Raw genomic sequence first — 111,882 nt, 5'->3', positions numbered from 1 at the left:
CCGCCGCCGAGCGGCCGTCGAGGACCGTGAGCAGGATGGTGATCGCGCACCCCTCCGGCACCGCGCGCAGCACGACGGACATCCGGTGCGGCCTGCCCTCGACGCTGGACCAGGCCAGGTGCTCGTCCCGGCGGTGGACGAAGACCTCGGCCTCCCCCTCGCCCCCGGCCCGGTAGTGGTAGCGGGCGCCCCGCCCGAAGGTCTCCGAAACCGGCTCGCACGAGGTGATCCCGCGGACGAACCGCGGGTAGAGGTGGGGGCTGCCCACGATCGTCCACACGGCCGCGGGCGGGTGCGGCACGGTGGCGGTGATCTCGATGAGTTCGGGCTCCATCAGGACGCGTCGGGAGGTGCTGCCGGCACGGTGGTCATGACTCGGCTCTCCCTTTCCGGCCTGTGTTCGGCCTTTCGGCCGGTACGCCGAGCATCCGTTTGCACCGACCGGCGTGTCAACACGCGGCCGGACGATTCGATGGATTCAAGCACGAAAATCGGTGAAGATCCGCGGAACCGCCGAACGCTTCACGCGCTCCTCACGCAGGCGCGGGCGACCACAGCGGTGGTCCGGTGCTGGCCCGGACCACCAGCGACACCGGGACCCGGTCGAGGGTCGCGGTCCGGACACCCGACGCCGTCTCGTCCAGCAGAGTCCGCACCACCCGGCGGCCCAGCTCGGAGAACGACTGGCGGACCGTGGTCAGCGGCGGCCAGAAGTTCGCCGCCTCCGCCATGTCGTCGAACCCGGCGACGCTGACCTCCCCCGGCACCGACCGGCCGGCTTCGTGGAGTGCGCGCAGCAGGCCGAGGGCCATCTGGTCGTTCGCCGCGAACACCGCGGTCACTGCGGGGTCGTGGGCCAGCACCCGGCCGAGCGTGTAGCCGGACGCGGCCGACCAGTCGCCCACCACCGGCAGCGGGACCCGGCGGTCGAACCGGGTCAGCGTCCCGCGCCAGGCCCGTTCCCGGTACTCGGCCGCGAACGAATCCGTGGGCCCCGCGATGTGCCACACGGTCTCGTGGCCCAGCTGGAGGAGGTGCTCGGTCACCAGGGCGGCGCCCTGCGCCTGGTCGGTGTCGACCGTCGGGTACCCGGCGCGCGGATTCGAGTCGACGACCACCACCGGGACGTCCACCGGGAAGACGATGCCGGGCCAGTCCAGGTCGTACTCCTCGACGAGGACGACCAGGCCCTCGACGCCGTGCGACCCCAGCTGCCGGAACGCCTCGGTCACCGCGGACCGGGTCGGCCTGCCCAGCGGCATCAGCTTGACGGCGTACCCCTCGGCCGCGGCCGCCTGCGCGACCGCGTCGAACGTCCGGCTGTTGCCGAGCGTGGCCAGCGTCGAGGTGAGCACGCCGATCGAGCGCGCCGGGTCCGGCAGCACGACGGCCGTACCCCCGCGCGGATCCCCTGTCATCCACTCGCGCACCCTGCACCACCCCTGTCGGCCACCCTGGCGACGGCTGCCCGTCCCGTCGAGGTCACCACAGTGCGGGGCATTGTTCATCTTGACGTCGGCAACACCGCCGTTCGCGACGCTCGTCAGCTGCCCGCCATCCCCCGGAAGAAGCGGTCCCGACCTGGGGACCTGTCCCGCCGGTCGCCCTCACCGGGTGGCCGGGAGGGCGACCGGCAGGTGACCAGGGTCACTAAGCGCCCGCTCAGCCGATCCGCCGACGTCAAGACTCGGCTTGCCCGGCCGGGATCACGAATCGGCTCGTTCGACGGATTCGACGGCCGCCGCGGTCAGTCCCGCCGCTTCCCCGCGACCAGTGCGACGACCGCCAGCACGGTGTTGACGGCCGAGATCGTGACCGTCACCTTCGCGGCGCGAGGGGGCAGTTCGCCGCGCGCCCCGGCGTACAAGGCCGCGGCCGTGTCCGTGGCGTGGATCAGGACGGCCTGGCGGGAGACACGCCGGGCCGACGCGTCGTCCGGCCGCAGCGTCAGCAGGTCCAGCCCCAGCAGGAGGGTGCGGATGCCGAACATGCGGGCCGGGTAGACGAACCGCTTGTCCTCGCCCAGCGGACCGCCGAGGCTCTCGGCCATCCTGCCCGCCGCGAACAGCCCCACCGCGCCGTTGAAGATCCGGATGCAGGCCAGTGTCCGGCGGGCAGCGTCAGCTTTGGTCATGGGCCCACCTTGCCGTACCGCCGCCCCGGCGGCCCGGCACCGCAGGCCGGTACGCGCGGCGAACCGCCCGGACCGGCCGGACCGGCCGGACGTCAAAGTGTCCTCACAGGAAGCCCCCAAGCCCGATACAGGTTCATGCCGGACAAAAGGAGGCATGACTTCTGTGCACCCCGCCCCCGTCCGGGTGTTCGCGGCGCCACCCGCCCCGGCTCCGGCGCCCGCGCCGGCGAGGGCCCGCCCGGGTGCCGTCCTGGCGGTGATCGCGGCGGGCGGGCTCGGCGCGATCGCCCTGTGGTGGGCCGGCACGCCGTCGGTGCACGGCCTCGGGGACTGGCTGACCGGTGCCGGGCGGATCACCGGCCTGCTCGCCGGGTACGGCTTCGTCGTGCTCGTGGCCCTGATGGCCCGGATCCCGCCGCTGGAACGCGGCGTCGGCGCCGACCGGCTGGCCCGCTGGCACGCGATGGGCGGGCGGTACGTCGTCTCGCTCGTCGTCACGCACGGGCTGCTGATCACCTGGGGCTACGCCGTTTCCGCGCACACCGGCGTCCTCGGCCAGGCCACGACGCTGCTGCTGAGCTACCCGGACGTGCTCGCCGCGACCGTCGCCGCGCTGCTGCTCGTCGGCGTCGGGATCAGCTCCGCTCGCGCGGCGCGGCGCCGGCTCCGCTACGAAACGTGGTACTTCCTGCACTTCTACACCTACCTCGCGATGGCACTGGCGTTCAGCCACCAGTTCGCCACCGGCGCCGAGTTCATGGCCGATCTCCGGGCCCGCATCGCCTGGTCCGCGTTGTACGCCGTGGTCGGCGCGGCCCTACTGGGGTACCGGTTCGTCACACCGGTGCGGCAGGCGGTGCGCCACCGTCTGAGCGTCGAAGCCGTGCGTCCCGAAGCCGACGGCGTGGTGAGCATCGTCGTCACCGGGCGGCACCTGGCCGAACTGCGGGCCGAGGCCGGGCAGTTCTTCCGCTGGCGCTTCCTGACCCGGGACCTGTGGTGGGTTTCCGCGCCGTACTCCCTCTCGGCGCCCCCGGGTGCCGACCGGCTGCGGATCACCGTCAAGGCACTGGGCGACCACAGCGCCGCCCTCGCCGCCCTGCGGCCGGGCACCCGCGTGGTCACGGAAGGGCCGTACGGCGCGATGACACCGTCCGCCCGCCGCCACCGCAAGGTCCTGCTGGTGGCCGGCGGCGTCGGCATCACCCCGCTCCGCGCGCTGTTCCAGGCCCTGCCGGCCGCGGCGGGCGACCTCACGCTGGTCTACCGCGCCCGCCGCGAAGCCGACGTCGTCTTCCGCGAGGAGCTCGAGCGGCTCGCGGAAGACCGGGGTGCCCGGCTGTGGATCCTCACCGGCACCCGCGCCGAGCTCGGCGGCGATCCCCTGACCCTGCTGCGGCGCCACGTGCCGGACATCGCCCGGCACGACGTCTACCTGTGCGGGCCACCGGGGATGACCGACGCCGTGCACGCCGAACTGCGCGCCGCCCGCGTGCCCCGCCGGCAGATCCACCACGAGAGCTTCGAGTTCTGAGAAAGGCCTCCCATGAAACGGGTCCTCTTCGCCTTCGCCGGCACGGTCACCGGGCTGGTGCTGCTGCTGTCGTTCAAGACCCACCCCACGACGACGGCCGCGGCCACCCCGCCGGCCGCCGTCAGCGGCAGCGGCACCGCGTCCGGTACCTCGTCCGCCACTTCATCGGGCACAGTGGACGGCGACGCCGCCGATACGCGGTTCGGCCCGGTCCAGGTCCGCATCACCGTCGAGAACGGGAAGCTCACCTCGGTCACCGCGGTCGAGTACCCGACCGGGAACCCGCGGGACCAGGAGATCAACTCCTACGCCGTCCCGGTGCTCGACCAGGAGGCCGCGCAGGCGGGCACCGCCGACATCGACACGGTCTCCGGGGCGACCTACACCTCGGACGGCTACGTCCGGTCGCTGCAGAGCGCGCTCGACAAGGCGGGCCTTTCGTGAGCCGGACCGTGCACGTCGAGCACTGCATGGGAACGGTCTTCAGCATCGACGTCCGCGACCCCGGCGACTGGGCGGGCCCGATCGGCGAGGTCGTCGCGTGGCTGCACCGGGTCGACGCGCTGTTCAGCACCTTCCGGCCGGACAGCGCCATCAGCCGCATCGGCCGCGGCGAGCTCGCGATCGCCGACGCCGGCCCCGACGTCGCGGAGGTCTTCGCCCTCTGCGACCGGTTCGAAGCCGAAACCGGCGGCTACTTCACCGCCCGCTGGCGCGGCACCCCCGATCCGACCGGCCTGGTGAAGGGCTGGGCGGTCGAGCGGGCGAGTGAGCTGCTGCACCGGCACGGCAGCCACCACCACGCGGTCAACGGCGGCGGGGACGTCCGGCTCGCGGGCGAGTCCGCGCCCGGCAGGCCCTGGCGCGTCGGTATCAGCGACCCGGCCGCCGGCCGGCGCATCCTGACGGTCGTCACCGGCCGGGACATCGCGGTCGCGACGTCCGGGACCGCCGAACGCGGCGCGCACGTCATCGACCCGCGCACCGCCACCCCCGCGCTCGACCTCGCGGCGGTCACGGTCACCGGGCCCTCCCTCACCCGCGCCGACGCCTACGCGACGGCCGCCGTCGCCATGGGACACCGCGTGACCGAGTGGGGCCGCACGCTCCCGGGCCACGAAGTCTTCGTCGTGGACGGCACCGGCGCGCGCTGGCTCACCTCGCGGTAGCCGGCGACAGCACGCACGACGTCGAGACATCACATGTCTCGGGCCGCGGATGGCATCCTCCGGTCACACCAGCAGCACCTTCGCACGGATACATCATATGAACGTTAGAGTGGCTGCGCAGGAGAAGCTGTCCGAGGAGTGCCATGGCGAGGTCGTTGACCGACGAAGCGATCGACCGGATCCGGGAGTTCGTCCGGTCCGGCCGGTTCCCGGCGGGCTCCAAGCTGCCTCCCGAACACGAACTGGCCACCGAGCTCGGCATTTCCCGCAGCCCCACGCGAGAAGCCGTGAAGGCGCTGGCGCTGGCGAGGGTTCTCGAAGTCCGCCGCGGCGACGGCACCTACGTCACCAGCCTCGCGCCGAGCCTCCTGCTGGAAGGCCTCGGCAGCGCGGTGGCGCTCATGCAGGGCGGCAGCGTCCTCGAGCTGACCGAAGTGCGCCGGCTCCTCGAGCCCGCGGCGACCGGCCTGGCCGCCACCCGGATCACCGACGCGCAGCTGCGCACCGTGGGCGAACTGCTCGACGCGATGCACGAAGCGGTCGAGGACGTCGAACGCCTCACCGTGCTCGACGCCGCCTTCCACCGGGCGGTCATCACCGCGACGGGCAACGAGACCCTCACGGCGGTGCTGGACGGGATCTCCTCGATGACCCTGCGCGCGCGAGTCTGGCGCGGGACCGTCGACCGGGGCGTGACGCACGTGACGCTGTCCCAGCACCAGGCCATCCACGACGCGCTCGCCGACCGCGACCCCGCGGTGGCCACCGCCGCCGCGCTGATGCACGTCGACACGTCCGAACGCTGGCTGCGCGCGCACCTGGCCGACATCCAGGAGCTCGACGGCCGGCTCGCCTGACCAGTCCCCCGATCAGGTCTGCCGCTTCCCGCTGGTGATGCGGGACATCACCAGCGCGATGAGGATGATCGCGCCGTTGAGCGCGCCGATCCACTGCGCCGGTACGCCGGCCAGGGTGAGCACGTTCTGGATCATGTACAGCAGCAGGATCCCGGTGAAGGCGCCGAAGAGCGTGCCGCGGCCGCCGTTCAGGCTCACGCCGCCGATCACGGCGGCGGCGAACACCGTGAAGATGTAGCCGTTGCCCTGCGCCGCGGCCACCGAGGCGAGCCGGCCCGAAAGCAGCAGCCCGCCGAGCGCGGCCAGGACGCTCGCCCCGATCAGCACGATCCACACGATGCGGTCGGTGCGGATGCCCGCGGCCTTCGCCGCGTCTTCGTTCCCGCCGATCGCGTAGAGGCTGCGGCCGAACCGGGTGAAGCCGAGCAGGACGATCCCGCCGGCGAACAGCAGCACGCAGATCCAGATGGAGGCGGGGATCCCGGCCCACAGCGTCGTGCCGAGGTAGAGCAGCGAATCGGGCAGGCCGAAGAAGGTCTGGCCACCGGAGATCCCGGTCAGCAGGCCGCGCAGCACGATCAGCATGCCGAGGGTGACGACGAACCCGCTCAGCCCGAACCGGACGATCAGCAGGGCGTTGAGCGCACCGACCAGCACCCCGACGACGAGGACCACGGGCACGGCGGTCCAGGACGGCAGCAGCCCGAGGGAGTGGCCGCCGCCGATCGTCAGCCAGGCCGCCACGCCCGGCGCCAGGCCGAACGTGGATTCCAGCGAGAGGTCCATCTTCCCCACGACCAGGACCATCGTCTGGGCGAGGACCAGCAGGGCGATCTCCGACATGGTCTGCAGGATGTTGAGCACGTTGTCGTACTGGAGGAACACCGGGTTCACCAGCTGGCCGACGACGGCGATCGCGATGATCCCCGGCACCAGCGCGAAGTCGCGCAGGCGGGCGAGGGCGATGCGCCGGGGCGGTGGCGTGGCGCCGGGTTCCGCCCGCGGCGGGACGTCCACCGCGGCAGGGCTTTCAGGCATCGAGGTCGACTCCTTCCATGGCGGCCACGACCTGGCGGTCCTGCCAGCCTGCGGGGATTTCGGTGGTGAGCCGGCCGTGGACCATGACCAGCAGCCGGTCGCACAGGCGCAGGTCGTCCACCTCGTCGGAGGCGATCAGCACCGCGGTCCCCGCCGCGGCGGCCTCGGCGACCTTGTCCAGCAGGAATTCCTTCGACCGCACGTCGACCCCGGCGGTGGGGGTGATCAGCACGAGCAGGCGCGGATCGCCCGCGAGCGCCCGGGCCATGACGACCTTCTGCTGGTTGCCGCCGGACAGCGCGGACACCGGCAACCGGGGGCCGGGGGTCTTCACCGCCAGCCGCGTGATGAGCTTCCCGGCGAGCCGGTCGCGCAGGCCGGACCGGACGAAGATGCCGGGGCCGAGCCGGTCCATGACGCTCATCGTGGTGTTGTCCGCAATGGACATCTCCGGCACGAACCCCTGGTGGTGGCGGTCTTCCGGGACGAAGCCGAGCCCGGCGGCCAGTGCCGACGGGACGTCGCCGGGCCGCGGCCGCCGCTCCCCGACGAACACGTTCCCGGAAGCGGGCTTGCGCAGCCCGGCCAGCGACTCGGCGAGCTCGGTCTTCCCGCTGCCGCCCGCCCCGGCCAGCCCGACGATCTCCCCGGGCGCGATGGCGAACGACACGGCCTCGTAGTGCGGGGCGAGGCTCAGGTCGGCCACCCGCAGCACGGGTTCGGTGCCGTACCGTGCCGAAGACGCCCGGTCCTGGGCGACGACGGCGTTTTCGCCGGTCATCGCGGCCACGAGCCCGGCCTTCGGCAGCTCGGCGACCGGCGCGGTGAGGACGTGCCGGGCGTCCCGGTACACCGTGACCGTGTCGCAGATTTCGTACACCTCCTGGAGGTGGTGGCTGATGAAGAGGAAGGTGACGCCTTGCCGCTGCAGCTCGGCGATGTGGCCGAACAGCCGGGTGATGGCGGCGCCGTCGAGCTGCGCGGTCGGTTCGTCGAGGATGACGAACCGGGCGCCGAACGACAGGGCCCGCGCGATCTCGACGAACTGCCGCTGCTCCACGCTCAGCTCCCGGGCCGGGCGGTGCACGTCGACGTCCACCGACCAGCGTTCGAGCAGTTCGGCGGCCGAGCGGCGCAGCGCGGCCCAGCGGACGAACCCGCCGCGGGTCTCCTGCCGGTTGAGGAACAGGTTCTCCGCCACCGAAAGCTCGGGGATGATCGTCGATCGCTGGTACACGCACGCCACCCGCGCCCGCCAGGCGTCCCGATCGGACAGTGCCGGGACGGGTTCCCCGTTCAGCCGCACGGTTCCGGCGTCCGGCTCGGTCAGCCCGGTGAGGACGGACACCAGGGTCGACTTGCCGGCGCCGTTGCGCCCGACGAGGGCGTGCGTCTGTCCCGGGAGGACGGTCAGGTCGGCTTCGTCCAGCGCGACCGTGGCGCCGTAGCGCTTGACCACCCGACGGGCCTCGACGACCGGCACGGTGTTCATGTTCGGTTCCTCTCCGGAAGCGCCTCAGCTCTTGCTGTTGCCCCACAGGGACTGGTCGTCGACCTTGACGCTGCTCACCGGCCCGAACGTGGCACCGTCCGCGGTGACCAGCGGCGCGGCCAGCTGGTCCTCCATCAGGCCGTCGCGGACCTGGATGATGGTGCTGTCGTGGTCGGTCTTGCCCGGGGCCGGCGTCTTGCCGGCGATCGCGTCCTTGACGTACTGCAGGGCGTACTTGGCGAACAGGTCCGCGGGCTGGGACACGGTCGCGTCCATCTCGCCGGTCCGGATCTTCGCGAGTTCCTCGGGGATGCCGTCGTTGGACACGATGAACACGTGCTTCGGGTCGCTCGCCGGGACCGCCAGGCTCCGCTGCTTGAGCAGCTGCAGCGTGCCGGATAGCGCGAAGCTGGACTGCATGTAGACGCCCTTGATGTCCGGGTTCGCGGTCAGCCGCGTCTGCAGCTTCTGGGCCGCGGTGTTCGCGTCCCAGTTGGTGGCCTCGCCGAAGACCGTGATCCCCGGGAAGTCCTTCTTCATGCAGTCGTTGAAGGCCTCGGTGCGATCCCGGCCGTTGATCGACGCCAGGTCGCCCTGCAGCATGACGACCTTGCCCTTGCCGGCGAGCTTGCTGCCGAGGAACTGGCAGGCCTTCTCGCCGTAGGCACGGTTGTCCGCCCGCACGACCATGTAGACGTTGCCCTGGTCGGGGCGGGTGTCGACGGACACGACCGGGATCTTCTTCCCCGCGAGCTGCTGCAGCGTCGGGATGATCGCCGCGGTGTCCTGCGGCGCCATGACCACGCCCTTGACGCCCTGGCTGATCATCGTCTGCACGTTGGCCGTCAGGTTCGCGACGTCGTTCTGCGAGTTCGTGGTCTTGAGGTCGAGGCCGAACTGGCCGGCGAACTGGGGCACGTACTTGATGTAGGCGTTCCAGAAGTCGGTGTCCGAGCGCGGGTAGTCGACCCCCACGACGGTTTTGCCCCCCGAAGCGGCGGTCGAGCCGCCGCCGCTGCAGCCGGCCAGTGCGGCCGCGGACAGGACACCGGCTGTGACGACAGCGGCGGCGCGCAGGTGCTGGAACTTCATGACCTCTCCTCGTTGACAGGTTTGGGGCGGAGCCGCAGGCCGGACATACCGCCGTCCACGGCGAGATCGGTGCCGGTGGTGGCGCCGGCGTCCGGGCCGGCCAGGTAGCAGATCGCCGCGGCGACCTCCTCGGCGGTGACGAGCCGCCCGGTGGGCTGGCGCGCCGCGAGGGCGGCCAGCTCGGCTTCGGGATCGTCGGCCGTGGCCAGCAGCCGGTCGATCCACGGGGTGTGCGCGGTGCCCGGATTCACGCAGCACACGCGGATGCCATCGGCCAGGTGATCGGCGGCCAGCGCGCGCGTGAGCGCGAGGACCGCGCCTTTCGTGGCGCTGTAGAGCGCCCGTTGCGGCAGGCCGGCGGTCGCCGCGATCGAGCAGGTGTTCACGATCGCCGCCGCGGGCGACTCCCGCAGGTGCGGCAGGGCCGCGCGGGTCACCCGCACCATGCCGACGACGTTGACGTCGAACACGCGGTGCCACTCCGCGTCGTCGTTGTCCTCGACGGTGCCCTGTGCGCCGATCCCGGCGTTGTTGACCAGGACGTCCAACCCGCCGAGGTGCGCCACCGCGGCGGCGACCCCGGCCCGCACCGAATCGTCGTCCGCGACATCGGTCCGCACCCCGGTCAAGGGGTGCTCGACCGCGTCGTTCAGATCGAGGCAGACGACCCGCGCGCCCCGCCGGGACAGCATGAGCGCGGTGGCGTGCCCGATCCCGGAGGCCCCACCCGTCACGACGGCGCGGACACCGTCGAATTCCCCGCCGGTCACGCGACCACCACCGCGTCCGGCTGCCAGGCCGGTCCGTCGGGGAACCGGTACCGCGCCACGGATTCGTCGTGCAGCCGCGCACCGAGTCCCGGCTCCAGCGGCGCCAGGTAGCGGCCCCGCTCGATCCGCACCGGGTCGACGAAGTGCTCGTGCAGGTGGTCGACGTACTCGATGACCCGGTCGTGCCGGGTGCCGCTCACCGCGACGAAGTCGAACATCGACAGGTGCTGCACCATCTCGCACAGCCCCACTCCGCCCGCGTGCGGGCACACCGGGACGCCGAACTTCGCGGCCAGCAACAGGATCGCGATGTTCTCGGTCACCCCGGCGACCCGGCTGGCGTCGAGCTGGAGGACGTCGATCGCCTCCGCCTGCAGCAGCTGCTTGAACATCACCGCGTTGTGGGTGTGCTCGCCGGTGGCCACCTTGATCGGCGCCACCGCCCGGCGGATCGCGGCGTGGCCGAGCACGTCGTCGGGCGAGGTCGGCTCCTCGATCCAGTACGGGTCGAACCGCGCCAGCGGCCGGAGCCATTCGATGGCCTGGTCGACGCCCCACGCCTGGTTGGCGTCGATGGCGATCCGGACGTCCGGCCCGACGACGTCGCGCGCGATCCGCAGCCGGCGGACGTCTTCGTCGAGATCGGCGCCGACCTTGAGCTTGATCTGGGTGAACCCGTCCGCGACCGCCTCCGCCGCGAGGGCCGCCAGCTTCTGCGGCGAGTAGCCGAGCCAGCCGGGAGTCGTGGTGTAGGCGGGATACCCGGACTCGAGCAGCTCGGCTTGGCGGGCCGCGCGGCCCGGTTCGGCGCGGCGGAGGATGTCGAGGGCTTCCTCGCGGGTCAGCGCGTCCCGCAGGTACCTGAAGTCGACCAGGTCGACCAGCTCGTCCGGCGGCAGTTCGGCCAGCAGGCGCCAGACGGGCTTGCCGTCGCGGCGGCCCCGGAGATCCCAGGCCGCGTTGACGATCGCCGCGGCGGCCATGTGGATCGCGCCCTTGTCCGGGCCCAGCCACCGGAGCTGGCTGTCCCCGGTCAGCCGGCGCGAAAACGCCCCGAGGTCGGCGAGCGCGTCGGCCACCGGCATTCCCACGACCAGTGGCACCAGCGCCCGCACGGCGGCGACTTCGATGTCGTTGCCGCGGCCGACGGTGAAGGCGAGCCCGTAGCCCTCGTCGCCGGCGCTCGTGCGGATGGTCACGTACGCGGCCGAATAGTCGGGTTCCGGGTTCATCGCGTCGGACCCGTCCAGGCTCAGCGAAGTCGGGAAGCGAACGTCCACGGCGTCGATGGCGCTGATCACTTCGGCCAACGTGGCCACCTCTCCCTCGGTCCGGCCATCGGGTCAGACAACATATGTATGGCTACGCGGCGTCTCCTGGATTGTCCAGTCTTGAGCCGTAACACGGCGATAACGTGGACGTTGCGTCACCGATGCGTACTCAACGTAGTTTTTTGTCTACTGACTCACTGGATCTTCGATTGAGACATCATATGTCTGCCTCGGCCGTCGGCCGGGGAGACCGCGCGCAACGCTCGGCCGCGCGCGGTAAGCACCCTCGTGAATCAATGGCGAACAACAATTCACGAATACGCCGGATTGCATAATCGGCCACCGCGGCTTATATGTTGTCCCGAGGACCGCGCCGGCCATACCTGGGGAAAACATGATTCGAGGGGTGTGAATTTTTCCGACATTTCCCACGGCGGATGGCGCGGAAAAGCGCGAAACGATCTCGACCGGAGGGTACTGACGTGCATCGAATACCGCTGGCGATGGCAGTTGTGCTGACGACGAGCCTGGCGCCACCCGTGGCGGCGGCTCAACCGGCCGCCTTGTCTTTCGCTTCCGGTGATCCCGGGCAGACGGTCACGCTGATCACCGGCGACCGGGTGCGGCTGCTGCCGCATTCCCGCGGGGCGGGCACCGTGGTGGTCGAACCGGCACCGGGCCGCGAGCGGATCGGTTTCTTCCGCAATACGACCACCGGCACGAAGACCGGTGACATCACCGTGGTGCCTTCGGACGCGCTGCCGCTGGTGGCGGCGGGCAGGCTGGATTCCCGGCTGTTCGACGTTTCCGAACTGGTGCGGCAGCACCTCACCGACTCCGCGCCGAGCCTCCCGCTGATCGTCACCTCTCCGGCCGAAGCATCCGCCCTTCCCGCGGCCCCCGCCACCACGGCCGTCCGCGCCTTGCCGAGCGTGCACGGCACCGCCCTGCGCCAGGACAAGCGCCGCGGCACGGAGTTCTGGACCTGGCTGACCGCCGGGGCCGCCCCCGCGCTGCGGGCCGGGGTCGGCAAGGTGTGGCTGGACGGACTGGCCACGCCGGCCCTCGACGTCAGCGTGCCGCAGATCGGCGGCCCGGCCGCCTGGCAGGCGGGCTACACGGGCAGCGGCGTCACGGTCGGCGTGCTCGACACCGGCGTCCGGGCCGATCACCCGGACCTGGCCGGCAAGGTGCTGGAAGCCCAGGACTTCACCGGCACCCGGCCGGACGCGAGCGACGACCTCGGCCACGGCACGCACGTCGCCGGCATCATCGCCGGCACCGGAGCCGCCTCCGGTGGGCGGTACCGCGGCGTGGCCCCGGACGCGCGGCTGATCAGCGGCAAGGTCTGCGTCGCCTACGGCTGCCCCGAGTCCGCGGTGATCGCCGGCATGGAGTGGATCGCCCCGAAGGTGCGGGTGGTCAACATGAGCCTCGGCGGCGACGCGACCGACGGCACGGATCCGGTGTCCCAGGCGGTGAACGCGCTCACGAGCCGCTACGGCACCCTGTTCGTCGCCCCGGCGGGCAACGACCGCTCGCTCGACCTGCCCGAACCCGGACCGGTCGTCGCGCCCGCCGCGGCGGATGCGGCGCTCGCGGTCGGCAGCGTGTCGGCCCAGGACACCACCAGCCCGTTCTCGAACCGCGGCTTCCGGCTCGGCGACCACGCGGTGAAGCCCGACATCGCCGCCCCCGGCGAGGGCATCGTCTCGGCGAGGGCCGCGGGCACCCGCGACGGCGACACCGCTCCGGTGGACGCCGCCTACGCCCGGCTTTCCGGCACGTCGATGGCGGCGCCGCACGTCGCCGGTTCGGCGGCGCTCCTGCTGCAACGGCACCCGGACTGGCTCGCCGGCCGGCTCAAGACCACGCTGACGAGCACCGCCCGGCCCACCGCCGACGTCGTCGAGCAGGGTGCCGGCCGGGTGGACGCGGGCCGCGCGGTCACCCAGCAGGTCACCGCCACCACCGGCAGCCTCGGCTACGGCTTCGTCGCCTGGCCGCGCACCCGGCCCGTCACGAAGACCGTCACCTACCGGAACGACGGGGACGCGCCCGTCACGCTGACGCTCACCAGCTCGGCGCCGCTGTTCACGCCGTCGGCGCCGTCCGTCGTGGTCCCCGCCCACGGTGACGCCGACGTCGGCGTCACCCTCCTGGCGGACGCGGGCACGGCCGGGCAGTACGGCGGCAGGCTGACCGCGACAGCGCCGGGCATCACCGTGCAGACCGCGCTCGGTGCCTTCCTCGAGGGCGAAAGCTACGACGTGTCCGTCCGGCTGATCGGCCGGGACGGCGGGTTCACCGCGGGCGTCGCCACCCTGGTCGACACGGCGACGGGCGCCGCGTTCGGTGTGCGGCCGTTCCGCGCCGACGGCACCGCCGTGGTGCGGGTGCCCAAGGGGCGCTACGACCTCAACGCGTTCGACGTGTCCGGTGATCCGACGGGACAGACCCGGCCGGCCGCGGTGACGCTGCTGTCCCGGCCCGGTCTGCCGGTGACCGGCGATGTGGCGGTCACGCTCGACGCGCGTGCCGGCAAACCCGTGCGCGCGGTGGTCGATCGCCCGGACGCGCGGCTGCAGGGTGGCGAACTGGGCCTGGTTTCCGGGAATCCGGCCGGGACCCGCACGAACACGCTCGCCTGGATCGTCCAGCCGGGCACCGAGCTGTACGCGGCCGGCTCGGGCGGCGAAGTCACCGACCACACCTACGCGCTGTACTTCCGGGCCACCTTGGCCGCCCGGCCGCCCGGGGTGGATCCGAACGGGTACGTCTACCAGCTGGCACTGCTGGAGCGCGGCCGCGTTCCGGCCGACCCGGTCTTCCGGGTGCGCGACCGGGACCTCGCGGTGGTCGACGCGCGGTACCACACCCAGGGGAAACCGGCGTCGAGCCTGCGCCTCGACGACGTCACGTTCGGCTTCCCGGGCGCCGACAGCGGGACGTACGAGATCGCGCCGCAGGCGCTGCCGAGCCGGCGCACCGAGTACTACACGCCCGGGGTGAGCTGGCAGCACATCGTGGCGGTGTACCCGGACCCGCTGACGGACGCGGAGAACAACTACTCCTACCGCACCTACCGGGCCGGCCCCCAGCACTCCGGCTGGAACCGCGCGCCGGTCGGGCCCGCCTTCGGCGCGCCGCAGGACGGCTGGGGAGTGCTCCGCGCCGGGAACCAGCTGACGTACGCGATTCCGCTGGTCTCGGGCAGCGACCCCGAGCAGTACACCTCGCCGCCGGGCGGTCTCACCGGCACGGCGACGCTGTCGCGTGACGGCGTCGAGCTGGGCACCACCGAGAGCCCGGCGTTCGGGGCGTTCACCATTCCGGACGGCGCGGGCACCTACACACTGCGGTCCGTCGCCACGCGCAGCGTGCCGTGGTCGGTGGTGGGCACCAAGGTGGACGTGGCGTGGACGTTCCGCGAGCCGGGTGCGGCGGCGCCGGTGCAGCCGTTGCCGCTGCTGGTGGTCCGGGCCCAGGGCGCGGTCGACGACCAGAGCCGGGCACCGGCCGGGAAGCCGTTCGTGCTGGCGCTGACCGCGCAGCGGCAGCCGGGCGCCGGCGAGTTCCGGTTGGCGGAGCTGCGGGTCGAGACCTCCATCGACGACGGCACGACCTGGACGTCCGCGCCCACCGTGCGCCTCGGCAACGGCGGCCTCGCGGTGGTGCGCAACCCGGCGGGCGACGGGTTCGTGTCGCTGCGGATCACCGCCCGCGACGCGCAAGGCAACGCGCTCACCCAGACGGTGATCAGGGCGTACCAGACGACGCCGTGACGGCGAGCGCGGCGAGCGGGACGACGAAGGCGGCCCCGGTCAGGAACCTCAGTTCCCGGCCGTGGGCCCGCCATTCCCCGTCCCACGCGCTGTCCGCGCCGTAGCGCAGGTTCGCGGTCGTCATCAGGGCCCGGCCGATCCCGAACCCGGCCCCCGCGCAGAGAGCGGCGGGCACCGGAGCCGTGAACGCCACGGCGACCGCGGCGACGTACGGCAGGCCGCTGGGCAGGTAGGTGCGGACGCCGGTGCCCATCTCGATGCCGAACTGCAGCGGACCGAGGTGCCGGCCGAGGCGGAACACGGTGTCCGGTACCAGCCGCCGGTTTTCCGGCAGCCGGAACGACCACACGCCCGACTCCCGGAGCAGCACCGCCACCAGCGCCGCGGCCACCACGGCCCAGCGGCCGGCGTCCGGGAGCGGGGCGCGCAGCAGGGAGCCGGCCACGACGAGGACGGTCGCGGTCAGGGCGCCCCCGCAGACCAGTCCCGCGCAGAACGCCAGTGTCGGAGTGCCTCGCCAGACCGGCGAGCTCAGCACGAAGGCCGAGTTCCGGCTTCAACTGGAGCCGCTGGTGGCGAACCCCGCGGCCGCGCACAGCACGAGCCACGCGCTCGGCGGCAGCCACCCGGGCCGGGCGAGCAGGAGCGCGCCCGTCACGGCGGCGGCGGCGAGCAGCAGCCCGGCGGCGATCGTCAGCGGGTGCCACCGGCGCCGCGAAGTCCCGTGCGTCAAAGGGCGGCCCGGCAGATGGTCAGGTACGTCTGGCCGGTGTACCCGCCGCCCCAGAAGGTGGAGAAGCCGTCCGAGCAGCGGTAGACCTTGAGGTCCGGCGTCGTCCACCGCCACGCGTTCTTGCCTGCGAACTGGCCGCAGGTGTTGGCCACGGGCTGGTGATCGACCTGCATGCCGCCCTCGTTCCAGGTGCCGTACTTGTGCCAGCCCGCCTCGCAGTAGGTGCTTCCCCGCCAGAAGCCGCCGAAGCAGGCGGCGTAGGCGTTGACGTAGGTGCCGCTGGTGTCGGGCAGTTCGGCGTAGCCGGTCGGATAGGCGTCGTGGCAGTCGTTGCGGTCGAAGCCCGGCATGCCGTACGGGCTGAACTCGGCGTTCGCCTTCCTGGTGCGGGACAGGCCGGACCAGTCGAGCGCGGTCGCGCCGAGCGTCAGCGCACCGAGCACCACCGCGCGCAGGAACGTCCTCCGCGTGCCGCCTGCCTTCAGTTCCGTTCCGGCACGGGTGCCCACGGCACCCGGTGCGGGCCGGTCATGATCGGGAATGCGCGCCAACTCCAGTGTCACCGGTATCGCCTCCTGACTTCGGGCCGGCCCAGTCGGCCAGTGCGGTGTCCACTTCCCCGGCTCGGACCGGCAGCAGCAGCCGGCGGACGCGGCCGGTTCCGTCGAGCAGCATCAGCACCGGCGGCGCCAGGTGCGAGACCGAACGCCACGCCTCGCCGTCGCTGATCACCGGCAGGCCGCGGGCCAGACCGGTCCACGTCGTGGGTGGTTCGTGGGTCAGCAGGGTCGCTTCCGCGCCGAGCCCGGCGAGCCGCTCGACCACCGTCAGGCATAACGGGCAGCCGGAATCGACCGCCGCCACGATCCGGCCGTCGCCGCCGGCGAACCGCGGGCCGAGGACCAGGTCCGGGGGTACGGCCACGAATCCGTCCGTGGTCCGGGTGACCATCCCGCGCAGGAGCCGGACCTCGCGCAGGACGGCCGCCAGCCCGAAGAACAGCAGGATGATCGCCGCCCAGGTGATGAGGGAGAACGCGATCGACGACGTCATCGGCGGCCCCTCCCTCAGTCCTGGTTCCAGGCGATGCCGATCTCGTCGAGCCAGTCGAGCCGTTGCCGTTCGGTCTTCGCCGCCGTGTCCGCGAGGTGGACCTCGGCCAGCCCGGCCGGGCACCCCAGGACGAACGAACGCGCGGACTCCCCGGCGTACCCGGCCTTCCAGACCTCGCCGTGTTTCGTGCGCGCGCCCGCGTGCCGCGGGATCAAGGCGGCGGCTTGCCGCGGCGCGGGGATGGACAGCGAACCGTGGTCCTTCACCACGACCACGAAGTGTTCGTTCGTCGGATCCAGCAGGGTCGCCGCGCGGGGGACGACGGTCATGCCGCCGACGTGGTCTTCGATCCGCAGCGAGCCGAACAGGGCCAGGACGCGGTCGCGGCGGGGGGCCGGTCCGGCGTACACGGTCATCAGTTCGTGGTACGCGCCGATCAGGGTGGCCACGGACGACTGCCCGTCGGCCGCCTCGGCGACGAGCACTTCCCGGCCGTGCACGACCAGGCGCTCGCGGGTCCGGGCCGGCGCGACGTGCGTGCAGGCGAAGTCGTGGTAGCCGCGCGGCCCGATCTGGAACCCGGTGCCGAACGAGCCGCCCACGAAGCGGACTCCGGCCACCACGTGGGAAACGGGAGCCGCCGCGGGAAGGTCCACGGTCACCCGGTCACCGCTCGGCGCCACCAATCGCAGCCGTTGTGTCCCCATGAGACCTCCGATTCCCGGAATCGCGCCCGGTGAGACTAACCGACGGATTCGCGGGTGGCCACGATCGTCCGGAAACGCTTTCCCGATTGGGCCGAACGGGGACGGTACTTTTGTCGGTCGATACCGTGTCAGCGATACCGTGTCGGCGATACGGTGGCTCCATGAACGTTTTCCGGCCGGGAATGACAGTCCTGACCGCATTCGGGGCGATTCTCCTGGTCGTGGCGGGCGTCGCCCACTGGGCGCGGCCGCGGGAGCACCGGGCGGTGCTGCGCGCCCACCGCCTGCTGCCGGCGGCGGCTTTCGTGGCGGTGGCGACCGCCGGCGCGGAGGTGCTGGTGGGCCTGGCGGTGCTCGCCTCCCTGCTCGCGGCCCCGGCGGCCGCGGTCCTGCCGTCGGCCGCACAAGCCGGGCTGTATTGCGCTTTTGCCGCCTACGCGGCCGTGCTGCGGAGCCGGCGGCCGGGCGTGCCGTGCGGTTGTTTCGGCACGGAGGCGGTGTCGTGGGCGGTGGTGGCCAGAGCGGTCGCGCTCGCCGCGGGCAGTGCCGGGTGCGCGGCCGCCGGCCCGATCGAGCCGGGCGCGGACCGGTGGTCGTGCGTGGCGGCCGCCGCGGTGCTCGCGATGGCGAACCACCTGATTCCGGCTTGGCGCGGAGCCTGCAGCCGAGAATCCGGCCGCTTCGGTCGATGATTCTTTGCCGGTTTCCCGGAACGGCGGGTTGATTGACTGCTGTTCGCCGGAAAATCACCGCCCGTGGTCCGCGTCCCGGTTCACCACCCGCAGGATGAGCCATTGATCGAACCACGCCCCGGCAGTGGTCACGACGAGCATCACCAGTCCGATGACGAGGTGGCTGTAGCTGTGCAGGGGCGCGGCCTCGTCGGTCAGCTTGGCCAGCCCCACCTGCAGCAGCAGCCGCAGCGCGAACAGCACCGCCACGAGCGCGAGCGCCTGCTTGCTGCGCCACACCGCACGCAGATACCGCCGACGCCGGGACAGCAGCGTGAACCACAGCGTCAGGTGCACCGCCACGAGCACGAGCGGCAGCAGCGCGACCCAGCCGTACCGATCGCTGAACTGCCTGGTGAGGTCGTTGCTCGCCACCAGCAGCCCGACCAGCACGAAGTACCAGCCCGGCAGGCCCTCGATCTCGCCTTCGACGGGCCGCGTACCGGCCGTGAAATCGGCCTCACGCATCAGCATCTCCCCTTCGGTCGTCCACCGTCCCGAGTCTTCCGGGAACCGCCGCGCCCGCGATCGGCCGGCAGTACGAGATCGTCCCCGCCGTCTCGTACCGGGGTACGAGTTTCCCGCGGCGAGCGGCGCGCGAAGCCCGGCAGTGCGGCACCATCGGCAGATGACCTTCGCCGGCCACTCACGGATCCCGTGGACCGGCCGCCGTGGCCCGCTCGTGGCCGAAGCGGTCGTCCTCGGTGCGCTGGTGGTGCTCGACTCGGTCCTCGCGGCCCGGGCCGGTCCCGGCCGTGGCGGGCTCACCAGCCTCGCGATCGAGTTCGCGCCGGGCGTCGGCCCGGTCGTGGCGCTGCTGGCCGTGCTGCGCCGCCGGTTCCCCGGCCACATCGCCGGTCTCGCCGCCGCCGTCTCCGGGTTGTCGCTGCTGGGGACGGCGGTCGCCGCCGGGCTCGCCACGACGGGCGCGCGGCTCCCGCCACAGCCCGGCGCGGCCGAAACCCTCGCGCTCGCCCTGCTGGTCGGTGCGTGCTGCCACCGGCTTTCGCCGAAGGCGGCCGCCGTGCAGGCGGTCCTCGGTGGGTGCGCCGCGATCCTCGCCCCGATCCTGCGCTACGGCGCCGAAACGCCGGCCGCGCTCTACGCCGCCGGGGCCGCGGTGGTCTGGGGCGGCGCGCTGGCCGGCGGACTGGTCCTGCGCGACGCCGAAGTCCGCCACCGCGTCGACGTCCTCGAACTCCGCAACGCCGAGCGGCTGCGGCTGGCCAGGGAGCTGCACGACCTCGTCGCCCACCAGATCACCGGCATCGTCGTGCGCGTCCAGGCCGCCCACCGCGTCGCCGAGCGCACCGGCGGCGACACCGCGACGTTCGCCGAACTCGAAACCGCGGGTGCGACGGCCCTGTCCGCGATGCGCCGGCTGGTCGGCGCGCTGCGGACCGGCGAGGAAGACCTCTTCGTCCCGCCGGCCGACCTCGCCACCGCCGTGGACCGCGCGGTCCCCGACGACGACCGCATCCACCTCGACGTCAGCCCCGATCTCGCCGGGCTGCCGGTCGCGCCGGAGGTCGTCACCACCGCGCACCGGCTGCTCACCGAGTCGCTCACCAACGTCCGCCGGCACGCGCCCGACGCCGCCGAGGTGCGGGTGCTCGTCCGCCACGAGCCGCCCGGCGAGCTGCTGGTCGAGGTGATCAACGACGGCGTCGCCCGGCCGCCCCGCCGGGGTGGCTACGGCCTGCTGGGGATGGCGGAACGGGTCGCGGCGGTGGGCGGTACCGTGCAGGCGGGCCCGGTGGACGGCCGGCGCTGGCGCGTCGTCGCGCGGCTGCCGCTCGAACCGGGCTGAGGCGAGGGGAGACCGGGTGCCGACGCGAGTGCTGATCGCCGACGACCAGGCGATGGTCCGCGCGGGGTTCCGGCTGATCCTGGAAGGCGAGCCGGACATCGAGGTCGTCGGCGAAGCCGCCGACGGGGATCAGGCGGTGCGGCTGGCCCGGCAGCTGCGCCCGGACGTCACGCTGATGGACATCCGGATGCCCGGGGTGGACGGGCTGCGGGCGACGGAACTGCTGGCCGGCCCGGACGTTCCGGAGCCGCTGCACGTCGTGATGGTGACGACGTTCGGGCTCGACGAGAACGTGCACGCGGCGCTGCGGGCCGGTGCCTGCGGATTCCTGCTCAAGGACGCGGGACCGAACCTGCTCGTCGAGGCCGTGCACGCGGCCGCCCACGGCGAGGCGCTGGTCTCCCCCGCGATCACGACCCGGCTGCTGGCGCACTTCGCGCACCGCGATCCCCGGCGCGTCACCGCACCGGAGAACCCGCTCACCCCGCGCGAACTCGACGTCGTGAAGGCCGTGGCCCACGGCAAGACGAACGACGAGATCTGCCGCTCACTCGTGGTGTCGATGCCGACGGTCAAGACCCACATCGGCGCGGCCAAGCGCAAGCTGGGGGCCCGCAACCGCACCGAGATCGCCATCTGGGCCTGGGAAAGCGGCCTGGTCCGCTGAGTGGTTGCCGTCCCGGCGCCGCGGCACGCGCACGACGACCGTGCGCGTCACGATGTCGCCGAACCGCTGACGGCGGCGGTTCGCCAGCATCACCACGATCCCGGCCAGGCCCCACGCGAAACCGTCGACCACCATCAGCAGCTCGCGGACGACGAACGCGCCCAGCGACGGGTGCGCGCCCTCGAGCGTCACGACCCGCAGGCGCAGCCGGCGCATCGCCGGCGTCTGCCCGCCGTGCCGGTACGGCCACCACGCGTTGACGAAGTACTGGCCCGCCAGGTCCAGCGCCAGCATGCCGTAGAAGACGATCTTGAGGAACGGCAGGAGCGCCGGGCCGTGCGGGTGGAACACCCAGACCACCGCGATCGCGAGCAGCAGCATGGGCACGAAGACGAGCAGCTCGTCGAGCAGGAACTGCACCAGGCGACGCCCGGCGACGCCGAGTCCCGGATCGGTCATGAGCCCATGATCTCGGTCCCGGCGGCCGGGCGCGCGCTGGGTGCGTCTCATACCCGGGTCCGAGGCGGGCGCCGCGAGATCGGCCCGCGGGCTGATCACCGGCGGGTGCCGCCGGGCCACGCTCGGACGCACCCCTCACCGACCGAAAGGATTCCGGTGCGTCTTTCCCGGACAGGACTGGTGGCCGCGACGGCCGCCCTCTTCACGGCCGCGGTGCCCGCCGCGGCCGCCGATCCGCTGGCCCCCTACACGACGCAGCAGCTGAGCTGGGGCGACTGCCCGTTCAAGCCGGCGGCGGACGAGAAACCCGCGCAGTGCGCCCGGGTCACGGTTCCGCGCGACTGGGCCGCCCCGGCCGCGGGGCCGGAGCTCGAGGTGTCGATCAGCCGGGTCGCCGCGACCGGCGACCGCCGCGGCGCGCTCCTGCTCAACCCCGGTGGTCCCGGCGGCCAGGGCACCCCGCTCGCGGGCGAACTCGCGGCCCTGCAGCCGACGGTGAACCAGCTCTACGACTTCGTCGGCATGGACCCGCGCGGCACCGGCCACGCGGCACCGACGACCGCGGCTTCCAGTGCCAGGTGCCGGTCGGGCGGCTGCCGCAGGGCCCCCTCGACGCCCGGGACCGCTCCACGGCGAGCATCGCGGCCCACCAGCAGGTGCCCCGGGCCGTCGCCGAGGCGTGCCAGAGCGACGCGCTCGCGCCCTTCGTCACGACCTGGCAGACCGCGCACGACATGGACCTGATCCGCGTCCTGCTCGGCGACGAGAAGCTCGACTACCTCGGTTACTCCTACGGCACCTGGCTCGGCGCGAAGTACGCGTCGCTGTTCCCGGCGCACACCGGCAAGTTCGTGCTCGACTCCAGCGTCGACTTCGACGGCAGGCTGCAGGCCGACTTCGAAGCGTTCCCGGTCATCGACCAGCGGCAGTTCGACGACGTCTACCTGCCGTGGCTGGCGCGGAACTTCCCCGCGCAGCTGGGCGGAACGGCCGCCGAGGTCAAGGCGAAGTGGGAACGCGTCCGCGCCTACTACGGCACGCACGGCCTTGCCCCGGACACCTACGACGGCTTCTTCGTCGGCAACGGCAGCCCGATCCGGTGGGTGCTCGGCGCGCTGATCTTCCTCTCGGGCGCCGAGGCGCTCGACGGCACGGCCGCCCCCGGCCCGGAGGCCATGGCCGGTGACCTCGATGCGGTGTCCCGCACGACGTTCGGCGTCCCGGCGGCCGAGCTGACCACGGACCGGGTGATCGCGGCGGACCTCGCCCCCGACTACAAGCAGGTGCCCGGCACCCGCTTCGCCGTCGCGTGCGGCGACCAGCCCACCCGTCCGGCGGCCTGGTACCGGCGCCTCAGCGACCGGCAAGGCCCGCGCTACCCGCTGTTCGGCTGGGCCTACGGCCTCGGCGAACCGTGCGGCTTCTGGTCCGACCGGCCCCGGCACGAACTCCCGGACGTCCCGCCCGAAGCCGCGGCCGGCATCCTGGTCGTGCAAGGGGAATTCGACCCGCAGACCGGCTACGAGCAGGCGACGTCGGGCGCCCGCTCGGCCGGGGTGCCCCTGGTGTCGGTGGACGATTCGCCGTTCCACGGCCAGTACGCCCTGGCGGGCAATCCGTGCGTCGACGGTCTCGTGAACGTGTTCCTGGTCAAGAACTCCCGGCCACGCGCCACGACCTGCCCGGGTGTTCCGCTGCCGGGCGAAGACCAGGTGTACCCGGTCGCCGGCCCGGTGCGCGGCACGGCTGCGTCCGTCCGAACGCGACTCTCCGACGGCGTGGCCGGGCTGCGCGCGCGGGTGCAGGACGAGATCGGCGCGGTGAACCGGCAGTGGTGAACCGGCAGTGGTGACGCGGCGGCGGGTGGGACCGAGACGGCGGTGATCGTGTCGATGAGATCGAACGCACCCTCGCCGTGCGCGCCGTCTACCTCGCCGTACGCCGCGAAGGGTGACCGCCGCGCCGCACCGGTTGTCCGCCACCGGCGATCTGATCTAGGCTGCCGGAGAAAGCGCTTACCCGAGGAGTCGCGTGTCGCCCACCCTGCGAGACCGGATCGGCCTGTGTTCGGTGACGTTCCGCGCGCTGCCCGCCCGGCAGGTGGCGGAGGACGCCGCCGCGGCCGGGCTGCGCCTCGTCGAGTGGGGCGCCGACGTCCACGCTCCCCCGCGTTCGGCCGACGCCCTGCGCCAGGTGCGCGAGGAGACGGCCGCGCGCGGCTTGACGACCTGTTCCTACGGCTCGTACTGGCGTGCGGGCCAGGACACCGCCGGCACTGCGGACTTCGCCGTCGTGGCGGCGGCCGCGGAGGCGCTCGGCGCGGCCCGGATCAGGGTGTGGGCCGGCACCGAGGGTTCCGCCGGCGCTTCCGCGCGGACGCGCGCGAACGTGACAGCGTCCCTGCGCGAGGCGGCGGAGATCGCCGCCTCGCGGGGGCTTTCGGTCGCCTTGGAGTTCCACTCCGGAACGTTGGCGGACACGCCCGCGGCGACGGTGCGGCTGCTCGACGACGTGGGCCACGACGCCCTGTCCACGTACTGGCAGCCGCCGGTCGACGAGCCGGACGACCGTGCGCTGCACGGCCTGAGCACGATGCTCGAGCGGGTCAGTGCGATCCACGTCTTCTCGTGGTGGCCTGGCCAGACCCGGCTGCCGCTGCCCGAACGCGAACGGCTGTGGCGGCCGGTGCTCGACCTCGTCGCCGGGACCCGGCCGGTGGACCTCCTGCTCGAGTTCGTCCCGGACGACGACCCGGCCGTGCTGCCCCGGGAGACCGCCACCCTGCTGCGCTGGCTCGGGTCCTGAGCGGGAGACCGCGCCCGTCGGCTTCTCACCGCGCAAGCCTTCTCAGCAGTGCGCCGGAAACGGGTGCGGGTAGCGCGCGGAGGAGCCGGACCAGGGTGGACGTCGTCCAGGGGAACGCAGAGTCGGCGGGTTCCCGCCGAAGCGCCCGGACGACGTAGCGCGCGGCCTGGTTTTCGGTGATCTGGAAGGGTTTCGGCAGTCCGTCGGCGCTGACCCGCGCGGTCGCCACGAAGCCGGGGTAGAGCGAGGTGAAGCGGACGCCCTCGGGCGCGAGCTCGACCCGCGCCGCGTCGATCAGCGTGCGCACCGCCGCCTTCGCGGCCGAATAGGGTCCCTGGCGCGGGACGCCCAGCAGCCCGGCGAGCGAGTTGGTCTGCGCGATCAGCCCGCCGCCCTGGCGGCGCAGCTGCGCGATGAGCGGGACCAGGTAGTGCACGGTCACGTCGTAGTTCAGCGCCATCACCCGCGCGATGTCGGCCACGGCGACGTCGGCGATGGGCATGTCGGGCCCCTGGCCGACGTTGAGCAGCGCGACGTCCACCGCGCCGAACTCCGCCACCGCCCGAGCGACCACCGCGGCCGCGGAGCCGGGATCGAGCGCGTCCGCGGTGAGGTCGAGGCAGGCGCTGCCCGCCGCGCGGACGTCGGCGGCCACTTCCGCCAGCTCGGCCGTCCGCCGGGCGACGAGCACCAGCCGGTTGCCGTGCCCGGCGACCGCACGGGCCACCTGGGCACCGATCCCGGAGGAAGCGCCGACGATGAGGATCGTCTCGTCCACCAGCCTGGCCATCGCACCGTCCTGTCCGGATCGATCGGGTCCCGTCCCGGCAAACCTGAACGTGACTTTGTTTCATGTTGACCCTACGCTAGGCCGATGACCCAGACCATCGTCACGCTCGGCGCGCACGTGTTCGACGTCCAGGTCCGGCCGGTCGAGGCCATCCCGGCCGGGCAGGGCGCGACGCTGGTGGAGCAGATCCGGTTCGGCCCGGCGGGTACCGCGGCGGGCACGGCGCTGACCTTGGCCAAGCTCGGCGCGACGGTCCGCGCCGCGGGCGCGGTCGGCGCGGACCCGATCGGCGACCTGCTGCTGACGATGCTCGCCGGGTACGGGATCGACACCTCGCTGGTGGTCCGCCGCGACGGGGTCCAGACCTCGGCGTCGGTGCTGCCGATCCGCCCGGACGGCAGCAGGCCCGCCTTCCACGTCCCGGGCGCGAACCTCACCTACGGGCCGGCCGACGCCCCGCACGAGGAGATCGCCCGCGCTACGCACCTGCATCTGGGCGCGCCCGAACTGATGGGCGGCGACAACGCGGCCCGGATCCTCGCCCCCGCGCGCGGAGCCGGGGTGATCACCTCCGCGGACCTGCTCGCGCCCGGTGATCCCGGCGTCCTGGCCTGGATCGCCCCCGCACTGTCCACACTGGACTACCTGCTGCCCAACGAGCAGCAGGTCCTCGGCCTCACCGGCGCCGGCACGCTCGAGGACGGTGCTCGCGCGCTGATCGGCCAGGGCGTCGGCTGTGTCGCCGTCACCCGCGAAGCCCGCGGCGTCCTGGTGGTCACCGCGGACGAGGTGCACACGGTCCCCGCGTTCGCGGTGGACGTCGTCGACACCACCGGCTGCGGCGACGCGTTCTCGGCCGGCTTCCTCCGCGGCATCGGCCTGGGCCGGCCCCTGCGGGACGCGGCGGTGCTCGGCTGCGCCGCGGCGGCGCTGGTGGCCCAGGGCCTCGGCAGCGACCACGGCGACTTCGACCTCGCCGTCGCCGACGCCTTCGCGGCGACCACCGCGACATTGGAGAACTCCGACGCGCCGCACTGAGTTCGTCGCCACGGGCGCGGGCCCCGGCCTTGGCTACGACAGCTCGGGGAAGCCGAAGGTGCCGACCAGCGTGGGATCGTGGAACTCGATCACCCGGGAGACACCGGTGGCGGTGGGGGTCAGCACGACGATGCCGTGGGCCCGGAGTGCCCCGGCGGTGTCCCGGCGGTAAACGGCGGCGGCCGGCTGGCCGTTGGCGGCGGTGGCGATCAGCCGCCACTCGCCCGGCGCGCCCAGCACGGAGTTTTCGAGCAGGCGGAGGCAGTTTTCCCGGCCCGCGTACCAGTCGCGGAACGGGGTCGCCTCCAGCGTGGCGTCCGTCCGCAGGACGTGTTCGAGCAGGCGGGCGTCGGAGCGTTCGAAGGCAGCGATGTAGCCCTCGAGCAGGGCCCGCGCCCGCGGATCGGCCGGTTCGAGGGTTTGCCGGGGCGCCGGGTCCCGATCGGCCAGCCGGGCGCGGGCGCGCTGCAAGCCGCTTTTCACCGCCGCCGTGGTGGTACCGAGGATCCGCGCGGTTTCGGGAGCGGTGAACGCCAGCACGTCACGCAGGATGAGGATCGCGCGCTGACGGGCGGGCAGCTGCTGCAGGGCGACGACGAGCGCGAGCCGCACGGACTCGCGCTCGACCACCGCCGCGGCCGGATCGTCGGGCGCGATCCATCGGTCCGGCAGGGGTCCGAGCCACGAGACCTCGCCCGGCCCGGCCGGGCTCGGCGGCCGGTCCGGATCGTCGCAGGGTTCCCGCAGGCCGGACGGCAGCACCCGCATCCGGCGCCGCTCCACCGCGGTCAGGCAGACGTTGGTGGCGATCGTGTAGAGCCACGACCGGATCGACGCGCGGCCTTCGAAGCCGGCGTAGGAACGCCACGCCCGCAGGTAGGTTTCCTGCACCAGGTCCTCGGCCTCGTGCGCCGATCCGGCCATCCGGTAGCAGTGCGCCAGCAGTTCCCGGCGGAACCGCCCGGTCTCGGCGGCGAACCGGTCCTTCTCCGCCGCCTCCCGCAGCTCGGTCGTCATGGGCGTTGCTCCTTCGTCCGGTTCCGTGGGTGGTTCCCGCCATGAAGACCGTGACGGCGGCGCGAAGGAATCGCACCGCAGGTCAGCCGGATTCTCTCGCGCGGCGGCGGTGTCGGCGATCAGGCCTCGCGGAGCCGGAGGACCATTCCGCGCATGGTCGCGTAGCGGGCCAGGTTCGCCGTGGCGTCCTCGGCGACACGCCGGCCGATTTCGGACCCGAGCGCGGCTTCCAACGCGCCCATGTCGTCCCAGTCCAGCATCACGACCAGGTAGCACGGCTCGCCGATCACCGGTACCGGCTCATCACTGCGGGTGTAACGACGCAGGCCGGGGTACTGCTTCGCCAACGGAACGTGGACCTCGTTGTAGTGCCGTTCGAACGCGTCGACGTCGGAAGGGCTGTCGTAGATCACGACGAATCGCGCTGTCGGCTTGGCGGCCGGGTTCACGGTTGCGGTCATCGGCTTCCTTTCTGTGCCGGCGGTGCGGGTGTCAGGGCAGCAACGCCACTTTGCCGACGGTCGCCCTGGCTTCCAGTTCCGCCAGCGCCTTCGGGCCGTCGGCCAGGGCGCGGGTGGTGGGGTGCGCCGGGGTGAGAACGCCGGTCGCGACGAGCTCGGAGACCTCGCCCATGACCTCGCCGAAGACCCGGGGCGCGGCCTGCGCGAGCACACCGATGTTGAGGCCGATGACGTGGACCTGGTACCGGTACACCAGTTCCCAGTTGGTGAGCGAGGCTTCGCCGCCCGCCAGGCCGTAGACGACGACCCGGCCGGTGACCGGCTTGGCCGCGGCCAGGCTCGCCGCGAACCCGGTACCGCCGGCCGACTCCAGCACCAGATCGGCACCGGCACCCCCGGTCAGGGCCCGCACGGCGGCGGCGAGGTCTTCGCGGTGCGGGTCCAGGACGTGGTCGGCCCCCAGTCCCCGCACGATTTCGTGCTTGCCCGGCGAAGCGGTGCCGACGACCGTCGCACCGCGGTGCTTGGCGATGGTCACCGCGGCCTGGCCGGTCGCGCCTGCCGCGGCGTGGATCAGCACGGTCTCCCCCGCGACCAGGCGGCCCAGCTGCTTGAGCGCGGCGAGCGCGGTGGGCCAGTTGACGGCCAGGCCCAGCGCCTGCCCGTCGCTCCAGCCGGCCGGCACCGGCATCGCCGCAGCCGCGGGCAGCACCATGTACTCGGCGAACGCGCCGGATCCGACACCGACGACGCGAGCCCCGGGCTGCGGGGTCGTCACCGCCTCCCCCACCGCCACGACTTCGCCTGCCGCCTCGAAGCCGGCCACGTACGGGGGCTGCGGGCCGCCCCGGAACGTGCCGCGGGCCTGGGAGAGGTCGGCGAAGTTGACCCCGGCGGCGGCGACCCGGATCAGGACTTCGCCCTGGCCGGGGCCCGGTACCGGCGCGTCGGTGATCAAGCGCAGGGCTCGCGGCCCCTCCAGCGAGGTTTGCTGCAGGGCACGCATGGTGGCGGGAGTGCTCATCGGTTCTCTTTCCGGTCTCGGCTTCGTCGCGGCCGGCGTCTCCGCCGGGCCGCACCGTCGAAACAGGAAGACCTCCGCCCCCGCCGAAAGGAATCGGCCTTCAGCTGCCCGTGAAGAGGCGGTCGAGCTGGTGGTCGACGAGGCGCACGGCCCGGTCGGGGGTGTGCTGCCCGAGCAGGACGCCGGCTTGCAGGCCTTCGGCGCCCGCGACGAGGAACGCCGCCTCGGCCACGGGGTCGACGTCCTGAGGCACTTCGCCGAGTTGCTGTCCCCGGACGAGCAGGCCGGCGACGAGGTCCGCCAGCGCGTGCGGTTCGTTCCGGGCCGCTTCGGTGAGGTCGGGATCGGTCAGGAACCGGACGAAGTACGCGGCGTACACCAGGTGCCGGTTCCGTCGTTCCTCGTCCAGGGGCAGGAGTTCCAGCAGCACTCCCCGCACGGTGGTGCGCGTGCCGGGCGGCTCGCCGGCCGCCGCCAGGCGTTCCCGGGCGCGGTCCCCGGCCTCGGTGTTCAGGATTTCGAGCGCGCCGAGCAGCAGCTGGCCGCGGGTGCCGAAGTAGTACTGCAGCAGCCGGGCGGAGACGCCGGCTTCGGCGGCGACCTGCCGCAGGGTGACCTGCTCCAGGCCGCCGCGGGTGGCCAGCCGCCACACGGCTTCCGCGATGTGGCGGCGACGCAGGTCGTGGTCCACCTGTCGGGGCATGCCGCCCGTCCTTCCCGGGAACCCTGCGGGGACGTTGTGGTTCGATCGTACCAACACCTGTTATGGTTCGATCGAACCATAACTTCAAGCAAGGGAGACGCCATGCGAGCGCACCCGGTGACCGGCCTGATCGCGGGCATGGTCCTGCTGGTCCTCGGCGCCCAAGGCGGCATCCGGCTCCTGGCCGACCACGCCGATGCCGGGCTCATCGGCCGGCTGCCCGGCGGATTCCCGGTGTGGCTGTCCTGCTACGGCGTCCTCACCCTCGCCGGTGTGCTCCTGGCCGGCTGGGGCAGCCGCGGGGTGAAGCAGGCGGAGGATCGCGACGGATGATCAGCCGGTGGTGGCCGTGCCGCACCGCCACCCCGCCCCTGGCCTGGCCGGTGACCTGGGTCGACCGCGGCGGGCGTGACCGCACCCCGGCCGTCCCGGACACGAGGTGTCCGGGGTGGTCGCCGAGGTCGGGTACGGCGCCACGGGCCCGCGGATCGGCGACCGCGTGTACGGCCTCACCGACCGGCACCGTGACGGGGCCGCGGCCGAGTACCTCGCCGCGGAGGCGCGCGACCTCGCCGTACTGCCGGATGCGGTGTCCCAGGTGGACGCGGCGGCCCTGGTGATGCCGGGCCGGACCGCGCGGCAGGCGTCGTTCTGGTGGCCGGTCAGTGCCGGGCGAACTGCCGGGAGGTCGGCTGGACGACGTCGGCCTTGACCGGCAGCGGGTCGATGACCAGCCGCTCGCCGTAGATGTCGGTGATCGCGATGGCCCCGCCGCAGCCGGCGCCGTTCTCCGACAGGAAGTAGTTGTAGTCGGTGCGCTGCAGCTGCTTCCAGCCGCTGCCCGTGCGGACTTCCAGGCGGGCCAGCGGATTCCGGTGATCGATCGCCTGGATGCCGCACCAGTACTGGGAGGAGCCCACCTTGTAGCGGATGGAGATCTGTTTCACCGTCGGCGGGTTCACCAGCTTCCAGGTGACCGGGATCTCCCCGAGGTTGCGCGCGCCAAGGCGGTCGAACGCCTTCGGGTTCAGGTCCAGCTGCCCGACCCGGCACGGCGCCGGGCACAGGTTGGTGATCCGCACCGTCACGCTGGCGCCGGTGGCCGCCTGGACCAGGACGTAGGCCCCGCACGCCCGGGAGCCCTCGAAGTCGGCGACGTTCATCGCCGCGTTCAACGGGTCCGGGCTCGCGTCGTACCCGCAGGCGCCGGTGCCGTCCGTGTCGTAGAAGGTGGCCACCCCGGAGCGGGTGACGCCCGGCTTGATCCGCCCGGCGAGCGACGCACCACCCGACGCGGCCGTGGACGTCGAGGGCGCGACGCCGGCGGACGCGGTGGTCGTCGTGGTCGCCGGCGTGCTCACCGACGGCGTGCCGGCGGGCGGGGTGCCGGCGGGCGGCAGGGTGGCGGCCATCCCGATCGCCTGGCCGCCGTCCGACCCCAGCGCCGAGGCCGCGCCGTCGATGCGGTTCGCCGGGGTCGCCACCAGGACGACGACGGCCGTCGCGGCCACCACGGACAACGCCACCACAGCCACGATCACGCCGCGTTTGGGCACCGTACCTCCCGGATCGCGGCCACCGGCCGATCTCGAACACGACCAGCACCGAGACAGCCCTGGGTGGTGTTCCACAGTAGACAGCCCACGAGGGCCGGTCAACGACTCCCGGCCGGTCGTGTGAGCGTGAACACAGCCGACCCGGACGGCGGATTTCGAAGCTTTCGACGAACGAGTCATCCGTCCGAAGTGGACACCCGGCGGCCACCGGCACGCCGCGGCACGACGGCCGCAACCGGGCGTAACGGGCACTCTGCGGCCGCCCACTGGCCGAGTTCCACGGCGTCGCACCCCGGCCACCCGATCCGGCACCGGTGCTCCGATTGACCGATTGACGGCAGACGACCGGCCGGTACCGTATGGGAGCGCTCTCAGAAATCGACGGCAGGAGTCAACGATGACTGCTCAGCGGCGAAATCGCCGACGGTCGAACAAAGCCATCACGGCCGGCGGTTGTCTCGCGGCGGCGCTGTTGACCGTCCAGGCCGTCGCGGCGCCACCGGCTTCCGCCGCCGACCTCAGCCTGTCCGTGGACCTGTTCGCGGCCCGGCACGCGATCAGCCCCGACATCTACGGGATGAACGGCGGTGATCCCGCGCTCGTCGCCGAGCTCGGCACCCCGGTCTCGCGCTGGGGCGGCAACGCGAGCAGCCGCTACAACTTCAAGAACCACACCTACAACACCGGCAGTGACTGGTACTTCGAGAACATCGTGGCCGGACCGGACAACACGCTCGAGGCCTACGTCCAGCGCAACCGGGACCACGGGATCAAGCAGGTGGTCACCGTGCCGATGTCGGGCTGGGTGGCGAAAGACTCGCCGGCGTCGCCGCACGCCTGCGGTTTCCCGGCCACCCGCTTCCCCGCCCAGGACGCGTTCGACCAGTGGGACGCCAACTGCGGCAACGGCAAGCTGGCCAACGCGAACCTGACCGGGGCGGAGCCCACGGACACCTCCACCCCGGCGGACGCGTCGTTCGCGGGCGAGCTCGTGTCACACCTGGTGAACCAGTTCGGCCCGGCCGCGCGCGGCGGCGTCCCGATCTACGAACTCGACAACGAGCCGGTGCTGTGGAGCTCGACGCACCGCGACGTGCACCCCCAGCCCGTGACGGACGACGAACTGGGCAGCAAGAGCACGGCGACCGCCGCGGCCATCAAGGCCGCCGACCCGCGAGCGGCGGTGCTCGGCCCGTCGGGCTGGGGCTACTGCGAGTGGCTCGCCTCCGGGCTCGACGGGTGCGCGCCGGGCGCGGACGCCGCCGCCCACGGCGGGCTCAACCTGTCCCAGTGGTTCCTGAAGAACATGAAGGACGCGGGCGCCGCGGCCGGCAAGCGGCTCCTCGACTACTTCGACCAGCACTACTACCCCCAGATCAGCGGCGACAAGAACCCGGAAGCCAACGCGCTGCGGCTGCGGTCGACACGCTCGCTGTGGGACCCGTCCTACGTCGAGGAGTCGTGGATCGGTCCCAGCGGGGTCAACGCTCCGCCGCTGCAGTTCATCCGCACCATGAAGTCCTGGGTCTCGCAGTACGACCCCGGCACCAAGACCGCCATCACCGAGTACAACTGGGGTGCCCTGGACGACATCAACGGCGCGCTGGCCGAAGCCGACGTCCTCGGCATCTTCGGCCGCGAAGGGCTCGACCTGGCCACCATCTGGGGCGAACCCAAACCGACGGATCCGGCCGCGTACGCGTTCCGGATGTACCGCAACTACGACGGCGCCGGGAGCCGGTTCGGCGACGTGAGCGTGTCGGCGGCCAGCAGCGACCAGGGACAGCTCGCGATCTACGGCGCCCAGCGCCGGTGCGACGGGGCCCTGACCATGATGGTGGTCAACAAGACGGGCACCGACCTCACCGCCCCGACGTCGATCGCCGGTGTCCCCGGCAACGCCAAGGCCCAGCGGTTCACCTACAGCCCCGGCGACCTGTCCTCGATCGTGCGGGGTGCGGATCTGCCGGTGCGTCGCGGCCGGGTCAGCGCCACGTACCCGGCGAACTCCATCACGCTGCTGGTCCTGCCGTCGCCCCGGTCCTGAGGGCCGCCCGGCCCGGTTCTCCGCCACGGAGCGGCCGCACCTCGCACTAAGCGTCTGCTTACAATGGTGACGACCGGGCCGGCCGTCGTGGCCGCCACCGGGGCGGTGCGAGCGGGGAGGATCACCGGATGACGACGTCGCTGTCGGCCGAACTGTGGCCGGACGTGCAGCCGGAGACCGCGCGGCGGCTCATGCTGGCCGGGGTGGATGCCTTTGCCCAGCGCGGTTACCACGCCACCACCACGCGGGACATCGCCGCCGCCGCGGGGATGTCCCCCGCCGCGCTCTACGTGCACTTTCCCTCCAAGGCCGCGCTGCTGTTCGCCATCAGCCGGTACGGCCACGAACAGACCTTGGCGCTGGTCGAGAACGTCGTCGCGAACGAGTCCGATCCCGTCGCGCGGATCCGGCTCGTCGTCGAGGACTTCGTGGCCTGGCACGCGCGGCGCCACACCGTGGCGCGGGTCGTCCAGTACGAGCTGCAGGCGCTGCCCGAGCAGGAGTTCGAGGTGGTCGCCGCGCTGCGGCGCCGGATCGAACGGATCGTGCGCGACGTCATCGCCGAGGGCGCCGCCGACGGCGTGTTCACGGTGTCCGACCCGCACGTCGCGGCCCGGGCGGTGCTCTCGCTCGGCGTCGACGTCGCCCGGTGGTACAGCGAACGCGCCCGGCAGACACCGGCCGCGCTGGGCAAGGAGTACGGCGGGCTGGTGCTGCGCATGCTCGGCGTCACCCCGGAGACGCCGAGCACCGGCTCACCGGACAGCGCCTGACCGGTCGTGCGGCGACCGGCCTCGGCGTATCGCCGCGGCCGCGCGGAGATTTTCGGCGCGGCCGCCCTCTCGCCGAGGTAGCGGACACATCCTGTCCGCTACCTCCGGCACGATGTTCCTCGTGCAGACGACACCACGACCTCCTCGCCGGACTGGCGGCCGCCCGCGCCGCCCTGAGCACCACGACCGGCGGCTGCCGATGCAGGTCATCGCCGAGACCGCCCGGCACACCGGCCACGCGGACCGCGAGACGCTCGACGGCCGGAAGCCGGCGTGACCGTCCTGGACACGCGGGCGCTCAACCGCGCGACGCTGGCCCGGCAGCTGCTGCTGGAGCGCGCCACCCTGCCCGTGTTCGACGCCGTCGCGCACCTCGGCGGTCTGCAGGCGCAGGAGCCGCAGGCGCCGTTCACCGGGCTGTGGTCGCGGCTGCGCGCGTTCGACCCGGCGGCGCTGGACGTCCTGCTGACCGGGCGGCGCGTGGTGCGGACCCACCTCATGCGCCGCACCGTCCACCTGCTCACCGCCGAGGACGTGCTGGCGTGGCGGAGCCGGTTCGACGACATGCTGTGCCGTCGTGTCCTCGGCACCTACCGCCGCGAGCTCGAGGGAGTGGATCTCGCCGAGCTCGCGGCGGCGGGCCGGGCGGTGCTGGCCGACGGCGAGCCCCGCTCGATGGGCGAGCTCGCGCGGGCGGTCGCCGTCCGGTGGCCCGCCCCTGGCCCGCGCGCGCTCGGCGAACTGCTGATCGCCGCGCTGATCCCGTCGGTGCAGCTGCCGCCGCGTGGGCTGTGGCGCACGAAGGCGGGGGTGCGGAACCTCCCGCTGGCCACGTGGCTCGGCCGCGACGCCGACCCGCTCGCCCCGGACGACCGGGTCGGGCGGGCGCTGGTGCGGCGCTACCTCACGGCGTTCGGTCCGGCGGCCACGGCGGACCTGCGCACGTGGTGCGGCTTGACCGGCCTGCCCGCCACGGTGAAGGCCCTCCGCGAGGAGCTGGTGGTCTTCCGCGACGAGCGCGGCCGCGAGCTGCTCGACCTGCCCGGAGCACCGCGCCCCGATCCGGACACGCCCGCGCCGGTGCGGTTCCTGCCGGCGTTCGACAACGCGATCCTGGGCTACGACGACCGCTCCCGGATCATCGACGACGCCCACCGCGGGCTGTCGGTGGCGGGCGAGCGGGTGGTGCTGGTGGACGGCCGGGTTTCGGCGACCTGGACGGTCGACGGTGACGACGTGGCGGTGCGGCCGTTGCGGCGGTTGTCCCGGCCCGAACACGCCGCCGTGGCCGAGGAAGGCGGGGAACTCGCGACGTTCCTCTCCGGCGGCGCAAGCGATTGCGTCCGGGTCGAACCCGGCTGACCCCACCGCACTGGCGAACGGCTAACCCACCGCCCGGGCGAACCGCTCGGCCACCTCCCGCAGCCGCTCGACCAGCCCCGGCGGCGCCTCCTCGACCACGAAGTCGTACCCCCACTGGGCCAGGTGGTACGGCACGGTGTCCAGGGTGTTCGCCCCGGTCCGCACCCGGGAGCTGTGCTCGTCGATCTCCTCGACCGTCCCGGTGGTGGGCGGGATGCGCCGGGCCAGCAGGCCGGCCGGGGCGGCCACCCGCAGGACGAGCCGGTACGGGTAGGGCGCCGACGAGATCCGGCCCGAGACGTACGCCGCGAGGTCCTCGGCCGGGGGTTCGCGCGGGGTGAACCGGAAGCCCGTGACCGGCACCGCCGCGATCCGGTCCACCCGGAAGGTGCGCCAGTCCGCGCGATCGAGGTCGAACGCCACCAGGTACCAGCGCCTGCCCGTGTGCACCAGCCGCAGCGGCTCCACCGACCGGTCCGTCGAGACGCCGTCGCGGTTGCCGTAGCCGAAGCGCAGCCGTTCGTGGTCGCGGCAGGCCGTCGCGATCGCGGTGAGCACCTCCGCATCGACCATCGGGCCGGCACCGGGCAGCGACAGCGTCGCCGCGTGCAGCGCGCCGACCCGGGGCCGCAGCCGCGCGGGCAGCACCTGCTCCAGCTTCGCCAGCGCGCGCACCGACGTCTCCTCGATGCCGCTGACCGTGCCGCTCGCCGCCGTGCGCAGCCCGACCGCGACCGCGACGGCCTCGTCGTCGTCCAGCAGCAGCGGCGGCAACGCAGCACCCGCGCCGAGCCGGTAGCCGCCCGCCACCCCCGGCGTCGCGTGCACCGGGTAGCCGAGGGAACGCAGCCGCTCGACGTCCCGGCGGATCGTGCGGACGTCCACCTCGAGCCGCGTCGCGAGGTCGGCGCCCGGCCACTCCCGCCGCGCCTGCAGCAGGGAGAGGAGCCGGAGCAGACGTTCCGAAGTGCCGTACATGGCCGCAGTCTGCCAGACATCGCGGACAGATCCGGTCCTCGATTCGCCGGATCGAGCAGCCGGGCCGGCAAAGACTTGCCAGGCACCGCCCCGGGCGAAAGAGTGACGCATGCCGATCGATCCGCACACCCTGCTCGCCGTCGCCCGCGAAGAAGCCGAGCTGGGCCAGGCCGAGGGGGGCGTGCCGATCGGGGCCGCGCTGTTCGACACCGCTGGCACGCTGCTGGGTCGTGGGCACAACCGGCGCGTGCAGGACGGCGACCCGTCGATGCACGCCGAGACCGCCGCGTTCCGCAACGCCGGCCGCCGCCCGCACTACCGCGACACGATCATGGTCACGACGCTCTCGCCGTGCTGGTACTGCTCCGGGCTCGTCCGTCAGTTCGGTATCGGGCGCGTCGTCATCGGCGAGGCCGAAACGTTCCACGGCGGTCACGACTGGCTCGCCGGGCTCGGTGTGGAGATCACCCTGCTCGACGATCCCGGCTGCACCGCGCTGATGACGGAGTTCATCGCCGCGCGCCCGGATCTGTGGTTCGAGGACATCGGGGTGGAGAAGTCCGAATAGGACAGCTCCGAACAGGACAGTGCTGACACGACAGTGCTCTGGACAGCACGGTGCCGGCCAGGACAGTGCAGGCAAGGAGCCGGTATGCCGTCATCCGTTCCGCTCGTGGACCTTTCGCCGTGGTTCGCGGGCACGTCCGAGGGCCGGGCCGAGGTGGCGGGCCGGATCGACCTCGCGCTGCGGGAGTCCGGCTTCCTGCTGGTCACCGGGCACGGCATCCCGGACGACCTGCGCCACCGGACCCGTGAGCTCGCGCGGGAGTTCTTCGCGCTGCCCGAGGACGTCAAGCAGCGCTACGCCGTGACCGTCGGCGGCCGCGGCTGGCTGCCGCCGGGCGTCGAGGCCAACGGCTACGCCGAGGGCACCGAGACCCCGCCGGACCTCAAGGAGTCCTACTCGTCGGGTGCGGACACCAAGACCGGCGTGGCCGAGATCGACGGGTTCTGGTTCCAGCCCAACGTCTGGCCGCACGAGGTCCCCGGCTTGGGGGAGGTGGCCACGGAGTACATGCGCCGGATGCGGGCGCTGTCGGATCACCTGCTGGAGATCTTCGCCGCGGCGCTCGGCCTGGCCCAAAGTCACTTCACCCGGCACACCGCGCACCCGACGTACACGTTCAACATCAACTGGTACCCGTCGATGACCCGCGTCGGCTCGCCGGCACCGGACCAGTTCCGGATCGGCCCGCACACCGACTTCGGCACGGTCACGGTGCTCGACCGCCAGGCCGGCGTCGGCGGGCTGCAGGTCTGCACGGCCGGGGGCGAGTGGGAGGACGCGCCGTTCCACCCGGACGCGTTCACGGTGAACATCGGCGACCTGATGGCCCGCTGGACCGGCGACCGCTGGCGCTCGACCCGCCACCGCGTCCTCCCGCCCGCGGCGACGGCCCCGGACGAGGACCTGGTTTCGCTGATCTTCTTCTACGAGACCGACCACGACGCCCGGATCACGTCGCTGGCGCCGCCGCTGGGCCACCGGACCTACCCCGAGGTGATCGCGGCGGACTACCTGCGGGAGAAGCTCGCCGCCATCACGATGAGCTGAGCTCCGCTCGGTGCCCGGCCGTCAGCCCGGCTCCGCGCAGACCGTCCGGTTGCGGCCGGCCGCCTTCGCCCGCAGCAACGCCGTTTCCGCGGCCAGCAGTGCGTCCGCGAGCACGCCGTCGGCGGCGCAGTCCGCCACGCCGATCGAAACGGTCACCCCGACGAACTGCGGGCCGTCGCCCGAGGCCTTCAACGCCACCAGGGTCGAGGCGATCCGCAGCCGGATCCGCTCGGCGATCGCCATCGCGTCGAAGCGGCCGGTTCCCGGCAGCAGCACCGCGAACTCCTCGCCGCCGGACCGGCCCACCAGATCGGCGGCACGGACTTCGTCGCGCAGGGTGCCGGCGACCGCGCGCAGGACGGCGTCGCCGATGCGGACGCCGTAACGGTCGTTGAGCAGGCGGAAGTGGTCGAGGTCGAGCAGCAGCACGGCCGGGCCGGAGCCGTGCCCGCCCAGCTGGTCCAGCCGGGCCTCGGCGGCGCCGCGCCACGACGCGGCGGTCAGCACGCCGGTGCCGGGATCGAGGGTGACGTGGTCGCGGCGGCCGCCGCCCAGCCCGCCCCGGTGCAGGACGACCGTGGCGCCGGCCAGCAGCGGCACGAGCAGCGGCGCGGCTTCGGCGGCCCAGGCGAGCGGGAGGCCGAACGCCGTCATCGCGGCGTCGAAGGCGTACCCCCGCGTGGCTTCGCGGGGACGGCGGGGCCCGTCGGCGCCGGTCACGAGCGCGGCGTTCACCGCGAGGAACACCAGCCCGGCGACGGTGAGCAGGAGGACGGTCCGCGTGCCGAGGGCCGCGCCGAGCGGCCGGACGCCGGTCGCGGTGAGGAACGCGCCGGCGACGAGGCCGGCCAGTGCCGTCGCGGCGGCGCCGAACACCTGGCGGTAGCCGGGTCTTCTGCGGACCCGGAACCACTGGTGCAGCGCGGAGAGCAGGACCAGGGCGACGGCGAGACCGGGCCGGAGCACGAGCACCCCGGCGAAGATCCACGGTGTGTCGACGCCGGGCCCGAGGAGGGTGTCCTCGCGGTGGCGCTCGACCGGCCGCACGAGCTCCGCCGACACCAGCATCCCGGCCGCGAGCAGCGCGAAGGGCCCCAGCATCGCGGCGAGCGGCGGGAACCGGACGGCGGCGAGCACGACGGCGGCGACGGCGAGGACGTCGACCAGGACGACGTAGCAGACCTGGCCGCGGCGCGGCAGCCGCCACAGCGCCCACCGCCGCAGGGCCCAGCGCTGCAGGACCAGGGCGGGCAGGAACCGGCCCGGGCGGCGTTCCCCGCCGGCGGCGACCGAGGAATCCCCCACCATTTCGGCAAAGTAGCCGGAATGCGCGCCCGTGTCACTCCGCCTTCAGGGGAATTTCACCTCGGCGACGGTCCCGGGCGTCGTGGGTCATTTTCCGACCGAAGGAGGGTTGACACCCAATATTGGTCCAGTCCATTGTGTGGTGGCATCGTGCTCCTCCCGGGTTGATCCCGCCGCCTCAAACCGGAGGTGCTCCATCCTGCGTGTTTGGAGGACCCCATGAAATCACTGCGCCGTCTGGCCACCCTCGCGGTCGCGGCTTCGGCCGCGCTGGCGACGGCCGTCGGGCTCGCCCCGCAGGCCATGGCCGCGGTCGACCCGGTGCTCGCCTCCCCGTACCTGTACCAGTGGGGTGGGCAGACCAGCCCGGCCGCGGCGATGTCCGCGACGGGCGTGAAAGCGTTTACGCTCGCGTTCGTGCTGTCGGACGGCGGCTGCAACCCGAAGTGGGACGGCAGCCGTTCGCTGACCGGCTCGGACAAGACGATGATCCAGACCATCCGCAACGCGGGCGGGGACGTCATCCCCTCGTTCGGGGGCTGGTCCGGGACGAAGCTGGGTTCGAAGTGCACGTCGGCTTCGGCGCTGGCGGGTGCCTACCAGAAGGTGATCGACGCCTACGGCCTCAAGGCGATCGACCTCGACATCGAGAACACCGACGAGTTCCAGAACGCGACGGTCCAGGACCGCATCCTCAACGCGGTCAAGCTGACCAAGCAGAAGAACCCCAACCTGAAGGTCGTCATCACCATCGGCACCACCACGACCGGCCCCGACACCTGGGGCAAGCGCCTGATCAACCAGGCCAAGGCGATCGGTGCCGGCGTCGACGTCTGGTCGGTCATGCCGTTCGACTTCTCCAGCGGCGGCGACATGGCCGCGCACACGAAGTCCGCGGTCGACGGGCTGAAGAACCAGCTCAAGACCACGTTCGGCTGGAGCGACGACACCGCCTACCGGCACAGCGGCCTCTCCTCGATGAACGGCAAGACCGACAACGCGGGCGAGACGGTCACCGTGGCGAACTTCAATTCGATCCGCGGCTACGCGGCGAGCCACCACCTGGCCCGCTTCACCTTCTGGGCCACCAACCGCGACTGCAGCGGTGGCGGCGAGTGCAGCGGCATCAGCCAGGACAAGTACGCGTTCACCAAGATCGTCGCCGGGTACACCGGCTGACCACCCGAACCCGTAGTGGGGCTGTCGAAGGTCCTCTCACCGGCATCGGGGCCGGTGAGGGGGCCTTCGCGGGTCTCCGTCCTCAGCGCCGCGGGGCACCCGGGTAAGGCCCGCAGCCGTACGGCGGGCACTGGTAGGGGTTCCACGGCGGGGCCCACGTGGGCGGCGGCGTACTCGTCGTCGGCGGGGCCGGGGGCGGCGGCAGTTCGACCGTCACCGTCGGGGTGGGGGTCGGCGTCCGGCGCGCGTGCATCACCACCGGAGACGGCGTGCTCGTCTCGGTCGGGACGGCCACTGCGCTCGATGACACGGGGACGCCGGTGGCCGGTGGCAGCTGCGGGAACTGCGTGGAACCGGGCACGGAATCCGGCTGCGCCGCCAGCACGAGCACCAGCCCGCCCAGCACGATGGTCACCGCCGACGCCAGCGCGATCCGCGCCGGCCCGTGGGACGGCAGTTCGGCATCGGTGCCCCGGCTCGCCGCCAGCTCGGCCGCGCGCGACCCGGGCCTGCGCGGCCGCGCTCCCGCCTGCCTGAGCAGTTCGTCGACCGTGACCCGGTCCCGTCGCCTGCGCGCACTGCGCGTCATGCACGACCTCCACCTTTTCCCCCGCCGCCGCGCTCGCCCGCGGCCGCATGATCCGGGTGGATCGTAGAAACCCTTGCAGCAAATGTAAACGTGCTGATCGCCGCGGTCTCGTTATCGTTTCGAGACGTCCGGATCGCGTTCCCGGCCGTAGTCGTCAACGAGCGGCGAACCGCCGCCGCAGCCCGGCCACCCGCCGCGTCACCGGCGTGAACTCCGGGAGCTTCAGCACCGCCAGCAATCCGAACGGCACGGCCATCCCGAGCAGCCCCTGCACCGGCAGCTTCACCCACGCGCCCCCGATCACCCCGAGCGACGCGGGCACGGCGCGGCCGGCGAGCACGGCGGCCACCGCGCCGAGCCCGCTCACCGAGAGGGTGATCAAGCCGACCCGCAGCGCCCGCTTGCTGCGCAGGTGACCGAGCCGGACCCACAGCCAGACCTGGCCGAGGACGGCGCCGACCACGAACCCGGCGCCGTTGACGAGCATGACGCCGTAGACGACGTGCTCGCCGTCGAGCAGCCCCCGGCAGAGCAGCAGCAGCGGGATCTTCACCGCGGTCATCACGACCATGATCAGGGTGGGCGTGCGGGCGTCCTTCATCGCGTAGAACACCCGCAGCTGCAGCATGACCAGCGCGAACGGCAGCAGCCCGACGGCGGAGACGGCCAGGGTCTGGCCGAGCCGCTCGGCGTCGCCGAGGGTGCCGCGGCCCCAGGTGAAGATCGCGATGCCGATCGGCGTGCCGACCACGGCCAGCACCGCCGAGATGGGCACGAAGAGCACCGTGGACATGCGGGAGGCGAGCGAGAGGTCGCCGACGAGCGACACCGTGTCGCCGTCCGCGGCGGCGCGGCTCATCCGCGGCATCAGCGCGGTCAGCAGCGAGACGCCGAGGATGCCGTACGGCAGCTGGAAGAGCAGGGACGCGTAGCTGTAGGCCGTGACACCGCCACTGGTGCCGCCGGTCAGCACGCGGGTGGTGATGACGAACCCGACGTGGCTGACCACGACGTAGCCCAGGATCCACGCGGCGAGCCCGCCGAACTCCTTGATCCGCGGGTCGAAGCCCCAGCGCCAGCGGAACCGGAAGCCGGTGCGCAGCAACGCCGGGACGAGCACGAGCGCCTGCGCGACGATGCCGAGCGTGGTGCCGAGGCCGAGCACCAGCAGCTTCGGATCGCTCATCCGGACCGGGTCGAGGGTCAGCTCCCCCGGCACCAGCGCGAACACGACGAGCGTGCCGGTGACGACGACGTTGTTCAGCACCGGCGCCCAGGCCGGCGGGCCGAAGACGTTCTGGGCGTTGAGGATCGCCGAAAGCAGCGCGAACAGGCCGTAGAACAGGATCTGCGGCAGCAGCAGGTACGCCAGCGCGGTGGTCAGCCCGGGATTGGCGGTCGCTGACGATTTGTCGACGTAGAGCGCGGTGAACAGCGGGGCGATCGCCACCGCGACGGCCGTGCCCACGGCGAGCAGCAGCAGCGCCATCGTGATCAGCCGCTGCGTGTAGGCGCGGCCCCCGTCCGGGTCGTCGTGGGAGCGGACCAGCAGCGGCACCACGACACTGGCCAGGACGCCACCGAAGAGCAGCTCGAACACGATGTTGGGCAACGTGTTCGCGACGGTGAAGGAGTCGTTGACGACCCCGGTCCCGGCCACCGCGGCCAGCAGCAGCTTCGCGACGAACCCGGTGACGCGGCTGACGGCCGAGGCGACCGCCATCCGGCCGCTGGAGCGGGCCAGCGACGAGCCGGCGCCCTCCCCACGGCCGGCACTGACCGGCGAAGCGGGCGGCCGGGCGACGATCTGGGTGGCGAACTCGTCGTAGGGGCGCCGCGAGACGTCGGGGTCGCGGGTCGGCCAGTGCGGGCCCCTCAGCTCGCGCGGGAGGAAGACCGTCGCCTCGTCGTCCCCCGGTGGTGGGTGCTCCGCCATGGGGACAAGACTGCCAGGTCAAGGGCGTGCGCGGGAGACCGAACACCTGTTCGGCAGCACGACGGTGCGTGAACCGCGGGCCGGGAAACTCAGGCGGCGAGGGTGATCGCCAGCGCGGTGCGGCCCGCCTCGGTGAGCTCGGCGGCGACCCGCCCGGTGGTGCCGTCGACGGCGGGCCGGAGGTAACCGCCGTGCGCCAGCGCGTGCGCCGTCATCTGATCACAACAGGCGAATCCGTCGACGAAGAGGTCCGGCTCGCAGCTGCACGACATCTGCGCACGACCGGCGGCCACCGCCCTCAGCATGGCCATCGCGCGATGAGTGAGCTCGACTCCTGAACCGGACACCGGACTGCCTTCCCCTGAGAATCACTACTACTTGTAGTTCGCCCGTTGGGCCGATTGTGTTACTTACGACACTATGACGCTTGGGGCACGGGCGAGGTTCCGTCCGGTCGCGGAACCGACGAGGTTCGGTGCGCTTCCGGTGTGCTCAGTCCCCCGCCAGCCGCAGCTCGAGGGTCCGCGCCCATTCGCGCACGATCTGCCGCCGCCGTCGGGTGTCGTCCGTCAGCAGGTTCGCCAGCCCCAGTCCCCGGCCCAGGTCGAGCGTGGCCTGGACCAGCTCCCGCACCCCCGGCCGGGACTCGTCGACGCCGAGCAGCTCCACCGTCACCCGGTGCGCCTCGCGCCCGACCCGGGCTTCCAGGGGCACCAGCACGTCCCGCAGGGCGTCGTCGGTCGCCGCGACCGACCACAGCTGCAGGGCCGCGCGGAACAGCCGCCCGGTGTAGAGGTTGAGCACCATCTCGACGACGCGCTCGATGCGGGACGCCCCGCTCGGGAGGCCGGCCGCCTGGGCCTTCAGCTCGTCGATCTGGGCCTCCCCGAGGAGGTCGACCGCCGCCACCACGAGGTCTTCGCGCGCCGGGAAGTGGTGTTGCGCCGCGCCGCGGGAGACGCCGGCGCGTTCGGCGATCCCGGCGACCGTCACGCCGTGCCAGCCGCGCTCGCCGAAGCTGTCGAGCGCGGCCTCGATCAGCCGCCGCCGCGTCGTGCGGCTGCGCTCCTGCTGGGGTTCGCGGACGCCGGTCAAGCGGGCTCCACCCAGAAGTCGAGCTGGAGGTCCTCCTCCGCGACGCCGGCGGCGCGGTACTTCGCGAAATCGGTGACCCCCTCGGCGCGCAGCACGTCGTCGTCGAGGAAGAAGTTCCCGCTCGCCGAACGGCTCGGCTTGGTGAGGATCGCGTGCGCGGCGTCGGCCATGATCTCCGGCGTCCGGCTGCGCGAAGCCAGTTCCGCACCGACGACGTTGCGGATCGCCGCGGTGTCGATCGTCGTGCGCGGCCAGAGGGAGTTGACCGCGACGCCGTCCGCGCGCAGCTCCGCCGCGAGCCCCACCGTCACCAAGCTCATCGAATACTTGGCGATGCTGTAGGCGAGGTGGCCCGCGGTGAACCACTTCTCGTCGAGGCTGATCGGCGGCGACAGCGTCAGGATGTGCGGGTTCGCCGACCGGCGCAGGTGCGGAACGGCCAGTTTGGACAGCAGGAACGTGCCGCGGGCGTTGATGTCCTGCATCAGGTCGTAGCGCTTCATGCCGACCTGTTCGGTCGGCGTCAGGTCGATCGCGCTCGCGTTGTTCACGACGATGTCGATGCCGCCGAACTGCTCGGCCGTCTTCGCCACGGCGGCGGCCACGCCGTCGTCGTCGCGGACGTCGCCGACGATCGGCAAGGCGTGCCCGCCCGCCTGCTCGATCGCCTTCGCCGCCGTGTGGATCGTGCCCGGCAGCTTGGGGTGCGGCTCGGCGGTCTTGGCGAACAGCGCGACGTTCGCGCCGTCGGCGGCGGCCCGGAGCGCGATCGCCTCGCCGATGCCGCGGCTGCCGCCGGACATGATGATCGTCCTACCTTCGAGACCAGCCATAGTTCCCTCCCGCGAAAGCGTCACTTTCACGTGAAAGTGACGCTTTCAAGTCAGTAGTCAGTAGGACTTCGGGAGGCCGAGGCTGTGCTGGCCGACGAAGTTGAGCACCATCTCGCGGCTGACCGGGGCGATCCGGCCCAGGCGCACCGCCGTCACCAGCGTGCCGAGGCCGTACTCGGTGGCGAGCCCGTTGCCGCCGTGGGTCTGCACGGCCTGGTCGGTGGCGCGGATGGCGACCTCGGCGGCGGCGTACTTGGCCATGTTGGCCGACTCACCGGCCCCGAAGTCGTCGCCCGCGTCGTAGAGCGACGCCGCCTTCTGCGTCATCAGCTTGGCCAGCTCGAGCTCGATCTTGATCTCCGCGAGGGGGTGCGCGAGGCCCTGGTGGGCGCCGATCGGCGTACCCCAGACCTGGCGCTGGTTGGCGTACCCGACGGCCTTGCCCAGTGCGTACCGGGCGATGCCGAGGGAGAACGACGCGCCCATGATGCGTTCCGGGTTGAGGCCGGCGAACAGCTGCGCGATCGCCGCGTCCTCCTCGCCGACCAGCGCTTCGGCCGGCAGGTGGACGTCGTCGAGGAACAGCGAGAACTGGTCCTCCGGCGCGACGATGTCCATCGGGATCTTCGTGTACTCGAAGCCCGCGGTCCCGGTCGGCAGGATGAACAACGCGGGCTTGAGCCGGCCGGTCTTCGCGTCTTCCATGCGGCCGACGACGAGCACGGCGTCGGCCTCGTCGACGCCGGAGATGTAGACCTTGCGCCCGTTGAGGACCCAGCCGCCGGCGTCCCGCCGCGCGGTGGTGGTGATCTTGTGCGAGTTCGACCCGGCGTCCGGCTCGGTGATCGCGAAGACCATCCGCTTGGTGCCGTCGGCGATGCCGGGCAGCCACTGCTTCTTCTGCTCTTCGGTGCCGAACCGCGAAATCACGGTGCCGCAGATGGCCGGCGAGACCACCATGAGCAGCAGCGGCGAGCCCGCGGCGGCCAGCTCTTCGAGGACCGCGGCGAGGTCGGCGATGCCCGCGCCCCCGCCGCCGTACTCCTCGGGGATGTTGACGCCGAGGTAGCCCAGCCGCCCGGCCTCGTCCCACAGCTCGTGGGTCTTCTCGTCCGCACGGGCCTTGCGCGCGTAGTACTCGTGACCGTACTTGGCGCCGAGCTCGGCGACGGCCTTCCGGAGCGCGATCCGCTCTTCCGGCTCGACGAAGTTCATGGCGTTCATGCTTCTTCTCCCACCACCGCGAGGATCGTGCCCACTTCGACCTGCTGTCCGACCGTCACCGGCAGCTCGGTCACCACGCCGTCGGCGGGCGCGGTGATCCGGTGTTCCATCTTCATCGCCTCGAGCCACAACAGCGGGTCACCGGCCTTCACCGGATCCCCGGCCCGGACGGCGAGCCGGACGACGGTGCCCGGCATCGGCGCGACCAGCGATCCGGCGGCCAGCGCCGCGTCCGGGTCGGCGAACCTCGGCTCGGCCTGCAATGCCACCGAGCCGAGTCCGGAGTCCACATAGGACACGTCGTCGTGCCGGGCGACGTCGAACGTGCGCCGGACACCGGCAACGTCCAGGACCACCCGGCCCGGCTCGGCCGAGACCAGCTCGGCATCGAACCCTTCGGCCGCCAAGCCGTCCCGGGTCAGCGAATAGACCACTTCGTACTCGCGATCCGCAGTGGTGAAGACCTTGCGCTGCCCGGCCGAGCGGACGTTGCGCCAGCCACTCGGCAGCCGGCTCTGCGTCGTGGCCTGCGCCCGGTTGCCCGCCGCGTCGGCCAGGGCTGCGGCCAGCGCGGACAGCCGCTCGGTGTCCGCAGTGGCCAGTGGCGCGGCGAGGGTGGCCAGGCCGTGGCGGTCGAAGAACGCCGTGTCGGTCTCCCCGGCCAGGAACGCCTCGTGGCGCAGGATGCGGACCAGCAGGTCGCGGTTGGTGACCACACCGTGGATCTTCGCGCCCGCCAGTGCCTTCGCGAGCCTCCGGGCGGCTTCGGCGCGGGTCGGCGCCCAGGTGATCACCTTGGCCAGCATCGGGTCGTAGTGGACGCCCACCACGGAACCGCTTTCGAAGCCCGAGTCGAGCCGCAGCCCGGGCCCGTGCGTGAACGCACGGTCCACCTCGGGCACCTCGAACGTGTGCAGCGTGCCGCTCTGCGGCTGCCAGCCCGCCGCCGGGTCTTCGGCGTAGAGCCGGACCTCGATGGAGTGGCCCACCGTGGGCGGCGGATCGGCGGGCAGCCGCTCACCCTCGGCGATCCGCAGCTGCAGCGCGACCAGGTCCAGGCCGGTGACGTTCTCGGTGACCGGGTGCTCGACCTGCAGGCGCGTGTTCATCTCGAGGAAGTAGAACCGCCCGTCGGGGCCGGCGAGGAACTCGACCGTGCCCGCACCGACGTAGCCGATCGCCTTCGCGGCCTTGCGCGCGGCGTCGAACAGCTCCTCGCGCAGGGCGGCGTCGACGAACGGCGACGGCGCTTCTTCGACGACCTTCTGGTGGCGGCGCTGGATCGAGCACTCCCGCTCCCCCACCGCCCACACCGTGCCGTGCCGATCGGCGAGCACCTGGACCTCGATGTGCCGTCCGGTCTCCAGGTAGCGCTCGCAGAAGACGGTCGGGTCGCCGAACGCCGAGCCGGCCTCGGCGCTCGCGCCCTCCACCGCATCGGCCAGCTCGCCGAGTTCCCGAACCACGCGCATCCCGCGCCCACCACCGCCGGCCGACGCCTTGACCAGCAGCGGAAGGTCGTCGGAAGTCACCGAAGCCGGGTCCAGTTCGGCCAGCACGGGCACCCCGGCCGCGGCCATCAGCCGCTTCGACTCCACTTTGGAGCCCATCGTCTCGATGGCCTCCGGCGGCGGGCCCACCCAGGTGAGCCCGGCGTCGAGGACGGCCCGGGCGAAGGCGGCGTTCTCGGACAGGAAGCCGTACCCGGGGTGGACGGCGTCGGCGCCGGTCTCGGCCGCGGCCTTGACCAGCAGCTCGGCCCGCAGGTACGTCTCGGACGGCGCGTTGCCGGGCAGGCGGACGGCTGCGTCGGCCTCCAGGGTGTGCGGCGCGGCGGCATCGGCGTCGGAGAACACCGCGACGGTGCCGATCCCGGCGTCGCGGCAGGTGCGGAAGACGCGGCGGGCGATCTCGCCGCGGTTGGCGACCAGCAGGTTCTGGATCATCGCTCGCTCACATCCGGAAGACGCCGAAGCCTTCGGCGCCCTTCACTGGTCCATTGTGGATCGCGGACAGGCTCAACCCCAGCACGGTGCGGGTGTCGCGCGGGTCGATGATGCCGTCGTCGTAGAGCATGCCGGAGAGGAACATCGGCATCGACTCGGCCTCGATCTGCCCCTCCACCATGGCCCGCATGGCCTTGTCGTGCTCCTCGTTGTACTCCTGGCCACGGCTTTCGGCCGCCGCGCGGGCCACGATGGACAGCACGCCGGCCAGCTGCGCCGGGCCCATCACCGCGGACTTCGCGCTCGGCCACGCGAACAGGAACCGGGGATCGAAGGCGCGGCCGCACATCCCGTAGTGCCCGGCGCCGTAGGACGCTCCCATCAGGACGGACAGGTGCGGCACCTTCGAGTTCGACACCGCGTTGATCATCATCGCGCCGTGCTTGATGATGCCGCTCTGCTCGTACTCCTTGCCGACCATGTAGCCGGTCGTGTTGTGCAGGAACACCAGCGGCGTGTGGATCTGGTTGGCCAGCTGGATGAACTGCGCGGCCTTCTGCGACTCCTCGCCGAACAGCACGCCCTGTGCGTTGGCCAGGACGCCCACCGGGTAGCCGTGGATGCTCGCCCAGCCCGTCACCAGGCTCGACCCGTAGAGCGGCTTGAACTCGTCGAAATCGGAGCCATCGACGACACGGGCGACGACCTCACGCGGGTCGAAGGGCACCTTGAGGTCGGTCGGCACGATGCCGAGCAGGTCCTCGGCGTCGTAGAGCGGCTCTTCGTAGTCCGGCTTCGGCGAAGGACCCTGCTTGGTCCAGTTGAGCCGCTTGACGATGTTCCGGCCGAGCCGGATGGCGTCCTGCTCGTCGGCGGCCAGGTAGTCGGCCAGGCCCGAGGTTCGCGCGTGCATCTCGGCGCCGCCGAGCGACTCGTCGTCGGACTCCTCGCCGGTCGCCATCTTGACCAGCGGCGGGCCGCCGAGGAACACCTTCGCGCGTTCCTTGACCATCACGACGTAGTCCGACATGCCCGGCAGGTACGCGCCGCCCGCGGTGGAGTTGCCGAACACCAGCGCGATCGTCGGGCAGCCGGCGGCCGAGGCCCGCGTGATGTCGCGGAAGATCCGCCCGCCGGGGATGAAGATCTCCTTCTGCGTCGGCAGGTCCGCGCCGCCGGATTCGACGAGGTTGATCGACGGCAGCCGGTTCTGCGCGGCGATGTCCGCGGCCCGGAAGCTCTTCTTGGTCGTCCACGGGTTGCTCGCGCCGCCCTTGACCGTCGGGTCGCTGGCCGAGATCAGGCACTCGACGCCTTCGACGACGCCGATCCCGGTGACGAGACTGGCGCCGACGCGGTAGTCGGTGCCCCAGGCCGCCAGCGGCGACAGCTCCAGGAACGGCGAGTCGGCGTCGAGCAGCAGCTCGATCCGCTCGCGGGCGAGGAGCTTGCCGCGCTTGCGGTGCCGCTCGACGTACTTGTCGCCGCCGCCGGCCACGGCCTTGGCGTGCTCGGCGTCGATCTCGGCGAGCTTCTCCAGCATCGCCTCGCGGTTCGCGCCGAACTCGGCGGCCCGCGTGTCCACTGTGGACCTCAGAGCAGTCACGAGGTGTATCCCAATCGCTTCGCGGCCAGGCCGGTGAGGATCTCGGTGGTGCCGCCGCCGATGCCGAGGATCCGGACGTCGCGGTAGTGGCGCTCCACTTCGGACTCGCGCATGTAGCCGAGCCCGCCGTGCAGCTGGACGGCCTCGTTGACCACCCATTCGGCGGCCTCGACGGCGGTGTTCTTGGCGAAGCAAGCTTCGGCGATGACCTCCTCGCCCGAAACGTGCCGGATCGCGGCCTGCCGGGTGTAGGTGCGGGCGACGTCGACCTTCCGCGCCATTTCGGTGAGCTTGTGCTGGACGACCTGCCGCGAGATGAGCGGACGGCCGAACGTCTCGCGCAGCCGGCACCAGTCCAGCGTCAGGTCGAGCGCCCGCTGGGCGTGCGCGTACGCCTGGACGGCCAGGGACAGCCGCTCGGTGACGAACTGGGTGGCGACCTGCGCGAAGCCGCTGTTCTCGGCACCGACCAGGTTCTCGACCGGCACCCGGACGTCCACGTAGGACAGTTCGGCGGTGTCGGAGCAGAGCCAGCCCATCTTCTCCAGCTTGCGCGACACGGTGAACCCGGGCGTCCCGCGTTCGACGACGATCAGCGAGAGCCCGTGCGCGCCGTCGCCGCCGGTGCGCACCACCGTCGTCACGAAGTCCGCACGGCAGCCGGAGGTGATGAACGTCTTGGCGCCGTTGATGACGTACTCGTCGCCCTCGCGCACGGCGGTGGTCCGGAGCCCGGCGACGTCGGAGCCGCCGTCCGGCTCGGTGACGGCGAGCGAACCGATCTTCGCCCCGGCCAGTGCCGGCCGCACCCAGCGCTCGATCTGCACCGGATCACCGGCCTCGGCGATGTGCGGCACGGCGATCCCGCAGGTGAACAGCGACGCGAACAGCCCGCCGGACCCACCGGCGTAGTGCAGCTCCTCCGCGACGACCAAAGCGTCGAGGTAGTTGCCGTCTCCCCCGCCGACCTCTTCGGGGAAGGCGACGCCCAGCAGCCCGAGGTCACCGGCCGTGCGGTGCAGGGCACGCGGCAGTTCGCCGTCGCGCTCCCAGCCGTCGAGGTGCGGCAGGACCTCCTGCTCGGCGAACCGGCGCACGGTCTTGCGCAGTTCGGCCCGCTCGGGCGTCCGGAAGGGATCGGTCACAGCAGGACCTCCGGCACGTCGATCTCCCGCGACCGCAGCCACTCCCCCAGGGCCTTGGCCTGCGGGTCGAACCGGGCCTGCGACGCGACACCCTCGCCGAGGATGCCTTCGACGACGAAGTTCATCGCCCACAGGTTGGGCAGCAGGAAGCGCGTCACCGGCAGGTCCGCGGTTTCGGGCAGCAGAAGCTTGAACTCCGCGACGGTCAGCCGGTGCACCAGCCAGCGCCACGCCGCTTCGGAGCGCACCCACACACCGAGGTTGGCGTTGCCGCCCTTGTCGCCGCTGCGGGCCCCGGCGATCCGGCCGAGCGGCACCCGCCGCACCGGCCCGTGGTCCAGGGGCTCGGGCAACGCCGGCTCGTCCACATCGGACAAGTCCGAAGTGGATGATGAAGGCGCTATGTCGACACGCATTCCGTCCGGCAGGACAGCGACGTGCGGGACCTGCCCGGCGTCCACGTAGGCCGCGGTGTAGACGCCGTACGGCGAAGCGTCGGACGGCGGCGCCGTGACGTGGAAGCCGGGGTAGCTCGCCAGCGCGAGCTCGACGGCGGCGCCGGTGAACGCCCGGCCGGCCACCTCCGGGTCGGCGTCCTTGACCGCGACGTGCAGCAGCGCGCTCGCGGTCTGCTCGGTACCGGCGTCCGGGTGGTCGGTGCGGGCGAGGGTCCACCGGACGTCGGCTGGCGGCCGGTCCTTGAGGGACGCTTCGAGCTGTTCCCGCACCAGCGCGGCTTTTTCCTCGATGTCGAGTCCGGTGAGGACGAACGTCGTCTCGTTGCGGAACCCGCCGAGGGTGTTGAGAGCCACCTTCAGCGTCGGCGGCGGCGCTTCCCCGCGGACGCCGGAGATGCGGACGCGGTCCGGTCCGTCCTCGCTCAGGGACAGCGTGTCGAACCGCGTGGTGACGTCCGGCCCGGCGTAGCGGGCGCCGATGATTTCGTACAGCAGCTGCGCGGTGACCGTGCCGACGTTCACCACCCCGCCGGTGCCGGGGTGCTTGGTGATGACACTGGACCCGTCGGGCTCGATCTCGGCGATCGGGAACCCGGGCACGCCCAGGGCGTGCTCGGTGAAGAAGGCGTAGTTGCCGCCCGTGGCCTGCGCACCGCATTCGATCACGTGCCCGGCGGCGACCGCACCGGCCAGTGCGTCGTAGTCGTCACGAGCCCAGCCGTAGTGCGCGGCGGCCGGGCCGACGATCACCGACGCATCGGTGACCCGCCCGGTGACGACGACGTCCGCACCGGCGTTCAGGCATTCCGCGATGCCCCAAGCGCCGAGGTAGGCGTTAGCGGTCAGCGGTTTCCCGAGGTTCAGCTCCCCGGCGCGCGCCACGAGGTCGTCACCCTCGACGTGCGCGATCTTGACGTCGAGGCCCAGTTTCCCGGCCAGTTCACGCAGGGCGTCCGCGAGCCCCGCGGGGTTCAGCCCGCCCGCGTTGGCGACGATCTTGACCCCGTTTTCCTGCGCCAGACCCAGGTTTTCCTCCATCTGGCGGAGGAACGTCTTGGCGTAGCCGCGGGTGGCGTCCTTCATCCGGTCGCGGCCGAGGATGAGCATGGTCAGCTCGGCCAGGTAGTCGCCGGTCAGGACGTCGAGCGGGCCGCCCGTGAGCATTTCGCGGACCGCGGAGAAGCGGTCACCGTAGAAGCCCGAGGCGTTGCCGATGCGGTAAGGCGGTGTCATTGCCGGCTCCGCGGGAAAGCTTGCGTCGCCGGTGCGAACTGCCCCGGCTTACGGCCCTCTCCGGGCGGCCCGGCGAAGGCCTGCGCGATGCCGAGCCACTCCTCGACATCGGCGCCGTGCGCGACCAGATCGGTGTCGGCCGGGTGCCGCCGCTGGGTGACGACGAGGCAGAAGCCGAGCGCGCTGCCGGTGAGCTTCTGCTCGGCGTCCTCCGGGCCGAACGCCCAGGTGGAGCCGTCCGGCGCGGTGAGCTCGACGCGGAACTCCGCGGCCGGCGGGGCGAGCGAGTGGAGCTTGTAGGCGAAGTCGCGGGTGCGGGTGCCGAAGCGCGCGATGTGCCACAGCCGCGCGGTCGGTTCACGGGTCAGGCCGAGCGTGTCGAAGACGTCCTGGCCGTGGGCCCAGGTCTCCATCATCCGCGCGGTGGCCATCGAGGCGGCGCTCATCGGCGGCCCGTACCAGGGCAGCTTCCGCCCGTCGGGCACGGCCGCGAGGGCGGCGGCGAGCGCGGCGCGCCCGGCACGCCAGTCTTCGAGGATTTCGGACGGCGGCCGCTCCGCCCCGGCGGCAGCCCCCTCGTCGACGTAGGTCGCGCCCGCCTTGAGCAGCGCTTCGACCTCGGCCTGCCAGTCTTCCGGGTGCGCGGCCGCGATCAGGGCCTTGCGATCGGTCCAGGCCAGGTGCGCGATCTGGTGCGCGATCGTCCACCCCCCGGCGGGGGTCGGCCGCGCCCAGTCCGCCGCGGGCAGCTGCGCCACCACGTCGTCGATCGTCCGTGTCTCCGCGTCGAGATCCCCGAGGATCACGCCGAGATCCGCCATCGCCCGCCTCCTTGCGTCCGGTGGCCAGCGTGGCACCGGGCACCAGAAAAATCAAGCACGCCTGATTGTTTCGCTCCGGACGCTGCGGACCTGCTATTGACATCTTGCCAGTAGTGCCGCTCTGCAATAGCTTCGTCGGCATGGCCGACTACGCCGAGATCACCTACGCCGTCGCCGACCGGGTCGCCACGGTGACGCTGAACCGCCCGGCGGCGCGCAACGGCTACACGATCCGGATGGCCGACGAACTCGGCGCGGCGATGGACCGCGCCGACCGCGACGAGGACGTCCGCGCCGTCGTGCTGACCGGCGCCGGCCGGGACTTCTGCGTCGGCGCCGACCTCTCGCAGGGCGGCTTCGACTTCGACCCGTCGACCGGCCCGGACGCCGCGTGGCAGGAGCCCGCCGGCCGGTGCTCGAAACGGATCTTCACGATGAACAAGCCGGTGATCGCGGCCCTGCACGGCGCGGCCGTCGGCGGCGGCATCACGATCACGCTGTCGTGCGACTACCGGTTGGCGGCCGAGGACTCGCGGTTCGGCTTCGTGTTCACCCGCCGCGGCATCTACCCCGAAGGCGCGTCGGCGTGGTTCCTCCCGCGGCTGGTCGGCATGGGCACCGCGCTCGACTGGATGATCAGCGGCCGCGTCTTCACCGCGGCCGAGGCGCTCGAAAAGGGGCTGGTGCACCAGGTTTTCCCGGCCGGGACCGTGCTCGACGAGGCCTACCGGCTCGCCCGGGAGATCGTCGAAACGACCGCGCCGGTGTCGGTCGCCGTCACCCGCCAGCTGCTCTACCGGATGGCGAGCGCGGACTCGCCGTTCCCGGTGCACGAGCTCGACTCGAAGCTGATCGGCGGGCTCGGCGCGAGCCCGGACGCCGCCGAAGGCGTTCTGTCGTTCCTGCAGAAGCGGCCACCGTCGTTCGGCATGCGCGTCGACGAGGACCTGCCCCCGTACCTGCCCTGGGTGGAAAAGTGACGCACTATCCGCCGCAGCCCTGGCACCTGACCGCCGACGCGCACGTGTCGATCTGGCGCGTCCCCGCGCGCGAGGTGCACCCGGCCGCCCTGTCCGTCGCCGGGTCCACGTCCGTGTTCACCGCCTGGATCGCCTACCGCGAGCCCGGCCAGCTCAGCTACCACGAGCTGCTCGCCGCCGTCCCGGTGCGCGGGAGGCGGACCACGTGCACGATCACGCAGATCTGGGTCGACTCCGAGGTCTCCCTCGCCGGCGGCCGCGAGCTGTGGGCCATCCCGAAGGACCTCGCCGCCCTGCGGTTCACCGACCGCACGTTCACCGCGGCGACCGCCGACGACTGGATCGCCACCGCGGCCTTCACGCCGAGGCCGGGCTCGCCGCTCGCCCTGCCCACCCGCTTCGACGTCCTCCAGGACCGCGACGGCACCCCCGTGCGGACCCCCGTCGGCGCGAAGATCCGGCCCGGGCTCGCCGCGGCCGGCTGGACGGTCAACGCCGACGGCCCGCTCGGCTACCTGGCCGGCCGGCGTCCGTTCCTGAGCCTCGCCCTGCCCGGCGCACAGCTGCGCTTCGGCGCCTGACCCCAGTGCCTGAACGGCCGTGGAATTTACCCCGGGAAACCCTCGACCGCACGTTGAACTGCACCTCTCGGTGATCACGTAATCCCGTCAGAGTGAACTCATGACACGCCATCTGGGGTCCCGCGCGCAAACCGACCCCTACATGTAGTCTCTGGGAACCGGCAGCCCCCAGCGACGGGGAGACCGCTGCAGAGGGTGGCCGGGCAGCTTTCACGAAACCGCAGCGCACGGCCTCATGACGCCGTGTGGCGATCGAACGCGCCCGAAAACTTGGAGACACGCATGTCAGTCGAAACCGGTCAGCGGCCGTCCGCTGCCGATACCCCCACCGCGATCCGGGTCATCCGGCGGGACGGCAGCGTGTCGCCGTTCGACGCCGGAAAGATCTCGGTCGCGCTGACGAAGGCGTTCCTCGCGGTCGAGGGCGGCGACGCCGCCGCGTCCTCCCGCGTGCACCACGTCGTCGCCGAGCTGACCCAGCAGGTCGAGACCACCCTGCTGCGCCACGCCGGGCCCGAGACGGCCCTGCACATCGAGCAGATCCAGGACATCGTCGAACTCGCGCTGATGCGCGGCGAGCACCACAAGGTCGCCCGCGCCTACGTCCTCTACCGCGACGAGCGCGCCAAGGCCCGCGAGGCCGCCAAGCCAGCCGCGACCGAGATCTCGCTGAACGTCAAGGGCACCGACGGCGTCCTGCGCCCGCTCGACTGGGCCCGCGTTTCCCACGTGGTGGGCGAGGCCGTCGCCGGTCTCGAAGACGTGAGCGCCGAGCCGGTGCTGGCCGAGGCCAAGCGCAACCTCTACGACGGCATCAGCGCCGACGAGCTCGCACTGGCCCAGGTCCTGGCCGCCCGCGTGCTGGTCGAGCAGGAGCCGAACTACTCGTACGTGTCCGCGCGCCTGCTGCTGGACAAGCTCCGCGGCGAGGCGCTGAGCTACCTCGCGAAGAAGCCGCGCCTGGCCAGCCAGGACGAGATGGCGGCCGAGTACCCCGCGTACTTCCGCGCGTACCTGCGCCGCGCCATCGAGCTGGAGCTGGTCGACGCCGAGCTGCTGCGCTTCGACCTGGACAAGATCACCGCCGCGATCCGCCCGGAGCGCGACCTCGACTTCGGCTTCCTCGGCCTGCAGACGCTGTACGACCGGTACTTCCAGCACCACGACGGCACCCGCTTCGAGCTGCCGCAGGCGTTCTTCATGCGCGTCGCGATGGGCCTCGCCATCCGCGAGGACGACCGCGAAGCCCGCGCCATCGAGTTCTACGAACTGCTGTCCAGCTTCCACTTCATGGCGTCCACCCCGACGCTGTTCAACTCGGGCACCACGCGCCCGCAGCTGTCGTCCTGCTTCCTGACCACGGTGGACGACGACCTGGACTCCATCTTCCAGGCCTACAAGAACAACGCGCTGCTGGCCAAGTACTCGGGCGGCCTCGGCAACGACTGGACCCCGGTCCGCGGCCTGGGCGCGCACATCAAGGGCACCAACGGCCAGTCGCAGGGTGTCGTGCCGTTCCTCAAGATCGCCAACGACACCGCCGTCGCGGTCAACCAGGGCGGCAAGCGCAAGGGCGCGGCCTGCGCGTACCTCGAGACGTGGCACGTCGACATCGAGGAGTTCCTCGACCTGCGCAAGAACACCGGCGACGACCGCCGCCGCACCCACGACATGAACACCGCGAACTGGGTGCCGGACGAGTTCCTCCGCCGCGTCGAAGCCGACGCGCAGTGGACGCTGTTCTCGCCGAACGAGACCCCGGACCTGCACGACCTCTACGGCAACGAGTTCGCCACCCGCTACCGCGAGTACGAGGCGATGGCCGACCGCGGCGAGATCAAGGTGTTCCGGCGCGTCCGCGCGGTCGACCTGTGGCGCCGCATGCTGACCATGCTGTTCGAGACCGGCCACCCGTGGATCACGTTCAAGGACCCGTGCAACCTGCGCTCGCCGCAGCAGCACGTCGGCGTCGTGCACTCGTCCAACCTGTGCACCGAGATCACGCTGAACACGAACGCCGAAGAGGTCGCGGTCTGCAACCTCGGCTCGGTGAACCTGCTCAAGCACGTCACCCCCGAGGGCCTGGACACGAAGCGCCTCGAGAAGACCGTGCGCACCGCCGTCCGCATGCTGGACAACGTGATCGACATCAACTTCTACACGATCCCGGAGGCGCGCCGCTCCAACCTGCGCCACCGCCCGGTCGGCCTGGGCATCATGGGCTTCCAGGACGCGCTGTTCGAGATCGGCGTCCCGTTCGCCTCCGAAGAGGCCGTGAAGTTCGCCGACGTCTCCATGGAGCACCTCTCCTACTACGCGATCTCGGCGTCGACCGACCTCGCCGAGGAGCGCGGCCAGTACCAGTCGTTCGAGGGTTCGCTGTGGAGCAAGGGCATCCTGCCGATCGACTCGCTGCAGCTGCTCATCGACGCCCGCCAGGGTGACGGCCTCGACGTCGACACCTCCACGACGCTGGACTGGGCGCCGCTGCGCGAGCGCGTCAAGACCGTCGGCATGCGCAACTCCAACGTGATGGCGATCGCGCCGACCGCAACGATCTCCAACATCTCCGGGGTCGGGCAGTCGATCGAGCCGCTGTTCCAGAACCTGTTCGTCAAGTCGAACATGTCGGGCGACTTCACCGTCGTCAACCCGCACCTGGTCCGCTCGCTCAAGGCGCGCGGGCTGTGGGACGAGGTCATGGTCAGCGACCTCAAGTACTTCGACGGCAGCCTCGGCCAGATCGACCGCGTGCCGGACGACCTCAAGGCGCTGTACGCGACGGCGTTCGAGATCGAGTCGAAGTGGATCGTCGACGCCGGTTCGGTGCGCCAGAAGTGGATCGACCAGGCGCAGTCGCTGAACCTGTACATCGCGGCGCCGAGCGGCCGCAAGCTCGACCAGCTCTACCGCTACGCGTGGCACAAGGGCCTCAAGACCACGTACTACCTGCGCGCGCAGTCCGCGACGCACGTGGAGAAGAGCACCCTGCGCGGCACCGACGGCAAGCTGAACGCCGTCTCGGCCACCGCCGCCCCGGCGGCGCCCGCGGCTCCCGCCACCGCCCCGGTGCCGGTGCCCGCGCCCGCCCCTTCGCCGAAGCCGGAGCCCGACGTCGACTTCGTCGCCACCGAAGGCGCCGCCTGCCGCATCGACGACCCCGACTGCGAAGCCTGCCAGTAAAGGAACCCCTGTACAGATGACCAACGTGGAGACGACGGACGCGACCGGCCTCGGGGAGATCGAGGTCGGCGCCGCCCGGATCAACGTCGACGACAAGCGCATGATCAACGCGCGCGCCGACGTCAACCAGCTGCTGCCGATGAAGTACACCTGGGCCTGGGAGAAGTACCTGGCCGGCTGCAACAACCACTGGATGCCGACCGAGGTCGCCATGCAGGCCGACATCGCCCTGTGGAAGTCGAAGGACGGCCTCACCGAGGACGAGCGGCAGATGCTCAAGCGCAACCTGGGCTTCTTCGCGACCGCGGAGTCCTTGGTGGCCAACAACATCGTGCTCGCGGTGTACCGGCAGATCACCAATCCCGAGTGCCGCCAGTACCTGCTGCGCCAGGCGTTCGAGGAGGCCGTGCACACGCACACCTTCCAGTACATCTGCGAGAGCCTCGGCCTGGTCGAGGGCGAGCTGTTCAACATGTACCGCGAGGTCCCGTCCATTTCGGACAAGGACGCGTGGGCGCTGAAGTACACGCAGCACCTGGAGGATCCGGACTTCAAGACCGGGACGCCGGAGGCCGACACGGCGTTCCTGCGTGACCTCGTCGCGTTCTACGTGATCTTCGAGGGCATGTGGTTCTACACCGGCTTCGCGCAGATCCTGTCGCTGGGCCGCCGGAACAAGATGGTCGGCATCGCCGAGCAGTACCAGTACATCCTGCGCGACGAGTCGATCCACCTGAACTTCGGCATCGACTGCATCAACCAGATCAAGATCGAGAACCCGCACCTGTGGACCGCCGAGTTCCAGGAAGAGGTCCGCGGGATGCTGAAGGAGGCGTGCGAGCTGGAGGTCAAGTACGCGCGCGACACGATGCCCCGCGGCATGCTCGGCCTGTCGGCCCAGCTGTGCGAGCAGTACATGCACTTCATCACCGACCGGCGCGCGCAGCAGATCGGGCTGGCCCCGATCTTCGGCGAGACCGAGAACCCGTTCCCGTGGATGTCCGAGGCGATGGACCTGAAGAAGGAGAAGAACTTCTTCGAGACCCGCGTGATCGAATACCAGTCGGGCGGCGCTCTCGACTGGGACTGAGTTCCCGAGGCACCCCGGCCCCGCCCCGGTTCGCCGGGGCGGGGCCGGTTCACGTCGTGGCCACTCGCAGTCAATACGCGTACCGGCGCACGGTTTCCGGGTGGATCACCAGGCGCACCTGGTCCGTCTTCGAGATCGCCTCGAGATCGGCGGCCCGCACCGGGTCGTCGAGGTCCCAGTACCGGGCCGCCAGGCGCGCGGCGAGGTCGTGGGCACCGTCCGGTTCCACCGAAACCCGGCCGGCGACCGACACCCAGCGTTCGCGCTCCCCCACCGGCGCCGCGACGACGATGGACGCCCGCGGGTCCCGGCGCACGCGCCGCACCTTGAGCGCGTCCGGTTCGGTGAACAGCTGGATCGTGCCGTCATCGGCCGCCTCGAACCAGACCGGCCGGGGCTCGCCGCCGGCCACGGTCAGGAAGCCGTGTAGCGGGCGCCGGAGGAACTCGAGATCGTCAGGCGTCAATGCGTTCATGACGTCCAGTCAACCGCGTCGGCCCGGGCGGCGGGCAAGCCCACGGCTCCCTGTTCGGGTCGTCCCCGCACACGGCGGTCCGCCAGGGACCACCCGAAAAGAGGGCCGACGAGGTGTTGTCAGACCGTCAACAAGAGGGCATCGTGGACGGACAGCCGTACTCGACGGGGAGATGGTCACTTTGCCGGGCACCGTGAGCCGAGCCGCCGAGGCACTGCGCGAACGCGTGCCGACGCTGACCGCACTCCCCCTGCCGCCCAAGGTCGATGAGCGCTGGCTGCGTTCGCGGTGGCCCGTCGAGGAACTCGCGACGCCGCCCGCGGGCAGCGGCCTCAAGCCGGTGCTCGGCGACGAGGGGCCGCCGCTGGTCGGGCACATGCTCGAGATGATGCGGTTCGGCCCCGCCTTCGCGCTGCGCCGCCACGAGCTCTACGGCCCGGTGTCGTGGATGGGCGGGTTCGGCCGCCGGATCGTCGCGCTCTCCGGGCCGGAGGCGACGCAGATCGCGCTGGTCAACAAGGACAAGGCGTTCTCGCAGGAGGGCTGGAAGTTCTTCATCGAGAAGTTCTTCGAGCGCGGCCTGATGCTGATGGACTTCGGCGAGCACCACCTGCACCGCCGGATCATGCAGGAGGCCTTCACGCGCCCGCGGCTCGCCGGCTACGTCGGCGAGATGGGCCCGGCACTGCGCGCCGGCGTCGCACAGTGGGCCACCCAGGAGCGGCCGCGGCTGTACTGGGCCCTCAAGCAGCTGACCCTCGACGTCGCCACCCGCGTGTTCATGGGCATGCCCAGCGGCGACGACGCGGCGCGGATCAACCGCGCGTTCGTCAGCTCGGTGCGGGCCGGCACCGCGCTCGTCCGCGTCCCGGTGCCGGGCGGCCGCTGGTCGGCCGGGCTGCACGGCCGGAAGGTCCTCGAACGCTACTTCGGCGAAAACCTGCCCGCGAAACGGCGTTCCGGCGGGGACGACCTGTTCTCCGCGCTGTGCCAGGCCACCACCGAAGACGGCGACCGGTTCTCCGACACCGACATCGTCAACCACATGATCTTCCTGATGATGGCCGCGCACGACACGACGACCATCACCACCAGCGCCATGGCCTACTACCTGGCCAAGCACCCGGAGTGGCAGGAACGCGCCCGCGCGGAGTCACTGGCCCTGGGCGACGACCTGCCCGACATCGCGGCGCTGGAGCGGCTGGAGACCCTCGACCTCGTGATGAAGGAGGCACTGCGGCTGGTGGCGCCGGTGCCGTCGCTGACCCGCCAGACCGTCAAGGACACCGAGGTGCTCGGCCACTACATCCCGGCGGGCACCCTGGTCGGCGTCTCGCCCACGGTCAACCACTTCACGCCGGAGTGCTGGACCGACCCCTTCGCGTTCGACCCGGAGCGGTTCGCCGAGCCGCGCCGCGAGGACAAGTCGCACCGGATGGCGTGGATGCCGTTCGGCGGCGGCGCGCACAAGTGCATCGGGCTCCATTTCGGCGGTCTCGAAGTGAAGTTGCTGATGCACGAACTGCTGCGGGCGTACCGCTGGTCGGTTCCGGAGAGTTACACCGCGCGATGGGACTACGTCTCGCTGCCGGTGCCCGCGGACGGCCTCCCGGTCCGCCTGACCCCGCGCTGACCCCGGCACCGTCCACCAACGCATACACCCGGTAACGAAAAGTTACCGTTTGTGGAGATTCGTTCACTCGTTCAGCCGGTAGACACCCCGTTACCCGCATGATGGCGTGGCATCGATCGTGGGCGAAGGCTGCCTGGTGTGGCTTCATGATCCCCGACACCGTGTCCGACCTGGCCATACCTGTGCGTGAAGAGGTGGAGTGTGCCTGAACCCGGTGCCGCGTCAGGACTGCTGGACGTGGCGCGCCGGTGGGCGGCGACGTTGGCCGACACCAAAGGAGTAACACTTCCCCCGGAAGAGCTCGAAGCGCTGCTGCTGGAGGTCGCGCACGACGCCGTCGACCAAGCCGGCTCGCAGCACGACGGCGCGCTGCTGCGGTTCACCGCGCTCTACGCCGCGTCGCCGATGGGGATCGCGCTGGCCGACCCCGACGGCGACATCGTGGAGGCGAACCTCGCCCTCGGCCAGCTGCTCGGGTGCTCGCCGGACCGGTTGCGGGGCAGGCACCTCACCGACCTCGGCTCGACCGACCACGACGTCTCCCGGCTCGAGGCCGGCCTGGCGCAGGTGCGCTCGGGACGGGACCGTTACCAGGAGCGGATGCTGCTCGACCACAGCGAAGACGGCCAGCTCTGGACCGACGTCACCCTCGCCCCGCTGCCCGGTGACCGGCCCGGCTCGATCTACCCGGTGCTGATGGTGTCGGACGCCAGCGAGCTGCACCTGCTGCGGGAGCGGCTGCTGCACCAGAACGTGCACGACCCGCTGACCGGGCTGCCCAACGCGTCGTCGTTCACCACCCAGCTCGAAGCCGCGCTCGGCGCCGGCGCGCACGACGACATCGCGCTGATCTACCTCGACGTCGACGGCTTCAAGGTGATCAACGACGGCCTCGGCGCGGGTGTCGGCGACCAGGTGCTGCGCGGGGTCGCGAACAAGCTCTCGGCGGTGTTCACCGGCCACCACGACGGGTTCGTCGCGCGGCTGTCCGGTGACGGCTTCGCGGTGCTGCTGCGGGGCGAGCTCGCGGCGACCGAGGTCGTCCGGCTGGTCGAGCGCGCCCTGGAGGACCTCAACGAGCCGATCTACCTCGGCGGGCACGGCATCGGCGTCAGCGCCAGCGCGGGCATCGTGGTGCGCGCGGCCGTCGAGGGCGGCGCCGCGGAACTGCTGCGGGCGGCGGAGATCGCGCTGCACCGGGCCAAGGAGGCCGGCAAGGCGCAGTGGATGCTGTTCGACCCGGACCTGGACGCCCGCGACCGCGGCCGCTACCAGCTGGGCGCGGTGATCGCCGGGGCGCTGGAGAACGGCGAGTTCTCGCTCGTCTACCAGCCCACGGTGAAGCTTTCCCGCCCGGACGTGCTCGCCGCCGTCAACGCCGGGCTGCGGTGGAACCACCCGGAGAAGGGCGAGCTCGGCTCCGACGAGTTCTACCCGCTGGCCCAGACCACCGGCATGACGGTGCCGCTCGGCCGCTGGCTGCTGGCCGAGTCGCTGGCGGCGACCGCCCGCTGGCGGACGCGCCTGGGCGAGGCCGCACCGGACGTCTGCGTGCGGCTGCCGGCCCGGCTGGCCATCGACCCGGACCTGGTGCTCCTGGTGAAGGAGCAGCTGGACAAGCACGAGCTGCCGGCGAGGGCGCTGCGGCTGTGCACCGACCGCGACTCGATGCTCGACCCGCGCGGCGAGGTCCTGGACTCGCTCGCCGTGCTGGCCGACCTCGGCGCGCAGCTGGTGCTGACGATCTCGGGTTCGGCGGACCTGGAGCTGATCCCGCAGCACCGGCTCCCGGTGCGGCACGTGATCCTCTCCGGGCCGGTGGTCGACGCGCTCGACACCGACGACCCCGCGGAACCCGACCTGCGGCACCTGACGCAGCTGATCACCCGGGCCCGCGAGCTGCACCTGAAGGTCGGCGCGGAGGGCGTCCGCACCCACGACCAGGCGGCCCGGCTCCGCCAGCTCGGCGTCATCGCGGCCCGCGGCCCGTTCGTGGCGGATTCGGCCACCGGCGACGAGGTCGACGAGTTCATCGCCCGCCACCCGAGGGACTGAGCCCTGATCCACCGCCAGGCGCGGGGACGGGCTCACCGCCCCGGGTCGCCGGCCGGGGCGTCAGTTCAGGTTCTCGACGCGGGTCGCCAGCAGGTCGCTGATCGACGACCGCTCGGCCACGCGGTCGCCGAGCACCGAGCCGCCATCCTTGGACGTGATGACGCCGGGGCCGTACATGCCCTGGGCCCACGCCAGGTACGCGGCTTCGACGGCGGCCAGGAAGTGGGCCGAATCGGTGTTGGCGCCCATTTCGAGGGGGCGGATGGCGCTTTCCTCGGCGCGGGCGAGGGTGGTCGTGCTCACAGGTCGGCCTCTCCGTTGACAACAGGTGGACGAGTTCGCCCTTCAAGGTAGGTGCGGCGGCCCCCGCGGACATCCACCGTTGTGAGGGGCACCGGGCTCGAGACCAATCCCGGTGCCGCCGCGGCTCCGAAGACCGGGCAGGATGGATTCTGCCGCCGATGAGAAGGGACGTCCATGGACGCCGGAGACCTCGCCCCCGACTTCACGCTGCCCGACGACCAGGGCCGGGAGCGCACGCTCTCGGACTTCCTGGCCACGGGTCCCGTGGTGCTGTTCTTCTACCCGGCCGCGATGACCGGGGGCTGCACGGCGGAGAGCTGCCACTTCCGCGACCTGGCGGCGGAGTTCGCGGCGGTCGGCGCCCACCGCGTCGGCATCAGCCCCGACGCGATCACGAAGCAGCGCGCTTTCTCCGAAGCCAACAGCTTCGACTACCCGCTCCTATCCGATGTGGAGGGTGAGGTCGCGAAGCAGTTCGGCGTGTGGCGGAAGCTCCTGCCGATGCACGCCAAGCGCGCCACGTTCGTGATCGGCGAGGACCGGAAGGTCCTCGCGAAGATCAAGAGCGAGCTGAACTTCACGGTCCACGCCGACCAGGCGCTCAAGGTGCTGCGGGAGCGGAACAAGGTGTCCTGACGAGCCGCCACACGTGGTTGGTGCCGGTGCACGACGGCGCCAACGGCTTCAGCGCGGGTTCCTCGCGCACCTTGGTGAACCCGAGGCGCGCGGGCACCGCTCCACTTCGGACGTTCCGCTCGTCGTGCTTGATCTCGACGTACCCGGCGCCGAGGCGGAACGCCTCCTCCGTCAGCAGCGTGACGGCCCGGGTCATCAAGCCGCGGCCGACGAATTCACGAGCGAGCCAGTAGCCGATTTCGACACCGCCGTCGCGTGGCCGCACGCCGATGCCGCCGGCCAGGTCGGAGCCGAGCGTGAGCGCGTATTCGTACGCTTCGCCGCCCTCCCAGCGCTTCGCGGTCGCGCGGAGGAACTCCACCGAGTCGTCGGCGGTGTACCCACCCGCGGCCCAGTTCAGGAACGGGCTCAGGTGGGCCAGCGAGCCGCTGACGACCACCGTCAGCACCGGCCGGTCGCCCGCCTGCCAGCGGGTCAGCGTCAGGTCGCCGTCGCGGTAGGTCTCGGCCGGGGTCTCCATGCGGTCCATGGTGCCCCGGCCACGCCCTCGGCCGCGCGGCATTTAGTTCACGATGACGCTGTCCGGCACCTCGGTGTCGTTCTTCAGCGCGTCGAACAGCTGCTTCGACTTGGCCTTGTCCCAGTTCTCCGCCGATCCGCTGGTCACCGGCACCGTCGTCGTCACCACGCCGCCCGAGGAGATCCCGCGCATGGCGATCGCGAGGCCGGCGAGGTTGTGGACGTGGTCGCTCGAGTCCATGGTCAGCGCGTCCGGCGCCGAGGACAGCAGCGGGAAGAAGTCGAACGGGTTCAGCAGCGTGCCGGGGCTGGCGATCTGGCTGACCAGCGCGCCGATGAACTTGCGCTGGTTGGCGACGCGGTCGAGGTCCGAGCGCGGGGTCGCGGCGCTGTGGCGCATCCGGACGAAGCCCAGCGCCGAGCGGCCGTCCAGCGACTGGCAGCCCGCCTTGATGTTGATGCCCGTCACCGTGTCGTTCATGTCCTGGTCGACGCACATGTCGACCCCGCCGATCGCGTCGACGATCTTGGCGAACCCGCCGAAGCCGATCTCCGCGTAGTGGTCGATGTGCAGGCCGGTCGCGCCTTCGACGGTCTGCGCGAGCAGTTTCGGCCCGCCGAGCGAGAACGCCGCGTTGATCTTGTTCTTGCCGTGGCCGGGGATCGACACCTGCGAGTCGCGTGGCAGTGACAGCAGCGTCGGCTTCGTGCTGTTGTCCGGGAGGTGCGCGACCATGATCGTGTCGGTGCGCTGGCCGCCGCCCGCCGCGGCGACGTCACCCGTGGCGAGGCGCTCCTCGTCCTCCGCGGTCAGGCCCTCGCGGCTGTCCGAGCCGACGATCAGCCAGTTGGTGCCGGACTCGGCGACCGGGCGGCCGGAGTAGTCGGCGAGCGCGTCGACGCGCTTGATCGAGAACTCGAGGTAGACCCAGATGCCGGCGAGGAACACGACGAACACCAGCATCAGGGCGCCCAGGACGCGGCCGAAGTTCCACCGGCGGCGGCGCGGTGGCCGGGAGGGCGGGTAGTCGTCGTCGGCCGGACGCCGGGGCGGGTCCTGCCGCGGCGGCGGGGGCGGCGCGTACTCCGGCTCGCGGGTGCCCATCGGGCGGGTGCGTTCGTCGTACGGGCTGCGGCCCCGCCCGGGCAGCGGCATCATCTGCGCGCGCTGGTGGTCCCGGGAGCGCCCGCCGGACGGCCGGGGTGGTGGCATCCGGCGCCCGCCGTCGTCGCCACGGTACGTCATCACCATCACCCAATCCCGATCCGGACAAACTGTCGCCGTCAGTACACCGCACGTGCTCGATAGAGGGACGTCCGGCACCGGGGTCGGGTTGCCGCGCCAAGTTACCCGTCGGTCGCCTCGAAGCCGAACTGGTGGACCTTGAGGTACCCGGACCGGAACCCGGCCTCGGAATAGGCCAGGTAGAACTCCCACATCCGGCGGAAGACGTCGTCGAACCCGCACCCGGCGATGTCGGCCCAGCGGTGCAGGAACCGTTCGCGCCACCACCGTAGCGTGCGCGCGTAGTCCTGGCCGAACTCGCGCATCCCGGCCAGCTTGAGCCGGGCGTCCACCTTGACGCCCTCCTCGATAGACCGCACCGACGGGATGAGGCCGCCCGGGAAGATGTACTTGTGGACCCAGCCGTAGGCCCGGGACGCCGCCATCATCCGGTCGTGGTCCATCGTGATGGCCTGCAGGCCGAACCGGCCGCCGGGGCGCAGCCGGTCGCCGATCGTGGCGTAGAACGCCGGCCAGTAGGACGCGCCGACGGCCTCGATCATCTCGACGCTGACCACGGCGTCGTACCGGCCGCTCGACTCGCGGTAGTCGCACAGCTTCACCTCGACGCGGTCGGCGAACCCGGCCGCCGCGATGCGTTCGGTGGCCAGCGCGCGCTGCTGCTCCGAGATGGTCAACGACGTCACGTGCGCACCGCGGGCCGCGGCCCGGATGGCGAGTTCACCCCAGCCGGTGCCGATTTCGAGGACCTCGCTGCCGTCGCGGACGCCGGCGTAGTCGAGCACGCTGTCGATCTTGCGGTGCTGCGCGGTGGTGAGGTCTTCGCCGGGGCCGAACAGCGCCGAGGAGTACGTCATCGACTCGTCGAGGAAGGCGCCGAACAGGTCGTTGGACAGGTCGTAGTGCCGGTGGATGTTGGCCCGCGCGCCCTCGAGGGTGTTCTCTTCGGACGGCGGCTGCGTGCGCTCGGCGACGGGCCGGAACTTCTGCAGCAGCGGCGGCACGAGCGTGGCCATCCGCTCGGCGAACGGCGTGAGCACGTCGGCCAGGTCGGACGCGGTCCAGTCGCCGGCCATGTAGGACTCGCCGAACCCGATCTTGGCGTCGGCGCCGAGGCGGTGGAAGAACGCTTCGGGCCGCAAAATCCGCATTTCGGGTGATCCCGGGCCGCCGGCGCCCAGCACGCTGCCGTCCGGGAACGTCGCCCGCACGGCGAGCGGGCGGATCGCGTGGCGGAACAGCGCGGCGGCGATCCGCGCGCGCAGCGGGGAGCGCGGTGGCGTGGCCAGGCCCGGCCACCGCGTCTCGTCCGGGACGTCCTCGGCCGGCGTCCGGTCAACGCTCGAAGCGGTCACGACTCTCCCTCCGCCCGGCCAGGTGCACCGGTACTCGATTTTAATCGCCGCCCCCCGTGGCGCACTTCGCCGAATGCCCTGATCGGGGGCGCTTTCAGACGGGGATCCGCAGCCGTTCGGGCCCGGTGGCGGCCCACGCCCCGCGCAGGGCACCGCCGTCGTCCCCGGCGAGCAGCTCCAGGGTGAAAGCCACGGTCAGCCGGGTCCACACCCGGGCGCGGCGCAGCATCGCGTGGCCTTCTCCGGTGATCTCGAACCGGGCGACGCGGGCCGCGACACCGGTGGCCCGTTCGGCGAAGGCGTGCGACTCCGCCGGGCTCGTCATCCGGTCGCGGGTGCCGTGCACGATGAGCACCGACCGCCCGGCCACGGCGTCGACCGGCTCGCCCCGCGGCGTCCACGGCGCCAGGGCGCACACCCCGCGCACGGCCGGGTCGTCGGCCACGCGCAGGGCCACCCGGGCCCCCATCGAGTGACCGACCAGCACGACCGGCAGGCCGGGGTGGTCGGCACGGATGCGCTCGAGGGCCCAGCGGGCGTCGTCGACCGGGTCCGCGGCGGGCGCGTTCCAGCCGTAGCGGCGGTTGCGCAGCAGCCGCACCTCGACGCCGTCCTTGCGGCCGGCCCGGTGCAGGGCGCGCGCGATGGGGACCATCCTGAGGTAGGCCGGTTTCCAGGGCGGCACGGTGCCCGTTCCGCGCTCCGCGCCGCCGTGCAGCACGAGCACCACCGCTTCGGTCCGCCCCCGCGGCCGCCACCCGGACACCGCCGGTTCCGCCTCGCTCACCCGTGTCCTCCTCGCCACATCCGGGTCGCCCCCGGCCGTTTCCCCGCTCATCCCCATCTTCACGGTAGATTCGGCGCCCGATCCCCGACGGAAGGGTGGGTGTGGTGAGCGCCACGGACCTCACAGGCAGCGTCGCCCAGCATTTGGCGGACGTCGAGCAGGCCAACGCCGAAGCGGTGCGCGCGGCGGCGGAGCTGGTGCTGGGGGTGATCCGGGCCGACGCACTGGTCTATACCGCGGGCGCCGGGCACTCGCTGGCCGCGGTCGCCGAGACGTTCTACCGGGCCGGCGGGCTGGCCTGCGTCTACCCGCTCTACCACCCGGAACTGCTTCCGCTGCACGGCGCGGTGCACAGCACGCAGACCGAGCGGCGCACCGGCCTGGCCGCGGAGGTACTGGCCGAGCGTGCGCCGGGACCGGATGACCTGCTGGTGGTGTTCTCGACGTCCGGGTCGAACCCGTACCCCGTCGAGCTGTGCATCGAGGCGCGCAAGCGGGGCGCGGCGGTGATCGCGGTGACGTCGCGGGCGTGCGTGGCGGCCGCTCCGCGGCGGTCGTCGAGCACGCTGGTCGAGCAGGGCACGGTGGTGCTGGACTCGCTGGTGATCCCCGGCGACGCGAGTCACCCGCCGGCCGCCCCGCGCACCGCGCCGCTGTCCACTGTGGTCAACGCGTTCCTGTGGAACCTGGTACTGGCCCAGGTGTACGACCGCGGCACCGCCGAGGGCCTCGACGTCCCGCTGTGGCGCAGCTCCAATGTGGAGGGTGGCGACGAGGCGAACGTCGCGCTGCTGGCGAAGTACGGCGAAGTCGTGCCCCGGCTGCGGTAGTTCGTCGGAAAGCACCGGCCGGGCACGTCTTGACGGACGTGCCCGGCGGTCCTAGCGTCGACATACCGACTGGTCGGTGTGGATCGGTCGCTCCCGGAGGAGGTCCGATGGACGGTGCCACGGCGACGGTGCACGGTGAGTGCGCGCCCGGCTTCGAGCCGGTGCGCGAGGCTTTCGCGGAGAACTTCCGCAGCCGCGGTGAGCTGGGAGCGGCGTTCACCGCCCGCCGCGACGGCGAGGTGGTGGTGGACCTGTGGGGCGGCTGGGCGGGGCCCGAGCGCACCCGGCCGTGGCAGCCGGACACCCTGGCCAACGTCTGGTCGACGACCAAGGGCATGACCGCGCTCTGCGCGCACAAGCTCGTCGACGCGGGCGAGCTCGACGTGGACACCCCGGTCGCGAAGTACTGGCCCGAGTTCGCCGCGGCCGGCAAGTCCGCGATCCCCGTCCGATGGCTGCTTTCGCACCGCTCCGGCGTGCCCGGGATCGGCCTCGACCGGCCGGTGCGGCTCGAGGAACTGTACGACTGGGACCTGATGACGTCGCTGTACGCGGCGCAGGAACCGCTGTACGCCCCGGGATCCGCGGGTGGCTACCACGCGCTGGCCTACGGCTGGCTCGTCGGCGAAGTCGTCCGGCGGGTCGCCGGGCAGGGCATCCGCGAGTTCTTCGCCGAACAGATCGCCGGGCCGCTGGGCGCCGACTTCTCGATCGGCCTCCCCGAGGACGCCGACCTGGACCGCTGCGCGACCCTGGCGGACCCGGTCATGACCGAGGAGATGGCGAACGCGCTGGCCACGGCGTTCGCCGCCGCCGGTCCGGTCGCGCAGGCCGCGCTGATGAACCCGCGCGTCCAGGGCCACGACGCCAACGAACCGGCGTGGCGGCACGCGGTCATGCCGGCGTTGAACGGCCACGGCACGGCCCGCGCGATCGCGACGATCTACGGCGCGCTGGCCGACGGCACGCTCCTGTCCCCCGCGGCACTGGCCCGGGCACGCGAGAGCCAGGGCAAGGAGATCGACGCGGTGCTCGGCCTGCCGAACGAGTGGGGCCTGGGCTTCTACCTCGGCAGCGACGCCCGCGGCTTCGGCCCGAACCCCGCGGCCTTCGGCCACGACGGCCTCGGCGGCTCCACCGGCGCCGCGGACCCCGAAAACGGCATCGCCTTCGGCTACACCCTCAACCAGCTGGGCCCCCTGATCCGCGACGACCCCCGCAAAATGGCCCTGGTCACCGCCCTCTACAAGTCCCTCCCCACCACATAACCCACGTGACCAGACCCGTAACCCACGTGATCAGGGCCGTCACCCACGTGATTGAAGCCGTAACTCGCGTGATTGAAGCCGGAACTGGCGAGTTACGGCCCCAGTCACGCGAGTTTCGGCCCCAGTCACGCGAGTTCCGGGGCTGATCACGCGATGGCGGGTTCTTCTTCGGCGAACTGGGTTGCGTGGAGGGTCGCGTAGCGGCCGTTTGCCGCCAGGAGTTCGTCGTGCGTGCCGCGCTCGACGATCTCGCCGTGCTCGACCACCAGGATCTGGTCGGCCGCGCGGACCGTCGAGAGGCGGTGGGCGATGACCAGGGCCGTGCGGCCGGCCAGTGCGTGCGTCAGTGCCTCGCCGACCGCGGCTTCGGACTCCGAGTCCAGGTGCGCGGTCGCCTCGTCGAGCACGACGACCTTGGGCTGCGCCAAGAGCAACCGCGCGATGGTCAGCCGCTGACGCTCGCCGCCGGAGAGGCGGTAACCACGCTCGCCCACCGTCGTGTCGAGGCCGTCCGGCAGCGAATGCACGAGGTCGCCGAGCCGCGCGCGGTCCAGCGCCGCCCAGATCTCGTCTTCGGTGGCGCCCGGCCGCGCGTACGCCAGGTTGGCGCGGATCGTGTCGTGGAAGAGGTGGCCGTCCTGCGTCACGACGCCGACGGTTTCCCGCAGCGAAGCGAAAGTCAGGTCCCGTACGTCCACATCGGACAGCCGTACCGAGCCGGCGTCGACGTCGTACAGCCGCGGCAGCAGCGAAGCGATCGTCGACTTCCCCGCGCCCGAAGACCCGACCAGTGCGACCATCTGCCCCGGCTCCGCGCGGAACGAGATCCCGTGCAGCACCTCTTCCCCGCCGCGGTGGTCGAGCGTGGCGACGTCTTCCAGCGAAGCCAGCGAGTACCGGTCGGCCGCCGGGTAGCCGAAGCGGACGTCGGAGAACTCGACCGAGACGCCACCGGAAGGAGGAAGAGCACCCGCGGACGGCTTCTCCTTGATCATCGGCTCCAGGTCGAGGACCTCGAAGACCCGCTCGAACGACACGAGCGCCGTCATGACGTCGACGCGGACGTTGGCCAGCGCGGTCAGCGGCGCGTAGAGCCGGGTCAGCAGCAGTGCCAGCGCGACGACGGTTCCCGGGGCGAGCCGGCCGGTCAGCGCGAGGTAGCCGCCGAGGCCGTACACGAGCGCCTGCGCCAACGCCGAAACCAAGGTGAGGCTCGTCATGAACCAGCGCGTCAGCATCGCGGTCCGCACGCCGATGTCGCGTACGCGCCCCGCGCGCTCGCCGAAGTCGGCGACCTCCTGCACCGGACGGCCGAAGAGCTTCACCAACGTCGCACCCGGCGCCGAGAACCGCTCGGTCATCTGCGTGGTCATCCCGGCGTTGAGGTTCGCGGCTTCCCGCTGCAGCCCGGCCATCCGGCGGCCGAGCCGGCGCGCGGGGATGACGAAGATCGGCAGCAGCACCAGCGCGATCACCGTGACCTGCCACGACAGCGTGAGCATCACGGCCAGCGACAGGGCCAGCTGGATGACGTTGGTGACCAGCCCGGACAGCGTCGCGGTGAACGTCCGCTGCGCGCCGATGACGTCGTTGTTGAGCCGCGAGACCAGCGCCCCGGTGCGGGTGCGGGTGAAGAACGCGATCGGCATGCGCTGCACGTGCTCGAAGACCGCGCGCCGCAGGTCGTAGATGATGCCCTCGCCGATGCGCGCGGACTGCCACCGCTCGACGAGGCCGAACCCGGCGTCGGCGACGGCCAGCGCGGCGATCACGACGGCGAGCCAGATCACCACCGGCAGGTCGCGGCCGCCGACGATCGCGTCGACCACCTTGCCCGCCAGCACGGGTGTCGTCACGGCGAGGACGGCCGAGACGACGGTCAGCACGAGGAACGCCAGCAACCGCCGCCAGTGCGGCCGGGCGAACCGCGCCACGCGTTTCAGCGTGCCGCGGGTGAGCGACTTCGGTGTGTCGTCGGCACGCATCGCCGAACTCCACAGTCCCCACATGTTGTCCACGGGAATCCCCCAGTCTGTGAAACCTCTACTTTAGCTGAGGTTTATTCCGGATATGACCTGGACAACGCCACCATTGCCCGTTTGCTTCCCGGCGCCGTTCACCCGGCGCGAACAATCTGGTCCAGCGCGGCACGCAGCCGGCCGGCATCTTCGGCGGAGAGCGGTTCCAGCAGGAGCGCCTCGGCTTTCCGCGTGACTTCCGCGCCCGCCTCGCGGACCCGCTCCCCCTCGGGGGTCAGCGTCACGAGCCGCTTGCGGCGATCGCCCGGCGCGACCTCGCGCCGGACCAGACCCTTGGCCTCCAGCTCGTCGACGAGGGCGACCATCGTCGTCCGGTCGACCCCGAGCCGCACGGCGCCGTCCTGCTGCGACCGCGCCGGCCCGTCACCGAAGAGCGTGAGCAGCGCGAGCTGCCGCCCGGTGACGCCGAGCGGCGCGTACAGCGGCTCCGCCAGCTCGGCGAGCCGCAGCTGGGCGTGCTTGAGCAGGTAGCCGAGCCGCTGGGTGACGGCGAGGGGCGCGCTGGACATGGGAGGACTCTACACCTACGCTGATCGTCAGTTTGACTGATGATTTCTAACACTGACAATCAGGAGTTCCCATGACCACCGTCGGGCTCAAACCGCCCCAGCAGCACCTCGGCATCGCCGCGCTCCGCGAGATCTGGGCGATCGCCGACGACGCCGGTTTCGACGGCTGCTGGGTGTTCGACCACCTCGCCCCGATGGGCCCCGACCGCACCGGCGACGTCTTCGACGGCTGGAGCCTGCTGGCCGCGATGGCCGAAGCGACCCAGCGGGTGCGCATCGGCTGCCTGGTCTCCGGCACCACCAACCGGCACCCGGGCACGTTCGCCAAGATCGCCGCGACCGTCGACCACCTCTCCGGTGGCCGGCTCGACGTCGGCCTCGGCGCGGGCGGGGACGCGCTGACCGACACGATGATGGGCACCCCCACGCCGTCGGCGGCGGAACGCGTCGAGAGACTGGCCGAAACGTGCGAAATCCTCGGTCTGCTGTGGACGCGCGCGGTGACCGGATACCGCGGCCGCCACTACACGCTGACCGGCGCGATCAGCGACCCGAAGCCCGTGCAACGACCGAAACCGCCCCTGTGGCTGGGCAGCAGCGGCGAAAAGCGCGGTTTGCGGGTCGTCGCCGAACACGCCGACGTCTGGCTCAACGCAGCCCTCCCCGGGACGGAAATCGCCGAGCTGCAACGCCTTTCCCGGGTGCTCGACACCCACTGCGCGGCAGCCGGCCGCGATCCGGCGTCGATCCGCCGCGCCGTGCAGTTCCGGCTGCCGTCCGATGCGGACAGTGCGCTGAGCCTCGCACGCAGGTACGTCGATGCCGGCTTCACCGAGCTCGTCCTGATGCCGGCCGGGCACGGCGACGTCGTCCGGGCGGCCGAAGCGGCCGCGAACCTGCTCCCCCGACTGCGAGACGTCGGCTGAACCGGGCGGCAGGCTCCTCGGTAGCCTGACGACGTGGGAACGGAGGTGGGCCAGGCGCCCGCATGGCGGCGGGCGGCCCGCCTCTTCACGGCGTCCGCGCGCACCGGCGAGGCCGCACCCCTGCGCTGGGACCTGGGCTTCTACCTCGCCTGCCTGGCCTTCGCGCTGCCGACGGCGCTGGTGTCGGAGTTCTACGGTTACCGCGTCTGGGGCACCTTCGCGACGGTGGCGTACGGCTTCGGCGCGGCGCACAGCGGGTACCTGCTGCTGTCCGCCCGCAGGGGACGTACGCCGCGCGGCGTCGCGGGTTCACGCTGGTGCGGCATCGCCGCGGTCGCCCTGTTGGCCATGATCATCCCGTTGGCGCTTCTGGTGATTCGCCGCCTGACCGGAGTGGACTGGCTGATCACGCCGTTCTCCTGGGCCGCGCAGCCCGAGGTCTGGGTGATCGAACGGTCCGCTGATCTGCTGCTGCACCACGGAACCCCGTACGTCGACGTCACCGCGCTCGACCGGCCGCCCGTGGTAAACGATTACACGCCGTACGGCCCGGTGATGACCGTCTTCGGCCTGCCGCGGGCGCTGTTCGGCGGCACCCCGCTGACGGACGCGCTCACCGACGCCCGCTGGATGTTCGCCCTGGCCGCCTGCGCGTGCGTGCTCGGCACGCTGAAGCTGCTGAAGTGGCCCCGGGTGCCGGTCGGCGCCGCCCAGCTCGCGCTGGCCTGCCCGCTGACCGCGCTCACCTGGGCCGTGGCCGGCCCGGACCTGGCGATCGTCGGCCTGCTGGTGCTCAGCTGCGCGCTCGCCGCCACCGGCCGGGTCGCCTGGTCGGGCGTGGTGCTGGCGCTGGTGATCAGCGCGAAGCTCATCGTCGCGCCCGCGGCCGCGGTCTTGGCGGTGCTCGTGCTGGTGCGCCGTGGACTGGACCACCACAAAAGGTCCGGCCGGGCGGCACTGGCCCGGTTCGCGGCAGCGCTGGTGGCGACGACGGTCGCCCTGCACCTGCCGGTGTACCTGGTGGATCCGGCGGCGTTCGTCGAGCACGTCATCCGCTTCCCGCTCGGGATGGGTGTCGTGCGGTCACCCGCGGCCAGCCCGCTGCCGGGCCACCTGATCGCCGAGACCGGCCCCTTCGGCCAGGTGACGGCGTTCGTGCTCGTCGGCGCCGCGGCCGTGGCGATGGTGGCTTGGCTGGTGCGCCGGCCCCCCGCGAACGGCTCCGGCGCACTGCTGCGCGTCGCCGTCGGACTCGGCGCGTTGATCCTGCTGACCCCGGCCACCCGGTACGGCTACCTGGTGTACCCGCTGATCCTGCTGGGAGCCCACCTGGTGTTCCGCGTGGCCGAAGATCCTGCTGCGCCCCCCGCGCAGCAGTCCGTGACTACTTCTTCTTGACCCTGGTCGCGCCGCCGCGCCCCCGCAGCTGGACGCCGGACTCCGACAGCACCCGGTGGACGAACCCGTAGGACCGCCCCGTCGACTCCGCGAGCGCCCGGATGCTCGAGCCCTTCTCGTATTTCTTCTTCAGGTCAGCGGCCAGCTTGTCGCGCGTGTTGCCGGTGATCCGCGCGCCTTTCTTGAGATCAGCCACGTCGATCGCCTTCCCGCCGAGAGTGTTCTGGGCCACATATCAGCCCCTGCCGGGGCAATGATCGAACACTGAGCGCCGGAATGCCAGACGACAGACGTGAAACAGCCGAAATTGCGATCACATTGGGCCATTCCAGTGCTCTACGGGGAGCGATCTTGCACCCGAATGGACGCACGGTCACGCAAGCTGGACAAGTTCGAGGTAGTCCGCGGACCAATGGTCCTCGGTCCCGTCGGGCAGCAGGATGACCCGCTCGGGCTCCAGGGCCTCGACGGCGCCGGGGTCGTGCGTCACCAGGACGACGGCACCGGCGAAGCTGCGCAAAGCGTCCAGGACCTGCGCACGGCTGGCCGGGTCGAGGTTGTTGGTCGGCTCGTCGAGGAGCAACACGTTGGCAGCACTGGAGACCAGGCCGGCCAGGGCGAGCCGGGTCTTCTCGCCGCCGGAAAGCGTGCCCGCCGGCTGGTCGAGTTGTTCGCCGGTGAAGAGGAACGAGCCGAGCAGGTTCCGCAACTCCTGCGCGCCGGTGTCCGGAGCGAGATGTCGGATGTTTTCCCACACCGACGCTTCATGATCAAGAGTTTCGTGTTCCTGTGCGTAATAGCCCAAACGCAATCCGTGACCCGGCACGACGGATCCGGTGTCCTGGGATTCCATTCCGCCGAGCAGCCGGAGCAAAGTCGTCTTTCCCGCACCGTTCAGGCCGAGTACGACAACCTTCGAACCGCGGTCGATCGCGAGATCGACGCCGGTGAAAATTTCCAGGGAGCCGTAGGACTTCGAGAGCCCCTCAGCGGTGAGCGGGGTACGGCCGCAGGGCGCGGGCTCGGGGAACTTGATCCGGGCGACCTTGTCGGCGTGGCGGGTGTCCTCGAGCGAGGACAGCATCTGCTCGGCGCGGCGGGCCATGTTCTTGGCCGCCACGGCCTTCGTCGCCTTCGCGCCGAGCTTCGCGGCCTGCTGCTGCAGCGCCGACGCCTTCTTCTCGGCGTTGGCGCGCTCGCGGCGGCGGCGCTTCTCGTCGGTGGCGCGCGCGTCGAGGTACCGCTGCCAGCCCATGTTGTAGATGTCCAGCTCGGCGCGGGTGGCGTCGAGGAACCACACCTTGTTGACCACGTCGGCCAGCAGCTCGACGTCGTGGCTGATCACGACCAGGCCGCCGTCGTGCTGCTTGAGGAAGCCGCGCAGCCAGTTGATGGAGTCGGCGTCGAGGTGGTTGGTCGGTTCGTCGAGCAGCAGGATCGTCTCGGACTTGCCGCCGGCGCCGGCTTCGGCCGCGGCGAACAGGATCCGCGCCAGCTCCACGCGGCGGCGCTGGCCACCGGACAGCGTCCCCAGCGTCTGCGCGAGGACCCGGTCGGCGAGGCCCAGGTTTGAGCAGATCCGCGCGGCTTCGCTCTCCGCGGCGTACCCGCCGAGGGAGGCGAAGCGCTCTTCGAGCCGGGAGTAGCGGTGGATGGCCTTGTCGCGCGCGGCGTCGTCGACCAGCTCGGCCATGGAGGCCTGCGCCTTTTCCATGTCGCGCATCAGCTTGTCCAGACCACGCGCGGAGAGCACGCGGTCCTTCGCCGTGACCGACAGGTCGCCTTCACGCGGGTCCTGCGGCAGGTAACCGAGCTCGCCGGTGCGGCGCACCTCGCCCGCGTGCGCCTCGCCTTCGCCGGCGAGGACCTTCAGCGAGGTCGTCTTGCCCGCGCCGTTGCGGCCGACGAGGCCGATGCGGTCGCCGGGCTGGATGCGGAGGGTGACGCCGTCGAGCAGGATGCGCGAACCCGCGCGCAGCTCAAGGCCGGTGGCCGTGATCAAGGGAACTCCCGTGGAAAAGGGGCGGTTGGAGGACAGCATCGGGCAGCCGATCAGGCCGCGGCGTCACTCCAGCTGGATATCCACGGAACCCAGTGTACGGGCTGGGGGCCAGCGGATTTTCCGGACGTGGGCGGACTCACCCGTCGCGTAGCGTGACCTGCACGGACAGCGCCCGCACGGCGGCTTCGTCGAGCACGGCGCGGCTCGGCTCGCCGACCTCGAGCACCCGCGGTTCCGCGCGGGCGAACAGCGGCGCCAGCCGGCGGTCCGCACGCAGCTCGTCGAGCGCCCGGCGGTCACCGCCCAGCACCACGGCATCCACTTCGGACAGCCGGGGCACGAGGACTTCGAAGACGTCCTTCGCCGCGTCCTGGAGCGCGTGGCGCGCCTGGCCCGCGCGACGCCGGGCGAAGCGCTGCTGCGACCACCCGCCCGCGGCGGAGCGGCCCTGCACGAGGTGCCGGTCGGTGCGCGAGACCTCGATCCGGCCGTCCCGCGCGATGCCGACGCTGTGGCCGCCGCGCCGCACCAGCGCGAGCGCGATGCGCCGGGGCGCCAGCGCGTGCGCCACGAGGGCGTCGAGGGACGGGGCTTCCAGCGGTCCGAAAGGGACGCTCGCGGTGGCCGTGGTCCCGTCCGCCGCGATCACGCGCACTTCGTGCGGCGCGGCTTCGGTCGCCACCGCTCCCCCGTGCCCCGCGGCAAACCGCTCGAACCAGCCGGCCAGGCGTTCCGGCGGCACCTCGACGGCGCGTCCGCCACCCGGGACCTGCCGTGCCTTCGCCATGGAACAAAGGTACGGGGCAAGCGCCCCAAGGTGGCCTTGGTTGCGTTCAACGCACCCAAGGTGGCCTTCGGTGCGTTGAACGCACCGAAGGCCACCTTGGGGCGCTTGGGTCCTACAGCGGGTGCACCGGTCCGTTGTTCGTCACGGCCCGCACGTTCGACGGCGCGCCGGCCGCCGCGGGCTGCACGAACCCGTTGATGTGCAGCGCGACCGAGCGGATCGAACCGACGTCGCCGCCGGCCGCGTCGACCACACCGAACGTCCACGTGCCGTCCACGGCCGCGCCGGTCAGGCCGCCCAGGGCCTGCGTCGGCCGCCAGGTGCCGGTGAACGGCGCGTTCGCGGAGGTCACCGTGCTGAACGCCGTCGCCGCGTTGTCCGCGAAGACGACCTTGCACAGGTTCTTGCCCGAACCACCGTTGCGCTGGAACACCGTCGCCTTCGCCCCGGACGGCGCGGTCAGCGTGCCGACCAGGTCACCGACGTACGAGTGGTTCAGCCCCACCGCGGTCGACGTCGGGTCGGTGCTGCAGGTGGCGCCGTCCACGGAGAACGTCACCTTGGACGCGCGGCCGACCCCGGTGACCGGGATGGTCACCGACGCGCCGACCGGGCTGTTGTCCGGGATCGCCACCGGCTCGCCGGCGTAGGCGAAGTCCTGCGCGACCGGCGACGGGGTGCCGACCGGGAGCGCGAAGGACGTCGTCGTCGGCGAGTGCGCGCCGGCGAAGGTGACGCGGGCGTTCAGCACCACCGGCACGCCGAGCTGCTGGCTCGCCGGGACGGTGATGGTGAAGTCGTTCACGCCGGTCTGTCCCGGGCTGATGGTGCCGTAGGACTTCGAGCGCGGCGCCACGGTCACGCCCGGGGTCGGGCTGGTGAGCACGACGCTGGTGGACACCGCGGTGCCGTCGCCGTCGTTGGTCACCGGCAGCGTCACCTTGGCGGTGTCGCCCGGGTCGAGCGCCGAGCCGCCGTCGGCCGGGGTGACCGTCGGCTGCTTCGCCACCGCGAGGGGCTGCGGGCTGGCGCCGGTGTAGGCCAGCACCTTGTCCGCGAGGATGACACCGGACCCGGTGAAGTTGTCGCGGCCCGGGGTTTCGATGTCGACCGCGGTGTTGATCAGCGCTTCACGCACCTCCGCGGGCGGCAGGCCGGGGTTGCCGGACAGCACGAGCGCGGCGATGGCGGCCGCGTGCGGAGCGGCGGCCGAGGTGCCGAAGAACGGGCTGAACCCGGTCACGCTGGTCTGCACGCCGTCGGCCGCGGTGATCTCCGGCTTGTTCCGGACCTCACCACCGGTCGAAGACACGTTGCCCGGGGTGATCGGCGTGCCGTTCGCCTCGTAGAACACGCGCCGCGGACCGTCGGAGCTGAACCGCTCGGCCTTGGTGGCGCCGCTGAACGAGCCCGGGTACGGGCCCGCCGGGTTGGCCGGGTCGCCCGGCTCCAGAGCCCGGCCGAACGCCTTGGCCGCCGGGGCCGCCGCGACGCTGAAGGCGTCCCGCGTGGCCGAGTGGCCGACCGTCACGCCCGGGGTGTTGTAGGCCTTGAGCCCGTCGGCCGAGTCGGAGAACCGGCCGCGCAGCGCCGAAAGCGACAGGTAGCGGTTCGCCCCGGAGAACTTCACGACGGCCAGGCGCAGCCCGGTGCCGCCGAAGGCCGGCGTCTGCAGGATCTCGTACGGGTCCTGGGTGCCGTCCTGGACGTTCTGGCTGAAGCTGACCACGGCCCCCGCGGAGTTGAGCAGGTAGAGGTCGTAGTCGTTGGCGGACGCGCCGAGCGGGTCCGACCAGTGCAGCGTCACCGGGACGCCGGCCGAGGACGCGTTCGAGATGGGCTCGTAGATCTGGTTGCCCGCCGTACCGGCGAAGTTGTGCGCGGTGCCGGCGAACTTGCCGACCGACTTGCCGGAGTCGACGAAGTCGCCTTCCCAGTGCGCGGCGGTGCCGCTGGCGACGTTGCCTTCGTTGCCCGCGGACGAGAAGTACAGCGCGCCGTCGGCGGTCACGTCGTTCACGGCCTGGGCGATGATCCAGTCCTGGAACGGCGATTCCTTGAAGTAGATGACGTCGTCGACGATGACGTCGCAGTGCGACTCGAAGCGGAGCTTGCGGATGTTGTCCGCGAAGCTGGCGTCCGAGTTGAACGCCGACGCGAAGCCGAGTGCGGCGCGGGGCGCGAGGTCGTGGATGATCTCGAGCATCGCGGTGCCTTCGTCGCCGTCGCCCTCCTGACCGGCGATGACGTCGACGGCCGGCAGTTCGCCCTTGGCCTGCGAGGCGGCGAGGGAGTCGACGCCGTCGGACAGCGCGCACGCCTTGACGCCGACGCCGGTGACGCCGAACTGCTGGCGCGCGATGTCGGCGTTGTGGGCGCGGTCGCCTTCGCTGACCAGCGGCGCGGCCGCGGCGGCACTGCGCTGCGACTTGGCGCTGACGGCCTTCTGCAGCTCACCGGCGATGCGGTCGGCTTTCTGCTGCTTGGTTTCGGTCTTTTCCGGCGTCGCCGCCGGCGTGGCCAGTTCGCGGGCGGTCATCGCCTGGTCGGCCTGCTCGACGCGCTTGACGTCGGCCCGCGCGGCGATCTCGCCCACCTTGTCCAGCGGCACTTCGGCGCGGACGCTGCCGTAGCGGTCGGACACCGCGCGGATGCCCGCACCCGCCTTGGTGAGCCCGGCGAGGAGGTCCGGCGACACCTTGCTCGCGCGGATGTCGACCACGACGGTGCCGGCCGGGGAGACGGTGGCCCCGGACTGGAGTGCGTTCAGCTGCTTCCCCACGCCCTTTTCGGCGACCAGCAGCTTGCTGTCCAATTTGGACTCGGTGGCGGTGCGGCCCGCCTTGACCGCCTGCAGCGCGGCGATCTGCTGTTGCGCGGTTTCACTGAACGCGTCCGGACCGGACGCGGGTGCGGCCCCCGCGACCGGCGGGGAAACCAGGCCGAGCGCGGCGAGCAGTGCCGCGGCTCCGGCGGTGAGCACAGTGGATCTCGATCTGTTGGAACGGGTACGACGCACGGGCGCCCTCCGAATCTCCAGGCGCGTGCCCCGACTCACGCTGACCGACCGCCGGTGATCACCGGCTGGATCCAGCTAAGTACCGGTAGTTCTCCGTAAACATCAGCCAATCGAGTGACAAAGGACGGATAATTTCCCGAAGGGGCCGGAGGTCGTAGGCCGTTCAGCGCAGCGACGTCCGGATTACCGGACACTCCCCGGACAACGCCGCGGGCGCCACCCCCGACCACGGACTGGGAAGTCCACAAGCAACACACCGCACCGTGCAGCCGGCGGGACCACCGGGAAAATTCGTTACCCCGCGAGGAGCCGCGAGTTACGCCTCCAATCACGCGAGACCCGCCCCGGATCACGCGAGACCGGCCTCTGATCACGCGAGATCGGGGCCGGATCACACGAACCGATCCGCCGGGTACGGGGGTCGTCCATCCGGGTACGCGAGTTCGCCGGTCCGGTACGGCGATCACCCGTGATCCGGCGGGCATCGCTCGTGATCCTTGCGGCATCAGGCAGTTCGGCACCGCGCAGGGCGGGCAGCGCGGGCGACGGACCTCGGCGAGCGCATCAGGTCCGCCTCGGTCAGCGCCTCACCACCCATCGCCGACCGAACTGCGGCGGTGTCCCGCCGCGGCGGGACGGGCGGCCATGGAGAAGCCGCAGGCCGAGCAGCCGCGCGGCGCCACCAGGCAGCCAGCCGCGCGGGGCACCGCGGAACAGCAGGCGGTGGGCCGCGGGGCGCGGCAGGGCAGCAGGCGGCGGCAACCAGCCACGTCTGGCGCCGCGGGACATCGGGCATCGGGCGGCGGGCCGGGCGGGGCGGCGGGTGGCGGGTGGCGGGTGGCGGGTGGCGGGTGGCGACCGAATCCGACCCCAGCCGCGTCCGGCCGCCGGCCGGGCTGCTCAGAGCACGAACGAATCCGACCACGGCTGCGCGGCCCGCCCGGACAACGCGTCCAGCAGCGTCACCGCCTGCTTGTCGGTCAGCGAAGCCACGAAATCGACCACCGCGCGCCCGCGGGCCAGCCCGCGCACCGCGTCCGCACCCGTCACCGGCTCCCCCGTCGCCCCAACCAGCAGTTCCGGCGCCTGCCGCGCCAGTCCGCTGTACTCGGCGCGGGCCAGCTCGACCAGGTCGTGCAGCCGGCGTGGCAGGCGGGAGACCTCGTCGCGGTCGAGCAGCCACGCGTCGAGCGCGTCGACCAGGCTCGTCACCAGCCCGGCCTGGCCGCGCTGGTGCAGTGCGAGGTCGGGGCGCAGCAGCACGAACCGGCGGTGCACGAACTTGAGAACCTGCACCTCGTGCCACTGGGCGGGCCGCAGCGAGACGTGGCCGGTGCGGGTGGACGGCGCGGCCAGCAGGAACACGCCGTCGACCAGCCGGGCGGTCCAGTTCGCCGAGAACGCTGCCGTCGCCTGCTCCGCCTCGATCGAGCCGTCGAACTCCCCGGCCAGCAGCCCGTCGACCAGCTCCGCGCGCACCCGCGCGACGGCGGCGGCGAACGCGTCGTCGTCGACGATCCACGCGTCCTTGGCGTGCATGCGGCGGCGAAGGCGCTCCAGCGACCGGCCCGGGCGGCGCAGCTGGACGTGCAGCGTCTCGTCGTCCAGCGACGCCAGCTCGGCCGCGTGCTCGAGCCACTCCCCCAGCTCCGCCGCGACCGGCGCGTGCTGCAGCACCCCGATCCGGTGGAAGTCCTGCAGGTCGTGGATGGCGTAGGCGATGTCGTCGGCGGTGTCCATCACGGACGCTTCGACGGTCTGCTGCCAACCTTCGACGCGGCCCGCGAAGGCCGCACGCGCCTGCTCGAAGTCGTCGAGTTCGGTGGCGTAGGCGGAGAACTTGCCCGCGCCGGTGCCCGGCAGGTCGTCCGGTTCGGCGGCCCCGCGGGGCGGCACGGCCATCGCCGACGGGTGCGGCGCGGGGTGGTGCAGCCGCAGCCACGGGTACTTGAGGACGGCGGCGCGCACCGCGGTGGTCAGGTCGAGCCCGATCGCCGACGGCCCGCGCACGTCGGTGGTGGTGATGATCCGGAACGTCTGCGCGTTGCCCTCGAAGCCGTCGGCGAGGCCGAAGCGGTGCCGGGCGATGCGGTCGAGCGTCTGCTCCCCGAGGTGCCCGAACGGCGGGTGCCCGAGGTCGTGGGCGAGCGCGGCGGCCTCGGCGACGTCGGGGTCGCAGCCGCCGAGCTTGTCGGCCAGCCCGGCGTCCGGCCCGGTGGTGACGCGCTCGGCGATGGCCCGGGCGACCTGCGCGACCTTGAGGCTGTGGGTGAGCCGGTTGTGCAGCAGCCCGGCGCCGCCCGCGCTGACGACCTGCGTCACCCCGCCGAGCCGCGCGAAGAACGGCGACGCGGCGATCCGGTCGCGGTCGATCCGGAACGGGCTGGTCGCCAGGTCGGTGAACCCGCCGACGTTCGCCACGGGATCGCGCCGGGCCGTCCGCGGGTCGGTCTCCTGATCCATGCGCCCGACCTTATCCGGAGGTTCACCTGAACGGCGGGCAGGCGCGTGGGTACTACGGAGGTATGCCCCGACGGATGGTCACGACACTCGCGGTCCTCGCCTTCGCCCTGGTCGCGTGCGGCGCCCCGCCCGGTTCACCCGGCACGACGACCTCGACCACCACCTCGGCCACGACCTCGACTTCCACCTCGGCTCCGGCGAAGCGGATCAAGGTCCCGGACGTCTCCGGGATGAACCACCAGGACGCCCAGAACGCGATGCAGCGCGCCGGGCTCTACAACCTGCGCGAGGTCGACGGCACCGGCCAGGGCCGGGCACTGGTGATCGACCGCAACTGGCGCCAGACCGGCCAGGACCCGGCGCCCGGCACGGAAGTCGACGCCGATGCGGTGATCACCCTGACGGCGGTCAAATACACCGACCGTTAGACCTCCGGCGGAGTCGTGTACGCCTTCAGAGTGCGGTCCGCGGCCGCACGGGCTCGCTCCGGGTCCGCACCCGCCGCGACGTCGGCCTCGTACCACGCCTCGTTCGACGCCGTCATGAATCGGATGCCGTCGGGCGACATCATCCAGGCCATCGCCGCCTCGGGGTCGACGGCCGTTCCCGGCGCACGGAGGTGCAGGACCAGGCCGACCAGTGCCCCGTCCCAGCCGATGCCCACCGCGCCCGGGCCGAACTCGTCCCAGCGCTCGTCGACGTGGGCGACGTGCTCCAGCTCGAACCGGGTGCCCTCGCCCTCGGGCGTCAGCCGCACCTCGATCCAGCTGACGTTGCCGCCGAACTCCCAGGTGGCGGCGAAGCTCTTCGGCGGGTCGCAGCGCTCGACCGTGCCGCCGGCGTTGCCCTCCAGCTGGTACTTCCCGCCGACCTTCAGCTCGCCGCTGACCGGCAGGAACCAGCGGGGGATGCGCTCGGGGTTCGTGCAGGCGTCCCACAGGTCGTCGGCATCGGTGTCGTAGACCTGGCTGATCGTGAGGACGCGGGCCTCCTTCCCCTCGAGCACCCGGTCGCCGAGCGTCCGGCGGACGGCGCTGATCTGGTGGCTGACGTCGATCACGAATCTTCTCCTTGGGTGAGGCGGCGCTCGCGCTTGCCGCGGGCGATTTCGGTGGCCAGTGCGTCCAGCGGCGGGGTCCAGTACCGGCGGAACCGGTCGAGCCAGACGTCGACGTCGCGCAGCGGGGCGTGCCCGACCGCGTACAGCCGCCGCGTCCCGTCCTGGCGGACGACGGCGAAGCCGTTCTCCCGCAACACCTTCAGGTGTTGGGAGACGGCGGGCTGCGAGATGCCGAACTCGGCTCGGATCACCTCGGTCACCGCGCCGGCGGCTCGTTCGCCGTCGGCCAGCAGCTCGAGGATCCGGCGCCGGACCGGGTCGCCGAGGACGTCGAAGGCGTGCACCCGGCCAAAGTACAAGCTTTCACTTATATAAGTCAACACCGAAACAACTACGCCGATGCGGGGAACCGGGTGCCGCCCCGGTGAACATCAGCCGACATCGGTTTCGTTTCGCCGCGCGACCCGCGACGATCGGGGCCGTGAAGTCGCCACGCGCGGTCCGCTTCGCCTTCCAGCCGCTGTACAGCCTCCACACCGGAGGCGTCGTGGCGCACGAAGCGCTGGCCAGGCCCGGCCACGGAACGGTCCCCGAGCTGCTCGCGCAGGCGCGCCGCGACGGCAGGCTCGCCGAAGCCGACCTCGGGCTGGCCATCGCCGCCGTCCGGCAGGACGCCGAACACCCCACCGCGCTCCCCCTGCACCTCAACCTGTCCGCCCGCACCCTCGCCGCACCCCAGGCGAGGTACGACGACCTCCTCGAAGCGCTCGGCGACGCGGGCCGCCGCACCCGCGACGTCGTCCTGGAGATCGGCCCGCCGTTCACGCCGCTGCCCGCCGGCCGCGCGCTCGCCGGGATGCGGACCCTCACCGAGCTCGGCTTCCGGCTCGCGCTCGACGGCCTCGGCCGCGGCGACCTGCCGCTCGGTCTGCTGGTCGAGGCGCCGATCGACCTGGTGAAGCTCGACCGCACCGTGCTGCGCGGGCTGCCGGACGACACCGCTTCGGTCGCCGTGGTCGAGGCCCTGCTGCACTACACGAACCGCACCGGCACCCGGCTCGTCGCGACCGGCGTGGAGACCGGCACGCAGCTCGACGCCGTCCGCGGCCTCGGCGTCCGGATCGCGCAGGGGCACCTCCTCGCCCCGCCGACCGCCGCCGGTCCCGCGCCGGCCCTGCTCACACGCGGCCGCCCCTCGACCGGCCCGGCAGCCACGGCACCGTGCGTCGGCGACTTCCTGCGCCCGGCGACGACACTGCCGGAAACGGCGACGTGCGACGAAGTCCGCGCGGTGCTCGCGGCGGCGGACGCGCCTTCGGGCGTGGTCGGCGTGGACGAGCTGAACCGGCCGCGCTGGTCGGTCGACCGGACCCGGTTCCTGGTGGCGGTCACCGGCCCGTACGGGCACGCGCTGCACGCCAGGCGCCCGGCGACCCGGCTCGCCGACACCCCGCACACGATCGAGGCCCGCGCCGGCGCGATGGAGTTCCTCGAGCTGGTCACCGACGCGGACTGGGGCCGCACGGGCGACGACGTGGTCGTGGTCGACGAGCTCGGCCGCTGCCTCGGCGTGGTGCTGGTGACGGAGGTGGTCCGCGGCGTGGCCGAGGCGAAGGTCGAGGCGGCCGCGGCGCTGAACCCGCTCACCCGGCTGCCGGGCAGCGACACGGTCGCCCGCGACGTGGGCCGCCGCATCACGATCGGCGAGCCGTTCGTCGCGGCCTGGCTGGACATCGACAGCTTCAAGGCGATCAACGACACGGCGGGTTTCGCGGCGGGCGACAACCTGATCCGCGAGCTGGGCGCGGCACTGACCGAGCTGGCTGGCGGCCTGCGGCGGATGCGCGTGAGCCACGTGGGCGGCGACGACTTCCTGGTGGTCTGCGACGTCGACGAGATCGCCGCGGTGGCGGCGGCGCTGCTGGACCGCCCCTGGTCGGCCGAGGGCCTGCCGGTGACGGTGTCACTGGCGACGCTGGTCTGCGCGAACGGCGCGATCGGCTCGTACCAGGAGGTTTCGCGCCTGCTGGCGCCGTTGAAGAAGCGCGCGAAGGCGGTGCCGGGACCGAGCTGGGTGCTGAGCCGGCCGGGTTCGGAGCGGGTGGAAGTGCTGCGCGGCACCGGAACGCGAGGCCTGCAGGCTGCCGCGGGCTGACGCACTCACTCCCAGTCGAGCGTCAGCTGCGCCGGGACCGCCATCACCGCCCAGGCCACGTACTCCTCGTGCGCCCAGCCGCACACCGCCGTCAAGTGGTCGTATGCCTCGTGGGACATGATCAACCCGATCGCGTCGGCCAGGCGGCCGATCGCCCCGCCACCGGCCGGCCCCGCCGCCAGCAGGCGCTCGGCGATCTCCGCCCGGCGCACCACCGCCTGCTCCGCGCGGACCGCCGCCACCGCCGGGTCCGCCGCCGCCGCCGTGGTGAACGCGCGCCAGATCGGCAACGACCTGCGCACCCCCGCCGCCACCCGTGCCACCACCGACGGCAGGTCGGCCGGTCCGGCCGGGCCGGCCAAGGCATCCAGGTTCACCGCGTCCGGATCGCCCGCGAAGCCGTCGCGGAAGGCGGCGATCAGGAGCTCCGGCTTGCGGCCCGTCTGCGTCACCGTTTCCAGGCTCACCCCGGCCTCCGCGGCGATCTGCCGCATGCTCGTGCCCGCGTAGCCGCGCTCGGCGAACAACTTCCCCGCCGCCGCCACCACGTGGGCCCGGGTGCGCCGGGCGCGGGCTTCGCGCACCGGCGACTCGTATCGGCGCCGCGCGCCTTCGGAATCGGGTATCGTCATCGATATTGGATAGTACAGTGTATCGGTCAACGAAGGGACCCGCCATGGCCCGGATACTCGTGTGCGTGCAGCCCGCCCGCGGCCACGTCGGGCCGACCAAGCCGGTCGTCGAGGCGCTGGTCGCCGCCGGCCACGAGGTCGCCGTCGTCACCGGTGCGCGCTACCGGGAAACGTTCGAGAAGCTGGGCGCCACCGTCGCACTCCTGCCACCCGAGGCCGACTTCGACGAGACCGACCTCGACGGCACGATCCCCGGCCGCGCCGGTCTGCGCGGACTGAACCTCGCGCGGTTCGAACTGACCCACTTCGTCCGCGCGATGCCCCACCAGCTGAGCGCCATCGACGCCCACGATGCCGACGTCGTGCTGTGCGACCCGCTGATGATGGCCGGGCTGGCCCTGGTTCGGCGCGAACGGCGGCCACGCCTGCTCACGCTGGGGTTCCTGCCGTTCATGCCACCGGTGCCGACCGGCCCGCCCGGGCACCCCCTGCGCGGTGCGCTCCTCAAGACACTCGTGCCGTGGGTGACCGGGCCGGCGCAGAAACAGGCGGAAGACCTGCTCGGCGGCGACCCGGGCATGCTCTTCACGGACTGGCCCCTGCACAGCGACGGCGTGCTCCAGATGACCTGCCCGGGCTTCGAGTACCCGCGCGAGGGAGCGCCGCTGCACTTCATCGGGCCGACGACGGTCAGCGCGGCGAGCGAGCACCCGCTGCCGCCGTGGTGGGCCGACCTGGACGGCGGCCGGCCGGTGGTGCACGTGACCCAGGGAACGATCGCGAACGACGACCTCGGCCGGCTCGTCGAACCCACCATCGACGCCCTGGCCGGCGAGGACGTCCTGGTCGTCGCGACGACGTGCGGCGGGAAGCTGCGGCCCGGCCCGCTGCCGGAGAACGTGCGGGTGGCGGACTTCTTGCCCTACGACGAGCTGCTCCCCCGCTGCGCCGCCGTGGTCAGCAACGGCGGGTACGGCGGCGTCAACCACGCCCTCCGCTACGGCGTGCCGCTGGTCGTGGTCGGGGCGAGCGAGGACAAGCGCGAAGTCGCCGCCCGGGTCACCTGGTCCGGCGCCGGAATCGGCCGCGCCCGCGCCTCGGCCTCGCCGCGGACGCTGCGACGGGCCGTCCGCGCCGTCCTGGACGATCCGCGCTACCGCGAGCGGGCCCGGGAACTGGCCGCGGAAATGGCCGCCGGACCGACGATGGACGAGGTGGTGCGGCTGATCACCGGCTGAGCTACGGCGTCACGAGCCGTGAGCCGACAGGTAACTCGCGAACCGCTCGTCGACCTCCTCGGCCGTCAAGCCGAAGTCCGCGAGGCTGTACCGGTGCACCGGTTTCCGCTCCCCGATCCGGCTCGCCTCGTGCACCGCCGTCATGGCGGCGCGCGCCTCGGGCGTGAACTCCAGTCCGAAGTGGTCGTACACAGTGGACACCGTGCCGATCGGGTCCGCCACGAAGTCCTCGTACCGCACGTCGCAGAACTGCGCCGGGTCGTGGCGTGCGCGGGCCCAGCTGAACTCGTCGGCTCCGCGCGCCCACAGGTCGAGCTGGCCGTGGCCGATCACCTCGCCCCGGAACTTCGCGGACCAGCCGTCTGCGGCCTTTTCGGCCAGGCTGCACATCGACGCCATGATCGTGCGCGGCGCCCGGTGCGTCTGGATCACCAGCGCGTCCGGGTAGTTCGCCATCAACGCGTCCAGCGCGAAGAGGTGGCTCGGGTTCTTGAGCACCCAGCGCTTGCCCGCGTCCGGCAGCCCGATGAGCTGCAGGTTGCGCTTGTGCCGGGCGTAGGCGTCCGTCCAGTCCTGTTTGGCCAGCCAGCGCGAGTAGCGCGGCAGGTACGCGAGGCACTCGAAGGACACCGACCGCATCGACTGGCGCAGCAGCTGCCAGCACTCCTCCACCTGGTCGGCGGACATGTGGTGCACGCCCATGAACTCCGGGTGCTCGACGTGGTGGCGTTCGTAGCCGGCCTGGATGCCCTGGAAGATCGGGTTTTCCGCCCACGTCGCCCGCGGCGGCCGCGGCTGCGGGACCTCGGCGAGCCACACTTCGAGACCCTGGTGCCCGGGGTCCTCGGCGAGCAGCCGGTGCAGCGCCGTCGTGCCGGTGCGGGGCAGGCCGGTGACGAAGATCGGCCGCTCCACGCGGACGTCCGCGTACGCCGGGTGCTGCTTCCACGACGCCTCGCTGAGCAGCCGCGCCACGAGCGCGCCGCGCAGGAACGCCCGGTGCACCTTGTTGCCGTACGCGGTCAGTTCCGCGTCGGCTTCGTAGGACTCCAGCAGTACGCGCAGGCCTTCGACGTACTCGTCCGCGCCGAAGTCGCCGAGCCCGGTGAGCTTCGACGCCGAGGCGTGCAGGTCCTCGACGGTGCCCACGTCTTCCCGGCCGGGGAGCATCTAACCTCCTAGTGGTGGTACTCGCCGCCGTTGACGTCGAGGCACTGCCCGGTGATCGCGCGCGCCATCGGCGAGGCGAGGAACACCACGGCGTCCGCGATCTCGTCGGGTTCCGGCAGCTTGCGCAGGTCTGTCGTGGACGCCGTCTCGGTGTAGACGTCTTCCGGCGTGATGCCGCGTTGCTTGGCCAGGTAGGCGAAGTACCACTGGAGGTTGGGCCCCCAGATGTACCCGGGCGCCACGGTGTTGACGCGCACGCCGTCCGGCCCGAGCTCGCTCGCGAGGCTCTGGGAAAGCGACAGCAGCGCCGACTTCGCCATCTTGTAGGCGCCGAACGTGCGCCGCGAATGCCGGAGCACGGCCGAGTTGATCATCACCAGCGAGCCCTTGCTCTCCTTGAGCGCGGGCAGGAACAGCCGGGTCAGCCGGAGCACGGAGATCGCCGCGGTCTCGAAGCCCGCGCGCACGGCGTCGAGGTCCACAGTGGCCAGATCGGTCAGCGGCGGGACGGCGAAGGCGTTGTGCACCACCGCGTCCACCCGGCCGAAGGCCTTGACCGCCTCGGTCACCAGGTTGGCCGCCGAGTCCGCGTCGTCGATGTCGGTCCGGATCGCCACCGCCCGGCGCCCGAGGTCGGTGACTTCCTTCGCGACCTCGGTGAGCCGCGACTCGGTGCGGGCGGCGAGCACGACGTCGGCGCCGGCCAGCGCGCTGCGCACGGCGATCGACCGGCCGAGCCCGGGACCGATGCCCGAGACGACGACCACCTTGTCCTGCAACAGGTTGTCCACGCTCACCCCAGCATCCGGGCGGCGACGGCGTCCTGCCGGGCCGCGATCCTGGCCGCCCACTGCTCCGGCGTCACGCGTGCTTCTTCGTGGTAGGGCAGCCGGTCGGGCAGTTCGTCGGTCTTGACGACCTCGACGACCGGGCCGTCGTCCGGGCCGAGGTCGCGGGCGAGCCGCTGCCAGCGGATCTGGACGTACCCGCGGTCGTGGCCGGTGAGTTCGAGCCAGTTCGCCAGGCCGGGGTCGCGCTCGGCGAGGACGAACCGGAGCTTGCCGTCCGGGTCGACGCGGGCCTGGTCGGCGGTGAGGCTCGTCTGGTGGTTGATGTAGTCGAGCGAGACGTACCAGGGGCTGCCGAGCTGGATGCCCTGGTACGGCGCGTCGGCGCAGCGCGGCACGGTGACGATCATCGCCTCTTCGCCGCCCAGCTCGTAGTGCCCGGCCGAGGAGAACTGCGTCGTCAGGCCACCCGGTGTCGAGCGCGGCTCGGTCATCGTGTTCACCGGCAGGTTGTCGTAGAACCACTTCGGGAAGGCCAGGAACGTCCTGAGCCGGCTCAGCAGGATCTTGCCGGTGACCCCGTATCGCTTGGCCATGGCCGACCGGTCCGGCACCGGCGGCGCCTGGCCGGCGGTGTCGACGCACCGGATGCGGATCTCGCCGCGCCGCTCGGTGGCCCAGTCGCTGTAGACCTCGCGGACCACGAGCATCGACGAACCTTCGCCGAGGACGAAGTAGTTGGGGCCCGGGTTTTCGCGCGCGGGGCCGAACCGCAGCTCGAACCGGCCGTCCGGGCCGATCTCGATGGCCCGGTCGTCGAACGCGGCGAGGCTGTCGGGCACCTCCACCGGCGAGTAGTCACCGTTCAGGACCTGGAAGCTCAGGTCGGCGGTGGTCCCGCGGACGCCGGTGACCAGGTACTCGCGGTCGGCGCGGATGTTCGCGTTGAAGTACAGCGTGTCCGGGTTGTCCAGGCCCATCTTCGTGTAGGGCCCGGTGGACGCGGTGAAGTACGGGAAGTCGCGCTGGTAGGCCCAGGCCATCTGCAGCGACGCCCGGATGCTGCCGGCGAGGTAGTCGTAACCCTCCAGCAGGCCCTGCTCGGTCTGCGCCGGCGGGGCTTCCGCGATCAGCTTCTCGGCCTCGACGATGGCGTCGGCGAACGACCGGGTCAACGAGAACTCGTTCTCGATCATGCCGGGACGGCCCAGCGGTTCGCGAGCAGCCGGAAGCCCGGGAGGCCGTCCCAGGACATCATCGACTCGTAGGTGCGGACGTACCCGATGTGCGAGATCCGCCAGGCGCCGTCGTTCTCCCGGCGGTAGGTGTCCTCGTAGAACGCGGCGCCTTCGATGATCACCTTGTGGTCGGGGACGATCACCCGGTCGGTGAACGACCACCGCCCGGTCGCGGTGTCGCCGTCGACGTCGATCTCGGGCTGACCTGCGTGGTGCACGGTGATGATGCCATTGCCGAGGCTCTGGGTGAGGAATTCGACAATGGCGTCGCGGCCTTCGAACTGCTTCCCGTCGCCCCCGACGGCATGGGTCCCGTAGTCGGCCGTGGCGTCGACGGTGAACGTGCCGGCCACCTCGTCCCACAGTTTCAGGTCCACCCCGCGCAGGTACCGGTACTTCAGCCGCTTGATCTCTTCGAGTACGCCCAGGTCCATGCCCCCAGGGTCCCGCACCGCTTGACCGATGACAAGAACATGTTCTACTTTTTTCCGGTGTCCGTGACCTCGTACGAGCTTTCGCACCTGGCCGCGCTCGAAGCGGAGGCCGTGCACGTCTTCCGCGAGGTCGCGGCGACCTTCGAGCGCCCGGTCCTGCTCTTCTCCGGCGGCAAGGACTCGGTGGTGATGCTGCACGTCGCCGCGAAGGCGTTCTGGCCGGCGTCGCTGCCGTTCCCCGTGCTGCACGTCGACACCGGGCACAACTTCGACGAGGTGCTGCGGTTCCGCGACGAGACCGTCGCCGCCTTCGGCCTGCGCCTGGAGGTCGCGAGCGTGCAGGACGACCTCGACGCCGGCCGCGTCGTCGAGGAGACCGGGCCGCGGGCCAGCCGCAACCGGCTGCAGACGGTGACGCTGCTGCGGGCGATCCGCGAGGGCGGCTTCGACGCCGTGTTCGGCGGCGCTCGCCGCGACGAAGAGAAGGCCCGTGCCAAGGAGCGCGTGTTCAGCTTCCGCGACGAGCACGGTCAGTGGGACCCGCGGGCGCAGCGCCCGGAGCTGTGGAACCTCTACAACGGGCGGCACCGGCGCGGCGAGCACATCCGCGTCTTCCCGCTGTCGAACTGGACCGAGCTCGACATCTGGCAGTACATCCGGGACGAGCGGATCGCGCTGCCGCCGCTGTACTACGCCCACCGCCGTCCGGTGGTCCAGCGCGATGGCATGCTGCTGGCCGCCACCCGTTTCCTGTCCCTTGTGGACGGGGAGACGCCGTACGAGGCGACCGTCCGGTTCCGGACCGTCGGCGACGCCACGTGCACCGGCTGCGTCGAGTCGTCGGCGGCCACCCCGTCCGAAGTGGTTACCGAGGTGGCCGCCACGCGCATCACGGAACGCGGGGCCACGCGGGCCGACGACCGGATTTCCGAAGCAGGCATGGAAGATCGCAAGCGGGAGGGCTACTTCTGATGCAGCTGCTGAGGATCGCCACCGCCGGGAGCGTGGACGACGGGAAGTCCACGCTGATCGGGCGGCTGCTGTTCGACTCGAAGGCGATCTTCACCGACCAGCTCGCCGCCCTCGAGCGCGCCAGCCGCGACCGCGGCGAGGACTACCCGGACCTCTCGCTGCTCACCGACGGCCTGCGGGCCGAGCGCGAGCAGGGCATCACGATCGACGTCGCCCACCGGTACTTCGCCACGCCCAAGCGCAAGTTCATCATCGCGGACACGCCGGGGCACCTGCAGTACACGCGGAACATGGTGACCGGTGCGTCCACCGCCGACCTGGCGCTGATCCTCGTCGACGCGCGCAAGGGCGTGCTCGAGCAGTCCCGGCGCCACGCGTTCCTCGCGTCGCTGCTCGGGATCGGGCACCTCGTGGTGTGCGTGAACAAGATGGACCTCGTCGGCTGGTCCCAGGAGCGGTTCGACGAGATCCGCGAGGACTTCCGCCGGTTCGCCATGAAGCTCGACGTCGCCGACCTGACGTTCGTGCCGGTCTCGGCGCTGCACGGCGACAACGTCGTCCACCGCAGCGCGAGCACGCCCTGGTACGAAGGCACCTCGCTGCTGCACCAGCTGGAGGAGGTCCACGTCGCCTCCGACCGCAACCTGATCGACGCCCGGTTCCCGGTGCAGTACGTGATCCGCCGATCCGACTTCCGCGGCTACGCGGGGACCGTCGCCGGCGGGGTGTTCAAACCGGGTGACGAGGTCGTGGCGCTACCGTCTGGCTTCACGTCGAAGGTGCGCGCGGTGTGGGGACCGGGCGGGAAACCCCTGGAAGAGGCGTTCACCGGCCAAGCGGTGGCCGTCGAGCTGGCCGACGACCTCGACCTCGGCCGCGGAGCGATGTTGTGCCGCCCCGGAAACCGCGCGGAGTCCGCACGTGAGGTGGACGCCCTGGTCTGCTGGTTCTCCGAACGCGCCGCCTTGACGCCGGGCGCGACGTACGCGGTGCGGCACACGACCACCGAGACGCGGGGCTCGGTGGAGCGGCTGGAGTACCGCCTCGACGTCACCACCCTGCACCGCGACGAGACGGCGGAGTCGTTGCGGCTCAACGACATCGGCCGGATCCGGCTGCGCACACGGGCGCCGCTGCTGTTCGACCCGTACCGCCGCAACCGGGCCACCGGCGGCTTCCTGCTCGTCGACGAGCACACGGGCGACACGGTCGCGGCGGGCATGATCACCGGCGCCCCGGCGTCTCCGGTCGTCTGGCACACCGCGGCGGTCCGGCGCGAGGACCGCCCGACCCGGGGCGCCACGGTGTGGCTCACCGGGCTTTCGGCGTCCGGCAAGTCTTCGGTGGCGGTCGAACTGGAACGCCGGCTGGTCGCGGCCGGCCGGCCGGCGTACCTCCTCGACGGCGACAACCTGCGCCACGGCCTCAATGCCGGGTTGGGCTTCAGCCCCGAGGACCGCGCGGAGAATGTCCGGCGCGTGGCCGAGGTGGCGCGGCTGTTCGCGGACGCGGGCGTGGTGGCGATCGCGTCGCTGATCAGCCCGTACGAGGCCGACCGGACCCGGGCGCGGACGGTCCACGACGGGCTGCCGTTCGTCGAGGTCTTCGTCGACACACCGCTGGAGGTGTGCGAAGCCCGCGACCCGAAGGGCATGTATGCGAAGGCGCGCGCCGGGGAGATCACCGGCTTCACCGGCATCGACGCACCCTACGAGCGTCCGTCGTCCCCGGATCTGGTGCTGCGCCCGGCCGACGGCGACCCGGCGGCGATGGCGGCGGCGATCCAGGCCCTGCTCGACGACCTCGGCTGAAATTCGGTTGCTCGCGCCCCTAGGCTGGGCTGCATGACGTCGGTCAGGCAGGTCCAAGTCACCTTCGATTGCGCGGACCCCGAGCGCGTCGCCCGGTTCTGGTGCGAGGTGCTCGGGTACGAGCTGCACAGCTCGGGCCTCGTCTGCACCGACCCCACGGGAGTGGGCCCGCGGCTGTACTTCCAGCGCGTGCCGGAAGGCAAGGTCGTCAAGAACCGCGTGCACCTCGACGTCCGGGTCGGCACCGGGCTCGTCGGCGACGAGCGGCTCGCCGCGCTCGAAGCCGAGTGCTCGCGGCTGGAGACGTTCGGTGCGAAACGCCTGTGGCTCCAGGAGGCGGACGAAGAAAACGAGTCCTGCCTGACGATGCAGGACGTCGAGGGCAACGAGTTCTGCTTGGACTGACGCCTGCCCGGCTTCCAGCACGAAGGAAGCTCGGGAATGACTCATCGGGCAGGTCGGAGGTCCCCGATGAGTCATTCGCGACGCTCGGACCGGCTACATCGCGGCTGTACGCGTCTCCGCCGTCCCGGCCACCAAGCCGTTCACCCACAAGGACTGCACCTTCGTCGCCTCAGCCGCGGACGGCTTGGCGTTCTTGCACGCCGTTCCCGGCCCGTGGCCGGACATCAGCTCCGTGCACGGCCCGCTGTAGTGGTCCGGCAGGCCGAGGTTGTGGCCCAGTTCGTGCGCCGCGATGCGCGTCGGGTCGTAGCCCTCGGCCACCTGGCTCGTGTCCAGGTAGATCTGCCCGCGCCCATGGCCGTTGGTGTTCGTGTACGACCCGCCGCTGTGCACCTCGTGGAACACGATCGTCGCGCCCGTGGCCCGCTTGACCAGCTTCACGTCGCTGACAGCCGCATTCCAGTTGGCCGCGCCCTGGTCGATCTGGGCGAGGTAGTCCGGCGCGCCCGAAGAGCTGTAGTACAGCGTCGTGACAGCCGCCGCCGATGCGGCCGGGGCGGTGGCCAGTCCCAGACCCAGCGGGGCCGCGATGGCGGTGGCCAAGGCCACGACCCGGCCGATCACGCGTCCGTTCATCGTGTCTCCTTCGTCCGATTCAGAGAGCACTTCACCGTGGTTCGCGCGATCAGGTTAGGAGGCCACCACCGTCGCGGCCACGGCCGAAAGTCGTTCCCTCGCGGAAGGGCGCCCGGCCCCACCACGACCTGGACCTGGCCACCGGCCTGTTCCGCGTGGTCGCGGGCTTCCGGCCGAGCGTGCCGCCGCCGGTGGCCGCGGGTGTTCCGCGCCCTGGCCACGGTGGAAGGCACCCTGGCCGCACTCGATCCCGGCTGGTGATCAGCGCACTGGTGAGGCTGCTTTTCGGCGTCTGCCGACGTTCCGGGCGAGCGTCACGATCAGCCCGATGAAGCCGGCGACGACCAAGACGGCACCGCCGACGACCCACCACCGCAGGCCGGCCAGGGTGCCGTCGGAGTAGGGCGTTCCGGGCAGGCCCGCGTCGGCGAACGCGGTGACCGGGGGCAGGGGCTTCGGGGTGACGACCGTGCCGGTGGCGACCACGATCCCGATGACCGCGGACAACCGCACCGGGCCGCCGAACCGTGAGTCGTCGGAATTGCCGCGGTTGTCACCTTCGACGAAGATCGCGCCCTCGGGCACCTCGGCGGAGAACTCGAAGAGACTTTCGAAGCCGGGAGTGATGTAGGGCTCGATGATCGGCTTGCCGTTGACCGAGAGGTGCTCGTCGGTGCAGCAGGCGACCTTGTCCCCGGCGACCCCGACCACGCGGACGACACCGACTCCGTCGCGGGCCGACTCGGCGTACGCCCTCAGGTCGATGGCGACGACATCCCCGCGGTGTACCTCGGCGTCGCCGCCCCGGCGCATGACGAGCCGATCGCCGGCGGCGAAGGTCGGGCTCATGTTCCCGCCCTGCAACGCGTAAGCCTGGTACCCCACCGTCAGCCGGCCGAAGCCGTACACACCGGCGCCGGCGCCGAGCACCATGACGACGATCATCGGCAGCAGCACCACCTTGGACCCGGAGCGGTTCGAGGCGGATGGCGGGGCGGATGGCGGTGCGGGCGGGAACGACATTTCGGTCACGAAGATCTATCGCGTGCCCGCTTCCGCCGTTAACCCGCGCGCGGGGCGTACATGATCACCGCGACCCCGGCCAGGCACAGCAAAGCGCCGATGACGTCGTAGCGATCGGGACGGTAGCCGTCCGCGACCATTCCCCAGGCCAACGAGCCCGCGACGAACACGCCGCCGTACGCGGCGAGGATGCGGCCGAAGTGGGCGTCCGGCTGAAGGGTCGCCACGAAGCCGTACACGCCCAGCGCCACGACGCCGCCGCCGATCCACAGGAGACCGCGGTGTTCGCGGATGCCCTGCCAGATCAGCCAGGCGCCGCCGATTTCGCATCCGGCCGCGGCCAGGAACAGGAGGAGCGACCGCAGGACCACCCGGGGATACTAACCTCGTGCCGTTCACGCTGAGTCATCCCGCCGCTGTGCTCCCCCTGGCGCGACGGCCGCTGGTGCCCTCCGCGCTCGTCGCCGGGTCGATCGCGCCGGACGTCTTCTGGTTCGTGCCACGGCTTCACAGCGTGGGCCTGACGGACACCCACGAATTCACCGCGATCCTGTGGCTCGACCCGCTCATCGCGCTCGTCCTGCTGGCCGTGTTCCACGTGCTGCTGAAACGGCCGCTGCTGGCGCTGGCCCCCAAACCGCTCGCCGAACGGCTTCCCCGCCGCTTCGGCTGGAAGCGGCCGGGGTGGATCGCCCTTTCGCTGGTGCTCGGCGCCGCCACGCACGTCGGCTGGGACGCCTTCACCCACGAAAGCGGCGGGCCGGCGTTCCTGCGGACCCCGCTCGTCACCGGCGTCGACGTCGGACGGCTGATCCAGCTGGTCAGCACGATCGCCGGCGCCGTGATCCTCGCCTGGTGGCTGTGGCGCTGGTACCGCGCCGCGCCCGTCGCGCCGGCGCCACCGGGCACCCGCCACCGCAAGACCGTCGCCGCGGTCCTGGCGGCCGGCACGCTCACCGGCGGGCTCGTCGAAGTGCTGCCGTTCCTCGCCCACCACGACCCGATGACCCGCGCCGGCGTGGTCGGCAACGCGACCTACCTGCTCGTCACCGGTGTCTGCAGCGGGTTCTTCGCCACGCTCGGCTTGTACGCACTGGCCTGGCACGCGCGGTATAGGGCGTTATACGCAAAGCGGGCCACCTCGGAAGGTGACCCGCTCGACGCGAACGAACTCAGACGGTGAAGCCGAGGGCGCGCAGCTGTTCGCGGCCGTCCTCGGTGATCTTCTCCGGGCCCCACGGCGGCATCCAGACCCAGTTGATCCGGAAGTCCTTGACCAGGCCGCCGGACGTCAGGGCCGCCGACGTCTGGTCTTCGATGACGTCGGTCAGCGGGCAGGCCGCCGAGGTCAGCGTCATGTCGATCGTCGCGGTGTTGTCCGGCTCGACACGGATGTCGTAGACCAGCCCGAGGTCGACGACGTTGATGCCGAGCTCCGGGTCGACGACGTCGCGCATGGCCTCCTCGACGTCCTCGAGCTTCGCGAGCTCGAGGTCCTGCGTCGCGGTGGTCTCGGCGTCGAGGTCGGCGGCGGTGCGTCCCTCACGAGTGGCGGTTTCCTCGGTCATGCTTTCCCATCTCCACTGGTCCGGGCGACGGCGTCCTTGAAAGCCATCCAGCCGAGGAGGGCGCACTTCACGCGAGCCGGGTACTTGGCAACGCCCGCGAAGGCGATCCCGTCCTCCAGCACGTCCTCGTCCGGCTCGATCTTTCCCTTGCCCTGCATCAGTTCCACGAAGGCGTCCATGGTGGTGAACGCTTCTTCGAGCGTGTGGCCGACGACGAGGTCCGTCATGACCGACGTCGAGGCCTGGCTGATCGAGCAGCCCTGGCCGTCGTAGGAGACGTCGGTGACCTTGCCGTCGTCGAGCTTGACCCGCAGTGTCACCTCGTCGCCGCAGGTCGGGTTGACCTGGAACGACTCGGCGTCGAACGGGTCGCGCAGACCGCGCCCGTGCGGGTTCTTGTAGTGGTCCAGGATGATCTCCTGGTACATGCTCTCCAGGTTCACCGGCTCACCCCGAAGAACTTCTGCGCCTCCCGGACGCCCGCCACCAGGGCGTCCACTTCGGACAGCGTGTTGTACAGGTAGAACGACGCGCGCACGGTCGCCTGGGCGCCGCAGGCCCGGTGCAGCGGCCACGCGCAGTGGTGGCCGACGCGGACCGCGATGCCGAGGCTGTCGAGCACCTGGCCGGCGTCGTGCGGGTGCACGCCGTCGATCACGAACGACACGGTCGCGCCACGGTCGGCCAGGTCCGTCGGCCCGATGATCCGGACACCCGGGATGGCGCCGACGCCCTCGAGGGCGGCCGCGGCGAGCTCCTTCTCGTGCGCCGCGACGCGGTCCATGCCGATGGCCGAGAGGTAGTCGACGGCCGCGCCGAGGCCGATGGCCTGCGACGTCATCGGCACGCCGGCCTCGAACCGCTGCGGCGGTGGCGCGAAGGTCGAGCCCTCCATGCGGACCATCTCGATCATCGACCCGCCGGTGAGGAAGGGCGGCATGGCCGACAGCAGTTCGGTGCGCCCGTAGAGGACGCCGATGCCGGACGGGCCGAGCATCTTGTGCCCGGAGAACACGGCGAAGTCGACACCGAGGGCGTGGAAGTCCACCGGGAAGTGCGGCACCGACTGGCAGGCGTCGAGCACGGTGAGCGCGCCGACGGCCTTCGCCTTGTCGACGAGCAGCGAGACCGGGTTGACCGTGCCGAGCACGTTCGACTGGTGCGCGAACGCGACCACCTTGGTGCGAGGCGTGATCAGTTCGTCCACATCGGACAGATCCAGGCGGCCTTCGGGCGTCACCTTGAACCACTTCAGCGTCGCCCCGGTGCGCTGGCACAGCTGCTGCCACGGCACGAGGTTCGCGTGGTGCTCCATCTCGGTGATGACGATTTCGTCGCCCGGCCCGACCACGAAGCGCGAAGCCTCGGGACCGGCCGTGGCGGCGTTGCTCATCGAGTACGCGACCAGGTTGATGCCCTCGGTCGCGTTCTTGGTGAACACCAGCTCTTCGGGGTCGGCTCCGACGAACTCGGCGATCTTCGCCCGAGCGGACTCGTAGGCGTCGGTCGCCTCTTCGGAGAGCTGGTGGGCACCGCGGTGGACGGCGGCGTTCGACGTGAACACGTACTCGCGTTCGGCGTCGAACACCGCGGTCGGGCGTTGCGACGTCGCCCCGGAATCCAGGTACACCAAGGGTTTCCCGTCACGAACCGTGCGAGACAGGATGGGGAAGTCGGCCCTCAGGGCCGCCACGTCGAGTGGCACAGAGCTGGCCGAGGTGGTGGTCATCGGGCCGACTCCTCTCTTCTCGGTGTGCACCTGGGTGGGACGGTCAGACCGCGGCGGGCTCGGTCTTGCCGGTGTACTTGACGTACCCGTTCTCTTCCAGCTCGTCCGCCAGCTCCTTGCCGCCCGACTCGACGATCTTGCCGCCGGCGAAGACGTGCACGAAGTCCGGCGTGATGTGCCGCAGGATCCGGGTGTAGTGCGTGATCAGCATGACGCCGACCTCGCTCGAAGCCTTGTAGTTGTTCACGCCCTCGGAGACGACGCGCAGGGCGTCGACGTCGAGACCGGAGTCGGTCTCGTCGAGGATGGCGAACTTCGGCTTGAGCAGCGCCAGCTGCAGGATCTCGTGGCGCTTCTTCTCGCCGCCGGAGAAGCCCTCGTTGACCGAGCGCTCGGCGAACTCCTGCGAGATCTCGAGCTTGCCCATCTCCTCCTTGACCTCCTTGACCCAGTGGCGCAGCTTGGGGGCCTCGCCACGGACCGCGGTGGCCGCGGTGCGGAGGAAGTTGGACATGGACACGCCGGGCACCTCGACCGGGTACTGCATGGCCAGGAACAGACCGGCGCGGGCGCGCTCGTCGACGCTCATCTCGAGGACGTTCTCGCCGTCGAGCAGCACCTCGCCGGAGGTCACCTGGTACTTCGGGTGACCGGCGATCGCGTAGGACAGGGTGGACTTGCCGGAGCCGTTGGGGCCCATGATCGCGTGCGTCTCACCCGACTTGATCGTCAGGTTCACGCCCTTGAGGATCTCCTTGGCGCCTTCGTCGGTGTTGACCGAGGCGTGCAGGTCCTTGATTTCCAGGGTAGCCATTCTTCGTTTCCTAAAGTCTGCGGTGGACGGCGTCAGGCGCCAACGGCTTCGAGCTCGGCCTCGATCGCGGCTTCGAGACGCTCGCGCACCTCGGGGACGTCGATCTTCACCAGGATCTCGTGGAAGAACCCGCGCACGACCAGCCGGCGGGCGGCTTCTTCGGCGATCCCGCGTGACTGGAGGTAGAACAACTGCTCGTCGTCGAACCTTCCCGTCGCGCTCGCGTGGCCGGCGCCTTCGATCTCGCCGGTCTCGATCTCGAGGTTCGGCACGGAGTCCGCGCGGGCGCCCGGGGTGAGCACCAGGTTGCGGTTGAACTCGTAGGTGTCGGTGGCCTCGGCCGCGGCCCGGATCAGCACGTCGCCGATCCACACCGTGTGCGCGCCCTCGCCCTGCAGCGCGCCCTTGTAGCCCACGCGCGACTTGCAGTTGGGCACCGCGTGGTCGACGAAGAGGCGGTGCTCCTGGTGCTGGCCACCGTCGGCGAAGTAGACGCCGAGCATGTCGACGTCGCCGCCCTTGTCGGCGAAGGTCGCCGTCGGGGAGACGCGGACCAGGTCACCGCCGAGGGTGATCACGGTGTGCCGGAGCGCGGCGTCGCGGCCCAGCTTCAGGTGCTGCTCGGAGACGTGCACCGCGTCGTCGGCCCAGTCCTGGACGCTGACCACGGTGACCTTGGCGCCGTCGCCGATGACGAACTCGACGTTGTCGGCGTAGGTGCCGGAGCCGACGTGGTCGAGCACGATCACGGCTTCGGCGAACGCCTCGGCACGCACCTGCAGGTGCCCGTAGGCGACCTTGTCCTCGCCCGGCCCATGGATGCGCAGCACCGACGGCTTCGACGCCTTCGTCTCCTTGGGCACCGTCACGATGGTGGCCTTGGTGAACGAGGAATACGCCTGCGCGGCGATCCGGTCGCTCGGGACGCCGGCCTGGCCCAGCCGCGGGTCGTCGCGGCCGACGGTCACGATGCCCAGCTCGGGCGCGGCGTCGGCGTCGAGGGTGATCTCGCCGGTGGCGACCGCGCTGCCGTCGTGCAGGCCGCGCAGCCGCTTCATCGGCGTGAAGCGCCAGTTCTCCTCACGGCCGCTCGGGACCTCGAAGGCCTCGACGTCGTAGGAGGTGAAACGCTCCGCGCGGGACGCGGCCGGAATGACCGCCCCCTCGCGCAAAGCGCCGGAAACGTTGTTCTCGGTAACCGACATGACTAGCCGACGGACCCTTCCATCTGGAGCTCGATCAGGCGGTTCAGCTCGAGCGCGTACTCCATCGGCAGCTCGCGCGCGATGGGCTCGACGAACCCGCGCACGATCATCGCCATGGCCTCGGCCTCGTCGAGACCGCGCGACATCAGGTAGAACAGCTGCTCTTCGCTGACCTTCGACACGGTGGCCTCGTGGCCCATGGACACCTCGTCGTTGCGGATGTCCACGTACGGGTACGTGTCCGAGCGCGAGATCGTGTCCACCAGCAGGGCGTCGCAGACGACGCTGGAGCGCGAGTGGTGCGCGCGCTTCGCGACGCGGACCAGGCCGCGGTAGGAGGTGCGGCCGCCGCCGCGCGCCACCGACTTCGACACGATCGTCGAGGAGGTGTACGGCGCGAGGTGCTCCATCTTGGCGCCCGCGTCCTGGTGCTGGCCCTCGCCCGCGAACGCGACCGAGAGGACCTCACCCTTGGCGTGCTCGCCCATGAGGAAGACCGACGGGTACTTCATCGTCACCTTGGAACCGATGTTGCCGTCGATCCATTCCATGGTCGCGCCCGCTTCGCACTTGGCGCGCTTGGTGACCAGGTTGTAGACGTTGTTCGACCAGTTCTGGATGGTCGTGTAGCGGCAGCGGGCACCCTTCTTGACGATGATCTCCACGACCGCCGAGTGCAGCGAGTCGGACTGGTAGATCGGCGCCGTGCAGCCCTCGACGTAGTGCACGTAGGCGTCTTCGTCGACGATGATCAGGGTGCGCTCGAACTGGCCCATGTTCTCGGTGTTGATCCGGAAGTAGGCCTGCAGCGGGATGTCCACCTTGACGCCCTTGGGCACGTAGATGAACGAGCCGCCGGACCACACCGCCGTGTTCAGCGCGGAGAACTTGTTGTCCCCGGCCGGGATGACCGAGCCGAAGTACTCCTCGAACAGCTCCGGGTGCGTCTTGAGCGCGGTGTCCGTGTCCAGGAACAGCACGCCCTGCTTCTCGAGGTCCTCGCGGATCGAGTGGTAGACGACTTCGGACTCGTACTGCGCGGCGACCCCGGCGACGAGGCGCTGCTTCTCCGCCTCGGGGATACCCAGCCGGTCGTACGTGTTCTTGATGTCCTCGGGAAGGTCTTCCCAGCTCGCAGCCTGCTTCTCGCTGGAGCGGACGAAGTACTTGATGTTCTCGAAGTCGATCCCGGAGAGGTCGGCCCCCCAGTTGGGCATGGGCTTCTTCTCGAAGAGCTTGAGCGCCTTCAGTCGCGCTTCGCGCATCCACTCCGGCTCGGACTTCTTCCCGGAGATGTCGGTGACGACATCCTCGTTCAGCCCGCGACGGGCGCTGGCGCCCGCCTCATCGGAGTCGGCCCAGCCGAACGCGTACTTGCCCAGGGACTCGATGGTCTCTTCCTGGCTCAAGGGCGCGGTGGTGGGAGTGCGCTGCTCGGCAGCGGCAGTCATGCGGGTTTCCCTCCATTCGGGATCCGTGCTTCCTCCGTGGACCGCAGCTGGGCGGCCCTCGAAGGCTCTGTGCTTTCCGGCTCGGGATGGGCCGGCTGACCCGCCGTGACGGGTACGTGGGTGGTGCACGCGGAATCACCGCGCGCGATGGTCGCCAGCCGCTGGACGTGGGTGCCCAGCAGCTTCGCGAACGCTTCCGTCTCGGCCTCGCACAGCTGCGGGAACTCCGCGGCGACGTGGGCGACCGGACAGTGGTGCTGGCAGAGCTGCGCGCCGACGTTCTGCCCCGCGGCCTTCTTTTCGAAGGCGTTGGCGCCGACCAGACGGGTCGACGCAGCGTAGCCTTCCCTGCTCAGCGCGGTTGCGAGGGCCTCGGCCCGGGCGGCGGGGTCACTCGACCCGGTGATCGCCGGGCGGTGCGGCCCGACCAGCTTCTCGATGCGACGCTCGGCGAAGGCGCGGACGGCGTCTTCACCGGCGTGCTCGGCGAGGAAACGGATGGCGGAGACGGCCAGGTCGTCGTAGGCGTGCCCGAACCGCGCACGGCCGGCCTCGGTCAGCAGGAACAGTTTCGCCGGGCGGCCCCGGCCCCGGGGTCCGCGGCGCGGCGCGTCCCGCGTCTCGGCTTCGCCGTCCGCGAGAAGGGCGTCGAGGTGGCGGCGGACGGCGGCGGGACTGATCCCGAGCTGCTCGGCGACCACGACGGCGGTCATGGGACCCTGTTCCAGCAGCAGCCGGGCGACCTCGTGCCGGGTCTTGCCCTCGGCGCTGACCTGCGACGGAACGTGCGGATGCGCGGCGCGGGGCATGCCGCCGCCCGCCTGGTCACCCGCCTCCGTCTTTTTCACAACACAAGTGTGTCTTATTTCCCCGTGATCGGCAAAGGCGGGGTGTCCGGCAGTGACCCGACTCACTCCGGTGCGGCACCGATACCCTGCACGCGTGGCAGTGGGCGAACACCCGGCGCAGCAGGGCCGGCAAGTGGCACGGATCGCGGACGAGCGTGTCCACCCGGTGACGATCTCGCCCGTCCACCCCCGCGAACCCCTGCCGCTGGAGGCCGACGAGCAGCGCGGGCTGAACGTCGTCCGCCGCTTCGGCACGGTCGGTTCGCTCTTCCTCGCGCTCGGCTCCCTCGGCGCCGGCGCCGCCCCGGTGATCAACCCGGTGCAGGAGATCCCGGTGCTGAGACTGTTCACCCGCATCCCGACGGTGTCGCTGGCCATCGCCATCTCCGGGATGGGCATCCTGGTGCTGAGCTGGCTGATGCTCGGCCGGTTCGCCCAGCCCAGCCGCACGCGGCTCGCGTCGCAGGGGCAGCTGGCGCGCACGATCGCGCTGTGGGTGGTGCCGCTGCTGGTCATCCCGCCGCTGTTCTCCCGCGACGTCTACAGCTACCTCGCGCAGAGCGAAATCGTGCACCGCGGGATGGACCCCTACACCCTCGGCCCGGCGCAGGCCCTCGGCGTCGCGGACAAGTTCACCGCGGGTGTGTCGAACATGTGGCGCGAGACGCCGGCGCCCTACGGCCCGGTCGTGCTGCGCCTCGGCGGCTGGCTCGCCCCGCTGGCCGGCAACAGCATCGCGGTCGGCGTGCTGCTCCAGCGCGTCCTCGCGCTGGCCGGCGTGGTCCTCATCGTCTGGGCGCTCCCGCGGCTGGCGCGCCGGTTCGGCGTCCAGCCCGCGACCGCGTTGTGGCTCGGCGCCCTGAACCCGCTGCTGATCTTCCACTTCGTCGCCGGCGCCCACAACGACGCGCTCGCCGTCGGCCTGATGCTCGCCGGGCTGGAGGTGGGCATCCGGCGGCTGCCGATCCGGGTGAAGGGCGACACGCCACCCCCGCTCGGGCGCGGGGAACTGCTGTACATCGCGCTCGGCGTCGCGATCATCACCCTCGGCGTCGCCGTGAAGCTGCCGGCGGTGTTCGCGCTGCCGTTCTTCGCGGTGATGGTGGCGCGCCGCCGGCACGGCAGGCTGAAGGACCTGTTCCTGGCCGGGGCGCCGATGGCGCTGTGGTTCGGTGTGGTCCTGGTGGCCGTCTGCTTCGGCACCGGGCTCGGCTTCGGCTGGTTCGGGGCGACGTTCAACACCCCCGGCCTGGTCCGCTCCTGGATCTCCCCCACCGCCGAGCTGGCCAACCTCTCCGGCGTCCTCGGCATCGCGCTCGGGCTGGGCAACCACACGAACGCGCTGGTGCCGATCCTCGGTGCCCTCGGCTACCTCGTCGCCGTCGGGATCACCTTCAAGTTCCTGTGGGACAGCTTCAAGTGGCGCTACCGGCCGATCATCGGGCTCGGCGTCTCTCTGGGCGCAGTGATGATCCTGCAGATCAACCTGCAGCCCTGGTACGTGCTCTGGGCGGTGATCCCGCTCGCCGCCGCGGCCGGGACATCGCGGTTCCGGGTGGCGGCGGCGGTGCTGTCGGCCGCCCTGCCGTTCCTGCTCCCGCCCACCGGCAGCACCTTCGACGGCCGCCCCTACGTGCTGCCGTTCGCCTACATCGCGGCGATCGTCGTCTGCGGCGCCGGGATGCTGATCGTGCGGCGCCTCGCTCCGGTATTGCTCTCCCGGCCGTCCCCGCGGGTGCCCGCGGGTGCCGACGCCGTATCGTGACGCGATGTGAGTGTCCCTGCCGTCGAGATCAGCGGGCTGGTCAAAAGCTACGGCTCCACCCGCGCGGTCGACGGCCTCGACCTGCGGATGGAGCGCGGCAGCCTGCTCGCCCTGCTCGGCCCGAACGGGGCCGGCAAGACCACCACCGTCGAGGTCTGCGAAGGGTTCCTGAAGCCTGACGCCGGCACCGTGCGCGTGCTCGGCTTCGACCCGGTGCGCGAGTCGGCGGCCCTGCGCCCCCGCATCGGGATCATGCCCCAGGGCGGCGGCGCGTACCCGGGCGTGCGGGCCGACGAGATGCTGCGGCTGGTGGCGTCCTGCGCGGCCTCGCCGCTGGACCCGGCCTGGCTGCTGGACGTCCTCGGGCTGGCCTCGGTGCGGCGGACGCCGTTCAAGCGCCTCTCCGGCGGGCAGCAGCAGCGGCTTTCGCTGGCGTGCGCCCTGATCGGGCGCCCGGAACTGGTGTTCCTCGACGAGCCGACCGCGGGCATGGACCCGCAGGCCCGGCGCGTGGTGTGGGACCTGCTGGGCGCGCTGCGCGCCGACGGCGTTTCGGTGCTGCTGACCACCCACCTGATGGAGGAGGCCGAGGCACTGGCCGACACCGTGGTGATCGTGGACCACGGCAAGGTCGTCGTCTCCGGCGCGCCGCAGTCGTTGACGATGGACGAGACCGGCAACGCGGGCCTGCGGTTCAAGGCCCGCACGCGGCTCGACACGGCGCTGCTGGCCGCGGCACTGCCGGAGGGCTACGCGGTGCGCGAATCGGCGCCGGGCACGTACGTGGTGGTGGGCTCGGTCGACCCGCAGGTCGTGTCGACGGTCACGGCGTGGTGCGCGCAGCAGGGCGTGCTGCCGGAGGAACTGCAGGTGGGCAAGCGGACTCTGGAAGAGGTCTTCCTGGAGCTGACCGGACGGGAGCTGCGGGCATGACTTTCGCCCCGGGCACTTTCACCCCGGCACCCGGCCGGGGGTCACTGGGCCGGATGCTGCGGACGCACGCGCGGGTCGAGGCGAGCCTCACCCTGCGCCACGGCGAGCAGGTGCTGCTGACGCTGCTCATCCCCCTGGCGTTGCTGATCGGCTTGTCGGTGCTGGACATCCTGCCCGCCGCGCAGCTGGGTTCGACGTCCAAGGTGAACTGGATGACGCCGCGGATCCTGGCGTTGGCGGTGATGTCGTCGGCGTTCACCGGCCAGGCGATCGCGCTCGGCTTCGACCGGCGTTACGGCGTCCTGAAGCGCCTTTCGGCAACAGCGTTGCCGCGGTGGCTCCTGGTCGCCGGGCGGCTCGCGGCGGCGCTCCTGGTGGTGGCCCTGCAGTCGGTCGTCCTGGGCGTGGTGGCGGCGTTCCTCGGCTGGTCGCCCTCGCTGTCCGGGCTGGCGTCGGCGGTGCTGCTGCTGGTGCTGGGAACGCTGGCGTTCGGCGCGCTGGGCGTCCTGCTCGGCGGGGCGTTGCGCGCCGAAGCGGTGCTGGCACTGGCGAACGTCGTGTGGTTCGTGCTGCTGCTGGCGGGCGGGATCCTGCTGGCGCCCTCTTCCCTGCCCGCGGGGCTGGCGCGCGTGGTGGAGCTGCTGCCGTCGGGAGCGCTGGCGGAGGGCATGCGAGCGGCGCTGGTGGACGGCTCGTTCGCCCCGGGGCCGATGGTGGTCCTGGCGGCGTGGGCGGTGCTCGCGGGAGCGCTGGCTTCGCGCACGACGAAACTCACCTGAGCTGTTTGTAAGGGCTTTGTACGGGTCCTGCACGGACGGGTAAAACTGACCTCACTGCGCGCGTTCGTTCCTGAGACGGTTCTCCGGTCCGGATCCGCACCCGAGGGGGCAGTACATGGTTTCGAAACTGCGCGTCACGTTGTTCATGGTGGTCATGCTCGCGGTGGTGATCGGGCTGATCGTCCTCCTCGCGTCGCTCGGTGTCAGCGCCTTCTGGGTCAAGACCGTCCCGATCGCCGTGCTGCTGTTCGGCAGCGTCTTCGCCCAGTCGATGGGGTTGTTCCAGAAGAAGGCCAAGAAAACCGAGTGACCTTGGTCCCTTGCGCCCCCTGAGCCGTTCTGGGCGCCGGGACCTGCCGAAAGCGGGTTTTCCCGGCGCTCTACCATCGATGCCGTGCCGTTCACCAGCCTCGTCGCCCGTTTGCCGTTTCCCTCCGCTGCCGCGCAGCGGGCCGTCGGGTTCGCCGCGGTCCTCGCGCAGGCGCTGATCGGCGTCACCGGCTCCATCGTGCGCGTCACCGGGTCCGGGCTCGGCTGCCCGACCTGGCCCGAGTGCGTCGCCGGCAGCCTGGTGCCGAAGCACGACTCCGGGATCGACGCGCTCACCCAGTGGATCGAGTTCGGCAACCGGCTGCTGACCGTCGTCGTCATCGTCGTCGCCGGCGTCGCCGTCCTCACGGCGTGGCGCGTGCAGATCGACCACCCGGAGCGCAAGCGCCTGGTCAAGCTGGCCTGGACGATGCCGGGCGGTGTCGTGCTGCAGGCCGTCGTCGGTGGTCTCACCGTGCTCGCGAAGCTGGAGTGGTGGACGGTCGCGATCCACTTCCTCGCGACGACCCCGCTCGTCTGGCTCGCCGTCCTGCTGCTGCGCGCGTTCCGCGAAGGCGACGAACCCGCCCGGCCGCTGGTCCCCGCCGCCGGCCGGGGAATCCTGGTCGCACTGGCCGCCGTGATGTGGCTCGTGCTCGCGGCGGGCACCACGGTGACCGGCGCCGGCCCGCACAGCGGCGACATCAACACCCACCGCCTCGACGCCCCGGTGGAGGCGCTCGCCCAGGTCCACGGCGGGCTGCTGGTGCTGTACCTGCTGCTGCTCGCGGTGTTCGGCCTCCAGCTGCTGCGCGTCGGCGCTCCGAAGAGCCTCTGGCAGCACTACACCTGGGTCTGGGTGGTCGCGCTCGCGCAGGGCGGCCTCGGTTCGCTGCAGTACGCGCTGGGCGTGCCGGAGGCCATGGTGTCGTTCCACGTCCTCGGCGCGATGGCGGTCATCATCGCGACGGCGTCGCTGTGGACGGCGAGCCGTGATCGCGGCCCGGTGAAGTCGCTGACAGCGGCGCCGCGGGAGCTCACCGCCGCCTGACGGCAACGCGGGCTTCACTCCGCGTCGGCGTGCGTGCCCCGGTCGTGTATTACTGTTCGCGACATGACCTCGCGCACCGCGCCCAAGCCGCTGATCTCCCACCGCCGCGGCACCGGCGAGATGATCGTGCTCAAGACCTTCCTGCTGGTGCCGTTCGTGGCACTCCTCGTCGCCGTCCCGCTGGTCTGGGGCTGGGGCATGTCCTGGGTCGACCTGATCCTCGCGGCGGCGTTCTACGTGTTCGCCACCCTCGGGGTGACCGTCGGCTTCCACCGCTACTTCACCCACGGCGCGTTCAAGGCCAACCGGCCGCTGCGGGTGGTACTGGCCATCGCGGGCAGCATGGCGGTGCAGGGCTCGGTGATCTTCTGGGTGGCCAGCCACCGCCGCCACCACGCGTTCGCCGACCGCGAGGGCGACCCGCACTCGCCGTGGCTGTTCGGCACCTCCCCGTCAGCGCTGCTGCGCGGCTTCTGGCACGCGCACATGGGCTGGATGTTCGGCCGCGAGGTGACCAACGCGGACCGCTTCGCCCCGGACCTGGTGGCGGACCCGGACGTGCGCTGGGTGAACCGCTACTTCTGGCTGTGGATCACCCTGAGCATGGCCCTCCCGGCCATCCTGGGCGGCTTGATCACGTGGTCCTGGTGGGGCGTGGTGACGGCGTTCTTCTGGGCGGGACTGGTGCGGATCGCGTTCCTCCACCACGTGACGTGGTCGGTCAACTCGGTGTGCCACCTGATCGGCGAGCGCCCGTTCGCGAGCCGCGACAAGGCGGCGAACTTCTGGCCGCTGGCCCTGCTGTCGATGGGCGAGTCCTGGCACAACTCCCACCACGCAGACCCGACGTGCGCGCGCCACGGGGTGCTGCGCGGACAGGTCGACGTGTCGGCGCGGGTGATCTGGGCCTTCGAGCGGCTCGGCTGGGCGACCGATGTGCGGTGGCCGCGGGCGGATCGGCTGGCCGCGAAGCGGGCACAGGCGAGCTCCTAGCAAAGAGATTCGAGGGCCCCGCCCCATCCTAACGGGCCATCAGTTACTCGAATGAGAAAGTGAAGCGCCCGATCGTGTCGACCGCCGGTCTGTACCGTGAGTCAACTTTCTTACAGCGAAGGAGACTCACGGTGAGCCAGGGCAACAGCCATCAGCCGAAAACGCCGAAAACGCGCGTGAAAGCGGCCGTGCTGGCCATGACGGCGATCGGGGCGATCGTCATTCACGCACCGGATGCCGCGGCAACGCCCACCCCGACGACGGCGACCCCGGCTACGGTCGTCGTCGCGCCGGTCATCGTCGCACCCGCCGCCCAACAAGCAAACACCACGCCAGTAAAAACGAATTCCCCCACAGCTCGCGGCGGCGGCGGGAACACGGGCAACAACTAGATCTCGGCACCTGACCCGCTCGCCGGCGAAAGAGCAGGAATGGATCCCTGTGACCGAACCAGCTTCGGTCACGGGGATTTCCATCGGAAAGCTATTCCGTAGCACTCCCGCGGGTGGCACCCGCCAATAAAGGTGTGTCGGACGAAACCGTCCTCGACGGCGAGCTGGTGTGGATCACCGTCCGGCGGCCGGCACCTTCGTTCGTATTCGGTTTGCTCCGCGTACCACCAGCAAACTTCGGGAACATCTTTCTCGTCGAAGACAATCTGAACGGTCAAGCCGGCGACCGGCCGACCGTCCGGAGCGCACACTCCGGGCGCGATGCCGTGATGGTCGACGTCGACGTTGATCCACTCGCGCGCCTCGGCGAGCTCCCCGTCGAGCGCCTCGGACACGAAGGCGTACCGCTCGTCCTGACGAAGCGGACGACGGAAGCGCAGCCGGGCGCGCACGGGGTCGCCTGGCTGCACGCCAGGTGAAGTGACCACCCGGCAGGCCCAAAGCGCCGTCACCGGGATCTCTTCCGGTTCGTGCGTCCAACCGGTCAGCGCGTGCACGTCGTAGCCGTCGACGCCGTCTTCGCAGGCGATGATGTCACGTTCCGTGATGCGGCGCCGCGCCGTTCGGCGGTGCATCACCACCGTGACGAGCATGCGCTCCACGAAGACCGGCTGCGCCCCTTTGGAAGCCGCTCGAGCCCGCCAGCCGCCGCGTTCGTCGCTCGCGACCGCCACCACCGCCCGCCCGACGTCGATGTAGAACCGCCAGCCCTGCTCGTCGAGCGAGACGAGCTTCTCCGCCAGGCTGCCGGCCAGGTCGACGACCGCCCGCCGCCAGGCCTTGTGCATCGGGGTGGTGGTGCTGGGTGGCGGATCGCCGAAGACGCCCCGCAGCCGCATCAGTTGCTTGAAGCGGTCGTCCAGCGTCGGCTTCCAGGTGGTTTCCCCGGGCGCGGGCGGAATCCGAAAGGCCGCCATCAGTGTGTTGCGACGGCGGGAGTCCCCTGCCGAGCCGAGCTTGCCGATCTCGTCGGCAATCAGGCCCAGCACGGCGAAGGCTCGCAATTCGGGCGTCTCGACGGACAACACCGCCGACGGCGCCACCAACGAGCAGAGCGCAGCGGCCGACTTGCTCGCCGGTTCATCGATCGCGTACCGGAGAAACCGGAGCGGTTCCCCCTCCTTGCGGGTCGCCAGCCAGCGCAGCGCGTCCTCGATCACCACGGGTGAAGCCACCTCGTGGACGCGCTCTCGGTCCGTCCTGATGGTCACGGCACCCTCCACCGACAATGATCGACAATTCCCCGGCAAGCCCGGACAACGGCGAGATCGGCAGCGACAGCCCTGCGGCGACGAGAAACTCGCCGCGAAAACAAAAGATCATTTCCGGTCCGCTCGGCCACCGGTCACCATTACCACAAGGCGTACTAGTACACCATCAAGAGGGGTAGAACAATGACCAAGGACGTAATCGGCAGATCGGATAGGTCGTCCCCCCACCGGGACGACGGCCGCGGATTACGCGAATTGATCAAAGCCGGCCTGGCCGGGATCGGCGG

At 71.6% G+C, this 111,882-nt stretch carries 110 protein-coding genes (1 of these 110 cut by a window edge); 45 read left to right on the top strand and 65 right to left on the bottom strand.

The window, feature by feature from the left end; all coding sequences use genetic code 11:
- From AB0F15_RS09730 to AB0F15_RS09720, 3 genes are all read right to left on the bottom strand, one after another.
- Positions 1-334, bottom strand: partial view of an AMP-binding protein gene (locus tag AB0F15_RS09730; RefSeq protein WP_360267866.1) — the beginning only. It extends 1,691 nt beyond the left edge of the window; 334 of the gene's 2,025 nt are visible here — the first part of the coding sequence; the start codon lies at positions 332-334; the stop codon falls past the left edge of the window.
- A gap of 199 nt (positions 335-533) precedes the next feature.
- A complete protein-coding gene (locus AB0F15_RS09725) occupies positions 534-1,418 on the bottom strand; it encodes a substrate-binding domain-containing protein (RefSeq protein WP_360267864.1) in 885 nt (294 codons plus the stop codon).
- A 329-nt stretch (positions 1,419-1,747) separates the two neighbouring features.
- Positions 1,748-2,134 carry a hypothetical protein gene (locus AB0F15_RS09720; protein WP_360267862.1) on the bottom strand — a complete coding sequence of 129 codons (387 nt, stop codon included), beginning with the start codon at positions 2,132-2,134 and terminating at the stop codon, positions 1,748-1,750.
- Positions 2,135-2,288: 154 nt separating this feature from the next.
- On the opposite strand from AB0F15_RS09720, the gene AB0F15_RS09715 reads away from it, so the two are divergent.
- From AB0F15_RS09715 to AB0F15_RS09700, 4 genes are all read left to right on the top strand, one after another.
- Positions 2,289-3,668 (top strand): ferredoxin reductase family protein, encoded by a 1,380-nt coding sequence (locus tag AB0F15_RS09715; RefSeq protein WP_360267860.1) that lies wholly within the window; start codon positions 2,289-2,291, stop codon positions 3,666-3,668.
- A 12-nt stretch (positions 3,669-3,680) separates the two neighbouring features.
- Complete coding sequence (locus AB0F15_RS09710) at positions 3,681-4,112, top strand: FMN-binding protein (RefSeq protein WP_360267857.1); 432 nt, start codon at positions 3,681-3,683, stop codon at positions 4,110-4,112.
- Positions 4,109-4,837, top strand: coding sequence for an FAD:protein FMN transferase (locus AB0F15_RS09705; protein WP_360267854.1), 729 nt, complete (start codon positions 4,109-4,111; stop codon positions 4,835-4,837). Before AB0F15_RS09710 ends, AB0F15_RS09705 begins: the two co-directional genes overlap by 4 nt.
- Before the next feature lie 143 nt (positions 4,838-4,980).
- Positions 4,981-5,694: a FadR/GntR family transcriptional regulator gene (locus AB0F15_RS09700; protein ID WP_360267851.1), complete on the top strand. Its 714-nt coding sequence runs from the start codon at positions 4,981-4,983 to the stop codon at positions 5,692-5,694.
- A gap of 12 nt (positions 5,695-5,706) precedes the next feature.
- On the opposite strand, the gene AB0F15_RS09695 is transcribed toward AB0F15_RS09700, so the two are convergent.
- The 5 genes from AB0F15_RS09695 to AB0F15_RS09675 are packed head-to-tail and all read right to left on the bottom strand — an operon-like array spanning position 5,707 to position 11,396.
- Positions 5,707-6,732 carry an ABC transporter permease gene (locus AB0F15_RS09695; protein ID WP_360267848.1) on the bottom strand — a complete coding sequence of 342 codons (1,026 nt, stop codon included), beginning with the start codon at positions 6,730-6,732 and terminating at the stop codon, positions 5,707-5,709.
- A complete protein-coding gene (locus AB0F15_RS09690; protein ID WP_360267846.1) occupies positions 6,725-8,224 on the bottom strand; it encodes a sugar ABC transporter ATP-binding protein in 1,500 nt (499 codons plus the stop codon). Before AB0F15_RS09690 ends, AB0F15_RS09695 begins: the two co-directional genes overlap by 8 nt.
- A gap of 24 nt (positions 8,225-8,248) precedes the next feature.
- Entirely contained in the window at positions 8,249-9,316 is a 1,068-nt protein-coding gene (locus AB0F15_RS09685; protein ID WP_360267844.1) for a sugar ABC transporter substrate-binding protein, read from the bottom strand.
- Complete coding sequence (locus AB0F15_RS09680) at positions 9,313-10,086, bottom strand: SDR family oxidoreductase (protein WP_360267841.1); 774 nt, start codon at positions 10,084-10,086, stop codon at positions 9,313-9,315. Before AB0F15_RS09680 ends, AB0F15_RS09685 begins: the two co-directional genes overlap by 4 nt.
- Positions 10,083-11,396, bottom strand: coding sequence for an enolase C-terminal domain-like protein (locus tag AB0F15_RS09675; protein WP_360267838.1), 1,314 nt, complete (start codon positions 11,394-11,396; stop codon positions 10,083-10,085). Before AB0F15_RS09675 ends, AB0F15_RS09680 begins: the two co-directional genes overlap by 4 nt.
- 464 nt (positions 11,397-11,860) lie before the next feature.
- Between AB0F15_RS09675 and AB0F15_RS09670 the strand changes: the two genes are divergently transcribed.
- On the top strand, positions 11,861-15,142 hold the full coding sequence (locus tag AB0F15_RS09670) for a S8 family serine peptidase (protein ID WP_360267835.1): 3,282 nt from the start codon (positions 11,861-11,863) through the stop codon (positions 15,140-15,142).
- On the opposite strand, the gene AB0F15_RS09665 is transcribed toward AB0F15_RS09670, so the two are convergent.
- The 5 genes from AB0F15_RS09665 to AB0F15_RS09645 are packed head-to-tail and all read right to left on the bottom strand — an operon-like array spanning position 15,117 to position 17,590.
- Positions 15,117-15,680, bottom strand: a complete 564-nt coding sequence (locus tag AB0F15_RS09665) for a hypothetical protein (RefSeq protein WP_360267832.1) — start codon at positions 15,678-15,680, stop codon at positions 15,117-15,119. The two genes, AB0F15_RS09670 and AB0F15_RS09665, sit on opposite strands and share 26 nt — an antisense overlap.
- An 18-nt stretch (positions 15,681-15,698) precedes the next feature.
- Positions 15,699-15,875, bottom strand: a complete 177-nt coding sequence (locus AB0F15_RS09660) for a hypothetical protein (RefSeq protein ID WP_360267829.1) — start codon at positions 15,873-15,875, stop codon at positions 15,699-15,701.
- Positions 15,872-16,438, bottom strand: coding sequence for a hypothetical protein (locus AB0F15_RS09655; RefSeq protein WP_360267826.1), 567 nt, complete (start codon positions 16,436-16,438; stop codon positions 15,872-15,874). Before AB0F15_RS09655 ends, AB0F15_RS09660 begins: the two co-directional genes overlap by 4 nt.
- Positions 16,404-16,928 (bottom strand): hypothetical protein, encoded by a 525-nt coding sequence (locus AB0F15_RS09650; RefSeq protein WP_360267823.1) that lies wholly within the window; start codon positions 16,926-16,928, stop codon positions 16,404-16,406. Before AB0F15_RS09650 ends, AB0F15_RS09655 begins: the two co-directional genes overlap by 35 nt.
- A gap of 14 nt (positions 16,929-16,942) precedes the next feature.
- Positions 16,943-17,590, bottom strand: a complete 648-nt coding sequence (locus AB0F15_RS09645) for a hypothetical protein (protein ID WP_360267821.1) — start codon at positions 17,588-17,590, stop codon at positions 16,943-16,945.
- Between the two features lie 206 nt (positions 17,591-17,796).
- Between AB0F15_RS09645 and AB0F15_RS09640 the strand changes: the two genes are divergently transcribed.
- Positions 17,797-18,327 carry a MauE/DoxX family redox-associated membrane protein gene (locus AB0F15_RS09640; RefSeq protein ID WP_360267818.1) on the top strand — a complete coding sequence of 177 codons (531 nt, stop codon included), beginning with the start codon at positions 17,797-17,799 and terminating at the stop codon, positions 18,325-18,327.
- 54 nt (positions 18,328-18,381) lie between these two features.
- Here the strand turns inward: AB0F15_RS09640 and AB0F15_RS09635 are convergent, their stop codons facing one another.
- Positions 18,382-18,834, bottom strand: a complete 453-nt coding sequence (locus AB0F15_RS09635) for a hypothetical protein (protein WP_360267815.1) — start codon at positions 18,832-18,834, stop codon at positions 18,382-18,384.
- A 160-nt stretch (positions 18,835-18,994) separates the two neighbouring features.
- On the opposite strand from AB0F15_RS09635, the gene AB0F15_RS09630 reads away from it, so the two are divergent.
- Both AB0F15_RS09630 and AB0F15_RS09625 read left to right on the top strand, forming a co-directional pair.
- On the top strand, positions 18,995-20,176 hold the full coding sequence (locus AB0F15_RS09630; RefSeq protein WP_360267812.1) for a histidine kinase: 1,182 nt from the start codon (positions 18,995-18,997) through the stop codon (positions 20,174-20,176).
- A 16-nt stretch (positions 20,177-20,192) separates the two neighbouring features.
- The gene (locus tag AB0F15_RS09625) at positions 20,193-20,843 is read left to right on the top strand and encodes a response regulator transcription factor (protein ID WP_360267809.1); all 651 of its coding nucleotides are present in this window, start codon (positions 20,193-20,195) and stop codon (positions 20,841-20,843) included.
- On the opposite strand, the gene AB0F15_RS09620 is transcribed toward AB0F15_RS09625, so the two are convergent.
- Positions 20,724-21,302 (bottom strand): RDD family protein, encoded by a 579-nt coding sequence (locus tag AB0F15_RS09620; protein ID WP_360267807.1) that lies wholly within the window; start codon positions 21,300-21,302, stop codon positions 20,724-20,726. The genes AB0F15_RS09625 and AB0F15_RS09620 overlap by 120 nt on opposite strands.
- Before the next feature lie 578 nt (positions 21,303-21,880).
- On the opposite strand from AB0F15_RS09620, the gene AB0F15_RS09615 reads away from it, so the two are divergent.
- Together AB0F15_RS09615 and AB0F15_RS09610 are read left to right on the top strand one after the other, a co-directional pair.
- Positions 21,881-23,140, top strand: a complete 1,260-nt coding sequence (locus AB0F15_RS09615) for an alpha/beta fold hydrolase (protein WP_360267804.1) — start codon at positions 21,881-21,883, stop codon at positions 23,138-23,140.
- 193 nt (positions 23,141-23,333) lie between these two features.
- Positions 23,334-24,107: a TIM barrel protein gene (locus AB0F15_RS09610; protein WP_360267802.1), complete on the top strand. Its 774-nt coding sequence runs from the start codon at positions 23,334-23,336 to the stop codon at positions 24,105-24,107.
- Positions 24,108-24,132: 25 nt separating this feature from the next.
- Here the strand turns inward: AB0F15_RS09610 and AB0F15_RS09605 are convergent, their stop codons facing one another.
- Positions 24,133-24,897, bottom strand: a complete 765-nt coding sequence (locus AB0F15_RS09605; protein ID WP_360267799.1) for an SDR family NAD(P)-dependent oxidoreductase — start codon at positions 24,895-24,897, stop codon at positions 24,133-24,135.
- 84 nt (positions 24,898-24,981) lie between these two features.
- Between AB0F15_RS09605 and AB0F15_RS09600 the strand changes: the two genes are divergently transcribed.
- On the top strand, positions 24,982-25,935 hold the full coding sequence (locus tag AB0F15_RS09600; RefSeq protein ID WP_360267796.1) for a PfkB family carbohydrate kinase: 954 nt from the start codon (positions 24,982-24,984) through the stop codon (positions 25,933-25,935).
- A 33-nt stretch (positions 25,936-25,968) separates the two neighbouring features.
- On the opposite strand, the gene AB0F15_RS09595 is transcribed toward AB0F15_RS09600, so the two are convergent.
- The 4 genes from AB0F15_RS09595 to AB0F15_RS09580 all read right to left on the bottom strand — a co-directional run bounded on the left by AB0F15_RS09595 (position 25,969) and on the right by AB0F15_RS09580 (position 29,140).
- Positions 25,969-26,952, bottom strand: coding sequence for an RNA polymerase subunit sigma-70 (locus AB0F15_RS09595; protein ID WP_360267793.1), 984 nt, complete (start codon positions 26,950-26,952; stop codon positions 25,969-25,971).
- A 119-nt stretch (positions 26,953-27,071) separates the two neighbouring features.
- Positions 27,072-27,413: an EthD family reductase gene (locus tag AB0F15_RS09590; protein ID WP_360267791.1), complete on the bottom strand. Its 342-nt coding sequence runs from the start codon at positions 27,411-27,413 to the stop codon at positions 27,072-27,074.
- Positions 27,414-27,444: 31 nt separating this feature from the next.
- Positions 27,445-28,437, bottom strand: coding sequence for a zinc-binding dehydrogenase (locus tag AB0F15_RS09585; RefSeq protein ID WP_360267788.1), 993 nt, complete (start codon positions 28,435-28,437; stop codon positions 27,445-27,447).
- A gap of 100 nt (positions 28,438-28,537) precedes the next feature.
- The gene (locus AB0F15_RS09580) at positions 28,538-29,140 is read right to left on the bottom strand and encodes a TetR/AcrR family transcriptional regulator (protein ID WP_360267785.1); all 603 of its coding nucleotides are present in this window, start codon (positions 29,138-29,140) and stop codon (positions 28,538-28,540) included.
- A 102-nt stretch (positions 29,141-29,242) separates the two neighbouring features.
- Here AB0F15_RS09580 and AB0F15_RS09575 point away from each other — a divergent pair, with 102 nt between their 5' ends.
- Both AB0F15_RS09575 and AB0F15_RS09570 read left to right on the top strand, forming a co-directional pair.
- Complete coding sequence (locus tag AB0F15_RS09575; protein ID WP_360267783.1) at positions 29,243-29,473, top strand: hypothetical protein; 231 nt, start codon at positions 29,243-29,245, stop codon at positions 29,471-29,473.
- A 115-nt stretch (positions 29,474-29,588) separates the two neighbouring features.
- Positions 29,589-29,852, top strand: a complete 264-nt coding sequence (locus tag AB0F15_RS09570; protein ID WP_360267780.1) for a hypothetical protein — start codon at positions 29,589-29,591, stop codon at positions 29,850-29,852.
- Here the strand turns inward: AB0F15_RS09570 and AB0F15_RS09565 are convergent.
- Complete coding sequence (locus AB0F15_RS09565) at positions 29,803-30,696, bottom strand: expansin EXLX1 family cellulose-binding protein (protein ID WP_360267777.1); 894 nt, start codon at positions 30,694-30,696, stop codon at positions 29,803-29,805. The genes AB0F15_RS09570 and AB0F15_RS09565 overlap by 50 nt on opposite strands.
- 397 nt (positions 30,697-31,093) lie before the next feature.
- Between AB0F15_RS09565 and AB0F15_RS09560 the strand changes: the two genes are divergently transcribed.
- From AB0F15_RS09560 to AB0F15_RS09545, 4 genes are all read left to right on the top strand, one after another.
- Positions 31,094-32,743: a glycoside hydrolase family 44 protein gene (locus tag AB0F15_RS09560; RefSeq protein WP_360267774.1), complete on the top strand. Its 1,650-nt coding sequence runs from the start codon at positions 31,094-31,096 to the stop codon at positions 32,741-32,743.
- Between the two features lie 128 nt (positions 32,744-32,871).
- Positions 32,872-33,516, top strand: coding sequence for a TetR/AcrR family transcriptional regulator (locus tag AB0F15_RS09555; RefSeq protein WP_360267772.1), 645 nt, complete (start codon positions 32,872-32,874; stop codon positions 33,514-33,516).
- Between the two features lie 112 nt (positions 33,517-33,628).
- Positions 33,629-33,793, top strand: a complete 165-nt coding sequence (locus AB0F15_RS09550; RefSeq protein WP_360267769.1) for a hypothetical protein — start codon at positions 33,629-33,631, stop codon at positions 33,791-33,793.
- On the top strand, positions 33,790-34,878 hold the full coding sequence (locus tag AB0F15_RS09545; RefSeq protein ID WP_360267766.1) for a winged helix DNA-binding domain-containing protein: 1,089 nt from the start codon (positions 33,790-33,792) through the stop codon (positions 34,876-34,878). Before AB0F15_RS09550 ends, AB0F15_RS09545 begins: the two co-directional genes overlap by 4 nt.
- Positions 34,879-34,899: 21 nt before the next feature.
- On the opposite strand, the gene AB0F15_RS09540 is transcribed toward AB0F15_RS09545, so the two are convergent.
- A complete protein-coding gene (locus tag AB0F15_RS09540; protein ID WP_360267764.1) occupies positions 34,900-35,856 on the bottom strand; it encodes a YafY family protein in 957 nt (318 codons plus the stop codon).
- A gap of 109 nt (positions 35,857-35,965) precedes the next feature.
- On the opposite strand from AB0F15_RS09540, the gene AB0F15_RS09535 reads away from it, so the two are divergent.
- Positions 35,966-36,424, top strand: a complete 459-nt coding sequence (locus tag AB0F15_RS09535; protein WP_360267761.1) for a nucleoside deaminase — start codon at positions 35,966-35,968, stop codon at positions 36,422-36,424.
- Between the two features lie 84 nt (positions 36,425-36,508).
- Complete coding sequence (locus AB0F15_RS09530) at positions 36,509-37,471, top strand: 2-oxoglutarate and iron-dependent oxygenase domain-containing protein (protein WP_360267758.1); 963 nt, start codon at positions 36,509-36,511, stop codon at positions 37,469-37,471.
- A gap of 21 nt (positions 37,472-37,492) precedes the next feature.
- On the opposite strand, the gene AB0F15_RS09525 is transcribed toward AB0F15_RS09530, so the two are convergent.
- Positions 37,493-38,779 carry a GGDEF domain-containing protein gene (locus tag AB0F15_RS09525; RefSeq protein WP_360267755.1) on the bottom strand — a complete coding sequence of 429 codons (1,287 nt, stop codon included), beginning with the start codon at positions 38,777-38,779 and terminating at the stop codon, positions 37,493-37,495.
- A gap of 216 nt (positions 38,780-38,995) precedes the next feature.
- On the opposite strand from AB0F15_RS09525, the gene AB0F15_RS09520 reads away from it, so the two are divergent.
- Complete coding sequence (locus AB0F15_RS09520) at positions 38,996-39,955, top strand: chitinase (protein WP_360267752.1); 960 nt, start codon at positions 38,996-38,998, stop codon at positions 39,953-39,955.
- A gap of 82 nt (positions 39,956-40,037) precedes the next feature.
- On the opposite strand, the gene AB0F15_RS09515 is transcribed toward AB0F15_RS09520, so the two are convergent.
- From AB0F15_RS09515 to AB0F15_RS09465, 11 genes are all read right to left on the bottom strand, one after another.
- Complete coding sequence (locus AB0F15_RS09515; RefSeq protein WP_360267749.1) at positions 40,038-40,544, bottom strand: hypothetical protein; 507 nt, start codon at positions 40,542-40,544, stop codon at positions 40,038-40,040.
- A 154-nt stretch (positions 40,545-40,698) separates the two neighbouring features.
- Positions 40,699-42,480: a murein biosynthesis integral membrane protein MurJ gene (murJ, locus tag AB0F15_RS09510; RefSeq protein WP_360267746.1), complete on the bottom strand. Its 1,782-nt coding sequence runs from the start codon at positions 42,478-42,480 to the stop codon at positions 40,699-40,701.
- Positions 42,481-42,569: 89 nt separating this feature from the next.
- Positions 42,570-42,827 (bottom strand): hypothetical protein, encoded by a 258-nt coding sequence (locus tag AB0F15_RS09505; RefSeq protein WP_360267743.1) that lies wholly within the window; start codon positions 42,825-42,827, stop codon positions 42,570-42,572.
- A 145-nt stretch (positions 42,828-42,972) separates the two neighbouring features.
- Positions 42,973-43,575, bottom strand: a complete 603-nt coding sequence (locus AB0F15_RS09500; protein WP_360267741.1) for a TetR/AcrR family transcriptional regulator — start codon at positions 43,573-43,575, stop codon at positions 42,973-42,975.
- Positions 43,572-44,408 (bottom strand): NAD(P)-dependent oxidoreductase, encoded by an 837-nt coding sequence (locus AB0F15_RS09495; protein ID WP_360267738.1) that lies wholly within the window; start codon positions 44,406-44,408, stop codon positions 43,572-43,574. The genes AB0F15_RS09500 and AB0F15_RS09495 overlap by 4 nt, the downstream gene beginning before the upstream one ends.
- A gap of 57 nt (positions 44,409-44,465) precedes the next feature.
- The gene (locus AB0F15_RS09490) at positions 44,466-45,632 is read right to left on the bottom strand and encodes an acyl-CoA dehydrogenase (RefSeq protein ID WP_360267736.1); all 1,167 of its coding nucleotides are present in this window, start codon (positions 45,630-45,632) and stop codon (positions 44,466-44,468) included.
- Complete coding sequence (locus AB0F15_RS09485) at positions 45,629-47,578, bottom strand: biotin carboxylase N-terminal domain-containing protein (RefSeq protein WP_360267733.1); 1,950 nt, start codon at positions 47,576-47,578, stop codon at positions 45,629-45,631. Before AB0F15_RS09485 ends, AB0F15_RS09490 begins: the two co-directional genes overlap by 4 nt.
- 7 nt (positions 47,579-47,585) lie before the next feature.
- Positions 47,586-49,184 carry a carboxyl transferase domain-containing protein gene (locus AB0F15_RS09480; RefSeq protein ID WP_360267730.1) on the bottom strand — a complete coding sequence of 533 codons (1,599 nt, stop codon included), beginning with the start codon at positions 49,182-49,184 and terminating at the stop codon, positions 47,586-47,588.
- Complete coding sequence (locus AB0F15_RS09475; RefSeq protein ID WP_360267728.1) at positions 49,181-50,329, bottom strand: acyl-CoA dehydrogenase family protein; 1,149 nt, start codon at positions 50,327-50,329, stop codon at positions 49,181-49,183. The genes AB0F15_RS09480 and AB0F15_RS09475 overlap by 4 nt, the downstream gene beginning before the upstream one ends.
- Positions 50,326-52,020 carry an acyclic terpene utilization AtuA family protein gene (locus tag AB0F15_RS09470; protein ID WP_360267727.1) on the bottom strand — a complete coding sequence of 565 codons (1,695 nt, stop codon included), beginning with the start codon at positions 52,018-52,020 and terminating at the stop codon, positions 50,326-50,328. The genes AB0F15_RS09475 and AB0F15_RS09470 overlap by 4 nt, the downstream gene beginning before the upstream one ends.
- Positions 52,017-52,841: a TIGR03084 family metal-binding protein gene (locus AB0F15_RS09465; protein ID WP_360267726.1), complete on the bottom strand. Its 825-nt coding sequence runs from the start codon at positions 52,839-52,841 to the stop codon at positions 52,017-52,019. The genes AB0F15_RS09470 and AB0F15_RS09465 overlap by 4 nt, the downstream gene beginning before the upstream one ends.
- 140 nt (positions 52,842-52,981) lie before the next feature.
- Between AB0F15_RS09465 and AB0F15_RS09460 the strand changes: the two genes are divergently transcribed.
- The 4 genes from AB0F15_RS09460 to AB0F15_RS09445 all read left to right on the top strand — a co-directional run bounded on the left by AB0F15_RS09460 (position 52,982) and on the right by AB0F15_RS09445 (position 58,675).
- Positions 52,982-53,821, top strand: a complete 840-nt coding sequence (locus AB0F15_RS09460; RefSeq protein ID WP_360267725.1) for an enoyl-CoA hydratase-related protein — start codon at positions 52,982-52,984, stop codon at positions 53,819-53,821.
- Complete coding sequence (locus AB0F15_RS09455; RefSeq protein ID WP_360267723.1) at positions 53,818-54,402, top strand: acetoacetate decarboxylase family protein; 585 nt, start codon at positions 53,818-53,820, stop codon at positions 54,400-54,402. Before AB0F15_RS09460 ends, AB0F15_RS09455 begins: the two co-directional genes overlap by 4 nt.
- A gap of 282 nt (positions 54,403-54,684) precedes the next feature.
- A complete protein-coding gene (locus AB0F15_RS09450) occupies positions 54,685-57,585 on the top strand; it encodes a ribonucleoside-diphosphate reductase subunit alpha (RefSeq protein ID WP_360267721.1) in 2,901 nt (966 codons plus the stop codon).
- A gap of 16 nt (positions 57,586-57,601) precedes the next feature.
- A complete protein-coding gene (locus AB0F15_RS09445; RefSeq protein ID WP_360267718.1) occupies positions 57,602-58,675 on the top strand; it encodes a ribonucleotide-diphosphate reductase subunit beta in 1,074 nt (357 codons plus the stop codon).
- A 70-nt stretch (positions 58,676-58,745) separates the two neighbouring features.
- Here the strand turns inward: AB0F15_RS09445 and AB0F15_RS09440 are convergent, their stop codons facing one another.
- On the bottom strand, positions 58,746-59,150 hold the full coding sequence (locus AB0F15_RS09440; protein ID WP_360267716.1) for a pyridoxamine 5'-phosphate oxidase family protein: 405 nt from the start codon (positions 59,148-59,150) through the stop codon (positions 58,746-58,748).
- 172 nt (positions 59,151-59,322) lie between these two features.
- Here AB0F15_RS09440 and AB0F15_RS09435 point away from each other — a divergent pair, with 172 nt between their 5' ends.
- Positions 59,323-60,783 carry a cytochrome P450 gene (locus tag AB0F15_RS09435; RefSeq protein WP_360267713.1) on the top strand — a complete coding sequence of 487 codons (1,461 nt, stop codon included), beginning with the start codon at positions 59,323-59,325 and terminating at the stop codon, positions 60,781-60,783.
- A gap of 237 nt (positions 60,784-61,020) precedes the next feature.
- Positions 61,021-62,838, top strand: coding sequence for a diguanylate cyclase (locus AB0F15_RS09430; protein WP_360267910.1), 1,818 nt, complete (start codon positions 61,021-61,023; stop codon positions 62,836-62,838).
- A 60-nt stretch (positions 62,839-62,898) separates the two neighbouring features.
- On the opposite strand, the gene AB0F15_RS09425 is transcribed toward AB0F15_RS09430, so the two are convergent.
- Positions 62,899-63,141, bottom strand: coding sequence for a hypothetical protein (locus AB0F15_RS09425; protein WP_360267711.1), 243 nt, complete (start codon positions 63,139-63,141; stop codon positions 62,899-62,901).
- A 174-nt stretch (positions 63,142-63,315) separates the two neighbouring features.
- Between AB0F15_RS09425 and AB0F15_RS09420 the strand changes: the two genes are divergently transcribed.
- Positions 63,316-63,777 (top strand): peroxiredoxin, encoded by a 462-nt coding sequence (locus tag AB0F15_RS09420; RefSeq protein WP_360267708.1) that lies wholly within the window; start codon positions 63,316-63,318, stop codon positions 63,775-63,777.
- Here AB0F15_RS09420 and AB0F15_RS09415 read toward each other — a convergent pair.
- The 4 genes from AB0F15_RS09415 to AB0F15_RS09400 all read right to left on the bottom strand — a co-directional run bounded on the left by AB0F15_RS09415 (position 63,743) and on the right by AB0F15_RS09400 (position 67,684).
- Complete coding sequence (locus AB0F15_RS09415; RefSeq protein WP_360267705.1) at positions 63,743-64,297, bottom strand: GNAT family N-acetyltransferase; 555 nt, start codon at positions 64,295-64,297, stop codon at positions 63,743-63,745. The two genes, AB0F15_RS09420 and AB0F15_RS09415, sit on opposite strands and share 35 nt — an antisense overlap.
- Positions 64,298-64,339: 42 nt before the next feature.
- On the bottom strand, positions 64,340-65,548 hold the full coding sequence (locus AB0F15_RS09410) for an LCP family protein (protein WP_360267702.1): 1,209 nt from the start codon (positions 65,546-65,548) through the stop codon (positions 64,340-64,342).
- A 95-nt stretch (positions 65,549-65,643) separates the two neighbouring features.
- Positions 65,644-66,897 carry a cyclopropane-fatty-acyl-phospholipid synthase family protein gene (locus AB0F15_RS09405; RefSeq protein ID WP_360267699.1) on the bottom strand — a complete coding sequence of 418 codons (1,254 nt, stop codon included), beginning with the start codon at positions 66,895-66,897 and terminating at the stop codon, positions 65,644-65,646.
- Between the two features lie 94 nt (positions 66,898-66,991).
- A complete protein-coding gene (locus tag AB0F15_RS09400) occupies positions 66,992-67,684 on the bottom strand; it encodes an alpha/beta fold hydrolase (RefSeq protein WP_360267696.1) in 693 nt (230 codons plus the stop codon).
- A gap of 101 nt (positions 67,685-67,785) precedes the next feature.
- Between AB0F15_RS09400 and AB0F15_RS09395 the strand changes: the two genes are divergently transcribed.
- Positions 67,786-68,514, top strand: a complete 729-nt coding sequence (locus AB0F15_RS09395; RefSeq protein ID WP_360267693.1) for an SIS domain-containing protein — start codon at positions 67,786-67,788, stop codon at positions 68,512-68,514.
- A gap of 107 nt (positions 68,515-68,621) precedes the next feature.
- Entirely contained in the window at positions 68,622-69,782 is a 1,161-nt protein-coding gene (locus AB0F15_RS09390) for a serine hydrolase domain-containing protein (protein ID WP_360267690.1), read from the top strand.
- A 146-nt stretch (positions 69,783-69,928) separates the two neighbouring features.
- On the opposite strand, the gene AB0F15_RS09385 is transcribed toward AB0F15_RS09390, so the two are convergent.
- On the bottom strand, positions 69,929-71,800 hold the full coding sequence (locus AB0F15_RS09385; RefSeq protein WP_360267687.1) for an ABC transporter ATP-binding protein: 1,872 nt from the start codon (positions 71,798-71,800) through the stop codon (positions 69,929-69,931).
- Between the two features lie 98 nt (positions 71,801-71,898).
- On the bottom strand, positions 71,899-72,330 hold the full coding sequence (locus AB0F15_RS09380) for a MarR family transcriptional regulator (RefSeq protein WP_360267684.1): 432 nt from the start codon (positions 72,328-72,330) through the stop codon (positions 71,899-71,901).
- Positions 72,331-72,401: 71 nt separating this feature from the next.
- On the opposite strand from AB0F15_RS09380, the gene AB0F15_RS09375 reads away from it, so the two are divergent.
- Together AB0F15_RS09375 and AB0F15_RS09370 are read left to right on the top strand one after the other, a co-directional pair.
- The gene (locus tag AB0F15_RS09375; RefSeq protein ID WP_360267681.1) at positions 72,402-73,256 is read left to right on the top strand and encodes an LLM class flavin-dependent oxidoreductase; all 855 of its coding nucleotides are present in this window, start codon (positions 72,402-72,404) and stop codon (positions 73,254-73,256) included.
- A 33-nt stretch (positions 73,257-73,289) separates the two neighbouring features.
- A complete protein-coding gene (locus AB0F15_RS09370) occupies positions 73,290-74,654 on the top strand; it encodes a glycosyltransferase 87 family protein (protein WP_360267678.1) in 1,365 nt (454 codons plus the stop codon).
- Here AB0F15_RS09370 and AB0F15_RS09365 read toward each other — a convergent pair.
- The 5 genes from AB0F15_RS09365 to dgt form a co-directional block, all read right to left on the bottom strand.
- Positions 74,641-74,850, bottom strand: a complete 210-nt coding sequence (locus tag AB0F15_RS09365) for a helix-turn-helix domain-containing protein (RefSeq protein WP_003071237.1) — start codon at positions 74,848-74,850, stop codon at positions 74,641-74,643. The two genes, AB0F15_RS09370 and AB0F15_RS09365, sit on opposite strands and share 14 nt — an antisense overlap.
- A 177-nt stretch (positions 74,851-75,027) precedes the next feature.
- A complete protein-coding gene (locus AB0F15_RS09360) occupies positions 75,028-76,656 on the bottom strand; it encodes an ABC-F family ATP-binding cassette domain-containing protein (RefSeq protein WP_360267675.1) in 1,629 nt (542 codons plus the stop codon).
- Between the two features lie 136 nt (positions 76,657-76,792).
- Positions 76,793-77,443, bottom strand: a complete 651-nt coding sequence (locus AB0F15_RS09355) for an acVLRF1 family peptidyl-tRNA hydrolase (protein WP_360267672.1) — start codon at positions 77,441-77,443, stop codon at positions 76,793-76,795.
- Between the two features lie 112 nt (positions 77,444-77,555).
- Positions 77,556-80,426, bottom strand: a complete 2,871-nt coding sequence (locus tag AB0F15_RS09350) for a S8 family serine peptidase (protein ID WP_360267670.1) — start codon at positions 80,424-80,426, stop codon at positions 77,556-77,558.
- Between the two features lie 936 nt (positions 80,427-81,362).
- The gene (gene dgt, locus AB0F15_RS09345; RefSeq protein WP_360267667.1) at positions 81,363-82,925 is read right to left on the bottom strand and encodes a dGTP triphosphohydrolase; all 1,563 of its coding nucleotides are present in this window, start codon (positions 82,923-82,925) and stop codon (positions 81,363-81,365) included.
- A 74-nt stretch (positions 82,926-82,999) separates the two neighbouring features.
- Here dgt and AB0F15_RS09340 point away from each other — a divergent pair, with 74 nt between their 5' ends.
- Positions 83,000-83,353 (top strand): PASTA domain-containing protein, encoded by a 354-nt coding sequence (locus tag AB0F15_RS09340; protein ID WP_360267664.1) that lies wholly within the window; start codon positions 83,000-83,002, stop codon positions 83,351-83,353.
- On the opposite strand, the gene AB0F15_RS09335 is transcribed toward AB0F15_RS09340, so the two are convergent.
- Entirely contained in the window at positions 83,350-83,985 is a 636-nt protein-coding gene (locus tag AB0F15_RS09335; protein WP_360267661.1) for an SRPBCC family protein, read from the bottom strand. The genes AB0F15_RS09340 and AB0F15_RS09335 overlap by 4 nt on opposite strands.
- Positions 83,982-84,329: a metalloregulator ArsR/SmtB family transcription factor gene (locus AB0F15_RS09330; protein WP_360267658.1), complete on the bottom strand. Its 348-nt coding sequence runs from the start codon at positions 84,327-84,329 to the stop codon at positions 83,982-83,984. Before AB0F15_RS09330 ends, AB0F15_RS09335 begins: the two co-directional genes overlap by 4 nt.
- 137 nt (positions 84,330-84,466) lie before the next feature.
- On the opposite strand from AB0F15_RS09330, the gene AB0F15_RS09325 reads away from it, so the two are divergent.
- Positions 84,467-86,140, top strand: a complete 1,674-nt coding sequence (locus AB0F15_RS09325; protein ID WP_360267655.1) for a GGDEF domain-containing protein — start codon at positions 84,467-84,469, stop codon at positions 86,138-86,140.
- A 5-nt stretch (positions 86,141-86,145) separates the two neighbouring features.
- Here the strand turns inward: AB0F15_RS09325 and AB0F15_RS09320 are convergent, their stop codons facing one another.
- Positions 86,146-86,772 carry a helix-turn-helix domain-containing protein gene (locus AB0F15_RS09320; RefSeq protein WP_360267653.1) on the bottom strand — a complete coding sequence of 209 codons (627 nt, stop codon included), beginning with the start codon at positions 86,770-86,772 and terminating at the stop codon, positions 86,146-86,148.
- 44 nt (positions 86,773-86,816) lie between these two features.
- On the opposite strand from AB0F15_RS09320, the gene AB0F15_RS09315 reads away from it, so the two are divergent.
- On the top strand, positions 86,817-88,010 hold the full coding sequence (locus AB0F15_RS09315; protein ID WP_360267650.1) for a glycosyltransferase: 1,194 nt from the start codon (positions 86,817-86,819) through the stop codon (positions 88,008-88,010).
- A gap of 9 nt (positions 88,011-88,019) precedes the next feature.
- On the opposite strand, the gene AB0F15_RS09310 is transcribed toward AB0F15_RS09315, so the two are convergent.
- Genes AB0F15_RS09310 through AB0F15_RS09295 form a run of 4 tightly spaced genes read right to left on the bottom strand, consistent with a single transcriptional unit; the run spans position 88,020 to position 91,640 of the window.
- Positions 88,020-89,180: a sulfotransferase gene (locus AB0F15_RS09310; RefSeq protein WP_360267647.1), complete on the bottom strand. Its 1,161-nt coding sequence runs from the start codon at positions 89,178-89,180 to the stop codon at positions 88,020-88,022.
- A gap of 8 nt (positions 89,181-89,188) precedes the next feature.
- The gene (locus AB0F15_RS09305) at positions 89,189-89,977 is read right to left on the bottom strand and encodes an SDR family oxidoreductase (RefSeq protein ID WP_360267644.1); all 789 of its coding nucleotides are present in this window, start codon (positions 89,975-89,977) and stop codon (positions 89,189-89,191) included.
- The gene (locus AB0F15_RS09300; protein ID WP_360267641.1) at positions 89,974-91,164 is read right to left on the bottom strand and encodes a hypothetical protein; all 1,191 of its coding nucleotides are present in this window, start codon (positions 91,162-91,164) and stop codon (positions 89,974-89,976) included. Before AB0F15_RS09300 ends, AB0F15_RS09305 begins: the two co-directional genes overlap by 4 nt.
- Positions 91,161-91,640, bottom strand: a complete 480-nt coding sequence (locus AB0F15_RS09295; protein ID WP_360267638.1) for a nuclear transport factor 2 family protein — start codon at positions 91,638-91,640, stop codon at positions 91,161-91,163. Before AB0F15_RS09295 ends, AB0F15_RS09300 begins: the two co-directional genes overlap by 4 nt.
- A 39-nt stretch (positions 91,641-91,679) precedes the next feature.
- Here AB0F15_RS09295 and cysD point away from each other — a divergent pair, with 39 nt between their 5' ends.
- Genes cysD through AB0F15_RS09280 form a run of 3 tightly spaced genes read left to right on the top strand, consistent with a single transcriptional unit; the run spans position 91,680 to position 94,828 of the window.
- A complete protein-coding gene (cysD, locus tag AB0F15_RS09290; RefSeq protein ID WP_360267635.1) occupies positions 91,680-92,612 on the top strand; it encodes a sulfate adenylyltransferase subunit CysD in 933 nt (310 codons plus the stop codon).
- A complete protein-coding gene (cysC, locus tag AB0F15_RS09285) occupies positions 92,612-94,423 on the top strand; it encodes an adenylyl-sulfate kinase (RefSeq protein ID WP_360267632.1) in 1,812 nt (603 codons plus the stop codon). The genes cysD and cysC overlap by 1 nt, the downstream gene beginning before the upstream one ends.
- Positions 94,424-94,456: 33 nt before the next feature.
- Positions 94,457-94,828 (top strand): VOC family protein, encoded by a 372-nt coding sequence (locus AB0F15_RS09280; protein WP_360267629.1) that lies wholly within the window; start codon positions 94,457-94,459, stop codon positions 94,826-94,828.
- A 93-nt stretch (positions 94,829-94,921) separates the two neighbouring features.
- Here AB0F15_RS09280 and AB0F15_RS09275 read toward each other — a convergent pair whose 3' ends face one another.
- From AB0F15_RS09275 to AB0F15_RS09265, 3 genes are all read right to left on the bottom strand, one after another.
- Positions 94,922-95,464 carry a snapalysin family zinc-dependent metalloprotease gene (locus AB0F15_RS09275; protein ID WP_360267627.1) on the bottom strand — a complete coding sequence of 181 codons (543 nt, stop codon included), beginning with the start codon at positions 95,462-95,464 and terminating at the stop codon, positions 94,922-94,924.
- A gap of 261 nt (positions 95,465-95,725) precedes the next feature.
- Positions 95,726-96,421: a signal peptidase I gene (gene lepB, locus AB0F15_RS09270; RefSeq protein ID WP_360267624.1), complete on the bottom strand. Its 696-nt coding sequence runs from the start codon at positions 96,419-96,421 to the stop codon at positions 95,726-95,728.
- 104 nt (positions 96,422-96,525) lie between these two features.
- The gene (locus AB0F15_RS09265; protein ID WP_360267622.1) at positions 96,526-96,858 is read right to left on the bottom strand and encodes a YnfA family protein; all 333 of its coding nucleotides are present in this window, start codon (positions 96,856-96,858) and stop codon (positions 96,526-96,528) included.
- 17 nt (positions 96,859-96,875) lie between these two features.
- Here AB0F15_RS09265 and AB0F15_RS09260 point away from each other — a divergent pair, with 17 nt between their 5' ends.
- Complete coding sequence (locus AB0F15_RS09260; protein ID WP_360267619.1) at positions 96,876-97,670, top strand: DUF4184 family protein; 795 nt, start codon at positions 96,876-96,878, stop codon at positions 97,668-97,670.
- Here AB0F15_RS09260 and AB0F15_RS09255 read toward each other — a convergent pair.
- Genes AB0F15_RS09255 through AB0F15_RS09225 form a run of 7 tightly spaced genes read right to left on the bottom strand, consistent with a single transcriptional unit; the run spans position 97,660 to position 104,063 of the window.
- Complete coding sequence (locus AB0F15_RS09255; protein ID WP_360267617.1) at positions 97,660-98,055, bottom strand: metal-sulfur cluster assembly factor; 396 nt, start codon at positions 98,053-98,055, stop codon at positions 97,660-97,662. The two genes, AB0F15_RS09260 and AB0F15_RS09255, sit on opposite strands and share 11 nt — an antisense overlap.
- Positions 98,052-98,498, bottom strand: a complete 447-nt coding sequence (sufU, locus tag AB0F15_RS09250; RefSeq protein ID WP_360267614.1) for a Fe-S cluster assembly sulfur transfer protein SufU — start codon at positions 98,496-98,498, stop codon at positions 98,052-98,054. Before sufU ends, AB0F15_RS09255 begins: the two co-directional genes overlap by 4 nt.
- Positions 98,495-99,784 carry a cysteine desulfurase gene (locus AB0F15_RS09245; RefSeq protein WP_360267611.1) on the bottom strand — a complete coding sequence of 430 codons (1,290 nt, stop codon included), beginning with the start codon at positions 99,782-99,784 and terminating at the stop codon, positions 98,495-98,497. Before AB0F15_RS09245 ends, sufU begins: the two co-directional genes overlap by 4 nt.
- Before the next feature lie 43 nt (positions 99,785-99,827).
- Entirely contained in the window at positions 99,828-100,598 is a 771-nt protein-coding gene (sufC, locus tag AB0F15_RS09240; RefSeq protein WP_360267608.1) for a Fe-S cluster assembly ATPase SufC, read from the bottom strand.
- Between the two features lie 32 nt (positions 100,599-100,630).
- Entirely contained in the window at positions 100,631-101,803 is a 1,173-nt protein-coding gene (gene sufD, locus AB0F15_RS09235) for a Fe-S cluster assembly protein SufD (protein WP_360267605.1), read from the bottom strand.
- A 2-nt stretch (positions 101,804-101,805) separates the two neighbouring features.
- On the bottom strand, positions 101,806-103,254 hold the full coding sequence (gene sufB / locus AB0F15_RS09230) for a Fe-S cluster assembly protein SufB (RefSeq protein ID WP_360267602.1): 1,449 nt from the start codon (positions 103,252-103,254) through the stop codon (positions 101,806-101,808).
- Positions 103,251-104,063, bottom strand: a complete 813-nt coding sequence (locus tag AB0F15_RS09225) for a metalloregulator ArsR/SmtB family transcription factor (RefSeq protein ID WP_360267908.1) — start codon at positions 104,061-104,063, stop codon at positions 103,251-103,253. The genes sufB and AB0F15_RS09225 overlap by 4 nt, the downstream gene beginning before the upstream one ends.
- Before the next feature lie 172 nt (positions 104,064-104,235).
- On the opposite strand from AB0F15_RS09225, the gene mptB reads away from it, so the two are divergent.
- From mptB to AB0F15_RS09190, 7 genes are all read left to right on the top strand, one after another.
- Positions 104,236-105,867 carry a polyprenol phosphomannose-dependent alpha 1,6 mannosyltransferase MptB gene (mptB, locus tag AB0F15_RS09220; protein WP_360267906.1) on the top strand — a complete coding sequence of 544 codons (1,632 nt, stop codon included), beginning with the start codon at positions 104,236-104,238 and terminating at the stop codon, positions 105,865-105,867.
- A 6-nt stretch (positions 105,868-105,873) separates the two neighbouring features.
- Positions 105,874-106,800 carry an ABC transporter ATP-binding protein gene (locus AB0F15_RS09215; protein ID WP_360267599.1) on the top strand — a complete coding sequence of 309 codons (927 nt, stop codon included), beginning with the start codon at positions 105,874-105,876 and terminating at the stop codon, positions 106,798-106,800.
- The gene (locus AB0F15_RS09210; RefSeq protein ID WP_360267597.1) at positions 106,797-107,579 is read left to right on the top strand and encodes an ABC transporter permease; all 783 of its coding nucleotides are present in this window, start codon (positions 106,797-106,799) and stop codon (positions 107,577-107,579) included. Before AB0F15_RS09215 ends, AB0F15_RS09210 begins: the two co-directional genes overlap by 4 nt.
- Before the next feature lie 115 nt (positions 107,580-107,694).
- On the top strand, positions 107,695-107,889 hold the full coding sequence (locus AB0F15_RS09205) for a hypothetical protein (protein ID WP_360267594.1): 195 nt from the start codon (positions 107,695-107,697) through the stop codon (positions 107,887-107,889).
- Positions 107,890-107,973: 84 nt separating this feature from the next.
- Complete coding sequence (locus AB0F15_RS09200; RefSeq protein ID WP_360267591.1) at positions 107,974-108,939, top strand: COX15/CtaA family protein; 966 nt, start codon at positions 107,974-107,976, stop codon at positions 108,937-108,939.
- Positions 108,940-109,002: 63 nt separating this feature from the next.
- Positions 109,003-109,932 carry a fatty acid desaturase gene (locus tag AB0F15_RS09195; protein WP_360267588.1) on the top strand — a complete coding sequence of 310 codons (930 nt, stop codon included), beginning with the start codon at positions 109,003-109,005 and terminating at the stop codon, positions 109,930-109,932.
- Positions 109,933-110,063: 131 nt separating this feature from the next.
- On the top strand, positions 110,064-110,324 hold the full coding sequence (locus AB0F15_RS09190) for a hypothetical protein (protein ID WP_360267585.1): 261 nt from the start codon (positions 110,064-110,066) through the stop codon (positions 110,322-110,324).
- A gap of 68 nt (positions 110,325-110,392) precedes the next feature.
- Here the strand turns inward: AB0F15_RS09190 and AB0F15_RS09185 are convergent, their stop codons facing one another.
- The gene (locus AB0F15_RS09185) at positions 110,393-111,595 is read right to left on the bottom strand and encodes a hypothetical protein (protein ID WP_360267583.1); all 1,203 of its coding nucleotides are present in this window, start codon (positions 111,593-111,595) and stop codon (positions 110,393-110,395) included.
- Between the last annotated feature and the right edge of the window lie 287 nt (positions 111,596-111,882).

Source organism: Amycolatopsis sp. NPDC026612, assembly GCF_040638285.1.
GTDB lineage: Bacteria > Actinomycetota > Actinomycetes > Mycobacteriales > Pseudonocardiaceae > Amycolatopsis.
The sequence above is the reverse complement of the archived record's forward strand: the minus strand, read 5'-3'. Positions and strand labels throughout refer to the sequence as shown.

Excerpts from the sequence above, each read along its gene's own strand:
- AB0F15_RS09580 (WP_360267785.1), bottom strand. The coding sequence starts at position 29,140 with ATGCCCCGACAGGTGGACCACGACCTGCGTCGCCGCCACATCGCGGAA.
- AB0F15_RS09485 (WP_360267733.1), bottom strand. The coding sequence starts at position 47,578 with ATGATCCAGAACCTGCTGGTCGCCAACCGCGGCGAGATCGCCCGCCGC.
- AB0F15_RS09340 (WP_360267664.1), top strand. The coding sequence starts at position 83,000 with ATGGTCACGACACTCGCGGTCCTCGCCTTCGCCCTGGTCGCGTGCGGC.
- cysD (WP_360267635.1), top strand. The coding sequence starts at position 91,680 with ATGTTCTACTTTTTTCCGGTGTCCGTGACCTCGTACGAGCTTTCGCAC.
- AB0F15_RS09210 (WP_360267597.1), top strand. The coding sequence starts at position 106,797 with ATGACTTTCGCCCCGGGCACTTTCACCCCGGCACCCGGCCGGGGGTCA.
- AB0F15_RS09410 (WP_360267702.1), bottom strand. The coding sequence starts at position 65,548 with ATGGTGATGACGTACCGTGGCGACGACGGCGGGCGCCGGATGCCACCA.
- AB0F15_RS09380 (WP_360267684.1), bottom strand. The coding sequence starts at position 72,330 with ATGTCCAGCGCGCCCCTCGCCGTCACCCAGCGGCTCGGCTACCTGCTC.
- AB0F15_RS09685 (WP_360267844.1), bottom strand. The coding sequence starts at position 9,316 with ATGAAGTTCCAGCACCTGCGCGCCGCCGCTGTCGTCACAGCCGGTGTC.
- AB0F15_RS09465 (WP_360267726.1), bottom strand. The coding sequence starts at position 52,841 with ATGGCGGATCTCGGCGTGATCCTCGGGGATCTCGACGCGGAGACACGG.
- AB0F15_RS09245 (WP_360267611.1), bottom strand. The coding sequence starts at position 99,784 with ATGACCACCACCTCGGCCAGCTCTGTGCCACTCGACGTGGCGGCCCTG.
- AB0F15_RS09605 (WP_360267799.1), bottom strand. The coding sequence starts at position 24,897 with ATGGCCAGGCTGGTGGACGAGACGATCCTCATCGTCGGCGCTTCCTCC.
- AB0F15_RS09560 (WP_360267774.1), top strand. The coding sequence starts at position 31,094 with ATGACTGCTCAGCGGCGAAATCGCCGACGGTCGAACAAAGCCATCACG.
- AB0F15_RS09515 (WP_360267749.1), bottom strand. The coding sequence starts at position 40,544 with ATGACGCGCAGTGCGCGCAGGCGACGGGACCGGGTCACGGTCGACGAA.
- AB0F15_RS09450 (WP_360267721.1), top strand. The coding sequence starts at position 54,685 with ATGTCAGTCGAAACCGGTCAGCGGCCGTCCGCTGCCGATACCCCCACC.
- AB0F15_RS09590 (WP_360267791.1), bottom strand. The coding sequence starts at position 27,413 with ATGACCGCAACCGTGAACCCGGCCGCCAAGCCGACAGCGCGATTCGTC.
- AB0F15_RS09525 (WP_360267755.1), bottom strand. The coding sequence starts at position 38,779 with ATGGTGGGGGATTCCTCGGTCGCCGCCGGCGGGGAACGCCGCCCGGGC.
- AB0F15_RS09535 (WP_360267761.1), top strand. The coding sequence starts at position 35,966 with ATGCCGATCGATCCGCACACCCTGCTCGCCGTCGCCCGCGAAGAAGCC.
- cysC (WP_360267632.1), top strand. The coding sequence starts at position 92,612 with ATGCAGCTGCTGAGGATCGCCACCGCCGGGAGCGTGGACGACGGGAAG.
- AB0F15_RS09440 (WP_360267716.1), bottom strand. The coding sequence starts at position 59,150 with ATGAACGCATTGACGCCTGACGATCTCGAGTTCCTCCGGCGCCCGCTA.
- AB0F15_RS09495 (WP_360267738.1), bottom strand. The coding sequence starts at position 44,408 with ATGGCTGGTCTCGAAGGTAGGACGATCATCATGTCCGGCGGCAGCCGC.
- AB0F15_RS09225 (WP_360267908.1), bottom strand. The coding sequence starts at position 104,063 with ATGCCCCGCGCCGCGCATCCGCACGTTCCGTCGCAGGTCAGCGCCGAG.
- murJ (WP_360267746.1), bottom strand. The coding sequence starts at position 42,480 with ATGGCGGAGCACCCACCACCGGGGGACGACGAGGCGACGGTCTTCCTC.
- AB0F15_RS09355 (WP_360267672.1), bottom strand. The coding sequence starts at position 77,443 with ATGGCGAAGGCACGGCAGGTCCCGGGTGGCGGACGCGCCGTCGAGGTG.
- AB0F15_RS09640 (WP_360267818.1), top strand. The coding sequence starts at position 17,797 with ATGAACGTTTTCCGGCCGGGAATGACAGTCCTGACCGCATTCGGGGCG.
- AB0F15_RS09415 (WP_360267705.1), bottom strand. The coding sequence starts at position 64,297 with ATGGAGACCCCGGCCGAGACCTACCGCGACGGCGACCTGACGCTGACC.
- AB0F15_RS09670 (WP_360267835.1), top strand. The coding sequence starts at position 11,861 with ATGGCAGTTGTGCTGACGACGAGCCTGGCGCCACCCGTGGCGGCGGCT.
- AB0F15_RS09695 (WP_360267848.1), bottom strand. The coding sequence starts at position 6,732 with ATGCCTGAAAGCCCTGCCGCGGTGGACGTCCCGCCGCGGGCGGAACCC.
- AB0F15_RS09530 (WP_360267758.1), top strand. The coding sequence starts at position 36,509 with ATGCCGTCATCCGTTCCGCTCGTGGACCTTTCGCCGTGGTTCGCGGGC.
- AB0F15_RS09585 (WP_360267788.1), bottom strand. The coding sequence starts at position 28,437 with ATGAGCACTCCCGCCACCATGCGTGCCCTGCAGCAAACCTCGCTGGAG.
- AB0F15_RS09630 (WP_360267812.1), top strand. The coding sequence starts at position 18,995 with ATGACCTTCGCCGGCCACTCACGGATCCCGTGGACCGGCCGCCGTGGC.
- AB0F15_RS09520 (WP_360267752.1), top strand. The coding sequence starts at position 38,996 with ATGAAATCACTGCGCCGTCTGGCCACCCTCGCGGTCGCGGCTTCGGCC.
- AB0F15_RS09470 (WP_360267727.1), bottom strand. The coding sequence starts at position 52,020 with ATGACACCGCCTTACCGCATCGGCAACGCCTCGGGCTTCTACGGTGAC.
- AB0F15_RS09600 (WP_360267796.1), top strand. The coding sequence starts at position 24,982 with ATGACCCAGACCATCGTCACGCTCGGCGCGCACGTGTTCGACGTCCAG.
- AB0F15_RS09715 (WP_360267860.1), top strand. The coding sequence starts at position 2,289 with ATGACTTCTGTGCACCCCGCCCCCGTCCGGGTGTTCGCGGCGCCACCC.
- AB0F15_RS09620 (WP_360267807.1), bottom strand. The coding sequence starts at position 21,302 with ATGACCGATCCGGGACTCGGCGTCGCCGGGCGTCGCCTGGTGCAGTTC.
- AB0F15_RS09315 (WP_360267650.1), top strand. The coding sequence starts at position 86,817 with ATGGCCCGGATACTCGTGTGCGTGCAGCCCGCCCGCGGCCACGTCGGG.
- AB0F15_RS09700 (WP_360267851.1), top strand. The coding sequence starts at position 4,981 with ATGGCGAGGTCGTTGACCGACGAAGCGATCGACCGGATCCGGGAGTTC.
- AB0F15_RS09490 (WP_360267736.1), bottom strand. The coding sequence starts at position 45,632 with ATGAACGCCATGAACTTCGTCGAGCCGGAAGAGCGGATCGCGCTCCGG.
- AB0F15_RS09650 (WP_360267823.1), bottom strand. The coding sequence starts at position 16,928 with ATGACGTCGTCGATCGCGTTCTCCCTCATCACCTGGGCGGCGATCATC.
- sufD (WP_360267605.1), bottom strand. The coding sequence starts at position 101,803 with ATGTCGGTTACCGAGAACAACGTTTCCGGCGCTTTGCGCGAGGGGGCG.
- AB0F15_RS09555 (WP_360267772.1), top strand. The coding sequence starts at position 32,872 with ATGACGACGTCGCTGTCGGCCGAACTGTGGCCGGACGTGCAGCCGGAG.
- AB0F15_RS09320 (WP_360267653.1), bottom strand. The coding sequence starts at position 86,772 with ATGACGATACCCGATTCCGAAGGCGCGCGGCGCCGATACGAGTCGCCG.
- AB0F15_RS09205 (WP_360267594.1), top strand. The coding sequence starts at position 107,695 with ATGGTTTCGAAACTGCGCGTCACGTTGTTCATGGTGGTCATGCTCGCG.
- AB0F15_RS09275 (WP_360267627.1), bottom strand. The coding sequence starts at position 95,464 with ATGAACGGACGCGTGATCGGCCGGGTCGTGGCCTTGGCCACCGCCATC.
- AB0F15_RS09390 (WP_360267690.1), top strand. The coding sequence starts at position 68,622 with ATGGACGGTGCCACGGCGACGGTGCACGGTGAGTGCGCGCCCGGCTTC.
- AB0F15_RS09435 (WP_360267713.1), top strand. The coding sequence starts at position 59,323 with ATGGTCACTTTGCCGGGCACCGTGAGCCGAGCCGCCGAGGCACTGCGC.
- dgt (WP_360267667.1), bottom strand. The coding sequence starts at position 82,925 with ATGGATCAGGAGACCGACCCGCGGACGGCCCGGCGCGATCCCGTGGCG.
- AB0F15_RS09255 (WP_360267617.1), bottom strand. The coding sequence starts at position 98,055 with ATGACCGAGGAAACCGCCACTCGTGAGGGACGCACCGCCGCCGACCTC.
- AB0F15_RS09635 (WP_360267815.1), bottom strand. The coding sequence starts at position 18,834 with ATGCGTGAGGCCGATTTCACGGCCGGTACGCGGCCCGTCGAAGGCGAG.
- AB0F15_RS09575 (WP_360267783.1), top strand. The coding sequence starts at position 29,243 with ATGCGAGCGCACCCGGTGACCGGCCTGATCGCGGGCATGGTCCTGCTG.
- AB0F15_RS09710 (WP_360267857.1), top strand. The coding sequence starts at position 3,681 with ATGAAACGGGTCCTCTTCGCCTTCGCCGGCACGGTCACCGGGCTGGTG.
- AB0F15_RS09310 (WP_360267647.1), bottom strand. The coding sequence starts at position 89,180 with ATGCTCCCCGGCCGGGAAGACGTGGGCACCGTCGAGGACCTGCACGCC.
- sufB (WP_360267602.1), bottom strand. The coding sequence starts at position 103,254 with ATGACTGCCGCTGCCGAGCAGCGCACTCCCACCACCGCGCCCTTGAGC.
- AB0F15_RS09300 (WP_360267641.1), bottom strand. The coding sequence starts at position 91,164 with ATGATCGAGAACGAGTTCTCGTTGACCCGGTCGTTCGCCGACGCCATC.
- AB0F15_RS09540 (WP_360267764.1), bottom strand. The coding sequence starts at position 35,856 with ATGTACGGCACTTCGGAACGTCTGCTCCGGCTCCTCTCCCTGCTGCAG.
- AB0F15_RS09690 (WP_360267846.1), bottom strand. The coding sequence starts at position 8,224 with ATGAACACCGTGCCGGTCGTCGAGGCCCGTCGGGTGGTCAAGCGCTAC.
- AB0F15_RS09295 (WP_360267638.1), bottom strand. The coding sequence starts at position 91,640 with ATGGACCTGGGCGTACTCGAAGAGATCAAGCGGCTGAAGTACCGGTAC.
- AB0F15_RS09195 (WP_360267588.1), top strand. The coding sequence starts at position 109,003 with ATGACCTCGCGCACCGCGCCCAAGCCGCTGATCTCCCACCGCCGCGGC.
- AB0F15_RS09595 (WP_360267793.1), bottom strand. The coding sequence starts at position 26,952 with ATGACGACCGAGCTGCGGGAGGCGGCGGAGAAGGACCGGTTCGCCGCC.
- AB0F15_RS09445 (WP_360267718.1), top strand. The coding sequence starts at position 57,602 with ATGACCAACGTGGAGACGACGGACGCGACCGGCCTCGGGGAGATCGAG.
- AB0F15_RS09460 (WP_360267725.1), top strand. The coding sequence starts at position 52,982 with ATGGCCGACTACGCCGAGATCACCTACGCCGTCGCCGACCGGGTCGCC.
- AB0F15_RS09720 (WP_360267862.1), bottom strand. The coding sequence starts at position 2,134 with ATGACCAAAGCTGACGCTGCCCGCCGGACACTGGCCTGCATCCGGATC.
- AB0F15_RS09375 (WP_360267681.1), top strand. The coding sequence starts at position 72,402 with ATGACCACCGTCGGGCTCAAACCGCCCCAGCAGCACCTCGGCATCGCC.
- AB0F15_RS09420 (WP_360267708.1), top strand. The coding sequence starts at position 63,316 with ATGGACGCCGGAGACCTCGCCCCCGACTTCACGCTGCCCGACGACCAG.
- AB0F15_RS09280 (WP_360267629.1), top strand. The coding sequence starts at position 94,457 with ATGACGTCGGTCAGGCAGGTCCAAGTCACCTTCGATTGCGCGGACCCC.
- AB0F15_RS09725 (WP_360267864.1), bottom strand. The coding sequence starts at position 1,418 with ATGACAGGGGATCCGCGCGGGGGTACGGCCGTCGTGCTGCCGGACCCG.
- sufC (WP_360267608.1), bottom strand. The coding sequence starts at position 100,598 with ATGGCTACCCTGGAAATCAAGGACCTGCACGCCTCGGTCAACACCGAC.
- AB0F15_RS09550 (WP_360267769.1), top strand. The coding sequence starts at position 33,629 with ATGTTCCTCGTGCAGACGACACCACGACCTCCTCGCCGGACTGGCGGC.